The organism is Flavobacterium sp. LM5 (genome assembly GCF_002017945.1).
Lineage (GTDB): Bacteria > Bacteroidota > Bacteroidia > Flavobacteriales > Flavobacteriaceae > Flavobacterium > Flavobacterium succinicans.
In genome coordinates, this window is the sequence record NZ_MUFX01000001.1 from 1,152,286 (window position 1) to 1,267,628 (window position 115,343).

Consider the following 115,343-nt stretch of genomic DNA (forward strand, 5'->3'; position numbering starts at 1 on the left):
CAAAAATTTATAGTAGAGGTATTCAAAGAAATGTTGCAAATTGACGACAAATTAATTCTTTTGTTGGGTGGCGATGGTATCTTGAAATCTGAAATTGAATCTTTTGTTACCTTGAATCATTTAAATGATAATGTTAAATTTATAGGAATCAGAAGTGATGTTGAAAAAATTTTAAAAATAACTGATTTGTATCTTTTTCCATCAATAGAAGAAGGATTTGGCATAGTTGTATTAGAATGTCAAGCAGCAAATGTAAAAATAATTTGTTCCACGGGAGTACCTAAATCAACTGATGTAAGTTTAGGTTTGGTTCATTACTTAGACCTGAATTTAGGTAAAAAATATTGGGCTGATTTTTCGTATAAATATTTGAAAACTGCAAAATACAAAAATACAGAAAATATTATTTTAGATAAGTTTGAAAATGCTGGTTATGGTGCGTTTAATCAAACCAAAATAATTGAAAAAATATATTTAAATGAAAAAAAATAAAATACATTATTTATGTTTTTATGCTGAGATGAACTCGGATTATACTTTTTTTCCATCAGCGATTCCAAAAATTGAATATTTGGTAGAAGTTTTAAAATTAGATTTTTCAGTACAGGTAGTTTCTTGTGTTAAATTATCAAAATTGGGGTTCAAAAAATCAAGAAGAAAAGTTGTAGATGATAAGGAAGCTCATTTGTATTTTTCAACTTTTAATTCAAGATTTTCATTTATCAATAAGTTAGAAATCTTATTAAGATGGTTTCAAATAATTTACTATGTGTTTTTCAAAATTAAGAAAGGAGAAAAGCTTTTGATTTATCATTCTCTTTTTTACTATAAAATATTTAACGCTTTAATATGGTTTATTAAAGTTGATACGATACTACAAGTGGAAGAACTCTATCATGCTGTTACGCCAGGATTATTACATTTGGAAGCTGATGAAAATAGATATGTCTTAAAGTTTAGAAAACTACTTTTAGTTAGTGATTTATTAGAAAGCAAATTCAAGAATTTTAATAATCGAACAATAGTGTGCTATGGTGATTATAGATCACTTGACTTTTCTCCATTTAAAAAACACACTTCTCCGGTAATAGAGAATGTAAATGTAGTTTATGCAGGTGTTATAGAATCCTCGAGAAATGCAGTTTTTTTTGCTTTAGAAGTGATAAAATTACTGCCTAATAATTATTTTCTTAATATTGCAGGTTTTGGAAACAACGAAGATGTAAAGAAACTACTTTCAGAAATAAATATTATTAATCAAGGAAAAGAAAGGGTTAAATATTTAGGTTATTTGACGGGTTCCGAATATTCAAATTTATTATTAAAATGTGATATTGGACTAAGCTGTCATCAATACAGAGATGACGAGTTAATTTCTGCAGACAATTCTTTTCCTTCGAAGATAATAGTTTATTTAAAACATCGATTGGTTATAGTTTCAAATAAAATTAACTGTGTAATTAATTCTGAAGTTGGACAACATATTACTTTTTTCAATAGTACACCAAGAGATGCTTCAGATGCAATTTTAAATGTTGAGATTAATGAAAATTTGGATTCAGTTATTAGTGGACTTGATTATAAATTTAAAAAAGAATTTGTTGTATTTTTAAACCAGCGGTATAATGATAAATGTTAAAAATAAATTTCCAGCTTTAACTGATGTTCCAGTTCTACTAATGATTTTTGTTAGACCAGAGAAGTTGGTCGAGTCGTTCGCTGCAATAAAAAATGCGCGTCCTAGTAAATTATTAATTGTCTCTGACGGACCAAGAAATTCACATCCAACAGATAGAATGTTGAATGATGAATGCAAAGAAATGGTTAAGGATATTGATTGGGAGTGCGAAGTTTTTCATCAATATTCAGAAATTAATAGAGGTATGTATGTGACTGCATACAATGCATTTAAATGGGCTTTTTCATTAGTCGACAGATTGATTTTTATTGAAGATGATGTAGTTCCTAATTTTAGTTTTTTTAAGTTTTGCGAAGAAATGCTTAATAAATATGAAAATGATTTTCGTATTCATACTATTGGAGGATTGAATCATGAGGGAATTTATTTTCCACCTACAGCAGATTATTTTTTTTCTAAAGCTGGTTCAATATGGGGTTTCGCACTATGGAAAAGAACATATGAATTATTTGAGTATGATCTAAAGTTTAATGAAGATCTATATCATAAAAAATTGCTTTTAGAGTCTTTTCATAAATCTCATAGGAGACATGTAAAAAAGTCTATAGAATTAAAGCGTCAGAATTTTTTAAAGAATGAAGAAATGGGCGATTTTGAGCTTATAAATGCGGCATCTTTTTTTCTTAGTAGCGGATTAATGATTATACCTAAGTATAATCTTGTATCTTGTCATGGAATTTCAGAAAATGCAGGGCATAATGTTAATCATCCTCTAAAGTTGCCTAAATCAATTCGAAGATTGTTTAATATGAAAACGTATGAATTACAATTTCCATTGAAGCATCCCAATTATATGATTGCTGACAGCGAATATGAAAAGTTAGTGTATAAAATAATGGGTAATAGTAGATTTATTCGTTTTTTACGCACAATAGAAGGAATATTGAGAAGAATATTTTACGGATTTATTTTAAGAAAATAATAAAAATATGATACCAGTCACCAAGCCGTTTCTTCCTCCACAGGAAGTATATGCAAAATATTTGACAGGAATTTGGCAACGCAATTGGTTAACCAATATGGGACCATTGGCAAATGAGCTAGAAATGAGATTAAAAGAACATTTAAAAGTAGAACATTTGTTATTTGTAACCAATGGTACTGTTGCTCTACAAATGGCTATAAAGGCATTGGATTTAAAAGGAGAAATCATTACTACTCCTTTTTCTTTCATTGCAACAACTAGTAGCATTGTATGGGAGGGTTGTCAACCAGTTTTTGTTGATATAAATGAGAAGTCTCTTAATATTGATGTAACAAAAATTGAAGCTGCGATTACTGATAAAACTTCTGCCATTTTAAGCACACATGTATATGGTAATCCTTGTGATGTTATTGAGATAGAAAGAATAGCAAAAAAACATAATCTAAAAGTTATTTATGATGGTGCTCATGCATTTGGTGTTGAGGTAAATGGTAAGTCTATATTTGAATATGGTGATATATCTACCTGTAGTTTACATGCTACTAAATTATATCATTCTGTAGAAGGTGGTTTAGTTTTTTCTAATAATGCTACTTTGCTTAAAAAATTGGCTTACATTCGAAATTTTGGTTTTAATGGTCCAGAAGCATTTGCGGAATTGGGGATTAATGGTAAAAACTCTGAATTTCATGCAGCAATGGGTTTAGCTAATTTAAATTATATTAAAGAGATAGATCAAAAGCGAAAGGAATTGAGTCTGCGTTATGATGAGAAGTTAAAAACATTAAAGGCAAGACGACCAATTTGGCATATTAATTCTGAAAATAATTTTTCCTATTATCCAATAGTTTTTGAAAGTGAGGAATTGATGTTGAAATGTATGGAATATTTAAAGGCCAATGAAATATTTTCTCGAAGGTATTTTTATCCTTCGTTAGCTAATACTTTGCCCTATCTTCAACCATTAAATTTTGAAATTACCGATAAAGTAGCTAGGTGTGTTTTATGTTTACCGTTATACGTTGATTTGTCTATAGAAGAAGTTGATTTGATTTGTAGACTGCTATTAAGAATTCAAAATAATTAAAAATATGTTAATAATCGGGCAAAAGGTTTAGCAAAAGAAGTTTTGGAAGTTTTTTATCAATTGGGTCAATTAGAAGGCTTATCGTTTTACGATGATGTTAATAAGGATATTGGAGAATTTTTATATGATAAATTTGCAATTTTGAAGACTGAAACGGAAGTAAAAGAGTATTTCATTAAATATGGAAATAGATTTACAATTGGAGTTGGAAACCCACATCTAAGATATAAATTATATAATAAATTTAGAAATTTAGGAGGTGATTTTACATCAATTGTAAGTCCATTGGCAGAGATTGGACATTTTGGAAATAACATAGGAGAAGGTTCAAATATTATGACAGGAACTATTATTACAAATGATATTTTTATAGGAAAAGGTTCTTTGATAAATTTGTCTTGTACAATTGGCCACGATTCAATAATACATGAATTTGTAGAATTATGTCCAGATGTAAATATTTCCGGAAATTGTACGATTGGAGCTTATACATTTGTTGGAACTAATTCTGTAGTATTGCCAAATGTCAAAATAGGAAAAAATGTTGTAATTGGAGCAGGATCTATAGTTACTAAAGATATTCCTGATAATTGTATGGCATTAGGAATACCAGCAAAAATTATTAAGGAATTAACTCCATTAAGTTTTTAAAATTAGAAAACATCATTTTTTTTTAAAATATTTGTAATTTTTTAGATAAAACTGATTCTTCATTCTAAATAAAATTAAATAAAGCGATTACTGTTATTTTACATTTAAATAATTTAATTTATATCATTTGAATTCAAATTCTCAAATCAAAAAAGGCGCTTTATTATCCTATGCTGCTATTGTGTTCAATATTATAGCAGGGTTTGTATATACTCCTTGGATGGTGAGTCAAATTGGTAAATCAGACTATGGTTTGTATATTTTGGTAACAGCATTTTTAACCTATTTTGTTATGGACTTTGGTTTGGGTCAAACTATTGCAAGATTCATAACGAATTATAAGGTTAAAAATGAAATTGAGAAAATCAATCAACTTTTGGGTTTGACTACTCGATTTTATTTGTTTATCAATCTCCTAATCTTTATTATTTTAATTGGGGCTTATTTTTTTATAGAAAACATTTTTTTAGAATTAACTCCAGTTGAAATTGAAAAATTTAAAGTCGTTTACCTTATTGCTGGTGGCTTCAGTTTGCTTTCTTTTCCTTTTTTACCATTAGATGGCGTGTTGATTGCCTATGAGAAATTTGTAGTTTTAAAGCTATGTGATGTTATTAGCAAAGTTTCTATAATCGTTCTTATGGTCATAGCTTTACTTATGGGCTATAAGTTGTATGCATTAGTCGCTATAAATGCCCTAGTAGGAATTGTTGTTATAGTGATAAAACTTATTGTTATAAAAAAATCACTACCACTAAGACCTAATTTTAAATTTAGAAGCAAACCTTTACTGAAAGAATTGTTTAAATTTTCTTTCTGGATTTCTGTTATTGGTATAGCGCAGAGGTTATTAATAAATATAGCTCCTTTAGTTTTAGGAATTGTATCTGGTACTGAAGCAATAGCGATATTTTCTATAGGGGTAATAATTGAAGGCTATACATGGACTTTTGCTCATGCTTTAAACGGCTTATTTCTCTCCAAAGTATCGCAATTAAATTTGGAAGAAAATAATCTAAAAGAGATTACCAACTTGATGATTCGAGTGGGAAGAATTCAATTAATTGTAATGGGATTATTACTTATTGGTTTGATTGCTTTGGGGCAAGAATTCATAATTTTGTGGATGGGTGAAAGTTTTACAGCTTCGTATTTGGTTGTTGTTTTACTTATTACACCGGGTTTCATTTCTCTCACGCAGGAAATTGCGTATACTTATTTGTTTGTTATCAATGAATTAAAATATCGAGCGCTATTATTTTTATCTGGTGCAGTTGTTAGCTTGATTATTTCTTTTTTGTTAGCTCCAACGTTAGGCGCTTTGGGGTGTGCTATAGGGATTTTTACTGCTACTTTTGGATTTCATGTATTAGGAATGAACTATATCTATTGGAAAAAAGTTAAATTAAACATTCCGCGCTTTTTTAAAGAATGTTTCGGTAATTTACTCCTGCCACTTATTTTGACACTTTTATTTGGTTTTTTTCTCTCGTACAGTTTTACTTCAACCAATTTTTTACTATTCGTTCTTAAGGCAGTAACTTTAGTACTTTTTTATATGATATCATTATGGTTTCTAGGATTAAATAAAGATGAAAAAGAATTGTTTACACAGCCAGTGCTCAAAGTAATGAATAAATTTAAAAGAAACTAATATGCCATTACTAAGCGTTATCGTTCCCGTATATAAAGTAGAAGACTATTTACATCAATGTGTTAATAGTGTTCTTAATCAACATTTCAAGGATATAGAAATTATATTAGTAGATGATGGTTCGCCTGATAGTTGTCCGGCAATTTGCGATGAGTTCGCAAAAAAAGATGGCAGAGTCAAGGTCATTCACAAAGTAAACGGGGGGGCATCTGATGCTCGTAATGAAGGTATGAAAAGTGCAAATGGAGAATACCTGATATTTTTAGACAGCGATGATTACTGGAAAGATTATGACTTTTTAGATGGTTTAGCTAGAGTGATTTTACATGAAAAAGGAGTTGAGGTTATTAATTTTGGTTTTGTAAAATACTACTCGCGAACAAATAGATACATAAAGGATAAAAGAGATTTCTCAATAGATAATCAAATTGAAGAAGGAACTAGTGAATATGTCAAAAGATTACTTCAAAATGATCTTTACATTGCTTCTCCATGGAATAAATGTATCAAAAGAAACTTTATTTTTGATAATCATCTCTTTTTTAAAAAAGGTTTACGTAGTGAAGATATGGCTTGGTGTGGGGATATTTTATTTTTGATGCCTAATATGACTTGTTTAAATGTGCACTCTTACATTTACAGACAAGAAGTAGTAAACTCTGTATCAAATTGCGTAAATGAAAATCACATTAAAGATATAATAGAAATGATTAAAATTGCTTTAAAAAAAGCAGAAATTTTGGATTACGAAGAAAGATATTATTATCTTAGTTTCTATGCAGTACAATATCTAACGTTGTTATTTAACCTTGAAAATTTAAAACATAAAATAGGTAATGTTTTGTCAAAAGAAACATATTTATTAAGAAGTATATTAAATTATGATCTTAACCCTAAAGTTAAAATAGCTAGTAATTTTAAAAAATTATTTGGGTATAAAATGATGAGCATGATACTTAGGTTTTACATACAATTTACCCAAAAATGAGAGTTTTAATAATATCCCATGAGGTATGGACAGAAAGTAGCAATGGTGGAAATGTTCTGTCTAATATTTTTTCTGGATTTGATGCAGAATTTGCACAGATCTACTGCAGTTCCGGAATTCCAAATAATAAACTTTGTAAGAACTATTTTCAGATTACAGATAAAATGATCATAAAAGGTCTGCTTAAAAGACAAAAAATTGGTAAGCAGATTAAATTTGATGAATTTCCTTATCAAAGTACAGTTATAGCAACTAATAATGAAAATCAGAAATGGTATTTCAAGATATTTACAAGATACAGGTGGTCATTATTTAGTCTATTAAGAGAATTTTTATGGAAACTTTCATCATGGAAAACTTATGAACTAGAGAAATTTATCTTAGATTTTAAACCAGATATAATATTTGCACCTTGTTACAGTCATATGTTCATGTTGCGTTTAGATAGATATGTAAAAAAAACAGCAAAAGTGAATATGATATCTTATATTTCGGATGATAATTATTCCCTCCGACAATTTAATTTATCGCCTTTTTATTGGTTAAACCGTTTTCTTTCTAGAGGATCGATAAGAAAGACATTTAAGGATTATAGTTTAGTCTATACAATGACCGATGAGCAGGCAAATGAATTAAACAAATCTTTACTGGCTAATATGAAAATATTGCTAAAAGGAGATGATTTTTCTGGAGAAAGTAAGAAGTTGCTTGTCAACAACCCTATAAGAATAGTCTATGCTGGAGGGATTTACGTAAACAGGTGGAAAATATTATCTAAAATTGGTGAAGTTTTAAAAGAAATTAATGAAGATGGTGTTAAAATAAGATTAGATATTTACACGCAGAATACTTGTTCTCAAAGACAAAAAAATGTTTTGCATGATGGAAGGTCAATTTTTTTGCAAGCAGCTGTCGGGCAAAACGAATTGAAAAAAATTTACAAATTAAGCGATATTGCGCTCCATGTAGAATCATTTGAATTAAAGTACAGATTGCTTACTCGACTATCCTTTTCTACAAAGATTGTGGATTGCTTAGCAAGTACTTGTGCAGTTATCGCAATAAGTTGGAAAGGACATGCAGGATTGAAATATTTAATGCAAAATGATGCTGCCCTTTGTATTGATGATATATCAAAGCTTAAGGAAACATTGATTGGTTTAGTGCAAAAACCTGATACGGTAGTCGAGTATGCTAATAAGGCTTGGCTATGTGGTAAGAGAAATCATCAAATAGATAAGATTAGTAAGGATTTGCAAAGTGATTTTTTAAGGTTTAAAACCGATAATAGATTTTTTTTAAATGGTGAAAAATAACTCCAAACTTATTCGCACTTCTACCGTACCCATGTCCCTAGATTATCTTCTTAAAGGGCAATTAGCCTTTTTGAAAAGTAATTATGATGTAATCGCCGTTTCAGGCCACGATGAACGCTTGGAGTCGGTTGCAGCTAGGGAGCAAGTGCAAACTATTGCTGTTGAAATGCAACGGGCTATAAGTCCGCTCAAGGATCTGAAATCATTATGGCAGCTATACCTACTTTTTAAAAGAGAAAAGCCGCTCATCGTACATTCGATTACACCTAAAGCGGGATTGCTTACCATGCTGGCTGGTTATTGTGCTCGAGTTCCGTTACGGATTCATACTTTTACGGGACTTATCTTTCCTACAAAAAAAGGTTTTTTACAACAAGTTTTGATTTTTATGGATCGTCTGCTTTGTTCATGCGCGACCCATATTTACCCTGAAGGACAAGGGGTTAAGAAGGATTTGATTTCGTATCGTATCACTTCAAAACCATTGAAAGTTCTTGCTAATGGTAATGTAAATGGTATTGACACCCATTTTTTTTCAAAGGAGCCGTTACCTCTTAAGGAGCAAGTATCTTTACAACATGAATTAGGGATAACTGATCACGATTTTGTTTTTGTATTTGTGGGCCGTTTAGTTCGAGATAAGGGAATTAGTGAATTGGTTTCGGCATTCATAAAACTCAAAAAAGAACGTTCAAAAAAGGAGAATGACGAATTTAAGGGAGAGCATCAAAGCGAAAACCTATTTAAAGAGGCAGTCAATTCAAAAACTAAATTTCAAAATATAAAATTGCTTCTCGTTGGGCCTTTTGAATCCGAATTAGACCCATTAGAACAAAAAACCTTGAAAGCAATAGCGTCCAATACCGATATTATTTCAGTTGGTTTTAAAAAAGATGTTCGCCCTTATTTTGGTATTAGTGACTGTTTGGTTTTTCCAAGTTACCGTGAAGGTTTTCCAAATGTCGTGATGCAAGCAGGGGCTATGGGATTGCCTAGTATTGTAACAGATATCAATGGATGCAATGAAATTATAATTGAAGGTAAAAATGGGACTATTATTCCAGTCAAAGATACTGAAGCCTTGTTTCAGGCTATGAACAAAATGATGATAGATGATGCTTTTAGAAGGCAACTGCAACAAAAAGCTAGACAAATGATCGTTTCTCGTTACGAACAGAAAGTAGTTTGGGAAGCTATTTTAGCAGAGTATAAAGAATTAGAAGGTAGTGTATTGTAATTTTATCAAACCCACCTTAGTTTTTTAAATCTTTCACGATATTGATTTTGCTTGAAACGTTTTTGTTTTCTTGCTATTCTTTTTTTTCACAAAGGATAACTTTGTTTTAACTCGTGCTAAAAAAAATGAAATGAGGAGCCCTTTTTATTACGGTTTAGCCACTTGTTAATGCAAACCGTATTACATTTTTTTTAAAAAATGAGCAATTAAAAATCAACTAGATATAAACGTTTGGTAGTAATTTTATGTATATAATTGGAGCTGGAGGACATGGTAAAGTAGTGGCAGAAATTGCAGAGCTTCTTAGGGAACGTATTTATTCGTTTGTTGATGCAAATGAGTCTATAACACAACTTTGGGATTATCCTGTTGTTGCTACTTTTCCTGATAACAGTAACAGTGTTGTTATAGCCATTGGCGATAACCGTGTCAGAAAAGCAATCAGTAGTGCGTTTACTGCACAGTATATCAGTCTTTTTCATCCTTTTTCACAAATTAGTAGTCGGAGTAAAATTGGCGAAGGAACTGTTGTTATTGGTGGTGCGGTAATTAATGCTGCTGCCAGAATAGGAAGACATGTTATTATCAATACCAATAGTTCGGTAGGTCACGATACTTGTTTGGAAGATTTTGTACATATTGCTCCCAATGTTGCTTTAGCAGGTTATGTTCATATTGGTGAAGGGACTTTCGTTGGAATGGGAGCTTCAGTACTTCCTGGTGTACAAATTGGTAAGTGGTGTGTTATTGGAGCTGGTGCTGTTGTTTTGCAAAATGTTCCTGACGGGGCAACGGTTGTCGGAAATCCGGCCCAAGTAATTTTTAATGAGGCATATGGGCAAACGGAATACTAAGCTATTATCTTTTGGTGCAAGGTTGAGAAACAAAACCTTTTTTTTTCTGGATCAATTTAAAAAACCGAGTATTCGGCAGATGCTTACTGAGCAGAATAACTGGGTGCAAGTTGAAGATAAAGCATACTATTTGCGGAAAAAATTAACTGAATTGCTAACAAAGGCTTCCAATGATACGCTATTTTATAAAGACTTCAACGATAAAAGGTCACTGGTTTCCTTTCCCATAATGACCAAAGCTACGTTGATTCAAAATAGTAGTGGTTTACGCTCAAAATCCTTTCCCGATGCCACAACAGTAAGGGTGCATACCAGTGGTTCCTATGGGATGCCGGCTACTTTTTATCTTTCAAAGCGTAAGAAAAGAAGACAATGGGCTGAAGTGTTGTATTATGGAGCACATTGTGGTTATCAAGTTGGTACCGCTCATGCTTATTTTCGTTCTAATCCGCCAAAAAGCAAACTTCGGTTTTTTATTCAAAACGAATATTTTTTTGCTTCAAAAATTTTAGATGATTGTTTTGCAGCTCAAGCCGTGCAACAATTATCCCGTAAAAAAATAAAGATTCTCATTGGATTTCCTTCGGCAATAGCCTACCTCGCAACCTACTGTTTGCAACAGGAGCGCAGTCCTTCTGATTTTGCTATAGAGGGCATCATCAGTTGCTCTGAAAATTTGACAAACAGACATAGAGCAGTAATTGAAAAAGCTTTTGGTGTGCCCGTTCATAATCGCTATTCCACTGAAGAGTTAGGGGTTTTAGGGTATCAATATGAAAGAGAGGGTGTTTTTCAATTGAATACAGCTCATTATATTTTTGAAGTGCTTCAAATGGAAAGTGATGCGTCTGTTGCTGTAGGAGAAGTCGGTAGAGTCGTAGTAACCGATTTACATTCAGAGGCGATGCCGTTAATTCGCTATGAAACTGGTGATCTAGCAGTTTTGGAAGCAGTTTTTGATTTTGAGCCTACTTGGGCGAGACAATTGAAAGCTTTTTCGGGCAGGAGTGTTCAACTACTGCGATCAGTAGAGGGCAAACCATTATACCCGCTTTATTTTGATACCCTAATGGATGCGTTTCCTTTTTTTGAACAATATCAGCTTATTCAAGAATCTGAAACAACTTTTACCATAGTTTTAGTGCCTAATTTTGCATTTGAGAAAGAGAAGTTTGTTACATCCTCTTTTTTACAACCTTTTAAAAATTGGCTGGGTGCTGAAGCACTAATCACGATACGTTTTCAGTCCGATATTCAAAAGTTGCCTTCAGGCAAACGTCCTTATGTAATTAATAGATTAAAAACAACGTTATAAATATGTATCCATTTTTTACTAAAAGAGTATTCGATTTTGCTGCTGCTTTGGTTGGAGTAATGCTTTTTAGACCTGTCTTGTTGTTGTAGCTATCGGATTGTATTTTGGTAATCAAGGAATGCCTCTAAAAATAAAAACTGTAGCTTAAGATAATCTAGATTCTGTAAATAATTTGATTATTACACTTGTTAATATATATATCAAAGTAGAATTTCTCAAAATAAAACCATTACAATTCTATTCAATACATGAATAAATCTGAATTTATCGACAAACTATCCGATCTCGAATGGGAAGATTTTGAGGTAAAAGAAGCCAAAGCTGAAGTGCCAAAATCATCTTGGGAAACCATTAGTGCTTTTGCTAATTCTTCGGGTGGTTGGCTCGTTTTTGGTGTTAAACAAACTGGGAAAACGTTCGAAATTCAAGGGGTTACTAATCCTGAAAAAATCGAACAGGATTTCTTGAATACAATCAGAGGCGAGAAATTCAATGTCAATTTAACTCCTAAATCGACAAAATATACTTTCGACGGTAAGACGGTTCTTGCTTTTTATATTCCAGCTTCAAACAAGAAGCCTGTTTACTTTAACCTGCAAACCAATACGTATATTCGAAGAGGCAGTGCTGATACTAAAGCAACCAAAGAAGAAATTGATGCCATGTACCGTGACCAATCTTTCGGTACTAAATCTTCTGAAATTGCCGTTGGAACCAATCGTAACAGTCTAAATGAAACCTCATTGTTGCGGTACCGGGATTACATGGCGCGTTTCAACCCTAATGTAAGTTACAATCGTTATGATGAAGACGAATTTTTGCAAAAGCTACGAATTATAGAGGACGGAAGTTGTACTTATGGTGGTTTGTTGCTTTTGGGAAAAAGAGAAGTAATCGAAAAATATTTTCCTGATTTTCGGATTGATCTATTAGAAATTCCTGGTACTACGTATTCCGATGCCAAATCCCGTTATACGTTCCGTTTGGACGAACAGGAAAACTTATGGGAATACTATTTTGAGTGTTTTGCAAGGTTGAAACAGAAAGTCGATGTGACTTTCAAACTTTCTGCCGAAGGTTTTGGTGAAGAACTCTCTACTGGGCTAACAGCCATTAGAGAGGCTCTGGTAAATTTGTTAATGCACGCCGATTATTTTTCACCGGCTCATTCCCGAATCCGAATTTTTACGCATAAAATTGAATTTTTCAATGCGGGTGGTTTGCCCAAACCGATTGAAGAATTAAAAGAGAAAGATCTTTCCATTCCTCGAAATCCAATTATCTCAAAACTTTTCAGAATGGTCAAATTAGCGGAAAATGCTGGTTTTGGTTTTGATAAAATCGAATCAAATTGGTTGGAATATAACAAATCGTTGCCTGAGTACCAATTAGCATTTGACTCCGTGACAACTTGTTTCAATTTTACTTTCCATGATGATATTGAAGTGACCGAACAAGTAACCGAACAAGTAACCGAACAAGTAACCGAACAAGTAAGATTTTTGATTCAAGCTTTGGGCGAAGGGCAACATTCGACCTCCGAAATGAGAAAAATCGTAAACATTATTCATAAACCTACTTTTTTATATAGTTACTTAAAACCGTCTTTAGCATTAGGATTGATAGAAATGACACAGCCCAATAGCCCAAATAGTCCGACGCAACGGTACTATTTGTCACAGAGAGGACTTGCTTTAAAGTTGATGCTGAATAAAAATAAAAAATAGGTTTACACCGTTTTCAATATATCAAAAAAAAGCAAAATGTATCATTTTTTTTTTAAAAGAATAATAGACTTTAGTGTTGCACTAGTAGGACTGTTGTTGTTGACTCCGTTATTTATTATTATTACGATTGGTTTGTTTTTTGCGAACCACGGGAAACCTTTTTTCTTTCAAACCCGTCCAGGGAAAAACGAAAATTTGTTTCGTATTGTTAAGTTCAAAACCATGAACGATAAAAAAGATACTGAAGGCAATTTACTGTCCGATGCTGAACGCTTAACACCTATTGGCGCTTTTGTTCGTAAAACGTCTTTAGATGAATTGCCACAGTTGTTTAATGTATTGGTTGGAGATATGAGTTTGATAGGACCACGTCCTTTATTGCCTCAATATTTACCCTTGTATAATGAAAGGCAGCAAAGAAGGCATGAAGTAAAACCGGGAATTACGGGCTGGGCACAAGTGAATGGACGCAATGCGATTAGTTGGGTACAAAAGTTTGAGTATGATGTTTGGTATGTGGAGCATTTAAGTTTTACATTAGATGTAAAAATTTTATTTTTGACGATAAAAAAAGTACTGATTAAAGAAGGAATCAATTCTAACACTTCCGCTACAATGGAGGGATTTAAAGGCAATTAAAAAAATGAATATATTAATAACATCGGCGGGTCAACGAGTTTCTTTAGTTAGAGCATTTCAAAATGAAATTAAAAAAATTGATAAAAATGGTAAGGTTTATACTGTTGATTATAATCCGATCTTAGCTCCAGCATGTCATGTCTCAGATGGATTTGATTCAATTATTAAAGTGACTAGTGAGGATTATATCAACAATTTACTGGAGATTTGTTTAAATAGAAAAATTAAGTTAATTGTACCGACCATAGATACGGAATTATTAATTTTATCCCAGAATAAAGATTTATTCATACAAAATGGAATTGTTCCTATTGTTTCAAATTTTGAATTCATACAAAAATGTAGGGATAAACGAATAAGTAATCAATTTTTTGTAGATAATGGAATAGATATACCCCAAAATATTGACAAGTATGCTCCAATATTTCCATTATTTATTAAACCTTATGACGGAAGTTTGAGTAAGGACATTTTTGTGATTAGTGAAAAGTCAGAGTTAACGGCTTATCATTTAAAGAACACAAAATTGATGTTTATGGAATATATTGATCCCTCTCAAAATGATGAATATACAGTAGATACCTATTATGATAAAGATGGTGTTTTAAAATGTGCAGTACCACGTAAAAGAATTTTTGTAAGAAGTGGAGAGGTTAATAAAGCTGTTACTCATAAAAATGAAATTATCACTTTTGTTAAAGATAGACTTAATAAGATACAAGGCGCAGTAGGTTGTTTGACTATGCAGTTTTTTTTTAATTCAAATACAAAGAGAATTGTTGGTATTGAAATTAACCCTCGCTTTGGTGGAGGTTATCCTTTGAGCTATTTGGCGGGTGCAAATTTTCCTAAATGGTTGATTCAAGAATACCTGTTTAATATAGAAATTCCATATTTTGAAGATTGGGAAAATAATTTATTGATGTTGCGATATGATGATGAAGTTTTGATTCGAAATTATGAGTAAAAAAAAATGTATTGTATTTGATTTAGATGATACTTTAGTTTATGAAGTAGAATTTCTTAAATCAGCGTTTGTAGAAATTTCTAATTTTATAGCGCCTTTATCTTCCGATCTTTTGTGTGATAAAATGATTAGATGGTTTCAAAATAGGAATAATGTCTTTGATGAATTAATAAATTTATATCCTGAATTAGTAAAAGATGATTTACTATTAATTTATAGAAATCACAAACCTAGTATTTCATTAAATCACGGTGCAATTGAAGTTTTAAATCATTTTGTCGCTAAGTCTTACTATATAGGGCTGATTACGGATGGTAGATCAGTCACTCAAAGGAACAAGTTAGAAGCTTTAAAGATTGACGGATATTTTGATAAAATTATAATATCTGAAGAGTTTGGTGCTGAGAAACCTTCATTGAATAACTTTAGAGTATTTTATGAATTCGATGCTGAAGAATATTTTTACGTAGCGGATAATCCCAAAAAAGATTTTATTGCTCCAAATAGTTTAGGATGGACTTCTATTTGTTTAACAGATAAAGGCCAAAATATTCATAAGCAAAATTTTGATTTACCATCGGAGTATCTGCCAAAAATTGAAATATCTTCACTAGACGAATTATTACAAATAATAAAATAATTTTAAACAGAGCTTAAGGATTTAGATCTTTCTTATATATAAAATATGAAAATGAATAACACCAAAATATGGTTATCCTCCCCTCATATGGGAGGGAATGAACAAAAATTTGTAAATGAGGCATTTGATGCCAATTGGGTAGCACCACTGGGGCCTAATGTGAATGGTTTAGAGCATGATTTGGAAAACTATTTAGGGCAAGAGGTTGCTGTAGGGGCTTTGTCCTCGGGACAGCTGCGATCCATTTGGGATTGATACTCTTAGGGGTACAAGCAGGAGATCTAGTATTGTGTCAATCCATGACATTTTCGGCATCAGCAAATCCTATTCTATACCAAGGAGCTATTCCAGTTTTTATAGATAGTGAGCCGGAAACATGGAATTTGTGTCCAATCGCTTTAGAAGCAGCGATTAATGATTGTATAGCCAATGGTAAGACGCCAAAAGCTATTATAGCCGTACATTTATATGGAGTGCCTTATCAAATTGAAGCCATTCGTACGGTAGCGGATCGATATGGTATTCCTATTTTGGAAGACAGTGCCGAGGCCTTGGGCAGTGGCTACAAAGGGCAAAAGTGTGGTACTTTTGGAGATATCGGGGTGTTGTCTTTTAATGGCAACAAGATCATCACCACTTCAGGTGGAGGAGCAATAGTGACTAAAACAAAAGCGCAAAAGGACAAAGCGGTTTTTTACGCGACCCAATCTCGTGATGATGCTCCCCATTACCAACATTCGCATATCGGTTACAATTACCGTATGAGTAATATCAGTGCGGGTATTGGGCGTGGACAGATGGAGGTGTTGGATGCTCATGTTGACTTGAGACGACAAATGCAGGAATTCTACGTTGCTCTATTTAAAGATATTAATGGTGTTACAGTTTTTACTGCACCTACCACTGACTATTATCCCAATTATTGGTTGAGTGCCATTACGATTGATCCTTTGCTTACTAATGGCATCACAAGAGAGGATTTACGTTTGGCGTTTGAAGCTGAAAATATAGAATCACGTCCGCTATGGAAACCGATGCATTTGCAACCTATTTTTGCTAACTACCCGTATTATGGTGGAAAAGTGGCAGAAGCGTTGTTTGATAACGGTTTGTGCTTGCCATCGGGCTCTAATTTGACGGATGAAGATAGGGCTCGTATCACAACTGTGGTGAAAAGAGTATTTGGATAAGGAAGTCAGGATTTTATTTCTTTTAGGATTGAAACGATGTCGTTTTAGCAACACCCTTTCTGAGTTTTAGACTCTGAAAGGGTTTTGTTGTTTAGGAAGGGGATAGCCACGAATTACTTCGTCTGTTCGCTATCGCTCGGGTCGCGAATTATTTTTGCAAAGTTTGTGGAATTGGACGCGGATGAAGACGGATGTAGCGGATGGTCGCGGATTTTTTTGAAAAGAGGGTGTGTAAGGATGGCCACGAAGGCACGAATTGTTTTTGAAAAGTTTGTGGATGGGACGCGGATGGAGACGGATGTAGCGGATGGTCGCGGATTTTTTTGAAAAGAGGGTGTGTAAGGATGGCCACGAAGGCACGAATTGTTTTTTTGAAAAGAATGTGGGGAGGATAACCGCAAAATTTGCTGATCTCTCGAAATAAATGTGATTATGTGATTCTCGCAAAGTCGCAGAGGCGCAAAGAGTGGTGTGGGAAATGGTCACGAATTAGGAATTTTTAATTTTTTAACAGCAAGGGAAATAAGTAAACTATAAATCTTTGTGCAACTTAGTGACTTCTTAGTGTTTCTTTGTGGTTAAAATTTAGCCACGAATGCACGAATGTTTCTTTGAAAAGAGGGTGGGTGAATTACCGCAAATGCGCAAATTGTTTTTTGCAAAGTTTGTGGGTAAGGATAGCCACGAAGGCACGAATCTTTTTTGAAAAGATGGTGGGTAGTTGAACCGCTAAGACGCAAGGTCGCAAAGACTTGTTTGAGGGTGTAGCCACGAAGGCGCGAATTGTTTTTGAAAAGATGGTGTGTGGATTGCGGCAAATTAGCAAACGATTATTAAATTAGAGAGATTGGTTATCTATATACAAGTAGATTTTGGAATAGGGGAGTATGTGAGCGTCTCTAAAATTAGGAGTAAAAAGTATTATAAAAATAGGAGTTTCGTAGTTTGTATCCTTACAAGGGATAGAGAAGCGTCGGAACATTAAAATTTATGAAAGAAAGAAAAATATACAATGTTGCCATATCCTGTGTAGGTAGTGGCATTGGTCAATCCGTTATTAACGCCATACGTTTGTCAAAGTTACCCATAAAAACATTTGGGTTGGATGTCAATCCTATGGCTTTTGGTATTTACGATTGTGATGAATTTATAGCCATCCCTCCTGTTTCCCAAAAGGACTATGTTTCAACTTTGATTGCTAAGTGTTTGAAATATAAGATAGACCTACTCATTCCGGGTATTGATAATGAAGTGTTGCTTTTTGCACAACATCTTTTGGCTTTTAGTGAGGCTGGGATCAAAGTTATTGTTTCGGATCATAGGTTCTTGGCATTGTGCAGGGATAAAGCCAAAATGAGTGCTTATTTGGGGGAATTGTCCCTGTTTTCGTCAAAAGCTATGATAAGCAAACGTTTGTCACTGCCTTAGAACAAGAAGAAGTCTGTTTTCCCGTTATCGCAAAACCCAGAGATGGTTCTGGTTCCCACGGTATTCATATTGTCAATTCAATGCATGATTTTGATACCCTAGCGGGTGATTTTATTCTTCAAGAACTGGCTATTCCTCATAAAAAGGATCCTGATAGAATCCATTATGAAGCCCAATTGAAGAGGAATCGCAATTTGCAGGTTGCTGAACTATCCATACAAATTGTAGCGGATCAACAGGGTGATGTAAAAGGACAAATGATGTCTTACAATAAATTGAAAAATGGAGTGCCAGTAGAAATATTTCCCTATGAGAATGAATCTATAGTCTTAGCAATAAGTAAGCTATATCCGGTTTTGAAGGAGTTAGGGATGAGAGGGCCCGTCAATATTCAAGGGCGGTTAACAGACAAAGGGCTTCAAATTTTCGAAATTAACGCTAGATTTACCGGAATTACTGGGCTGAGAGCTTGTATGGGCTTTAATGAAGTAGAAGCTTGTATCAAAGAATGGTTAAATATAGGTGGTATTCAAGACAGTTTAAAAGTCAACACGAATCGTTTCGGTATGCGACAGGTGGCAGATAAGGCGATTCACTTAGGTAAGAATTTAGAAGTACAACAACGATCGGCACTTATCAATGGTAAAACATTAACTGTAAAAACAACGCTTTTGCTTACGGGTGCCACAGGTTATTTGGGAAGGAATTTAATAGATTCCCTTCTAGAGGACAAAGCTCCCTTTGTCATTTTTGCATTGGTGAGGGATAAGAAAAAAGCAGTAGCACTATTGCCAGAAGCTGTTACTTGTTTCGATTGGGAAGATTTGGAAAATGGGGTGCTTTCCTTAGGGAGTGTGGATGTGTTATTGCATGCGGGATTTGCAAGACCACATCGCTCACAGGAAGAGTTAGCCGATAGTTTGGCTTTTACTTCGGAATTGTTCAGAAGAGCAACCTCTCATCAAGTGGCGCATATAGTCAATATTTCTTCGCAAAGTGTATATGGTCAGGCCGATTTGCCCCCTTGGTCTGAAACGGCAACCATAGCACCCAATACACCCTATGGAATGGCAAAATATGCTTCGGAATTGTTGCTGGAAAGTAATGTGGGGCGTCATCAACATATCCAATACACTTCCATCCGATTGGGAGGTTTAGTTGGTGGCGCAAAAGGTTTGGTTGAAGTGGATGTTGTTGCAAGATTAGTGTCAAAAGCCCTACGATCAGAGGGGATAGAAGTCAAAGGGGGTATGCAGATTGTAGAACGGTTGGATATCAGGGATGCCGTCACTGCCATCAGTGCGCTTTTAAATAAGCAAAATGTAAGGTGGGAGCCGGTTTATAATTTGGGTTCCTCTGCACCTATACGTTTGCTTGATTTAGTGGAGCAAATTGTTGATACCGTCTCCCATGAAGCCAAGGTTCCGCGCTCTATTATTGCAGTGAAGGACGAAGCTGTTAGTATGTTTTACGGAATGGACTGTGCGTCTTTTTATCGAGATTTTGAATGGCGCCCAAAGTATAGTATGGTTGATTGTATCAAGTCAATGATTGCCTTTAAACGAGAATCGGACATTTTAATGGCTCAAAAATAAACTGCAACTACACGATGCCGAGGGAAAATGAGGAAAGCATTACTTTGATCCAGTTTGTACCTTAGCTGTTTTCCACAACCGAAGTACGCCTTTATCTATAAGATTTGGTAGTGCGCTGTCGTTTTAGTAAGACCCTTTCTGAGTTTTGGACTCTGAAAGGGTTTTGTTGTTTAGGAAGGGATGGCCACCAATTCACGAATTATTTTTGAAAAGTTTGTGGTTAGTTGAACCGCTAAGACACAAGGGCGCAAAGAGATGTTGAAGGGGATGGCCACGAATTAAGAAATTCCAATGTTTAAAATTCCAAATTCCAAATTTTCAACAGCAAGGGAGACAAGTGATTTAAAAATCTTTGTGCAACTTAGTGACTTCTTAGTGTTTCTTTGTGGTTAAAATTTAGCCGCAGATTACTTCATCTGTTAGCTATCGCTTGGGTCAAAGATTATTTTTGAAATGCTTGTGGGTAGATATTAACTCAAATGCGCAAATTGTTTTAACGTAGCTTGCATCCTAAACAGGCTTTGTAGGAGTGATTGTTGTTGTAAGATAGTTTTTAGTTTTAATATGTGTTGTTTTTTAGGGGTTTATGTATTAACAAGCTTTTAAGAAAAATGTTTCAAGTTTTGTAAGTAAATAGTATATTTGCCGACTCAAATACGCTACAATGAAAAAACTACTAAAATGTACCTTTGCTTTGCTGCTGTTGGCGATGGCTTCGTGTCAGAATGCGAAGGAAATTGTCTATTATCAGGGTATCGATGCCACTACTAACTCACCTACTACTTCTTACGAAATTAAGATTCAACCCGATGATTTGTTAATGATTGTCGTTTCAGGGGGCGATGCCGAAAATGTCATGCCTTTTAATTTGACCACTTTGATGGTCGCTAATGCAGTACGTCCTGATATGGGAGGGCAACAAGTTAATCAATTGTATTTGGTTGATGAGAAGGGAACTATAGATTTTCCAGTATTGGGAAAGCTTGCTGTAGCGGGTAAGACTCGTACGGAGCTTTTGCAAGACTTAGAACAACGAATTCGCGCTTATGTGAAAAAACCCATGGTTTCGTTACGTGTGATGAATTTTAAAGTTTCTTTGCAAGGCGAGGTGAATAATCCAGGGACTTTTCCTATTACTACCGATCGAGTTACGTTGATCGAAGCCTTGAGTATGGCTAAAGATTTGACGATTTACGGGCGTCGCGATAATATTTTAGTGATCCGTGAGGTAAATGGCGTGAAATCTTTTAATCGCGTTGATATTACTAAACCCGACTTTATTCAGTCTCCCTTTTATTATTTGTCCCAAAATGATGTGATTTATGTGGAGCCGAATAAAACCAAAATAAATGGCGCTAGAATTGGTCCGAATACTAATGTGATCATTTCTGTTACGTCTCTTTTAATTACTCTAGTTACCTTAATCATTACAACTTCCAAATAGATGAATATTCCAGAAAATGACTACGCCAAGCATATTGAAAAGGATTTTGAAATCATGATTGAAATCCGCAAGTATTTGAAGCAATGGCGTTGGTTTGTACTTGCAATCTTTTTGTTTGTAGCTGTTGCCTATTTGTATCTTCGCTACACTGTACCTCAATACAAAGTTACCACCACAGTTTTGGTGAAAGATGATTCCAAAGGGGGATTGATGTCGGAGTTCTCCGCATTTTCTGATTTGGGGTTTGGGAAAGGTAAAAGTAATGTGGATAATGAAATTGAGATCTTAAAATCGCGAAGTTTAATTACCACTACCGTACAACAATTACAATTTCAGGTACAGTTGTTGGCCAAAGGAAATGTAAAAACTAGCGAGCTCTATGGTACCAAAGGAGTGCGGGCTTATTTTACGGAGACCAATGCTCTTTTTCAGACTACTGCTACCACCCTTCAGATTAAAAAGATGGCGGGCAATCGCTTTAGCTTGTTGCCACATGAGGGCGAGGAAGGTGCTTCGTCAGGGATTTTACTTGGTAAGGAAAGAACATTTTCTTTTGGGCAACCCATTCACACCAAAGTAGGGATACTACGCGTGGAGTCTGATGCTGTTAATAAGGATATTGATGCGGAGCCTATTTTATTGGTTTTGCAGCCTCTGGATCAAGTGGTGGATGCATTGATGGGTAGTTTTGCTGTGGCTCCTGTGAGTAAAACAAGTAGTGTGGTGTCGCTTTCAATGGTGCATGCCGTTCCTGAAAAAGCGGAGGATTTTTTGGATCGTTTGGTTCAGAATTACAATACCAATGCCATTACCGATAAGAATTTTATTTCTGAAAATACCTCTAAATTCATCGCGAATCGTTTGTTGTTGATTTCGCAAGAGTTGGATGGTGTAGAAAAAGACGTGCAGGAGTTCAAACAGAATAATAAGTTGACCGATATAGCTACGCAAGCCGAGCTTTTTGTGCAGGGATCTTCTGAATATGATAAAAAAGAGGTAGAGACCGCCATTCAATTGGATGTTTTGGCGTCGATGTTGTTGGCCTTGAAGAATACGAACAGTCATGATTTATTACCAGGTAATTTGCTGTCTAGTACCGGAGAAGAATCAAATGTGATCGCCGAGTACAATAAGTTATTGCTAGAACGCAATCGCTTATTGAAGTCAGCTACCGAAGAGAACCCAACGGTGCTTCGTTTGGATCAGCAAATTAATGCGATGAAGCAGAATGTAGCATCGAGTTTGAGACGCTTACAAACGAGTTTGGAAATTCAAAAGCGTGATTTGAATCAACAGCAAGGGAGTATGAATGTGAAGATTGATCAGATTCCTACTCAAGAGCGTCAGTTTCGTGTCATTGCCCGCCAACAAAAGGTGAAGGAGGAGTTGTATTTGTATTTATTGCAAAAGAGAGAAGAAACAGCTATAGCCTTATCAGCGACGGAGGCGAATGCTCGAGTAGTTGATGCCGCACGAGCCAACCCAGTAGCCGTTTCGCCTAAGAGCAATATCATTTATTTGGCAGCCCTTCTCTTAGGGGTGTTGGTTCCTTTTGGAGTAATTTACTTAAGAGAGTTGTTGGATACTAAAATTACAAGTCGTTTGGATTTGGATAAGCTTTCCACAATCCCTTTTATTGGAGATGTTCCTACTTCGGACTCACCAGGAGAGTTGATGAATTCAGATAGCCGTTCTAGTTCGGCCGAAGCGTTGCGCATCATTCGTACTAATTTGGAATTTATGTTTACGAAAGTGCCAGAGGGTACCGCTAAAACCTTGTTTCTAACTTCTACTTTTCCGAGTGAGGGCAAGACGTTTGTTTCTGTGAATTTGGCCTCTACTTTTGCCTTATCAGGGAAGAAAGTACTATTGATTGGTATGGATATTCGTAGTCCGCGATTGAGTGATTATCTAACGGTACCTGAACGAGGAGTTACTAATTATTTGTCGAGTAAGGAAGCTAAATGGGAAGATTTTGTAGTCAAGCATCCTGATTTTGAAGATTTTTGGATTTTGCCAGCAGGGGTGGTTCCTCCTAATCCAGCAGAGTTGTTGATGAGCAAGAAGGTTGATGTTCTTTTTAAAGAACTTAAGAGTCACTATGATTACATCATAGTGGATACGGCTCCAGTAAGTTTGGTTACCGATACCTTATTGATTGCCAAATATGCAGATACTTTTGTTTATGTAGCTCGAGCGAATTTCCTTGAGAAGCGCATGTTAGCTATACCTAATGCTCTTTACAAGGAGCGTAAGTTGCCTAATATGTGTTTGTTGTTGAATGATACGGACTCAACGAAGGGATATGGATATGGATATGGATATGGTGTTCAAGTGAACAAAAAGCCTTGGTATCAAACTATATTTAAGATATAAGGATGGTTAAGTGGTTAACTATTTAGTGGTTAACTTGTTAGATTTGGTTTAATTATTTGGTTTTTTGCTTGTATCAGCTAAGTTCAAGTGATTTTGTTTAGCATCACCCTTTCTGAGTTATGAACCCAGAAAGGGTTTTTTGTTGTGATGAGTAGTATTACAAATGCGATGTATTTTTTTTTACGTTACCAGCAGGTTGCGGATTTTGTTGTGTTTATTAACTTTCGGAAGAAGATTTTATGGATTGAAAAGATAGGCTGAATTATAAGATGATAAAATCTTAACTAGAATGGTATGCCCATGTGCTTGCACTCCAATTTAACTAATCAAATGCGAAAAATTGGTTGTTCGAGATGACTTCTTTAAGTCCAGTGGTTTCTTTTATCATTAATTTTTGGTGAAAAGCTTTCAAGTGTTTTTCATGGTGTACATCGGAGCCTACAAAATCATACATGCCTTTTTGCAATAGCTTGTCGGCTACTTTACTAATTTCTCCTCCATAATAACCCATTGTTGCTAATAAATTGAGTTGAAAAAAACATCCCGCTTTTTTTAGTTTGTTATATTCCTCCATGTTTTTATGATAGAATAAATATCTTTCTGGATGGGCCAATACCGGAATATAACCCGCTACTTTTAAATCAAATAGAATATTGTACAATTGAAAAGGTGCATTGATGTATGACATTTCAACCAAAACATAGTTATCCTTTAGTGTCAATAGGCTTTCGTTCTGGAATAAGTGTAGAAAAGAATCGTCCATTAGATATTCTGCAGCCACTTTGAAAGGTACGGTAAGTCCTGATTCTTCTATTGTTTTTATAGTGGTTTCCGCATTACTTAGTATTTTTTCTTTAGTATTCGGCCAAACATATTGTATGACGTGGGGTGTGGTAATTAATTGTTTTGTGCCTAGCAGTAAAAGTTCCTTTGTCAAGGTGATGGTATTGTCCATGCTAGTTGCACCATCATCAATACCCGGTAAAAGGTGTGAATGGATGTCGATATAATTGGAAGGAATTACATCTTTAAGTATTGGTTTTGTTTTGAAAAAGTGTAACATGATGCAAAAATATGAATTTAAGTACTTGTTTCCGTGTTTTACAAATAGATTTGTGTGAAAGTTTTTTGAAAAGATGGTGGGTAGTTGTACTGCTAAGACATAAGGGGGCACAAGGTTGTTAGTTGTTTATTGTTTATGGTTCATTGTTTAAAATTGTTTAAAGTTTAAGGTTGTTTAGGATTTAACCGCGAAGTTCGCAAGGGGTTACGCAAGGAGCGCAAAGGGTGATTGTTGTTTGTGGTTTAAGGGTTAACCGCGAGGACGCTAAGGCAGGAAGGTTGTTTGTTGTTAGAGATGTACTATTAACAACTTTAAACCAAAATCATGATGGTACATAGCCAAAAGTAAAAAGGCATGAGGCAAAAACCATAAGCTGTACATTTTAAACCAAATTGCTAGTCAAACAAAATCATGAAGGGTCAGCGGTGTAGATGCTTTTGTGATCTCTCCTTCGTCGAGATGACAAAATTACCAGATAATTCCTTGCTTAATCATCGCTTTTTGTCATCCAGATGCCAAATATATGCTTATATTTTTTTTAAACCTATTGATATGATGCAAAAGCAAGCTTTACAGTTATTTGAAGATATAAAAGTTCTTGCACTATGGGATTCGGAACAGGAAAAATGGTATTTTTCGATAGTCGATACTATTGGGGTTTTGACAGATAGCCTAGATACTGGGGCTTATTGGAGAAAACTCAAACAACGATTAAAAGCAGAAGGGAATGAAATGTGACGAATTGTCACGGTTTGAAAATGTTAGCATCTGATGGTAAAATGAGAATCACCGATGTGGCTGATACCGAACAACTTTTTAGGTTGATTCAGTCCGTCCCTTCGCCAAAAGCAGCGCCATTTAAGCTTTGGCTAGCGCAAATAGCCGCAGAGCGATTGGATGAAATGCAAGATCCTGAACTTTCTACTGATCGAGCTTTGGAGCGTTATTTGCAATTGGGGTATTCTGAAAATTGGATAAATCAAATGCTGAAAAGTATTGAAATCAGAAAAGAGCTTTCTGATGAATGGAAAAGAAGGGGAATGAAAGAAGGGAAGGGATACACTTTGCTACACTTACGGATATCATCACCAAAGCATGGTCGGATAGAACCACCAAAGAATATAAGGTTTTGAAAGGATTGAAGAAAGAAAATCTTCGGGTTAATATGACGAACACATAGCTTATCTTAAATATGCTAGCAGAGGCTTCCGCTAAAGATTGTGCAACCTAAAACATTTGAAGATAATCAAATAGTAGCACAACAAGGAGGTACCGTTGCTAAAGTATCTCTGCAAGAATTGGAGGCTAAGACTAGAAAGAAAGTTGTAAGTAAAATGAATGCAAAGTCATTGGGGTCAAATAAAATCAAACGAATAGCAATAGCTTGCCTCTTTGCCATGGTTTCAAAATCAGGTAAGGGTTTTCAAAGTAAAAGGAAGTGCTGAATAAGGTTTAAGCTGTCACGACAATACGGATAACCCCTTTCAGAGTTTTGGACTCTAGAAGTTTTTTTTTGTTGTTTGCAGTTTATTGTTTGTAGTTCCTTGGTTCATGGTTTAAGATTGTTTAAGGTCGTTTAGGGGTTAACCGTGAGGCCTCTAAGACGCTGAGAAAGTTTCTTGTTTAAGATTTAACCGCGAAGTTCGCAAGGGGTTACGCAAGGGAGCGCAAAGTTCGTTTAGGGGGTGTTCTTTGGGGTTTAAGGGTTAACCGCAAAGACGCAAGGGCGCAAAGGTTGTTTAGTAGGGTTGTTGTTTATTGTTCATGGTTTAACTGAGAAGTTCACAAAGGATTACGCGATGGACGTAATGCGTTGATTGAGTGGATGTCCACGAATGCGATAATTTTATAGTGAGTGGGCTAAATCCTATTTCTATTCCATTGTTAAGGTGGTGAATGGATCAGAACGCATGAATTTTTTTAAACCCTTTCTGAGTTTTAGACTCTGAAAGGGTTATTTTGTTGGAGTTAGGAAAATGTAAATGGGGGTTTTAAATTTAGGGTTAGGGTTTCTTCTGGGGCTGGGTTAGATTCCTTGGGATGTTCTGGAAAATAGTGATATTGAACCAAGGTGGCTGTGTTGTGTTTGCGGTGTAATGGGAGGTGTTTGCTACCTTGTTGTTTTGAGAATCCAATAAACAAAAAAGTGAGGTGGAGGTCTTCCTCTGAAGGGGGAGTGACGGTTATGGTGATGTCTTGTGGGATAGTGGTTTTGGAGAAGAATTGCGCTTCACCATATTGAGTGTTAAAGTGATTGGTGGCGATGTTCCAATTGGCGATGGCCAAATTGAAAGTCACATGTGTAGCGTCTGAAGGCCAATAGATGTCGGTTTCCATCACACACCCCGGAAAACAAAAGCTATGGTCTTTGATTTCCCATTTTTTGGGCGCTAGCACTTGATGAAGTGGACGTAATTTGTTGCTTTCAAAACCTAGAAGCCGTTCTTGGCCATACTTGGATTTGATGCCTTCGGTTACCAATCGTTCCCCGCGTTTTCGATGAAGATCTTCTTTTAGAATTTCAAAAAGGAGTTTGTTGGATCGCCCTGCAAAACTACCATCTTTGGCGTTTTTGTTGAACAGGTATACTAATCTTTGGAATGTTTTGGAAATGACGACACTTTGTCCAAATTCGACACTCTGCATGCGTACGTTGTGATAAATTGGTAGTGTCCAATATTTTTCGGAGGTCATGGAAGATGTTGCTTTCTCCCGAGCCCGATTGATGTTGTCCTGATCTACATAAAAGTTGGTGTCATGGAGGGTGCCTTCAATTTGAAAAGGAGCGATTATTCTTGCCATATTTTTTTTTATTGCAAGATATTGAAAATTATTTTCGGTTTTCTATTGTTGTCATTTTTGAACACAAAATGGCATAAATGTCACTATGGGTTAAGTTAAACCGCTAAGAAGCGAGGATGCAAAGAGTTGTTTGAAAGGATGGCCCACGAATGCACGAATGCTTTTTTGAAAAGATGGTTGGTGTTGAACCGCTAAGACGCAAGGACGCAAAGAGTTGTTTGAAGGGGTGGCCACGAATGCACGAATGCTTTTTTGAAAAGATGGTGGGTAGTTGAACCGCGAAGACGCAAGGACGCAAAGAGTTGTTTGAAAGGATGGCCCACGAATGCACGAATGCTTTTTTGAAAAGATGGTTGGTGTTGAACCGCTAAGACGCAAGGACGCAAAGAGTTGTTTGAAGGGGTGGCCACGAATGCACGAATGCTTTTTTGAAAAGATGGTGGGTAGTTGAACCGCGAAGACGCAAGGACGCAAAGAGTTGTTTGAAAGGATGGCCACGAATGTACGAATGCTTTTTTGAAAAGATGGTTGGTGTTGAACCGCGAAGACGCAAGGACGCAAAGAGTTGTTTGAGAAGATGGCCACGAATTAAGAAATTCTAATGTTTAAAATTCCAAATTTTTAACAGCAAGGTAGACAAGTGATCTATAAATCTTTGTGCAACTTAGTGACTTCTTAGTGTTTCTTTGTGGTAAAAATTTGGCCGTAGATTACTTCGTCTGTTCGCTATCGCTCGGGTCGCAAATTTCTCGAGTTGATGTTGTGTGTGGAGAAATGACCACAAAGACTTTATAAGGTGGGAAGGCTTTTCGACTATACTTAGGCTTCGCTTAGTATAAACTACTACCATTGACGTTTTTGTATAAGAAGGGTTTCGACTGCGCTCAACCTGATAATGTAAATGTCATTTTATATTGCTTTTTTTAAAATAAAAATTATAGTTCGAGGTGACACTTAAAGTTAGAGGGTAGAATGACAACCTTTGCTCACAATACAGACCCCAAAACTCATAACTCATAACGAAAACTAATTAACCCTTAACCTGATGTTCTGCATAATTGTCAAGTCGAGCGCAGTCGATACTGTTTGGAAACACATAATTCAGACTGTCTGTTGGGATAAAAAATATCAAAAAATCACCTTACCATATTACGAATCCATGAAGTTACTTTTTTTAGGTTCAGGGAAAAGAAAATGGACTAGCAGCCTCTCGACTGTACTTCGACTTCACTCAGTATAAACTGCTCGAGATGACATGCAACAGTAAGCCACTTTTCATTACGAACACCCGTTAAACACTCAGCTATTTATCCATTTAACGAACTATACCTTTAACCCGTTAAACGATTAACCAATATAACCTATCAACCTCTTTCTCTTCTTAAATAAAAATTTAAATTTGCAGCATGAATTTAGAAGCAACATTTATCAAAGATTTAGTAGTGCTAACCCCCGATGTTTTTGAAGACAGTCGCGGGTATTTTTTTGAAGGCTACAATAAAAACAAAATGAATACCCTTGGTATTACCATTGATTTTGTGCAAGATAACCAATCGTTTTCTCAAAAGGGGACCTTGAGAGGCTTGCATTACCAAAATCCACCTTTTGCACAAACCAAGTTGGTGCGTGTCTTGCATGGTGAGATTATGGATGTGGCGGTTGATCTGAGAAGAGATTCTCCTACTTATGGGCAACATTTTGGGATTCGTTTGACGGCCGGCAATAAAAAGCAATTGTTAGTGCCTCAGGGTTTTGCGCACGGATTTTCGGTCTTGAGTGAAACGGCAGTCGTGTTGTACAAATGTGATCAGTTTTATAACAAAGCCAGTGAAGGAGGGATTCGTTTTGATGATCTTACACTCAATATTGATTGGGGCATGGATTTGAAGGAAGCTATTGTGTCGGATAAGGATTTGATTTTGCCTGATTTTGCTACTTGTAATAGTCAGTTTTAGGGAAAAGTGTTGATCATTGCGGTTGAGAAAGGCCACGAATGCACGAATGTTTTTTGAAAAGTTTGTGCGTGATTGAACCGCAAAGACGCAAGGGCGCAAAGAGTTGTTTGAGGTGATGGCCACGAATGGGCGAATTGTTTTTGAAAAGTTTGTGGAATGGGACGCGGATGGAGACTGATGTAGCGGATGTAGCGGATTTTTTTGAAAAGAGGGTGGGTAAGGATGGCTACGAAGGCACGAATTGTTTTTGAAAAGATGGAGGGTAGTTTAACCGCAATGACGCAAAGAGTTGTTTGAAGGGATGGTGATGAAGGCCGAATGTTTTTTTAAAGATGGTGGGTGGATTACCGCAAATTACTTCGTCTGTTCGCTATCGCTCGGGTCGCAAATTGTTTTGAAAAGTTTGTGGGTGGTTGAACCGCTAAGGCGCAAGGGCGCAAAGAGTTGTTGGAGGGTATGGCTACGAATGGAGGATTTGTCCCTATGCAAGGATTACTTTTAACTAATTACTTTTAACTAATTACTAAGGACTAACCACTAAGTACTAAAAAAAATATATGAAAAAAATATTAATTACAGGAGGCAATGGGCAGTTGGGATCTGAGTTAGGTGTTTTGTCAAAAACATATGCTCAATATGATTGGATTTTTACCGATTACCAAGAATTGGATTTGTGTGATCTAGACCATCTAGAGGGGCGATTATCTAGCATCAAACCAGATTATATTATCAATTGTGCGGCGCATACGGCTGTTGATAAGGCAGAGTCGGAATTTGAATTGTCGGATGTGCTGAATCATCAAGCGGTTGCAGTTATGGCGCAATGGAGTGCGGTGAACGATTGTAAGTTGATCCATATTTCAACAGATTATGTATTTGACGGAACGGCAGCTACTCCATTAACGGAATCTGCTCCTACTGGACCAATAAATGTATATGGTCAAACCAAGTTATCGGGAGAAAAAGCGTGCATGGACGCCAATCCAGCAGCTATTATTATCAGAACCTCTTGGGTATATTCTAGTTTTGGTGCCAATTTTGTCAAAACGATGTCGCGTTTGATGCAAGAACGAGACAGTTTGAATGTAGTCAACGATCAAATCGGAAGTCCAACTTATGCCGCCGACTTGGCTCAAGCTATACTAACCATTATTACCCATTCTAACTGGGAGGCAGGGATCTATCATTTTTCTAATGAAGGCGAAATCAGCTGGTATGAATTTGCTCTGGCTATCCAAGAAATCGGGGGCTTTGATTGTACTGTTAGCGGTATTCCTTCTTCAGCTTATCCTACCCCTGCTGCACGACCACAATATTCTTTATTGGATAAAAGTAAAATTAAAGCTACTTTTGGTGTGCTTGTTCCAGAATATCGTGAGAGTCTGATGAAATGCATGAGTTTATTGAAGTAGCTGTCAGTTTTCAGTTGTTAGTAATCTTACTACTTAATTCATAGTCCTTAATACAAAAACAAAAATGAAAGGAATAATATTAGCCGGAGGCTCCGGTACGCGTTTGCATCCGTTGACGCTTGCGATGAGTAAACAAATGATGCCGGTTTATGATAAACCGATGATTTATTATCCGTTGTCCACTTTAATGATGGCGGGAATTCATGAAATATTGATTATTTCTACACCACATGATTTGCCTAACTTCAAGAAGTTATTAGGAGATGGTAGCCAAATTGGCTGTCAATTCAGTTATGCTGAGCAAGCGATTCCCAATGGCTTAGCCCAAGCTTTTGTGATTGGAGAAGAATTTATTGGTTCGGATTCGGTAGCCTTGGTTTTAGGAGATAATATTTTCTTTGGGGCGCACATGCAGGAACTGTTGCAATCGAATACGAACCCTGATGGAGGAGTCGTTTTTGCGTATCATGTTTCCGATCCTGAACGCTATGGTGTAGTCGAATTCGATAAAAACCAAAAAGCACTTTCAATAGAAGAAAAGCCTTTGGAACCCAAATCGAATTATGCCGTGCCTGGCTTGTATTTTTATGATAATTCGGTAGTGGAAATTGCTAAAAACATTCAACCTAGTGCCAGAGGGGAATATGAAATTACTGACGTAAATAAGGTGTACTTAGCGCAAGGTAAATTGAAAGTAGGCATTCTCAGCCGTGGAACCGCTTGGTTGGATACGGGTACTTTTAATAGTTTGATGCAAGCAGGTCAGTTTGTACAAGTGTTAGAAGAACGTCAAGGTTTAAAAGTCGGTTGTATCGAAGAAATTGCGTGGCGACAAGGTTTTATCACGGATCAAGAACTGCAAGCCATTGCGGAGCCCTTACGTAAATCAGGTTATGGTGATTATTTGTTGGGATTGTTGAGGTATAAGGTTTAGTTGGTTTATTGTTTATTGTTGGCAATAGGTTAATTGTTTAAAGAGTTTAACTGTTTATATTGTTAAAAATTTAATTGGTTAGCTGATATCAGTTATTGGTTAATTGTTTTGGTTAACTATTGGACACTATCACTTTTTACCATTCACTTTTCACTTGTTAATCATGAAATTGTTGGAATCCCCGTATTTATTAACATTTTTTAAGTCGTTGCTTTCCGAATAATTAGTATTTTTACTTGCTGTTAATCCCATATACCCTACAACTTGAGTTCGTTATTCAACCAATTTTTTTCTAGAGCTAATTTGAAATTTAATCTTCATAATTTGAGGTACTTGCCTCGTTGGATTATAGTGTTGATGGATACTATGGTCTTGAATGTTACATTTTTCTTTACGGTTTTGATTTTTAAAGGAACTGGTTTAGACTATGTTTTAACACCTCATTATTTAGTTTACATCAATCTGTTAATGGGAGTGAACGTTTTTTTCTTCTGGTTGTTTCGTACTTATTCGGGTATTATTCGTCATTCTTCCTATATAGATGCTGTGAAATTACTTTTTTCACAAATGGCTGTATTGATTGTTTTTTTGATCGCTAATTTCTTTTTTGAAATTGGCACAGGAGAGAAAGCAATTTTGAATACTGCCTTGTTTATTAATATTGTTCTTTCTTTTTGTGGATTGTTTTTGTATCGTGTGGTAGTAAAACAAACTTTTGAATTGTATTTTTCAGATAAAGGCACTAATAAATTAATTCGGACTATTATATATGGAACCGATGCCAATGCAATATCTGTTGCCAATGCCTTAAAGTTTGAAACGCCCACTCGATTTAAGATCGTTGGTTTTGTGGATAAGAACAATCAGAATTCCAACAAACGAATGTTGGATTTACCTATTTTAATTCAAAAAAAGAAATTGCCCACTTTGATGCGCTCGGTGGGTGCAGATGCTATCATTATTGCAGATAAAAGTTTGACCAAAGAGCAGCAGTTTTTTATTGTAGATAAGTGTTTGGAGTTTAATTATAAGGTGTTTACAGTACCTTTGATTTCCAACTGGGAAAATCAAAAAGAGATTTCCGATAAGGTAAAAAATATTCAAATTGAAGATTTGTTAGAGCGTAATCCGATTATATTGGATACCAAAACCATTTCAAAGGATTTGAAAGATAAAGTCATCATGATCACCGGGGCCGCAGGATCTATAGGTAGTGAAATTGTTCGTCAAGTGATTACCTTTAAACCAAAGGCTATTATTTTGGTAGACCAAGCCGAAACACCTTTGCATCAATTGTCATTAGAATTACAAGCGATTACCACAGATACCCATTTGCACTGCAAGATTGCCGATGTACGGAATAAAGAGGTAATGAAAAAGATCTTTATTACCTATGGACCTCAAGTAGTTTATCATGCAGCAGCCTATAAACACGTGCCCTTGATGGAAGAGAATCCCGCACAGGCGATTCAAACCAATATTGAAGGTACCAAAAACTTGGCCGATTTGGCCTGCGAATTTCATACTAAAAAATTCGTAATGGTTTCTACTGATAAGGCAGTGAATCCAAGCAATGTGATGGGGGCAAGCAAACGAATTGCAGAAAAATATGTTCAGTCGTTGCAGTTGAGAAGTCTGCAAAACCATAATGGGAAAGGCACTAAGTTTATTACTACTCGTTTCGGAAATGTATTGGGTTCCAACGGTTCTGTAGTTCCTTTATTTTCTAAGCAAATCGCTGAAGGTGGGCCAGTAACGATTACCCATCAGGATATTATTCGCTATTTCATGACCATACCCGAGGCTTGTCAGTTAGTATTAGAAGCCGGTTCTATGGGTAAAGGTGGGGAGATTTATATTTTTGATATGGGCAAGCCGGTTAAGATTATTGATTTGGCTCGTAAAATGATACAATTGGCTGGTTTTATTCCGGATAAGGATATTGCGATTAAGATTGTAGGATTGCGTCCTGGAGAAAAATTATACGAAGAATTATTGAACGATACTTCAAAGACCATCCCAACGTATCATGAAAAGATCATGATTGCAGAGGAGATTCAAGAGGAATTTGAAAGCCTTCATGTTGCCATTGAAGAACTCATTGGTATGTCACCTTTTTTTAATAATGATGATATAGTGAGTAAGATGAAGTCAATTGTGCCTGAGTTTAAGAGTATGAATTCATCTTATCAGTTTTTGGATAGATAGTGGTAGTTTAGAATAGCCACTAATGTAACATTTTTTTTTGAACCCTTTCTGAGTTTTAGACTCTGAAAGGGTTTTGTTTTTTTTGGGAGGTATAGCCACGAATGCACGAATTCTTTTTGAAAAGATTGTGGGGAGTTTCACCGCGAAGACGCGATGTCGCAAAGAGTTGTTTGGGGAGGTATAGCCACGAATGCACGAATTCTTTTTGGATAGATAGTGTGGGTTTCACCGCGAGGACGCTAGGGCGCAAGGAGTTGTTGGAGAAGATGGCCACTAATGCACGAATTCTTTTTGAAAATATGGTTTGAGTTTCACCGCGAAGACGCAAGGGCGCAAATAGTTGTTGGAGGGCGTATGGCCACGAAGGCACGAATTATTTTGATGTTGGGGTGGTTAAAAACTAAAAATATAGTTGTTTTCTGTTAAGAGTTGTCTGTTTTTATTGGAGGGGAAGTAGTTGCTCGGTATGCAAGATTAATGTTATCTTTGTCCCAACAATTTAGAGTGCCATTCTTCTTTGGCTCTAGCTTAGTACTACGTATGAATACCACACCTCCATCCAATGAAGATTGGTTGTTTGAAATAACACCCAAAAACAATTTTTTTTCGTTGCACCTCAAAGAGGTTTGGACCTACCGTGATTTGTTGTTGCTTTTTGTGAAGCGCGATATGGTTACGGTTTACAAACAAACGGTGTTGGGGCCGCTGTGGTACTTGATTCAGCCGTTGTTTACTTCTATTACGTTTACCATTATTTTTAATTTGGTTGCAGGAATCGAGACGGGTACCGTGCCGCCGTTTTTATTCAATATGGCGGGGATTACCGTTTGGAATTATTTTACGGCCTGTCTAACTGGTACTTCGGATACGTTTCGGGCAAATGCTAGTATTTTTGGGAAAGTGTATTTTCCAAGAATTATTACCCCGCTTTCAATTGTGATTTCTAATTTGATCAAATTGGGGATTCAGTTTGGGATTTTCTTTGCTTTTTACGCTTTCTTTTATTTTCAAGGTGCTGCCGTAGCTCTACATTGGTCGGTTGTTTTTCTTCCTTTGCTTATTGCTATTATGGGGATTTTGGGGTTAGGGTTAGGAATGCTTATCTCTTCTTTGGTCACTAAATACCGCGATTTTACCCATCTGATAGGTTTTGGCGTACAGTTGTTGATGTATCTCTCTGCTGTCATGTATCCGTTATCTCTTATCGAAGATAAATTGCCAAAATACGGTTGGCTAGTGCATTACAATCCACTGGCGTATTGCATCGAAACAGCGCGTTATATGTTGCTGCAAGTCGGGTCGATTGCTCCTTCGGGACTGTGCTATACTGTTGTATTTACTGTAGTGATTTTCTTCATGGGGTTGTTGGTTTTTAATCGAACAGAGAAAAGTTTTATTGATACGGTGTAGGAGTGAGGAGTGAGAAGGTGAGAAGGTGAGGAGTGGGAGGTGAGAGGGTGAGGAGTGAGAGGTGAGAAGTGAGAGGTGAGAGGGTGAGGTGAGAGGGTGAGGAGTGAGAAAGGTTAAAATGTTTATTATGAATAATTTATAAAAATGAATCACAAGAATTTAGAGGTTTGGAAAAAGAGTATGGATTTGGTGCTTCAAGTATATCAAATTACTAATTTGTTTCCCGATACGGAAAAATTTGGTTTAACAAGTCAAATGCGTAGAGCTGCAGTTTCAATACCCTCAAATATTGCAGAAGGAGCAGCGCGAAAAAGTGATAAAGAGTTTATTCAATTTTTATATATTGCTTTGGGTTCCTTAGCTGAAGTGGAAACACAATATCTGATAGCGATTCGTCTACAATATCTAAATGAAGATTTGAAAGTAGATAATAGTATTAATGAGGTAAAAAGTTTGATTATAGGAATGAAAAATTATCTATTAAAGAAATAGTTGAAGTGATTTTTTACTTCTCACCTTTCACTTCTTCACCTCTCACTACTACTATGAAAGACATCATCCTAAAAGCCGAAAACATCTCCAAACAATACCGTTTAGGTACTGTTGGGACGGGTACGCTCAGTCACGACTTGAACCGTTGGTGGCACAAAATACGTGGAAAAGAAGATCCATATCTAAGAATTGGAGAGACCAATGACCGCAGCACCAAAGGAACATCCGACTATGTTTGGGCCTTGCAAGATATTAATTTTGAGGTACAACGAGGTGAAGTGTTGGGGATAATTGGCAAGAATGGCGCGGGGAAATCGACTTTATTGAAGATTTTATCCAAAGTAACCGCACCGACAACTGGGAGTATTAAGTCGAAAGGAAGAATTGCTTCCCTGCTCGAAGTAGGTACTGGATTTAATGGCGAACTCACCGGACGGGAGAATGTCTATTTAAACGGTGCGATTCTAGGCATGACCAAAAAAGAAATCACTGCAAAGTTAGACGAAATCATTGCCTTCTCGGGTTGTGAGCGCTATATTGATACCCCAGTGAAACGCTACAGCAGCGGAATGACGGTGCGTTTGGCCTTTGCCGTAGCCGCATTCTTAGAACCTGAAATACTAGTAATCGATGAGGTGTTAGCCGTAGGTGACTCAGAATTCCAAAAGAAAGCTATTGGTAAAATGCAAGACATCTCCAAAGGCGAAGGTAGAACGGTCTTGTTTGTGAGTCATAATATGGCGGCGGTAAAGAGTTTGTGTACTAGGGGGATAGTAATGGAGCAGGGTAAAGTGGTGTTTGAAGGGGGGATTGAGGAGAGTGTGAGTCGTTATTTGAAAGTGTCAAATGTTGAGAATGATTTGTTTAATATTAAAGAACGATCTGGAAATAAAAAAATATTATTTACCAATATAAAAGTTTTTGGAGTGAATGAAAAAGTACAGGCAAGTTCAGGTACTCCATTGAATATGTCAATTAATTTTGATAACCCTGCAAATGTTTCTTTAGATAGAATTGTTTTTGATCTAGGAATAGAAGATGATTTTGGACAGAGAGTTTGTTGGATTAGTTCTAGTTTAATAAAGAAAGAATCAAAAGTGATTCCTAATCAGATAAACATAAAATTCCCAATTAATAGATTAAATAATGGGAGATATTATGTGACTGTATATATTACGGTTGATAATCAATGTGCAGATTGGATTGATAATGCGTATGTATTTGAAGTTTTTGAAGGGAATTATTATAGAAATGGAAAACTTGTTCCTAACAAACAAAGTAAAGTTTTATTTGATTTTGAAATGGATTTTCAATATAAAGAATTGATTTAATGAAACTAAGAAAACTAAGAAAAATATATAGGATTTTATTTCCATTACAACAAACGGAGAAGCAAATTTTTGTTAATCGATTAGTCTCTAATTCAATTGTTGAAAGTATAAAACAAGTTGTAGAGAATTGCTATCAAGTAAAACTACAAAATGGACTTGTCTTATATGTACGCGATGAAAATCATAGTGATTTTAGTGTTTTTCAGCAGATTTTTAATTTTGAAGAGTATAAAACAGTACTTTCTTTATTAAAGTTGAATGATACTAGTGGAAGTGCAGTTTTGATTGACTGTGGAGCTAATGTAGGTTATACAACAACATACTTTACCCAGAACTATCATTTTTCTAAGATTTTTTGCATTGAACCTTCTTTGTCAAATATTGAAATTTTGAAAAAGAATATTGATAAACTAGAGAATGCTGATACTATAAATATTATGCATCGAGCTATATCAGGAAATATTAATGAAAATTTTGATGTGACCTCTGATTTTAGAGATGGTTTAGATTGGTCTTTCTCAACTTCGGCAAATAAAAACGGTACTGTTAAGGGAATAACAATTAATGAAATTGTTAGTGAAAATAATCTTGATATCATTACTTTATTAAAAATTGATATTGAAGGAGCGGAACGTTTTATTTTTGATGATAATGTGGATTTGTCTTTTTTGTCAATTACAAAAATAATTGCTGTTGAAGTACATGATGAGTTTCAAATAAGAGATAAAATATATTCTATACTTAAAAAATATGATTTCATTTTATTTGAAACAGGAGAATTGACTATTGGTATAAAAAGTAAAATGCTTTAAATTGGATATTCTTAATCCCAAAATAACGGTTTTAATGCCTGTATACAACTGCGAGTTATATATCAAGGAAGCAATTGATAGCATTTTAAATCAAACATTTACTGATTTTGAATTTTTAATTATTGATGATGCATCAACCGATGAAACAGTTAGTATTATTAAGGAAAATAAAGATTCTAGAATTCAATTAATTGAAAAACCTGTTAACACAGGTTATACTATTAGTCTTAATTACGGATTAAAAGTAGCGAAAGGCGAGTATATAGCTCGAATGGATGGTGACGATATTAGTTTGCCGGAACGGTTTGCCAAACAAGTGGCATTTTTAGATTCAAATCCTGATGTTGTTTTGTGTGGTAGTAACTTTAGAATAATAGAAACAGAGAAAATAATAAGCTTGCCTGAAGATAATGAAGCTATTAAGTTAGGACTACTTAAAGGAAATTGCATAGCACATCCATCTGTGATGATTCGCCATTCTGTATTACAAGAAAATGTTATTACTTATGATTCTAATAAAGAACCAGCCGAAGATTATGATTTATGGGTAAGGTTGTTACAATTTGGGAAGTTACATAATATCCAAGACAATTTATTAAAATACAGAGTTCATGCTACTCAAGTTTCCAAAAAAAGAGAGTGCCAACAAGCTCATTCGGCATTGCAATCTAGATTTAAAATGCTAAATTATATAGATTATTCATTTAATAGCTATGAATATAAGCTACTAGAGAAAATTATGCAGAGAAATATTGATGTTACTTATAGTGAAATTAAAGAGTTCTTCCATTTAAAGAAAAAAATGAATTTAGCTAATTCTAATAAATTTTTTCATTCAAATGGATTTCAGTTTTATTTGATGGATTTGTATCATCAAAAGACAAAAAGATATTTTGTTGATAGAGAAAACTTTTATCCATTAAACTTTTATCAGTATTTTGCAATTAAAAAATCATTTGGATTCAGTCTTAAATTAAAAGAGGAAATAAAGTTACTAATCAAGTCTTTAATTTTTTATAAAAGAAAATGAATAACCCCAAAGTCTCCATCATAATTCCCTGTAACAAATAGTGTGTTTAGGTTGGATTAATTCAAAATCCAAAAAGATATATGTACATTTTTCTGTACATTTGTAAATAAAAACAAATCATGGAAGCAGTTAGTGTTACAGAGTTTAGAAACAATATCAAGAAATATTTGGATATTGCTAAAGAAGAAGAGTTAATTATTTATCGTTCCAAAAACGAATCTTTTGTGATAACGCCTCTGAAGAAAAGAGACAAAGATGAAAGTTTGTTGAGTCCGGCTCAAAAAAAAGCCATCGATGAGGCGTTAGAGGATGTAGCCAACGGTAATTTACATTCAAACGCGTCTGTTCAGGAAGAAACGAAGAAGCGTTTTCCTCACTTGTTCACTAGATAAATATGATAGCAATCCTGTGGACCAATCGTGCGAGAAATGATTATTGGCAAAATATATCGTACTTAGAAGAAAAATGGACTTTGAAAGAAGTTTATCATTTTATGGATAAAGTGGAGGCGTTTCTTGATTTGTTGGCAAATGGCAATCTTGCGTTTAAAACTACAAATTATAAATTTGTTTATGAAGTTCCCGTTACCAAACACGTGAGTCTTTTTTACAAAGTTGCTTCAGATAACTCGATCGAATTATTACGTTTTTGGAACTCCTATCAAGATCCTGAAAAATTTACATTATAGTCAGCCCTTTTAATATGTCGCCATTAGTTTCCATAATTGTCCCCTGCTACAACCAAGCCCAGTATTTACCTGAAGCTTTGCAATCCGTATTGGAGCAAACCTATGACAATTGGGAGTGTATTATTGTCAATGATGGTAGTCCTGATAATACAGAGGAGGTCGCAGAAAAATGGGTAAAAAAAGACTCTAGATTTATTTATCTACACAAAGAAAATGGAGGACTGAGTAGTGCGAGGAATGTGGGATTAGCTTTGGTAACGGGAGATTATATACAGTTTTTAGATGCGGATGATTATCTTGATGCTAGAAAGTTTGAACTTTCATTAAAGGCAATCAGTGAGATTAATTTATCAAAACAAAAAATAGTCATTTCTAATTTTAGAATGTTTACTACAGGTTTTAAACAATCCACTACTCCCTATTGTACCTTAATGGAAAGTTACTTCACATTTGAAAAGATTTTATTTGGATGGGATTATGAGTTTAATATTCCGATACATTGTGGTTTTTTTGATTCTTATTTTTTTAAAGAGTTTCGTTTTAATGAGCAATTAAAAGCAAAAGAAGATTGGATGATGTGGTTGTTTCTTTTTAATCAAAAAATAGAATGTGTTTTTATTGACAAACCGTTTGCTTTTTATCGTTTGCATACAAATAATATGACAAGTGAGAGAAACGTAATGGAAGAAAATCATTTAAATGCCATTCTGTATGTTGAATGTATTGTCTCGGCAACTGTTTATAAAGATTTTTTGGAATTTATCTTGCTTCAAAAAACTAAGAAAATAGTGAGTTTACAGTCTTACATTTCTTCATATGAAAACAGTAGAGGCTATAAAATCTTAAATAGAATAAAAAAAGTAAGTATTTTTCAATGGATTAACGGTTTGACAAAATTAATGTTATTATGACGCAGTTCAAGATTGATTTTATGATGTTTATTGATAGTTGTAAAACTTTTAATAAAAATTTGTTAAAATAGAAGTTTTAATACCAAAACTATCCGCAAACAAACAACTCAAGAATAATGCTAGCCATCATAATCCCATATTACAAACTCACTTTCTTCGAAGCTACTTTACAATCTTTGGCTGCACAAACCTGCCAAGATTTTAAGGTTTACATTGGTGATGATGCCAGTCCAGAAAATCCTGCAATGTTATTAGAAAAGTATAAAGGAAAGTTCGATTTTGTGTACCATCGCTTTGCAACCAATTTAGGAGGAACTTCATTGACAAAGCAATGGGAGAGATGCATAACACTATCGGGTAATGAAGAATGGTTGATGATTTTGGGCGATGATGATGTGTTGGGGAGAATGTAGTGGAAGCGTTTTACCATAATTTGGAAGAAATAAAATTAAAGAAAATTACTGTAGTTCGTTATGTAACAGAGGTTATTGATGGGGATGGAATTGAAATTTCAGGACTATGCATTCACCCAACATTAGAAAACGCTACAGATTTTTTAATAAAGAAAATTAGTAAACAAACTAGAAGTTCACTGAGTGAATATGTTTTTGAAAAACTGCAAGTTTTGAAAATCGGGTTTAAAAATTTTCCCTTAGGCTGGTATTCAGATGACATAGCAATTTTGGATTTTTCAAATAATAATTGGATTTATACTATAAATGAATCTAAATTGTCAATACGTTATAGTAGCTATAGTTTATCAGGAAACGATTCTAATAAAGAAGAAAAAGATATTGCTAAATTCTGTTTTTTTTGGATTTTATATTCTCAATATGCAGATCGATTTAGTCCAAGTCAAGTTTTGGTCCTAAGAAAATACCTAATTGCTTCATTTTTTAATCGAATTTTTATAGAACATTATTTGAAAATTTTATATTATTCAATATGCAAAAATTCATATGGGTTATTTATAGAAATTAATTGCAGATTACTCAAATTTATAAAAAATGGATTTACAACTAAGTAACAATTTGGTATCCATAATCATACCTACCTATAATCGAGCCCACTTAATTGGTGAAACGCTCGATAGTGTCTTGGCACAAACGTATCCTAATTGGGAATGTATTATTGTGGATGATGGGAGTACAGATGATACAGCTACTCTTATTGCAAATTATATTTTAAAAGACAACAGATTTAAATATTATCAAAGACCAGTTGGGAGAATAAAAGGGGCTAATGCTTGTAGGAATTATGGTTTTGAATTGAGCCAAGGCCAGTATATAAAGTGGTTTGATAGCGATGATATAATGCATCCGGATTTTTTGGAGAAACAGGTTGAGGTTTTAGAACAGAATAAAGATTTGGATTTTTGTATCTGTTTAGCTGATGCGTTTTATGATAATTCGGATAGTAGAAAAATATTCAAAGCCAATAGGGTACCAAAAAATGACAAACTAACTAGTTATTTGGTCAAAAATCATTATTTTTTTACTGCTTCACCTTTATGGAAGAAATCCTTATTGAGAGATAAATCTTTATTTGACGAGTATTTAACCGATAGTCAAGAAACAGATTTTCATTTCAGAATGTTATCCTTTAATGTAAAATATGAATATACAAATGATATTCTATTTTCAATAAGGAGAGGACACAGTAGTATCACTCAGGATAAATTAAATTTGATTTCTTCAAATTTTTCTAGATTTAAGTTTTTTCTTAAAGCATTTGATATTGTTGAGGAAAATGAAGTTGATGATAAAAATTTATTGAGACAATATATTTTATATCGATTATTAGGTCTTTTTTATTTTTTAAATGATACTCAAAATAAGAAAGGAATGACAAAGTATTATTTAAAAATTTTAAAAAATATAATAAAAACTAATTATTCCTTGAAAGACAAAACAGCTATTTATATCGGTTTTCTGCTTATTATTGTTTCAAATAAAGGGCATAACCTTATAAAGCATGCGAAAGTAAATATTATAGAAGTAATTGAAAATTAGTTTATGAAAAACAAATTAAAAGAATTGATTTTTAAAAGATTGAATATTAGTTTTTCTAAATCAGGTGACGATATTCAATTAAACAAACTAATTGGTTCAACAATCCCAGGTGTTTATGTAGATATAGGTTGCTGGCATCCAATAAAAGCATCCAATACTTATTTTTTTTATTTACGAGGTTGGAAAGGAATATGTATTGATCCAAATCCAGAATTGGAAATGCTATATAAAAACTTTAGGCCGAAAGATAATTTTATAAATTGTGCTGTTGGGGAAGATTTGAGAAATTTCAAATACTATATGCTTGAGGATCATTATAGTTCTATGAATACTTTAGATTTTGATTTTATAAAGAAGCACAATTTAGTAGATAGAATAAAAAAAACTATAGATGTTCCAACTTTTTCTTTAAGAAAGATACTTGATGTAAATATTAAGGAAAATGATAGGTTAGATTTTTTTGATATAGATGTAGAGGGATTTGATTTGGAAGTTTTAAAAACTAATGATTGGGTCAAATACCGTCCTAAGATTGTGGTAATTGAAACTGATTTGGCTTTGAAGGATGATTTAAATTCTGAAATTTTAAATTATCTGGGATCTAAAGATTATAGATTAATTGGGAAATCTATTATTATGGGTGATTTAGGAAATTTGTTTTTGATAGATAATAAATTAAATTTATGCGTATAGGCTTTAATCCACATAAAGACAAAGCTAAAGAAACATCTGATTATTTTCATCAGGTGATTATTCCTGTTTATATTCCTAATCAGGAAGCTATTTTTAAATCCTTTTATCTCAATTGAAGTAATTAAATTTAAAGTATAATTTAAATTTTGGCTGTTTTTCAATAAAGTTGTGGTTATGTTTTAAACTTTGCTTATTTTTACATTAAATTTTAAACGTAACGCAAACAGGTGGATTTTAAAATTCCAAATCATATTGTAAAAAGGGAAAACTACATTGGTAGGGTTATACCTTTTGTAGGTAAGAATTTGATCAAGGTTTTTACGGGGCAACGTCGTGTGGGTAAAAGTTATTTGCTGTTTCAAATCATGAATTATTTGTTGGAGCAAAATACAGAGACTGCTATTGTGTATATCAACAAAGAAGATATTGCTTTTTCGGAAATTAAAACGGCTCAAGATTTGCATAATTATGTTTTGAATCATAAATCAAAAGACAATACAACGTATGTTTTTATAGATGAGATTCAAGACATAGAAAATTTTGAAACTGCTCTACGTTCGTTACTATTGCACGAGGATTTAGATTTGTATTGCACCGGTAGTAATGCCAAACTTTTGTCTGGTGATATAGCGGGATTTTTGAGTGGTCGTGCCATTGAGATTGTGGTGTATAGTTTGTCGTATCCAGAATTTTTAACTTTCCATACTTTAGCAGACAGTGCAGTAGCCTTAGAGTTATATCTCAAATACGGTGGACTTCCTTATTTGAAAAATTTTGAATTAGAGGATGCTGTTGTTTTTGAGTACCTCAAGAATATTTACAACACTATCGTTTATCGGGACATTATCAATCGATTTTCGATACGTAACGTTTCTTTTTTAGAGCAATTGGTTTTGTTTTTGGTGAGCAATATTGGCAGTCTTTTTTCTGCCAAAAAGATTAGTGATTTTTTGAAATCGCAACGTATCAATATGGCTTCCAATCAGGTTCAGATGTATAGTGAGTATCTGGCAAATGCTTTTTTGATTCATCGAGTGGGACGTTATGATTTGGTAGGGAAACGTCTCTTTGAAACCGGCGAAAAATATTATTTTGAAAATCTAGGGATACGCAATGCGCTGTGGGGTTATCGTATTGAGGATCGAGGGAAAATTATAGAAAATGTAGTTTACAATCATTTATTATTTAAGGGATATGAAGTTCAAGTGGGCAGTATTGGTCCCTTAGAAATTGATTTTGTAGCACAGCGTTCGGGGGAAAAAATATATATACAAGTAGCATTATCCATAAATGAACCGCAAACATTGGAAAGAGAATTTGGAAATTTAAAGAAAATAAAGGATAATTATCCCAAAATCGTCATTACATTGGATGTTTTTCAGGGGAATACAGATGAAGGAATTGTTGCGATGGATTTGAGGAGATTCTTGATGACATAATAATTTAGGCTAATCCGCTATAGTATAAAAAACACCTCATGCGAATAGGATTTAATCCACATAAAGATAAAGTTCAAGAAGCATCTGATTATTTACATCAGGTGATTATTCCTGTTTATATTCCCAATCAAGAAGGGTATTTTAAGGATAGTTTTGCGATTTTGAAATTGTGTTTGGAGTCATTGCTAAAAACCAGCCATGCCCAAACTTATATTTCGGTGGTTAATAATGGGAGTTGTATGGAGGTGATTGAATATTTGGTAAGTTTAAAACGCAACAAGCAAATTCACGAGCTCATTCATACCACCAATATTGGTAAATTGAATGCGGTGCTCAAAGGAATTGTAGGACATAACTACCCTTTAATAACCATTGCTGACGCTGATGTACTTTTCTTGAATGGATGGCAAGAGTCAAGTTATGCTGTTTTTGATGCGTTTGCAAAAGTGGGTGCTGTTTGCCCTACACCTTCTTCACGTTCTTTGAGAACTTACACATCTAATGTTTATTGGGATTTATTTTTCTCGAATCAATTAAAGTGTACTCCAGTTGTAAATCCCGATGCTTTGAGAATGTTTGGTGTAAGTGTAGGGAATGTCAATTTTTATAATGAAATCCAACTTGAAAAATACATGACCGTTACAAAAGATAATATAAAAGCGGTTGTGGGAGCTGGGCATTTTGTAACTACCTATAGAGGAGAAGTTTTCAATGCTGTAGCAAATAGATTTGCAAAATATAAATTAGGAGGAAATAGTGAGGGGGATTTTTTGGATATTCCTGTGGTTAAAAAAGGCTTTTGGCGTTTGTCTACAGCTGATAATTATACTTATCACATGGGTAACGTGTTGGAAGATTGGATGTTTGTAACCGTTTCAAAATTAAAGCTAAATGATACGATTAGTACTTTTAAATTACAACCCATTCAACCTAGTTCTAAATTGGCTTATTTTATCAAAAGTAGATTATTTGCGAAATTTATATTGAATAAGAAAATAATGCGTTATTTTTTGATATGTAAAGGCTTAACTAGGCAAGAAGCTAAAGAGTATTTGACATGATCACTATTTTATACCCTTATCGTAACCGAGATTTAGAACGTGTGAAGCGTTCTCTAGATTCCTTAGCATTACAAACTGATCATCGTTTTAAAGTGCTTTTTGTAGATTATGGATCCTCTCCCCAGCAAGCCTCTCAGATGGAGCAATTGATAAACAGTTATTCTTTTGCCTACTATATTTACACTTATACTTGTATGCAACCATGGTCTAGAGCGAAGGCACTCAATGTGGGGTTGCAACAACTAGCAACTGATTTTGTTTTTACGGCTGATATTGATATGATTTTTAGTCCACATTTGGTCAGTATACTACATGAGGTAAAGCATCCTCAAAAGGCTGTTTATTTCAAAGTAGGGTTTTTATCACGGGAAGAATCATTTTCAGAAAAACCATTTGATCAATATATCATCTCATTTACAAGCGATGTTGGCGCTCAGGGTTTGTCATTGTTTGCAGTTGAAGCTTTGAAAGCGATTAACGGATATGACGAGTTTCTACATTTTTGGGGAGCAGAGGATATTGATATTCATAATCGATTAGAGCAATTGGGTCTTTCTAGTTTTTTTTATGAGACGGCTATTTTAATGCTGCACCAATGGCATCCAACCTATCGAAATAGTGAAATAAAATCTCTGACAACAGATTTACAGTTGTCTTCGATTGTTGCTTTGAATCATAAGCATTTACAGTATAATGATATTTTGTTTAAAACAACTATTAAGCAAAAGGATTGGGGAATTCAAGTAGATAAAAATGCATTTAAGACTATGGAAAGTGAGCCTGTAGCCTTTACTATTTTGAATACTTCAGTAGCAGTCACTCATTTTTTATTTGTTCAACTGCCTAAATTCCGTGGAGGCGTCTTAAAAGTTCGTTTTGAAGAAGATCCCTTCGCTACAACTATGAAATATCATATAAAACGTATTTTAGGTAAAAAGGTGCCTCAATATTATACTTTAAAAGAAATCAATGATCAGGTATTGCTGCACATCATTTCGTTTTATCATCAATATCCTTATATGTATCAAGTAAGTTCTGATTTGAAAAGCATTACATTTGCTATTAAAAAGTAATTAGAAATCTGTAGTATGCCTAAAGTAATTCTTATTTCTCAAGTACCTTTGCCTTTTCCTAATATAGGGAGCTGGACTATTTTGTACAAGAATTATATAGAAGACAATCATTTGATTGATTATATTATTTGTCCAGAACCAGAGGAAAAATGGGCCACGGTTGACTACAGCTTTGTTAAGAGTAATACAATAACTCGATTTCAAAATAAATGGAATAAGAATTCTTATTTTGGGTATTTGAAAGCCTTAGAAGCCATATTGCAACCTAACGAAAAATACATTATTCAGATTGTCGATAACTTTGGGATTGTGAAATTTCTAGTTGATTTTCTCCAAAGGAAGACAATGCGTCAGCAGGTGTACCTGCAGTTTTTTTATCATGGTTTTCCACCGTTTTATGAGAATTTTCATAGCAGATGGTTTTATGAAACCATTGACGAAATGGTGTTGTTGACACAGGATTCTTATAAAGCACATAGAGATTATTATACGGTCTTGCCTACTCGTTTTTCGGTCTTGTCTAACGGGATCGATACTACTCAATTTTTTCCATTGCCCTGAATGAAAAGCAAACTTTGAAACAATTAAAGGGAGTGGAAGACAAAACTGTTTTTGTTTGGTGCTCACAAGATCGTCCTAAAAAAGGGTTGCATCTTTTACTCGATGCATGGAAGCGTGTTTATGAGCAAAGACAAGATGTCATTTTATGGGTTATAGGTTGTGAACCCAAATCGCCTCAAGAAGGGGTAGTGTATCTGGGCCGGATTCCTAATCAGGAATTACCGTGTTATTTGCAAGCGTCCGATTGCTTTTTGTTTCCTACTTTATGCCATGAAGGATTTGGTTTGAGTTTAATTGAGGCGCTGCACTGTGGAAACTATTGTATCGCTTCGGCTTTAGGCGGTGTTCCTGAAGTGTTGCAGTATGGTAAACTCGGAAGATTGATTGAGCATCCCCATTTTGTATCAGCATGGGAAAAGGCAATACTAGATTTTTTAGAAAATCCAATACCAAAAATTAGTCTGACTTCTGATTTGTACTCTTCTAAAAGTTGGAATGCAGGTATGAATGCCATTATTGAACGCGCTAAAAAAGCAATATAATATTTTTAAAACCGTGCAAATTGAAAATACAATTTTCAATTTGCACGGTTTTATGATTTAGTTGATTTAATCAATTGATATCCAGTGGTTAATTGTATTTTATTTTTTAATGAATAGTGTTTTTATTCTTTTGATCTGTCTTTTGTTTCTGTTTTTTTTGCTTTTTTAAATGGTTTTTTAATTCAATTTGTGCAAATTGAAAATGTGATTTACAATATGCGTGATTTTATCCAAAGAAAGATAGAAGCTACTATTCAACAGTATCTTAAAATATTTCCAGTTGTTGCCGTTTTAGGACCTAGACAATGTGGTAAATCTACGTTGGTCAAAAACTTGTCTCAACATTGGGGGGCTTCGTTGTTTTTGGATTTGCAATATGATGCTGATTTGGAAAAACTCGATCAGCCGACCTTTTTCTTTGCATCTAATGCCGATAAAATTATCTGTTTGGATGAAATTCAGTTGGTTCCACAATTGTTTTCGGTCTTTCGAAGCGTGGTGGATCAAAATCGTCAAAATGGAAAGTTTGTGTTGTTGGGTGCTGCTTCTCGGGATTTGATTCAACATACTTCAGAGAGTTTAGCAGGCAGAATTGGAATGGTGTATCTGTCGCCTTTTACCCTCAATGAATTGGATGATTTGCAAAATTTTGACCTCAAAAAGTTTTGGCTTCGTGGTGGTTTCCCAGAGAGTTATTTAGCAGACAGTGATGATTTTAGTGGGATTTGGCGGGATAATTTTATCAAAACGTTTGTAGCCCGCGATATTCCGCAGTTGGGTTTTCAAATTCCAGCCTTGCAGTTGCGTCGCTTTTTAATGATGTGTGCGCATCACCAAGGGCAATTGATTAATTATTCCAAATTAGGAGAATCTTTAGGTTTGACCCATCCGACCATTCGTCGCTATGTCGATTTGTTTGAGCAGACCTTTTTTTTGAGGACGCTTCCTCCGTATGAAGTGAATGTAAAAAAACGCTTGGTGAAAGCCCCAAAGGTTTTTGTTCGTGATTCAGGGTTGTTACATCAATTATTAGCCATTTCGGATTTTAATGCACTGCTTGGTCATCCCGTTTTTGGCGCTTCTTGGGAAGGAGTAGTGATTGAAAATATACTAGTGAATTATCCAGATTGGGATTGTTATTTTTATCGTACCGCTACAGGAGATGAATTGGATTTGGTCTTAAAAAAAGGGATGCAACGTCTTGCTATTGAGTGTAAGGCTTCTACTGTACCTAAGTTAGCCAAAGGATTTTATCGTGCGCTAGAAGTAGTACAACCCCAACAAACGTTTGTCATTATCCCAGCACCGGTTTCTTATGAAATAGCTCCAAATATTACAGTATGTGGATTATCGGAGTTTTTGAGACTTTAACTTTGTCAAAGTTTTGAACTTTGACAAAGTTAAAGTTTGCTTTTGTTATCTTTGACCGCCAAAAATACCGCATTTGAAAACGATTGCTATTATTCCCGCTCGAGGTGGCTCGAAGCGACTGAAAGATAAAAACATCAAAGTCCTTAATGGCTTGCCTTTGTTAGTGCATAGTATTCGGTATGCGCAACAATTCCCTGATCTTATTGATGGGATTTATGTCAGTACCAATGATGTCTTTATTAAAGCCGTAGCCCTTACTTATGGCGCTCAAGTGATTGATAGACCCGAGGCTTTGTCGGGTGATCATGCCACCACCATTTCGGCACTACAACATGTTTTGGATAACGTTTCTGATACGGTACAACACGTTGTTTTATTGCAGCCCACTAATCCTTTACGTCCTGATGATTTACTGCCTGAAGCCCTGAAGTGCTACCTCGAAGGAAAGTACGAGAGCTTGTTTACAGTGAGTCGCAATCACCAAAAATTAGGGAAAATTATCGAAAATCAATTCGTTCCCTTTAATTACGAATTAGGCCAACGGAGTCAGGATTTAGAACCTTTGTATTTCGAGAACGGTCTGCTCTATGTGCTGCAATCGGATTTGATTCGACAAGGCAAAATTATGGGAGCACATTCCTTACCCTTTATCGTAGACAATCCTTTTTCGGAAGTTGATATAGATACCCAAGCCGATTTTGATTATGCAGCGTATTTGATGGGAAAAGTGAAGAAGTGAGAAGTGAATAGTGAGAAGTGAATAGTGAGAAGTGAATAGTGAGAAGTGAAAAGTAAGAAGGCAGAAGATAGATTTGAGAAGGCAGATGTGAGATGATAGACGAAAGAAGAAAAAAGCGAAAAAGAAAACCGACAACAGACAACCGACAACAGAAATAATGAATCCCTACATAGAAATAGCAGGTAGAAAAATAGGTCCAGATTATCCTCCTTTGGTGATTGCCGAAATTGGTATCAACCACGAGGGGTCATTGGAAGTGGCCAAAGCAATGGTAGATGCTGCTCAACGAGCGGGAGTTGAGGTGGTGAAACACCAGACCCATATAGTTGAAGATGAAATGGCAGGAGCAGCCAAGAATGTAATTCCAGGCAACGCCGATGTTTCTATTTACGAAATTATGGAGCGTTGCTCGTTGGATGAAGCAGATGAATTGGAATTGAAAAAGTATGTGGAAAGTAAAGGGATGATTTTTATTTCAACGCCTTTCTCTCGTGCCGCAGCCGAACGATTGAAAAAGTTTGATATACCCGCATATAAAATTGGATCTGGGGAGTGCAATAATTATCCGCTTTTGGAACACATTGCTTCTTTTGGAAAACCGGTTATTTTGAGCACTGGAATGAATACTATTGAAAGTATTCGCAAAGCGGTGGCTATTTTTGACCGCCATCAAGTGCCAGTAGCTTTGTTGCATACGACCAATTTGTATCCGACGCCGATACATTTGGTCCGATTGGGAGCTATGATTCAAATGCATGATGCTTTTCCAGACAAAGTATTCGGGTTAAGCGATCATACACTCAATAACAATGCTTGTTTGGGAGCAGTGGCTTTGGGCGCTAGTATTTTGGAACGTCATTTTACGGATCATATGCAGCGTACTGGACCCGATATCGTGTGCAGTATGGACGAGTCCACTACCAAAGAATTGATTGTTAGCTCGAATGAGATTTGGCAAATGCGAGGTGGCGTAAAAGCAGCTGCAGAAGAAGAGCAAGTAACTATAGATTTTGCTTTCGCTACCGTTTGTGCTATTGCGGATATTAAAGAAGGGGAACCATTTACCAAAGCCAATATTTGGGTAAAACGCCCGGGTACTGGTGCCATTTTAGCGGAACATTTTGAATCGCTATTAGGTAAAAAAGCAACTCGAGAGATTGCAAATGATGAACAGTTGCGTTGGGAGGATGTTGAATAAATTTTTAAACCTTTCTTTAACCCTGTCAGAGTTTTAAACTCTGACAGGGTTAAAGAAAGGTTTGATTGACTATAAAAAAAATGAAAAAAATCGTATTTCTAACGGGTACTCGTGCCGATTTTGGTAAAATAAAATCATTGATTTCTATTCTGGAAGTACATCCTGAATTTGAAGTTTTTGTTTTTGTGACCGGTATGCATTTGCAGGAGGAATACGGCTATACTTTATTAGAGATTGAACGTTGTGGTTTTAGCCACATTCATACCTTTTCAAATCACACCCATGAAACGACTATGGATTTGACTTTGGCCAAAACCATAGAAGGCTTGTCGGTTTATACAAAAGAAATACAGCCTGATTTAATAGTCGTTCATGGAGATAGAGTGGAGACTTTGGCGGGAGCCATTGTGGGGTCTTTGAATAATATTTTGGTAGCACATATAGAAGGAGGAGAGGTGTCGGGCACAGTCGATGAATTGATTCGTCACAGTGTGAGTAAATTGAGTCATATTCATTTTGTTTCCAATACGGAGGCGGCGCAACGACTGCAACAAATGGGTGAAATTAAGGAATCTATTTTTACTATCGGTTCGCCAGATATTGATATCATGTTCTCCGATCAGCTTCCAGATTTAGCGGTTGCTAAAAGCTATTATCAATTGGATTTCGAAACCTACGCCATTGCCATGTTTCATCCTGTAACCACAGAGATTGATCAGATGGAAGCCTACGCCCAAAACTTCGTAGTCGCTTTGCTTGCTGATCATCATAACTATTTGGTGGTCTATCCAAATAATGATTTAGGCAGCCGATTGATTTTGAAAGCCTACGAAGGGTTGAAAGGGAATCCTAGATTCCGCATTATACCTTCTTTGCGTTTTGAATATTTCCTGACCTTACTAAAAAACAGTCAATTTATCATTGGTAACAGCAGTGCTGGGATTCGAGAGGCCCCTTATTACGGTATTCCTATTATCAATATAGGAACTCGTCAACAAAATAGGGCTGTTCATGCGGATATCCTTCATGTAGATTATCAAAAAGCAGCTATTGGAGCAGTACTTGATACGATTGATATTCATAAAGTAAACGTCGGGGATTCCGATTTTGGACAAGGGAATAGTGCGCAGTTGTTTTTGGAGTGTCTTAAGGAAACAATGCTTTGGAATAGTAATCATCAGAAACAGTTTAGGGATCGATAAATGTTAACAGTAAGTAATTATCATTATATAAGGCCAAAGTTTGACGCTAAATATCAAAGTATATTTGGTGTAAATCCTAGTCAATTCAAAAAACAATTGTTGTTATTAAGAGATAAAGGAGAAATTATTTTCCCCAAGAATTTATTAGTAATTCAAAGTATATATTAGAATCAAAAGAAAATTTTCATTTTATAACTTTTGATGACGGTTTAAAAGAACAATATGATTATGCGTTGCCCATTGTAGATGAATTAGAGATTCCTGCCGTTTTTTTTGTCAACTCAAGTAATTTGTCTGAAAAAAAAGTCAGTACCGTTCATAAAATACATCTTTTAAGGTCCATTCTTTCTTCAGATGAATTTTGTAAACAATTGTTTACTAGTAATGCTGTTGAAGTTTCAGTTTTAGATTCAAACCGAGCAAAAAATATTTATCAATATGATGATGAAAAAAGCGCCATTTTAAAATATGTTTTGAATTTTAAAATGAATTACAAAGCACAAGAGTCGGTGATAAACAAAATATTTGTTCAATATTTTGAAGAAGACGATGTGTTAGAAAATCTTTATATGAGTAAGGAATCCTTAACAGCTTTAGCTCACAGGGGCTTTTTAGGAAGCCACTCACATCATCATTATCCTTTAGGATTGTTACCTTTGGAAACTATAAAATTCGAAATACAAAGTTCCAAAACCATATTGGAAGAGATTACTAATACAAAAATTGAATTGATAGCCTATCCTTTTGGAACCAAAGAAGCCTGTACAGCAGATGTCGCTGAAATTGCAAAAAATGAGGGATTTAAATTTGGTTTTACTACTACACGAGGAAATAATTTAGGTTTGGAAAATCCTTTGTTGTTAAATCGATTTGATTGTAACGATATGCTCGGCGGAAAACATTATAAAGAATAGATATGAAAATAAGAGAGGCATCAATAGCTGATTGGACTAAATTAGAAATGTTTTTTAAAAACATTTACCGAGAGAATCATCCTTTACATAACATAGAATTTTGGGAGTGGCAGTTTGGAGATGTTAAGCACGGACGATCTTTTATAGCCATCAATGAAAAAGATGAAGTAGTTGGTCATGTTGGTGCAAATTTTGGAGGAGGAATTGCCTGGATAATTAATGTTTATTTGAATGAAGAATGTAGAGGTAAAGGAGTTTTAGGTCGTCTTTATGCATTAGCCAGAGCATATTTCCCATTAGCCGCTACAGCTGCTAATGAAGCTGGTCTTGGATTGTATAAAAATATGAGATGGTATCGCTATTATGACTTAGTTCGTTATGTGAAAATTAATCCTAATCTTGGAGATAAAAGTTTTGCAAATGTTTGTTTGCCCATCCAAGTTACGGTTGATAGTATAATTATTCGTGATAATCATTATTTTCTGCAGCCCTCAATAAAAGGTATCCAATTGAAAGGCGGCTCTACTGCTGTCAGTCAAGAAAATGTTGGAGGATTGAGAGTTGTAAATATTGAAAATCTGAACCTGTTAGAAGACCATGCCTTTGAGTTAGGATATCTTTGGATGGATTATATTACTTCTTGGAATGACTTAAAGACAAAAGATTTAGAGAAAAATGGATGGGTGTTGGATTATAAATCAGTAATTCCATGGCGATTGAATCCTGTTGAAGAAAATCGTTTTTGTGACATTACGTTTCTGTCCGAGGAACCGTTAGAAAGAGAGTTTGTCGTTCATAGGTCTTTTTCTGACCATGGAAGAGTTGGTAGTTTATAAATTTAAGTTTGATGGATAATAAAAAAATATTTATTCTATTACCTGACGGTATTGGTCTTCGAAACTTTGCTTATTCGGAATTTCATGCTATTGGAGAGAAAGAAGGTTTTGATCTTGTGTTTTGGAACAATACCCCTTTTGATTTAAAAACAATGGGTTTTGAAGAAATTAAAATTGGTAATTCCAAATCGCATCCACTGACCGAAATTTATAAAAATGCCCGCAAGCAAATCGAATTAAATCTGAATATCCGAAGGACTAAAGACAAGGTTTATGCTACCTATCGTTTTCCATTTTCGTATCACACTTTGAAAAAAGCAGTAAAAAGTTGCGCCACTCAAATGTTATCCTTTACGCATTCTTCTCGATTTGGATGGACTCGTATTCGGGAAAAAATTAAGCAAGAAGAGCGTAAAACTTTATATTATCACCAGTGTTTGGAAACTTTACAAAAGGAACGACCCGCCCTTGTTTTTTGTACCAATCAGCGTCCGATGACGGCTATTGCTCCTTTGTTGGCGGCACAAGAATTAGGAATACCGACCGCTACGTTTATTTTTTCATGGGATAATTTGCCTAAAGCGACGATGGTAGTCGAAACGGATTATTATTTTGTTTGGAGTGATTTGATGAAAAAGGAATTGCTGTCGTATTATCCTTATATCAAAGCATCGCAAGTATTTATCACTGGAACACCTCAGTTTGAGATTCATTTTAATGACAAGCTTTTAATCTCTAAGAATGCTTTTTTTAAACAAAACAATCTTGATCTCAATAAAAAATACATCTGTTTTTCAGGGGATGACTTTACAACCAGTCCTGATGATCCAGCTTATTTAGAGGATACTGCAAAAGCAGTTTTAGAGTTAAATAGTAGAGGATTTAATTTAAGTATAGTTTTTAGAAGATGTCCTGTTGATTTTTCAGATCGTTACGACTCAATTCTAACTAAATATTCAGATATAATTGTTGCTTTAGACCCACTATGGAAGCCTTTTTCATCTCAATGGAATACTATACTACCAACAAAAGAGGACGATTCCTTACTATCAAATTTAGTCGAGCACTGCGAAATGGTTCTTAATTTAGGTTCTTCTATGGTATTTGATTTTGTGTCTCATAAAAAAGCATGTGCTTATTTCCGTTACAATCAAAAAATACAATTGAATAAAAAATGGGACCTTTTAAAGTGTTATCAATATGTCCACTTTCGTTCCATGCCCAATAAAGAAGCTGTTTTATGGATCAATAGTCCAAATGAAATCTCGACTATCATTGAAAAAGGAATCACAACCCCTTCATCGGTAATCGAAAATGCCCAAAAATGGTTCGAAGTAATCAATCAACAGCCACCGCAAGAAGCTTCTCAACGCATTTGGAAAGCCATAAAAACTATCATTTCTAAAGAATAATGCTTTTCTTTGCACTTAAAAAAGTGAGTAGTATCAAAAAAATAAACAGATCCATTTTCATTATTAGTTTTTAAAATCTGTGTAGTCTGTGTAATCTGTGTTTTTTTGATTTAAATCACGTCTTTATTAGTATTGATACTATTCGTGTTTGATTTTTATTTTGAGTGAATTTTAATATAAAATATGTTTTTCAACTCCTTGGCTTTTGCCATTTTTTTACCCATAGTCTTTTTCTTGTATTGGTTTGCTTTTAATAAAACTAAAAACACCCAAAACGCTTTACTGATAGTTGCCAGTTATTACTTCTATTCCTGCTGGGATTGGCGGTTTTTATTCCTGTTAGTTTTCTCTACTTTTTTGGATTATTACACAGGTATCCGAATCGAAAAAAGCAACAATGATAAAGGGCGAAAGTTTTGGTTTTGGCTTAGTGTTATTGTTAACTTAGGATTTTTAGGGGTTTTTAAATACTTCAATTTCTTCTCGGATTCGTTGGCACACCTACTTACTTCTGTTGGGTTTAAAGCGAGTCCAATACTGCTTGATGTGATTCTTCCGGTAGGAATTTCTTTTTACACCTTTCATGGTTTGTCCTATGTAATTGATATTTATTACAAGCGTATTAAAGCGGAGTATAACTTTGTCGATTATTCTTTGTTTGTGAGTTATTTTCCTTTATTGGTGGCTGGACCAATCGAAAGAGCCACCCATTTATTGCCACAGGTCAAAGTACAACGTAGCTTCGATTTGGAAAAAGCAAAAGAAGGCCTGGCCCAATTCGTTTGGGGATTGGTCAAAAAAGTGGTCATCGCAGATACCTGCGCAACGTATGCCAACGCAGTTTTTGATAACTATCCGGCTATGAATTCTTTATCCTTGATACTTGGCGCTATTTATTTTGCATTTCAAATTTATGGGGATTTCTCAGGCTATTCGGATATGGCTTTAGGAATGTCAAAACTGTTTGGCATTGATTTGTTGAAAAACTTCAATTATCCCTATTTTTCTAGAGACATCGCCGAATTTTGGAGACGCTGGCACATTTCGTTATCGTCTTGGTTCAGGGATTATTTATACATTCCTCTAGGAGGTAGTCAAGGGGGTATGTGGTTCAAAATTCGCAATACCTTTATCATTTTCTTAGTGAGTGGTTTTTGGCACGGCGCTAATTGGACGTATGTAGTTTGGGGCTTATTGAATGCCGTTTATTTTCTACCTTTATTGGTATTGCAAAAAAATAGAGATAATACTGGTCCAGTAGTAGTTAACTTCGATTGGAAGGGATTACAAACTGTAGTAAACATCTTTATTACTTTTCTTTTAAGTACTATTGCTTGGGTCTTTTTTAGAGCGAAATCCATAACCGATGCGGTTTTGTATTTAAAGCAACTGGTTTATAATGGTGATTTTAGTTCGCAATATTTGTCTAACGAAAGGTATAATTACGAAATACTCCTTTTGATTGGTGCTTTTGTAGTGGTAGAATGGAACAACAGAAACCGAGTGGAGCCCTTATCAGGACGCTATAGTCTTGTGAAATTTGGTTTAGCCATCGCAGCCATTATGGCTTTAGGTACTTTTTCGGATTATAAGGAGTTTATTTATTTTCAGTTTTAAGAATAAAGCGTCTCGACTGCGCTCGACGTGACAGTTTGAGTCGAGAGTTTTGTTGTCAAATCGAGCGGAATCGAGATTGTTTTTATAAAGAAAAATTGCTGTTTAAAGGGGTCTCGACTGCGCTCGACCTGATATAGAGCATAAAATAACATAGGAATAAGATAGAATCACAAGAATCACAAATGAAACAATTTTTACTATATACATTAAAGATACTACTACTCACGATAGCCATCGCTGTGGTATTGGATTTTGGCTATACCAAAGTTTTTTTGCAATCCTCGAGTAGAGGAAAAATTGAAAAAGTTTTCAATTCCAAAGACGAAAAGTATGATGTAGTAATTTTAGGGTCATCAAGAGCGAACAATCATTTTGTGGCGCAAATGTTTGAAGACAAAGGGTTGAGAACCTTTAACTACGGGATGAGTGGCGGCCATTTGTTTGAAGCTTCCTTGTTGTTGAAACTAATGATAGAACGCAACTATCAAATTAAAAATGTCATTTTAGAAGCCGACTTGAATTTGTCGAACGACCATCAAGCCGAGGGGATATCGGCTAAATTCTTGCCGTTTCTTCACGAGTCCGAAACCATAAGAAGGCATTTTGAAAACGAATCCGATTTTATGGAACTGTATTATATCCCTTTTTACCGTTATGTGAAATACGATGCCAAAATAGGGGTTCGCGAGGTTTGGGATACTTCTAGAAATAAACCTACGAGTTTGTTAGACAATAAAGGCTACTACCCTCTAGGTAAAAAGTCAAATGCCAATATGAAGAATAATATTGCGAATTTGAACCCTTTGTCAAAGAATCAATATTATTATGAAATTAAGCAACTTTGTGAACAAAAAGGAATTAACTTTATTGCTATAATGACACCAATGTGTGAAAACACAAAAGGAATGGATTATTTTGATAAAGTAAAGGAGCTATATCCGGAAATTCACAATTATGAAAATGCAGTACTTGAGGATCAATACTTTTCATCTTGTGGGCATCTGAATGATGCTGGAGCGAGATTGTTTACAGCTAGAATTTTAAAGGATTTTTTTAATAAATAGACTATGCATATTGCTTTTTTAACTCCTGAATATCCTCATCCTCGTGTCGTACACGCAGCGGGAATTGGAACTAGTATCAAAAACTTGGTGGAAGCTTTAGTTACAAAAGGAGTGCAAGTTTCTGTTTTTGTGTATGGCCAAATGGAAACTGCAGTTTTTGATGAAGCAGGAGTTACTATTCACTTAGTAAAAAGTCAAAAATACAAAGGGTTTGGTTGGTATTTGCATCGAAAGTTTATTCAAAAATACCTCAATACTCATATAGTTTCAGAAAAAATTGATTTGGTTGAGGCTCCCGATTGGACGGGTATTACTGCTATTATGCATCTGAAAGCACCTTTGGTCATGCGTTTTCATGGGAGTGATACCTATTTTTGTCATTTGGAGAGAAGGAAGCAAAAGCAAAAAAATTATTGGTTTGAGAAATTAGCAATGATGCAAGCTAGTGCTTTTGTCGCTCCAACAGTTTTCGCAGCTGATGTGACCAAGCAATTGTTTGGACTTGCCCGCAAAAATGTAAAGGTTGTTTATAACGGATTAGACTTGAATGCATTTAAAAATGATGCGCCCTTGCTTTTTGAAAAAGGACTAATTTTATATGTAGGTACAATTATTCGAAAAAAAGGGGTTTTTGAATTACCTGAAATTTTTGATAAAGTGAGAAAAGCATTTCCAGAAACTAGATTGATGCTGATAGGAAGTGATGCTGCCGATATTCAAACGCAATCTTCATCCACATGGGAATTACTAAAAAAAGAATTTGAAGAGGAGGACCTAGAGCAAGTTTCGTATTTAGGAAAAATGCCTTATGACAAAGTACAAGAGTATATTCGAAAAGCCAATGTATGTATTTTTCCTAGCTTTGCTGAAACTTTTGGGATGGTAACGATTGAAGCTATGGCTATGCAAAAACCAGTGGTAAGTAATGATTTTGGATGGTCTCAAGAATTGATTACAGATGGTGAAAGTGGTTTTTTGGTAGATCCCAAAGCGCATGATGATTTTGCTAATAAAATAATTGAATTACTCCAAGACGAAAAGTTAGCCAATGCCATTGGTGCTGCCGCAAGAAAAAGAGTAGAGGCCGTTTTTGATATTCAAAAAATTGCCCAAGAGAATATTGATTTTTATGAAGCTGTAATTGGTAAATAGTGATTGTAATCTACCATAATACGAAGCAAGTTACTCGGGTTACATCAGATAATTCAGAGGTTATTGATTTTGATGGTTCAAAGTCAATAGCTTCGGTACTGATGCATTTAGCCATGCAATTTCCTGATATGACAATAGCCTGGTGTCATCAAGATTTTATGGATTTTGTAAACTGGAGCGAATTTCCAAAGGTTTTGCACCATGACAAAATTATGGTGTCATTTTCTCCGGCAATGGCATTGTATTTAGGTAGGGAAATTGGTTATGTTGAGGAATCTCCTTTTATCAAGGTGAATACACAAGTGAGCTATCCTACTTGGCAAATGAGTAGTGGTATCGGTGGGATTCATACGGCTGTTTTATTACAATTTAAAGGAAAAATTAAAGAGCATCGGGATTTTGATTATTTTTTAAATAGCATGGCGAAACTGGGGATGCCATTAGGTTTATGGTGTTATTCGGAGCCCAAATTAGTAACCAACTTTTCCCGATGCTCCCAACCTAAAGCAACTATTTTTACTCTTTTTCAATTTGTGTACCAGCATTATAAAACAAGGTGGTTGTTTTTATTGCTACTCAATTTGGTGATTTACGAAAAACGCTTGCCAATTTTCGCTTTTTTGAAGGCGCTATTTTATAAAAAGAGGAATACCATTGAAATGTCTTTGGACAGTATTGGGGTGCAGTCAAATAAAGAAGTGGTTCAAAAAGCAACTATTGATGTCATCATTCCTACTTTTGGTCGAAAAAAATATTTGTATGATGTTTTGCGAGATTTAGCCAAGCAAACCCATTTACCCAAAAAGGTAATTATAGTAGAGCAGAATCCACAAAAAAATAGTATTTCTGAATTGGATTATGTAAACAATGAAAACTGGCCTTTTGTTATAAAACACACCTTTACCCATCAAGCGGGGGCTTGTAATGCAAGGAACTTAGCCTTGGCTCAAGTGGAAAGTGAATGGGTTTTCTTAAATGATGATGATAATCGTTTTGAATCGGATTTAATTGAAAAGACTTTTGAAAACATCAAAACCTATGGCGCTAAATGTGTTACCAATTCTTATTTGCAGCCTCATGAAAAGTTGATTGATACAAGAGTAAATCAGTCTAGTATTTTTGGTTCGGGGAATAGTTTTTTGAAATCGGAAGTATTGAAGAGTGTCGCTTTTGATAGCGCGTTAGAATTTGGATATGGAGAAGATACTGATTTTGGGCTACAAATTAGGAATAAAGGAATTGATATCCTTTATTTTCCTACTCCCCCAATTGTGCATTTAAAGGCTCCAATGGGAGGTTTTCGCACCCAACCTAAATTGCTATGGCATGAGGCACCCATTCAGCCCAAACCGTCTCCCACTATCATGTATGTGAAGCAAAAGCACAATACCCGAGAACAAATTTTGGGGTATAAAACCGTTTTGTTTTTTAAATACTATAGATTGCAAAAGATCAGCAACCCATTTAGATATTATAGTAATATTCAAAGTCAATGGAATAAAAGTATTTTTTGGGCTAATCAATTAAGAAAAGTAAATGAAATTTAGTTTAATAATTTGCACCTACTTTCGTCTTCAGTCTTTGTTGCCATTGTTGCCATCGATTCGGGAGCAAACGTTATATCCTGATGAAATCTTGATTGTGGAAGAGCATATACATTAGGTAAAACACGATTTGGTCCATTCAGAATTTTCAGCAAACAGCAATTCGTTACAATGCTCTTGGTTTTGCTAATTGCATCGCACCTGTTTCTTCCTGTTTTTCCGTTTAAAAATGGTTTGCTTATCAAATTCAATCCATTTTAGGGAATTGTATTCACTAAAATTAATCAATTTCAGGGAGTCTTATTCACTAAAATTAGTCAATTTTGGTGAATTTGTGTGTTTTTGTCTATCTTTGTTAAAATTTTAGGTATGGAAATTAAGCGATATTTACTAGCACAAATTACAGCTAAACTATTTAAAGGTAAAGCAATAGTGTTAATTGGCGCTAGGCAAATTGGTAAAACAACCCTATTGCAAGAGCTATTATCGGGTTATGAGAATACATTATTCTTGGACGGAGATGATCGAGTAACGCGAGAATTGTTGCAAAATCCATCAACCGAAGAAATTAAAGCGATCATTGGTCAACACAAAATTGTATTTATTGATGAAGCACAACGCATTAGTACTATTGGTTTAACTTCAAAAATAATTGTTGATCAATTCAAGGAAGTGCAACTGATTGTTAGCGGTTCATCAGCCTTTGATCTTAAAAATAGGACGATTGAATCGTTGACAGGAAGAAAATGGGAATACCTTATGTTCCCTGTTAGTTGGAAGGAATTAGAAAATACAATAGGCTATGTCAAAAGTTTACAACAACTCGATTTGCGATTGGTGTATGGTATGTATCCCGAAGTCATTACGCATCCCTCTGAAGAAAAAGAACGATTAAAACAACTGGTAGATAGTTATTTGTATACGGATCTGTTGGCTTTTGCCAACATCAAGAAACCAGAGGTTTTAGAAAAATTACTCAGGGCCTTAGCCTATCAAATGGGGAGCGAAGTCTCGTATAATGAATTGGCAAAATTGCTAAACGTGGATAAAAATACTGTAGCTAATTATATTCAGATTTTAGAAAAAGGCTACGTGATTTTTACCTTGAACGGTTTTAATAAAAATTTACGCAACGAATTGAAATTTGCCAAGAAAATCTATTTTTGGGACAATGGGGTACGCAATACCATAATTAATAATTTTAATGGCATGGATCTACGAAATGATGCCGGTCAGCTATGGGAAAATTTTGTCATTTCGGAGCGAATGAAAAAAAATAATTACGAAAACCCTTGGCTCAAAAGTTATTTTTGGCGTACCACCACGCAACTGGAAATCGACTATATAGAAGTTGAAAATGAGCAAGTAAAAGCATTTGAATTAAAAAACAATGAGCATGCCAAAATAAAAAAGTTTGAAAAATTCAAAGAAGCTTATCAAACCGATGTGAATGTGATACATAAGAAAAATTTTAGAGATTTGTTACTTTAAGTTGATATTAAAAATTAGAAATACGATGCCGCTTTCCCTCATTATCTGCACCTACCTTCGTCCTCAGCCTTTGTTGCAATTGTTGCAATCGGTTCGGGAGCAAACGTTATATCCTGATGAAATTTTGATTGTAGATGGCTCCACCAATGCTGCAACCGAAGTAGCTTTAAAAGAAAATCCATTCCTCAATTTGCAGTATTTTGCAGTTCCACCCGAACATCGGGGGTTGACCAAGCAACGTAATTTTGGTATTGCCAGAGTTGCTGCCGATATGGAAGTGGTTTGTTTTCTAGATGATGATACCGTTTTAGAAAAAGACTATTTCGAGCAATTGTTAAGCACTTACAAAAAATATCCACAGGCTCTTGGAGTAGGCGGGTACATTCATAATGAGACCCAATGGGCATGTGTTGGAGAAAATGATCAGCCTACAATAAAAGAATTTTATTTTGAAGGATGGAAAAGAAAAGACGGTAGTCGTTTTGTTTTAAGAAAAAAACTAGGGTTAGATAGCGATTGCACTCCTGGATTTTCTACTTTGTTTTCACACGGAAGAAGTGTGGGATTCTTACCACCAAGTGGTAAAACGTACGAAGTAGAACAATTGATGGGTGGGGTTTCTTCGTTTAAGAAAAAGGTATTTGAAACCCATCAGTTTTCAACCTATTTTGAAGGCTATGGCTTGTATGAAGATGCCGACTTTTGCCTGAGAGTAGCTAAAACAGGTAAATTGTATCTGAATACAGCCGCAAAATTGAACCATTATCACGCAGTATCCGGCCGACCCAATCAATTTCATTATGGCAAAATGGTAGTGCGCAATGGTTGGTACGTTTGGCGGATAAAAAATCCAAAACCATTTTTTAAAGATCGATGGAAGTGGCATGCAATTACTTTGCTATTGACTTTCATTCGATTTAGCAATACCTTTACTTCAAACCAACGTAAAGCGGCATTTACTGAAGCTTGTGGAAGAACAGTAGGGTGGTGGAGTTTGATGTTTAATAAACCGAAAATCAACAAGTGATAAGTGCAAATGTTGTAGTTTTAATAATGTCATTTTAATACAATAAACAATTACTATTATTTTAAAATTATAAATAAGATGTAAATTAGGCGCGAGTACTTTTTTAAACTAGATACAAATCTAAATTTTTCATTTTTGCGTTGAATTTAAGAGTGCTAGCTTAAAAGGTGAATTTTTAAAAAAAAATATAAAAAATAAGTAAACAAAATAATTAATGAAGTCATTAGAGGCCATTGTTGAAACCAACAAAAAACAAGCGGAGTTTTATAATACTAAAAGGAAAAATGTACCAACTAAAATATGGTCTTATTTTAGAGAGAAAACCCTGAAAAATATTAGAAAGGAGATTGGTATTTTGAATCAGTGTTATGATTTGCATAAAGTTTGGTTTGGAGATTTACAAAATAAAAAAGTTTTAGATTTGGGATGTTATGCGGGCAACAATTTAAGTATGTACTTGGCAGAAAATAGTAAGGAATATATTGGGTTAGATTTAAGTGAGGTAGCAATAGCGAAGTTGAATCAAAGATTAGAATCTACACCTACGGCTAAAGCTATGGCAGCTGATTTTTTATCGGATGTAGATTTTCAAGACAAAGATTTTGATTTGATTTATGCCTATGGGGTATTGCATCATTTTGAAAATCATCAGGTACTTATCCAAAAGTTAAATGATAAATTAGCAAGGGGAGGGCAAATTATTAGTTATGATCCATTGGAAACGAGTTGGCCCATAAAAATTATGCGAAGGATGTACCGTCCATTTCAAACCGATGCGGCTTGGGAATGGCCTTTTACTAAAAAAACGTACTATGCTTTTGCAGATGCTTTTGAAATTAAAGAGCGACATGGTATTTTTGGAAGAGCTAAATGGTATTTTCTATATCAATTTTTGCCATTATCTGATACTAAAAGAACAGAAATTGGAATTGCGATGCATCAAAAGGATTGGGTGGAATCGGAGAAAAAGGACAGCTATTTATTTGATTGTATGCACGTGACGATGTTGATGCAAAAAAAATAATTGAAAATGAAATTTGCCATCATCACACATGTCCTGCACAAAAAACTAGGCAATCAGTATTTTGCCTACGCTCCTTATGTCAGAGAAATGAATGTTTGGGCGAAGTATGTCACGGAGTTCATGGTAGTTGGAGCGGTTAAGGAGCAACAGCCCACCCCGATTGACAGTTGCTATAGTCATCCTTCTATTTCTTTTTTTGAAGTGGATACCATTGATGTGCTTACTTGGAAGTCAAGAATAAAGGCTTTTGTTACACTACCGAGGATCGTTTGGCAAATTTTCAAAGCCATGTACCAAGCCGATCATATTCATTTGCGTTGTCCCGGCAATATTGGATTATTGGGGTGCTTTGTGCAAATCTTGTTTCCGAGTACACCTAAAACCGCAAAATACGCTGGCAATTGGGATCCAAAAGCGAAACAACCTTGGAGTTATCGCATCCAAAAATGGCTGTTAAGCAATACATTCTTAACCCGAAAGATGAAGGTCTTGGTCTATGGAGAATGGGAAGGAAACAGCAAAAATATTCAACCCTTTTATACGGCCACTTATTGGGAAGCCGAGAAAGTACCGCTAAAAACGCTTACTTTTGCAGGACCTATTCGGTTTATTTTTGTAGGGACCTTGTCGCAAGGAAAACGTCCGATGTATGCTGTAGCCTTGGTGGAAGCCTTGTCTAAAAGAGGGCATGAAGTGCATTTGGAGTTGTATGGCGAAGGGCCAGAGCGAAAGGTTATCGAAGACTATATCATAAAAAATAAATTAGAAGCCTTGATTACCTTACAAGGAAATCAATCGCAAGTAGCCGTGAAAATAGCCTATCAAAACAGTCATTTTGTAGTGTTGCCCTCCCAAAGTGAAGGATGGCCTAAAGCCTTGGCTGAAGGTATGTTTTGGGGATGCGTAGCTGTTGCTCCGCCCATTTCTTGTGTGCCCTTTATGTTGGGTCATGGCAATCGTGGGGTTTTGTTGCATATGCAATTGGAATCTGATGTAGCACAACTAGAGCAGCTTTTGAATACTGAAGTGGTGTATTTTGACCAAAGAAAAGCCTCGGCCAATTGGTCTAGAAACTACACTTTGGATCGCTTTGAGAAGGAAATAAAAGAAATAGTTAAGACAGAATAAAATGAAGAAGTATTTGATAAGTGTTTTATGTTTAGGGATTCTTACACTAATTATTATTAATTATAGAACTCCATTTTTTCAGAAAGACGCAGGTGGTTGGTCTATTGGATATGGTGGTTCAACAATGTATCCTGCAGAGATTACTGTAAAATCGAATCCTATTTATTCGATCGAAAAATTGAAATTACAAAATGACAGTACCGTATTTTTAGCAGATCCCTTTTTTGTAAAAGAAAAAGACACTTTTTATCTGTTCTTTGAACATAAAAAGACAAAATCTAATGCTGATATAGGTTTGCTTACCTCAACGGATGGGAAAAATTATACTTATAGAGGAACGGTCCTTACCCAAAAATTTCATCTTTCTTATCCACAGGTTTTTAAGTATAAAAATGAATTTTATATGTTGCCTGAATCTAAACAAGCCAATGCAGTTTTATTATACAAAGCCCATCATTTTCCTTTTGATTGGAGAGTTTGCGATACGTTGCTTTCTAATGTCAGATTAAAAGATCCATCAATTTATGTTTCGGATTCCCTTAATGTTATGGTAGCTTCTGATGATAAGTTGAATATGTATCTCTATCAGGCGGATTCTCTTTTTGGAAAATGGCAACTTCATGACAAATCAATTGCAATTATGGGAACCGAAGCCAGGGCAGGCGGCCGTTTTTTTGCAGATGCTAAAGGGTTGATTTTACCAGTCCAAAACTGTACTGATGGCTATGGCTATGGTTTGTCGCTGTATCGATTCTCTTTTAGTAAGGATAGCTATTCAATGAAAAGAGAAATCCCCTTTTTCTTAAAAGCACAAATTGATATCAAAGAGTTTAACGCGGGAATGCATCAATTGGATATTCAACAATTGGGCCCCAATGAATTTTATTATGTTTATGATGGAAATCAACTAATCAGTGATTCAAAAAAACTTAATGTTTGGGGGCCAATAAAATGGACTTATATCGATTTAAAAAATTGGATTTTTAACTAATGCGCATTGTACAACTTATAGATTCTTTAGAAGCCGGCGGTGCTGAACGGATGGCGGTGCATTACGCCAATGTGCTCGCGGATGAAATCGAGTTCTCTGCGTTAGTAGCTACTCGAAAGGAAGGGCCTTTAGTGCAGCAAATTGGTACCAAAGTAGCTTATCTTTTTCTACATAAAAAGAAACCACTAGATTTTGGTGCGCTAAGGCGCTTGCGGTCTTTTGTGTTACAACATGAAGTGACGCATGTGCATGCTCATAGTACTTCCTTTTTTTTGGCCTTTCTTTTAAAACTAAGTCTTCCTTCGCTAAAAGTGATTCGACATGATCATTATGGGAATAATGAATTTTTGGGATCTCGTCCCATTTTTGCTCTAAAAATAACAGCGCCATTTTTTGCTGGAGTGATTGCGGTAAACAGTAATCTTAAGACATGGACACAAACTCGTTTGAAGGTTATAAATGTGATCTATTTACCTAATTTTTCACAAAAAGCGACCCATCAGGAAAGGTATACCACTTTGCTTGGAAAGGAGAATAAACGTATTGTATGTTTGGCTAATTTGAGGGTACAAAAAAACCATTTATTACTTTTGGAGGTGGCAGCTCTACTGCAAAAAACACATCCTGATTGGACCTTTCATATGGTAGGGAAGGATTTTGAGGATGACTACGCTGCCGAAATTAAAAGTAAAATTCAGGAGTTAGCATTGCAAAATCAGGTATTTTTGTACGGGTCTAGAACCGATACCGCAGCAATTTTGCAACAAGCGACTATAGGAATTTTAACCTCGGTTTCTGAGGGCTTGCCGTTATCAGTGTTAGAGTATGGGATGCATCAATTACCTGTTGTGGTTACTGCCGTTGGTGCTTTGCCCGATATGATTCAGCACGCAACCAATGGTTTGTTGGTGCCTAATAACGATGCTGCTGCTTTTGCCGATGCATTAACGCTCTTAATTGAAAATGAGACCTTGCGAAAAGAAATGGGAGTCGCTTTTTACGCCACGGTTCAGGAGCAGTTTGGGGCAAACGCTATTGTTGCCCGCTATTTGAACTGGTTAGTCACACTATAAAATGAAGGAAGAAGAAAAAAAATATTTGTTTTTATTGGCTTTACATGCTTTTTTAGGGATGATACTCTTTGCTGTCCCACTATTGAGTAAAGTATACGGCATTGCTATTCTTGTTTTTGGCATCTACTATATTGTTCAAAGTAAAAACCGGAACAACGAGGCCTTGTTAATGGCGGCTTATGCTATTAGTGCAGAAATTATCTTACGGATGACAGGTGGTGCTTTTGTCAATGAATATGGAAAATATTTGGTGATGCTTTTTTTGTTGCTAGGGATGCTTTTTTCTGGATTTTCGAGAGGAGCCTTGCTCTATTGGCTCTTTTTATTTTTTTTGGTGCCCAGTATGGTGTTGTCTACCATGATTTTGGACTTGACATCGGATGTAAAGAAAGCTATTGTTTTTAATATTTCAGGCCCAATTTGTTTGGGTATTTCTGCCATTTATTGTTTTAAACGTACACTTACTTTTCAACGTTTGTTGGGAGTAGTTACCGCTTTTTCTTTGCCGTTACTCATCTTAGTGACGTATTTGTATTTTTATACGCCGAATATTCAAGATGTGGTGACAGGAACACAGTCTAACTTTGAAACTTCTGGAGGATTTGGTCCCAACCAAGTATCAACCATTTTAGGGTTGGGTATTTTTATCTTTTTTGTGCAATTGCTTTTAAATTCATCCAACGGTTTATTGCAATTGATCAATGGTGGATTGGTATTGGTTTTTGCTTTTAGAGGTTTGGTTACTTTTTCTCGTGGAGGAGTTTATACTGGAGTGGCCATGATTTTAGTGCTGTTAGCGATCTTGTATTTTCAAGCCAATTTTCAAACGAAACCTAAAATTGCAGCAATTATAGTGTTCTCTTTTGTGGCGACTTTGGCGGTTTGGAGTTATAGCTCTGTAAAAACGAGCGGGTTGTTGGATAAACGATATGCCAATCAAGATGCTGCGGGTCGGGAGAAAAAAAGCCAACTTTCTGGAAGGGAAGTTTTGATGGAATCTGAGTTACAAATGTTCTTCGATCATCCTATTTTAGGGGTTGGCGTTGGAAAAAATAAAGAACTGCGGCAATCGCAAACGGGTATAGATTTAGCCACTCACAATGAACTGACCCGAATGTTGGCTGAACACGGTAGCTTGGGGGTAATTTGCTTGCTTATATTATTTTTGACTCCACTTTATTTGTTTTCCGTAGATCGGCAGAATGTGTTAGCCCTTTCTTTTTTTGTTTTTTGGCTGTTGACCGTCAATCATGCTGCGATGCGTTTGGCTGCTCCAGCTTTTGTTTATGCCTTATCCCTTTTAAAAGTTTATCGTGAAGCACCTGTTGTACATCGGGAATAAATTGGCCCAAAAAGGCAATAATCCTACTGGAATTGATGTTCTTGGCCCATTACTCGAAAAGGAAGGCTATCAGGTAAGTTATGCTTCTTCTCAAAGCAATAAAATCTTGCGTTTTTTCGTAATGCTATTCAAAACTTTAACTACTAAAAAACCAGATTGCGTTCTTATAGACACCTACAGTACTACTAATTTTTGGTATGCCTTTTGGATCAGTCGTATTTGTAAGATCAGAAGCATCAATTATATTCCAATTTTACACGGCGGCAATTTACCCCAACGATGGGTAACACATCCTAGATATTGTAAACTTTTATTTCATCAAGCGTATTGCAATGTTTGCCCTTCGGAGTATTTAAGGCAGGCGTTTCAAAAAATGAATTGCCCTAAATTAGTGTCAATACCTAATGCAATAGCAATGGATTCGTATTCTTTTAAAAAACGGAAGGCGCTTCGACCTAAGATATTGTGGGTTCGCGCTTTTGCGGAGCTATATAATCCGCTAATGGCTATAGCAGTACTAGCTGATTTGGCCAAAAACTATCCTGAAGCCGAATTGTGCATGGTTGGGCCTGATAAAGAAGGAAGTCTTGAACCAGTGAAAAATCTAGCCGCATCGTTAGGGTTGACCGTTACTTTTTTTAGTCAGTTACCCAAGTCAGCGTGGGTAGCCCTTTCTGAAGACTATGATTTTTTTATCAATACGACCCATTTTGACAATATGCCTGTTAGCGTCATCGAAGCGATGAGTTTAGGGCTAGGCGTAGTTTCTACTAATGTAGGTGGTATGCCTTTTTTGATCCATGATCAGGAAGATGGGCTTTTAGTGCAGGATAATGATGCGTTGGCCATGAGCGAGGCGCTTCAGTTGTTACTTAAAAACGCTTCTTTGTTCGGAGAGATGACCGAAAAGGCAAGACGTAAAGTGACTTTGTTTCATTGGGAAGTTGTGAAAAAAAGTTGGAATGACATCCTACAAAATCCTTATTTGTAAGGATTAAATTTACTAACTTGCACCTCAATACCACGTTTATATGTTCAAAAGTAAAATCCATTTTGAGCTTTCAGAACGAAAGCTGTTGTTGCGTATCGTAGATATTATTGTCGTGCTTTTGGGGTTGTATGTACTGACGTTTTTTTTTACTATTTCTTACTTTACTTTTTCAAAGGCAAATTTTTATTGGACAGTTGTTTTTTCGGTTTATTTGCTCTTGTTTGGAGGAATTTTCGAAATGTACAATTTACAAGTCGCAAGCAATGCTTTTGAGATTTTAAAAAGTACTTTATTGACCACTTCATTGACTGCTCTGGTCTATCTTTTTACTCCGATTTTGTCTCCAAAATTACCGGAAACGCGACTTGAATTACTTCTATTTTATTGTACTATTTTTATTTCGTTATATGTTTGGCGTATTTTTTATGCGCGCTTTTTGGCGAGTAATCGTTTTGCTCAAAATGTAATTTTAATTTGTGATAAATCGCAATTGCAACAATTAGTGCTGGATTTACAAGAAGCGGATCCCTATTACCGAATCATTGGCTACGTGAATTCGGATGTTTCAAATACCGAGGAATTGACAAAAGGGCTTAAAAGAGAAATTCCGATTGACAAATTAAAAAAATATGTTACTAGGTATAAGGTGTCGGAGATTGTAGTGGCTTCTCAAAAAACGGATGGCATTACTACCGATTTGTATCATGATTTACTGCATTTATTAGAGTCAGGAATAAGTATTAGGGAGTATGTTCATGTTTTTGAAAACAAAACAAAACGGATTCCTGTACATCAAATAGAACAAGATTTTTACCGTTTTTTCCCTTTTAGCAGAAGTAATAATAATAAGTTATACCTCTATCAAGTTCGTTTTTTCGAATTGATTACGGCTTTTGTTGGTCTGTTACTAGCCGCGATGATGGTTCCTTTTTTGCTGGTGGCCAATTGGTTTTGGAATCGTGGTCCTCTGTTTTATACCCAAGAACGCGTGGGTAAAGATGGCGTAGTGTTCGAAATCTATAAATTTAGAAGTATGGTAACGCATGCGGAGGTGAATGGTGCCGCATTTTCAAAAATGGGAGACACAAGAGTGACGCCTTTTGGGAAATTTTTGAGAAAAACACGTATCGACGAATTTCCTCAGTTTTTGAATATTCTTAAAGGGGATATGTCTGTAATAGGTCCCCGTCCGGAGCGTCCTATGTTTGTTGAAGAGATTGCTGCGATTATGCCTTTTTACGAAACAAGGCATATCATAAAACCCGGTCTAACGGGATGGGCACAAGTGAATTATAATTATGGGGAGTCCATTGAAGAAAGCTTGATCAAATTGCAATACGACTTATATTACATCAAACATCGAGGGGTTTTTATTGATATGAATATTATTTTTAAAACCATTTCTACTGTGATTTTTTATAGAGGGCAGTAGGGTGTAGAAGTGAGAGGTGAGAAGTGAGAGGTGAGAAGTGAGAGGTGAGAAGTGAGAGGTGAGAAGTGAGAGGTAAGAAGTGAAAAGGTGAGAAGTGAGAAGGTGAGAAGTGAGAGGTAAGAAGTGTGTACGCTGAAGATGAGTGAGCAGTGAACAGAAGGCGTAAGCAAATTTAATGGGAGCGTACTTGTATTCTATATACTAAAAGTGAAGTAATCCCAAGCAATGGTGTAATGATTAAAAAAGGAGCTTTGTTTATTATAACTAGGGTGTATAAAGCAAAACAAACCCAATTGAAGTAACTTAGGTACTGCGTCGCTTTTTTGTTTTTTCTTAAAGAAAAGAATACCAAAAGAAGCAAACTGGGATTGAATAATAACACATTGTAGTTGTTGGCCAATTCAGGGTGCAAGGAATAAAAACTCATAAACAGGAAGAACACTCCCAAAATTCCCATTAGTGTCAAAAAAGACAACATGATGCCTCTTTTTTTCCAAAGTGCTACTACTAATAAAAAACCGACATAACTGTACCAATTATTCCACCAAGAAGTGGCGGTTGTTGGTGCTATATCTACTGTTTTAATTGCTGGCGCTGCTAATGATTGGTTTTGATACCGCGCCTTTTTTAGACTTTCTAATAATTCAAATGGAAGAAAAACGGTGGATGCTTTTTGATCTACTTTGGTTCCAAAAATAATACTCGTACCCAATTGTTCATAAAAATGATGGTCAAAGTAAGGGTACAATACACTTCTATAAGTAGCCTCGGATTGATTTGTTTTTGTAATGATATTTTTTCCAAGCGCTTCGTTTACTACATCCACTACCATAGTGGTGCAATTTCTATCAATAAACTTGTAGGTATAAAACCGTTGTTCTGATTGTAAGGTTGTGTTGAGGTTTTCAAAAATACGTTGCTTTACGGGCGCACTGATTTGTAATTTTTGTTCATAAACACTACGCCCCTCGTATTGGTATCGATTGATAAAATCTGAATAGGAGTCGGCAACTACAAAATATTGTAAATCGCCTTTGGCAAATTTGGCTACAAAATTAGGAGTCGAAAAATCAAAAGCTCCATAATTATACACTACATCTATGAATTGTACAGGATCACTAATTCGAATCGCGGTATGACCAAATAAGGAATAGGATTCATTTCCAGTGGCACAGGTCAAAATACTAATGTTAGCTTTTGGAGAAAGTGGTAAGGCTTGACTAGAAGCCCAAGCACTCCAAAGCAAAAAAACAGGTAGAAAAAATTTACGTACAGCAGTAGTAGTTGAAATGATGCAATTCATGAAATAAGCAAGATTAGTAGGCGGTGTAAAAATAGCGCATTCTGTTGACTTGTTGGTATTCGCAAAGAAAAATATATTTAAGTTATAGCTCTGTATTGTAGCCTACCGCCTGGATACATCTTCTGATAGGCCACAGATGCCACGGATTGAACGGATTTAAACTAATAAATTTGTTGTGGTGAAAAAAAAAATGTGTTGAAAAAACATAAGTTTTGTAAATAATATTTTTAATATACAATCAAAAATCAACGATAATCTGCCCAATCTGCGTGCCATTTTAACATAAAAATATTTCTGTCCAGACGGTGGGTATTGTAGCGTAAAGAGGGGGAATTGTTTTAATTGTTTAATCGTTTTAAACTTTGCGTTCTTTGTGGTTAAATAGTGAGTTAGGATTTGTAGTAATTTGGTTCATTGTTTTAAACCTTTGCTTTCTTTGTGGCAACTATTTTTACCACAAAGCAACACAAAGACAAAACACTTGAGCCATAACTTGATAACTGAAAACTTAAAACCGAATAACTGATATTACCTTCTAAATTGTCCCAAATCAACTTTTACCGAAAAGATATTAGAGTACAAAGCCACGCCAGTACTGCCTAAATTGGTTAAAGCATAATCTATTTGAATGCCTTTGTATTGAAATCCGAGTCCAATATTGGGTTGAAAATCGGTTTTGGTACTAGTGTCTAATTGGGTTACTTTTTGGAAATTTCCTACTCCTGCTCTCAAAAAAACTAGGTCGGTGTAGCCCAATTCAAAACCAAAGGCGGGATCAATACTTACAAAATCAGTAGCAATAATGTCATTGGTTTTGGCAAAACGCATGTTGAGGTTCGCAGCGGCCAAAAGGCTGTAGTCGTAATGAAAAATAAATTTTTTTGCCAGACCCAGTTGGGCTTTTGGTGCTGTGATTTCGGTGCTTTCTGGTAAATCTTGGTTTTCTCCAGGTATGGCATTGGCGATGGATTGGTACTTTTCTTCGTCAATATTCCACACATTGTAGGTGGTCGTGATGTCGCGAATCAGCAAGCCAAACTGCCAATTGTTGCGTTCAAATTGCAAGCCTACATCAAAACCAAAGCCCCATGAATTGGCAAAGTCACCTATAATGCGGCGGACCACTTTGGCGTTGATGCCGTATTGGAAGCCTTGCACAGGCAATTGTCTTGCGTAGGAAAAGGTAAACCCATAATCGGCAGTCGAAAATAACGAGATCCGATTGTAGTCGATGTTTCCTTGATTGTCGATTAATTCGGTGGTGTTTAAGATATCGTCGACCCCAAAACGAATGAGCGAAATGCCCCAAGCGCTTTCTTCGTCGATGGGAGCTGCGTAAGCCAAATAGTCATATTGAGCGATGTTGGCAAAATAATTCGCATGCATGGCGGCCGCTTGATGGTCTTCGAGATGTATCAAACCTGCAGGGTTCCAATAGCCAGAATTGACGTCAGCGGTGCTAGCTACGGCAGTATTCGACCTTCCCAAAGCTGCGGCATCCACCCCGATATTGAGAAATTCATTCGAATACTTTCGAACCGATTGTGCAGCACAGGACAAGGTGAGGAGTACCAAAAAAAAGGGAACGATCTTTTTCAAAAGTAAAATAGGACTAGTTGAGTGAATATTTTCTTCAAAAATAGAATTTTTTAGGGAGCTTATTCTTTACTTCATAGAGAATTCCGTTTTCTTTGCGTGTTGCAGCCGAAACTCTACTCCAAAACGTATTTCTTTTTCAGTTATTATCTTACTTTTGCGTCTACATAATTTAATCTGAATCCCAATGACTATTAAGAAACACATTCCCAATATCATTACATTATTGAATTTATTCTGTGGGTGTATCGCCTTGACTTTTGTAGTACAGCAAAAAGCTGAAATGGCTTTTTATTTTGTGTGTTTGGGGATATTTCTAGATTTTTTTGATGGTTTTTTTGCGCGACTTTTTAAAGTCTCCAGTCCTTTGGGTTTACAATTGGATTCATTGGCCGATATGGTTACCAGTGGTGTAGTGCCTGGATTAACTTTATTCTATATGATGCTCAACGCTTTCGGTTTGCAGCTGAGTGATCCTTTTACTGTGGAGTATGCCTTAGCCTTTTTAGGTTTTTTGGTCACTTTGGGCTCCTGCTACCGATTGGCTAATTTTAATATTGATACCCGACAAACGGACTCTTTTATTGGTTTGCCGACGCCTGCTAACGCTTTGTTTATTTTGAGTCTGCCACTGGTTATTCAACATGTTGATTCGTTTATGCTGTTTGAAATTCTATCCAATTATTGGGTACTATTGGCCATAGCTATAGGAAGTGCTTATATTTTGAATGCCGAAATTCCTTTGTTTTCTTTGAAAGTTAAAAAAATGTCGTTCAAAGAAAATAAATTGACTTTTTTCTTTCTTGCCGTTTCTCTTTTATTGTTGGTTGGCCTTCAATTTTTAGGTCTCCCTTTAGTGATTCTTTTCTATGTGTTGCTTTCAATTGTAACTAATAAATGGCAAAAGCCATAGCTTGTTGCGCATGAGAAAAACTACGAAAAGATATACCAAACGCTCTTCCAGTAAAAAAGTAAATAATGGAATGGTTTTGCTTAAAAAAGGCTTGTGGGCTGGAGTCCTTCTCCTTTTTTTGGTTTTGATAGGGTATCATTATCGCACGGCTTTTGCTTATTATTTGGGTTTTAAATCAGATAAGATAAGTAAAACCGATGTTTTTTCGGAAGCCAGAAATTTGCGAGTACTCGAAAAACATGACGGCAAAACCGTTGGAATAGATGTATCAGAATATCAAGGAAAAATCAGTTGGTCCTATGTCGATACGATTGAGAATCAATACCCTTTGCATTTTGTTTTTATCCGGGCTACTGCGGGCAATAATGCTGTAGATCGTCAATTTAAGCGCAATTGGGAAGGCGCTAAAAAGAACAAAATGATTCGTGGTGCGTATCATTATTATCGTCCTAATGAGAATTCCCTAGAGCAAGCAGCGTTGTTTATCAAGACCGTTCATTTACAAACGGGAGATTTACCTCCTGTTTTGGATATTGAAAAGCTACCCAAAAATCAATCCATGTCTAACCTCAAAAAAGGATTGCGAAGATGGCTGCAAGCTATCGAAAATCATTATAAAGTGAAACCTATTATTTACACGGGGGAAAAATATTATGATGATTTTTTGAAAGAAGAATTCAGTGATTACCTCTTCTGGATTGCCAATTATAATTTTTATCGAGAAGAAATTCAAAACGATTGGCTTTTTTGGCAATTTACCGAAAAAGCAGCAGTTCCTGGCATAAAAGGAAATGTCGATGTGAATATTTACAACGGTGATTTGCAACAATTGCAATTTATTACCGTTGAGTAGATTGGAGAAGGAGGTGGGTATGTTAAGGACTCATTTTAGTAGGTTAATCGTTTAATTGTATAATTGTTTAATCGGTTGATTGTATAATTGGTTGATTGTTTAATCGTTTAATTGAGTTTGTTTGCTTTTTTTCAAACTTATATGGTCTAATTTGCCTTATATGGTTTCAAAGACTTTCGACTTTAATCAAACACTTTAATGACTCCTATGTTTCACTAATTTTTATGTTTAGCGATTAAATATTTTTTATTAAAAAAATGTAAATATCACCAAATCTGGGTATTGTGGTTTTTGTTTCCTCTTTTTATTTTTATTTCAAGACTACTTGTTTCTTTTTTAGCAGTAGTTGAAGTCTAACTTAAATAAGGATTCAATTGAAAGTAAAAATTATTTTGCCTGTTTTTATCGCTTTTTTGTTTAGCTTTTGTCCTGTATTTGGCCAACAAGGAAAAGTTGATCCTACCTTTAACACTTATGACGATGGCCTTTTGGGTGATGGTTTCGATGCTACTGTTAGAGCTTTAGCGGTTCAACCTGATGGGAAATTGATTGTTGGTGGAGAATTTCTAAATTTTAATGGTGTGGCAACCCCTTATTCGTGTCGTTTGTTGCCTGATGGATCCAAAGATGTTTCTTTTGCTTTAGGGACAGGATTTAACAATAAAGTTTATGCTTGTTTGCTTCAGCCCGATGGAAAGATTCTCGTTGCTGGTTCTTTTACTACTTTTAATGGTGTCGCTGTTGGTCGAGTAGTTCGGTTACATTCTGATGGTACCCGAGATACGTCATTTATTGCAACGCCTGGGGCTACGAATAATATCATTTACGATATCGCCTTACACTCCGATGGTAGTATTTTTTTGGTAGGAAGTTTTACGAATTTTAATGGCAATAGCGCTAATAGAATAGTGAAAATTTTGAGCAACGGAGCTATTGATACTAGCTTTAATGTTGGCTTGGGAGCTTCTGGATTGATAGAAAAAATCGAACTTCAATCGGATGGTAAGATTATTATTGGTGGAGCTTTTGCTACATTTAACGGAGTAAGTGTGGGTAGAGTAGCCCGATTACATGCTAATGGAAGTTTAGATACTAGTTTCAGTACTGGAGTTGGTTTTGATAACAATGTGAGTGCCATAGCTTTTCAAGCAGATGGTAAAATTATTTTGGGTGGTTCTTTTACCACTTACAAGAGTAATTTAGCGAATCGAGTTTTGCGCTTACATGCTGACGGAACTTTTGATACTTCTTTTGTTTCTGGTTCAGGTTTTAGTTCGGGGGCAGTTGAGACAATTTGTGTCACTTCGAGTGGAGCGATTATGATGGGAGGTTCTTTTTCTGGTACTTATGATGGAGTAGCGGTCAATAGAGTACAATTTTTTCATCCCGACGGGACAATCAATACTGCTTTTGATATAGGTGCAGGACCCGCTTCAGCAAGTGTTTTTGCTTTAGAAAATTTCATGGAGTCCTCTTGGTATGTTGGAGGTTCTTTCTCCATTTTTGATGATCAAAATCAAGGAAGGTTAGCCAAAATTGATGTTCAAGGTACCTTAGATGTTGGGTATCTCACTTCGGGAGTGGGCTTGAATAGTAGTGTTTCAAAACTACTTCCGTTATCCGATAAAAGTGTGATTGTTGTTGGGGATTTTACTCAATTTAATAATCAAGAGGCTCCTCGAATCGCTAAACTCAACGAGGCAGGCGAAATGGATGTTAGCTTTACTACTTCAGGGCAAGGCGCTAATGCTACCATTCGTAATTTGGCGTTGCAACCTGATGGTAAAGTAATTATTGTTGGGAATTTTACTTCTTATAACGGGACTTCGGTCAATAGAATCGCTCGTTTATTATCCGATGGTAGTTTAGATACTTCGTTCAATATTGGATCGGGTTGCAACGGACAGGTGTATGGCGTAGCGGTTCAGTCGGACGGGAAAATAATTCTTGTAGGTAACTTTTCTTCCTATAATGGCATGGCCGCGATAAAAATAACACGATTATTACCCGATGGCACATTAGATCCCAGTTTTAGTACGGGTTTGGGAGCTGAAGATGGTATAGTCGAAACGGTAGTTTTGCAATCGGATGGAAAGATACTCTTGGGAGGTCATTTCACAGTTTTTAATGGAATTCCATCTCAAAAGATTGTCCGTTTGCTTGCGGATGGGAGTGTTGATAGTACTTTCTCTATTGGGTTAGGATTTGATAAAATCGTTTATACTTTGGCTTTGCAATCTGATGGTAAAATTTTGGTTGGGGGCTCTTTTTTGACTTTTAATGGAAATTCAAGACGAAGAATCGTTCGACTGCATCCTGATGGGAGTTTGGACACTAGTTTCTTAACCGGAGCAGGATTTAGTAACGGAACGGTTAGAGCTATTTTGGTGCAACCGAATGGTAAACTGCTGCTTGGAGGTTCGTTTTCTGGAACATATAATGGAGTAGGTGTCAAAAGAGTGGTTCGTGTTCATGCTGATGGAAGTGTAGATGGAAGCTTTTTGACCCAATTGAATGGTAGTCTGTTTGCTATGGCTTTTACAACAGATGAAAAACTATTGATTGGAGGAACTTTTAATTCGATTTTAGGGGTGACCAAGCATCGTGTAGCTAGGCTTCTTTTGTGTGTAGATAGTACGAAACGAGTTGCAGGAGCTTGGACCAATGCAGCACCTACCCCCGGAAAGGAATTGCTTTTTGAAGATAATTTTATACTTGCAGAAAATATTTATGCGTGTAGTTGTACTATTGCTGCTGGGGTAACGGTTAGTATTCCCTCTAATCTTGCCTTGTCTTTGCGGTATCAATATGCGGGTGATGGTCTTATGGTTTTGGAAAGTGGAGCTTCTTTGCATCAATTAGAGGATCAGGTTAGTAATATGGGGACGATTAAAATGAAAAGAAACACCACTCCTATTCGGAAAATGGATTATACCTACTGGTCTAGTGCTGTGCAAAATCAAACATTATTTGATGTGTCTCCTTTGACACTTTCAGACAAGTTTTTTTCGTTTGATGGGACTAAGGGACAATGGAAAAACGAGTTGTCTTCAGGCGTAATGACTATTGGAAGAGGCTATATTATTAGAGGTCCACAATCTTTTTCTACCACGCTTCCTTCGGTGTATGAAGCTGTTTTTTTAGGAATTCCGAATAATGGAGTAGTTAATTTTTCTGTAGCGAGTGATCAATACAATCTGATAGGAAATCCTTATCCTTCGGCAATTGATGCCAATTTGTTTATGGCCGATGCGAACAATGCTGGTATTATTTATGGCGCTTTGTATTTCTGGACTCATAATACGGCGCTTTCAAATAATGTGTATACTGCCGATGATTATGCGACTTATAATCGCACGGGGGCTACGGGAACCGCAAAAGGAGCGGCTCTTTCTGGTGGCTCAATTCCATCAGGAAAAATTGCTTCTGGTCAGTCTTTTTTTGTAGGGACAAGCTCAGGAATTCCAGCGAACAGTAGTTTTCAATTTCAAAACAGTATGCGAATCATTGGTGAAAATGATCAATTTTTTAAACCATCCCATACTAAAAAATCAACAACTATTGTTAAACATCGCCTTTGGTTGAATTTGAGTAATACCGGTGGGGCTTTCAAACAACTGTTAGTAGGGTACCTCGCAGGAGCGACCAACGATTGGGACAATGGGTATGACGGTCCGAGTTTTGATGGCCAAGAGTTTGTTGATTTTTATAGCATCAATCAAGGAAAAAAATTAGCCATACAAGGACGTGCCTTGCCTTTTGAAATCACAGACGAAGTGCCTTTAGGCTACCGAAGTACCCTTACTGGAGACTTCGATATTAGTATTGATAATAGAGATGGTGCTATGTCCAGTCAAGAAATTTGGTTGGAAGATAAAAAGACGAATACCCTTCATGAATTGAGTAAGGGCAAGTACACTTTTACAGCCGTCAAAGGGGTGGAGAATGATCGATTTGTATTGAAATATACTAACAAAAATTTGGATATGGACGATAATGAGGTCGCAGCTGCCTCACTTTTTGTAAGTGTGAAAAACAAAAAAATAACGCTTATTTCTTCTGTAGAAGCGATATCACAAGTGCAAGTTTTTGATTTGTTGGGGAGAAAAGTATATGATAAATCAAAAATTAACGCACAAGAATGGTCAATTTCGACTTTGTCTTCGAGTGAACAAATGTTGATTGTAAAAACTACTTTGGCGAACGGCGCCATTAGCAGCAAGAAGATTATTTACTAAAGTAATAGCTTTTTAATTAAAAACCCTTTCAGAGTCTACTAGTGCTTTGAAAGTTTTTTTGTTGGTTTAAACTTTGTGAACCTTGCGTAAACCCTTGCGAAAATTGCGGTTAAATTTTTCACCACAAAGCAACACGAAGAAGGTACAAAGCTTCACAAAACCATACTCTTGAACTTTGCGTCCTTTGCGTAAACCTTTGCGAACTTTGCGGTTAAATTTTTTAGCACACAGAAACACGAAGAAATCACGAAGCTAAAAAAGCAATAGTGTTGAACTTTACGGTTAAACTTTTCCCGATTTCTAAAACGAAGTTCTATAGGTATAACTTACTCGATTTGCTGTTTATCACATTGGAATTTTGAATTTCTTTTTTTGGAATTTACTTGGATGGTTTATAGGTGTAAAAAGTATTTTAAACCTAAACTTCTAACATCAAGACGGTAAAGTGTGCTATATCTAACTCATACTTTGGGGTGGTTGAATTAGAGACAAGTACTAAGCAAAAGCATTATTAATGAGCTTTTTTTCTTGAGTTTCTCGGTCATAGTGTTGTTTTTTAGTGCTTTACGTGTTTTTTTTTGGTTAAAATATTTGATTTCTATTAAAGATAACCTAATTTTAAAGTGTTATTGTTCAGTTGTTTAACAATAATTGGAACGGTCTTCAATTTATATCCAGTTATAAATATTTAATCCTATGGTGAGAATTACTCTTAATAACGGCGCTACTTCTGTTACTATCTACAAATATGTCTTGTTGGTTTTCTTCTTTTTAGGATTAGGGAATACATACTATGCGCAAAACCTTGTGCATAATTTCGAATTCAACGGTAATTTAAATGATTCTCAGCCTACAGGGGAGTTATTTTCCGTACCAGTGCCGTGTACTAATACTTTTGGGACAAATCCGAATCAATGGAATTGGACAGCAACACGTTCTCCTGGTGGTGGTCTTTTTCTGGCTACAGCTAATTTACCAAATCCAGAAAATTATACTTTAGCACTAGATTTTTCATTTTCAGATGTATCAGGGAAAAGGAAAATACTTTCCTTTGGGGATTTCTTTGAGAATAAGGGAGTTTATTTTTTGAGTGGAGGAATAGATCAGGTAGATGGAAGTATTTATGGTTTTGGAACTTTAAATGCCAATACATTTTATAAGTTAATCCTAACTAGAGACGCAACGACCAAAGAATTGAAAACCTATATAATTGGCCCAAGTGGTGTACTGCAACTTTTAGGTACTTTAACAGACACTAACAATGATGCGGTTCCTATAAACAGTTCGGCTAGTAATAGAGATTTCACCTTTTTCTTAGATGATGCTTCTACAAATAATGAATATACAGCGAGTGGTTCGGTTCGATTTATTAAAATATGGGATGCGCCCTTATCATCGGCTCAGCTTAATACACTCTTTCCTTCATCAACACCTACCATAACCTCCTTATCCAGTTTGTCAGGTTGCCAAGGTTCTAGCTTAATTATCAACGGGACCAATTTAACCGGAGTACAAACGGTAACTATAGGAGGCACTGCGGCTACTGTTGTAAGTGCCACAGCTACTAGTGTTACCGTTACAGTCGGTTCTGGTACTACAGGAACGGTTTCGGTAACAACTCCTTCCGGAACGGCTACTTCAACAGAGGTGTATACAGTTGCTTCTGGAGGGGCTTTGGGTTCGGTTTGTAATCCGTTTACCAATGTCAATCAAGTTACAGATGCTACCCCAAATGGATTATATTATTTTAATTTAGGAGGAAATGTATTTGAAACCAAGGTGGAAGAGGGGTGGGTTTTAGTCCTCAATGATGGCGGTGCAGCAGTGTCGCAAGATTTGCCAGAAGTGACGAATTTGGATACCAACCTGAGAGGTATTGTCAGTAGTACGGCATTATCCAATTTGGGACTAGTAGGCAGTGTAAAAATTAAATCGAGCAATGCTGTACTAGATGTGGAAAGTACCAATGCAACCATTATTTCTCGAGTAAAAGCAGGACAAACGATTCATCAAGGGCAAGCCGATAATGCTATCAATGATTCGTGGATAGGGGCTTCTTCTGCAAATTTAACAATAGATGCCACTTGTACTACCGATAGAGGAACATCACTAAAAACAAATATCATTCACACCTGCGGATCTGGTGGTGTGGGTACCTATTGGATCCCCAGTATAGGTGTACGTAGAGTTGCCGACGGTGATGGCAATGTAGCGGACTCAAATAGTTTTGGTTTGTGGGTGAAAAGAGCAATTCCTCCTACTATTACAAGCTTGTCAGCTACTAGTGGTTTTTGTGGCTCATCTTTGACTATTAACGGAACGTTTTTGACCAATACACAAACAGTTACCATAGGCGGTACGCCTGCAACAATTGTTAGTACTACAGCTATCAGTGTTACCGTAACGGTTGGGATTGGCACTACTGGAACCGTTTCAATCACTACCGATGGAGGCACAGTAACTTCGGCTGAAACATTTACCGTTTCCATTAACCCTGCAGATGCTTTGGGTTCAGTATGTAATCCGTTTACCAATGTCAATCAAGTTACCAGCTCAACACCTGATGGTACCTACTATTTTAATTTAGGAGGGACTACCTTTCAAACGAAAGTAGAGAAGGGATGGGTATTAATAATTAATGATGTAGGGGCTCCTATATCGCAAGATTTACAAGAAGTAACCAATTTAGATGTTACTATAAGAGGGATAGTCAGTAACAGTGCCTTAGCTAATTTGGGAGATTTTGATAATGTAAATATTCGCTCAAGTGATGGGATAATCGATGTGAAAAGCAATAATACTACAATTATCAACCGTATAAAAGCAGGACAAACGATTCATCAAGGGCAAGCGGATAATGCTATTAATGATTCGTGGGTAGGGGCTTCTGCTGCAAATATAAAAGAAGATGCATTTTGCGCGACTTCACAAGGTTCATCGCTAAAAGGGAATATTATCCATACCTGTGGAAGTTCTACAGGAACCAATTGGATACCCAATCTTGGCTATCGAAGAATCAACGATGGTCAAGGCAATGTCGCAAGCAGTGTCAGTTTTGGTCTTTGGGTGCAAAAAATAACTCCTCCTACTATTACAAGCTTGTCGGCAACAAGCGGTTTTTGTGGTTCGACTTTGATGATTAACGGAACATTTTTGACCAATACACAAACCGTTACCATAGGTGGTACGCCTGCAACAATTGTTAGTACTACAGCTACCAGTGTTACCGTAACGGTGGGGATTGGCACTACTGGGACCGTTTCAGTCACTACCGAAGGAGGTACAGCAACTTCGGCTGAGACATTTACCGTTTCCATTAACCCAGCAGATGCTTTAGGTTCAGTATGTAATCCTTTTACGAACGTAAATCAAGTTACTGCAACTACTCCAGATGGTTTGTACCATTTTGATTTAAATGGAAATAAATTTGAAACCAAAGTAGAGAATGGCTGGGTATTGGTATTGAATGATGCAGGCGCATCAGTTAAGCAAGGATTGCAAGTAGTGAACACCTTAGATGTAACCACAAGAGGAATATTGAGCAACAGTGCCTTGTCGTATTTAGGTAATTTTAATGCCATAAATGTTAAATCGAGTAACGGAGTGGTCGATGCGTTTAATAACAATGCTACTCTTGTTTCAAGACTCAAAGCCAGTCAAACTTTGCATCAAGGATCGAATGATAATGCTATCAATGATTCTTGGACAGGGGTTGGTGCTGTATATCTCACCACAAATGCAACCTGTCCATCAGGAGATGGGAGTGCATTAAATGGAAGTGTGATTCATATTTGTGGACCTTCAAATACACTCAATTGGATCCCTAATAGAGGCGTTCGTGAAATCACCGATGTGGCTGGTTTTGTTGGAGCAGGGATTAGCTTTGGTTTATGGATTAAAAAAGTAGACCCTCCAACAATTACGAGTTTATCGAGTTTAAATGGCTGCATCGGATCTACTCTGGTAATAAACGGGACCAATTTAGCTACTGTCCAAGTTGTAACGGTTGGAGGTACAGCGGCGACTGTTATTAGCACTACTGAGACCAGTGTAACTGTAAAAATTGGGAATGGTACTACGGGTTCCGTACAGCTTACTACACTAGGGGTTCTGTTACTTCTGCAGAGACCTATACGATTAGTACTGCCTTTAATCCATTAGAACTTTTAGGTTCTGCTTGTAATCCGTTTACAAATATCAATCAGGTAACGAGTACTACCCCTAACGGAAACTATTTCTTTACGATTGGCGGAACTACTATTCAAACCAAAGTAGAAAATGGATTTATTTTGATAGCCAATGATGTAGGAGCAGCTGTATCACAAGATCTACAAGAAGTAACCAATCTAGATGTTACTGTTAGAGGAATTGTCAGCAATAACGTGCTCTCCAATTTGGGAGTTATTGAAGAAATCAATATTAGATCAAGTGATGGGGTAGTGGATGTAAAAACGACCAATACAACGCTTATTAGTCGAATAGCAGGAGGACAAACCCTTCATCAAGGACAAGCGGATAATGCTATTAATGATTCTTGGATAGGTGCTTCAGCTGACAACATAAAAGATGACGCATCTTGTCCTACCTCACAAGGCACAACGCTTAAAGGAAATATTATACATACTTGTGGTGCGATTTCTGGGATGAATTGGATACCCAATTTGGGTTACCGAAGAATTAATGATGGAGCTGGCAATGTAGCAGCATCGGTTAGTTTTGGTCTATGGTTGAAGGGAGCAATTCCTCCTACTATAACTAGTGTTTCTCCACTCACGGGTTGCCCAGATGCAACCATTACCATCACTGGGACTAATTTGGCTACAGTACAATCAGTAACTATTGGGGGTGCAGCAGCCACAGTCGTAGCTGCTAATGCCACTACCATTACTGCAAAGGTGGGTGGAAATACGGGTACAGTAACCGTTACGACAACGGAAGGAATTGCAACCTCTACAGATGCATTTATGGTTACCACTGATCTAACTGCACCTCAAGGTTCAGGTTGTAATCCTTTTACAAGTATCAATCAGGTAATGAGTACTACCCCTAATGGCAGCTATTTCTTTACGATTGGCGGAACTACTTTTGAAACAAAAGTAGAAAATGGATTTATTTTGATAGCCAATGATGTTGGAGCTCCTGTATCTCAAGATTTACAACAAGTAACCAATCTAGATGGAACTATAAGAGGCATTGTCAGCAATACTGTATTATCCAATTTGGGGGCTATTGAAGGAATAAATATTAAATCTAGTGACGGCGTATTGGATTTAAAAACTACCAATACTACACTTCTCAATCGAATAGTAGCAGGGCAAACCCTTCATCAAGGACAAGCGGATAATGCTATTAATGATTCGTGGACTGGAACTTCTGAGGCGAATATTAAAGTAGACGCAACTTGCACAACAACGTTTGGCACCTCTCTTAATGGAAATATTATTCACGTATGTGGACTGTCAACAGGCACTACTTGGATACCTAAAATTGGTATCCGAAGAATAGCTGATGGCAGCGGAAATGTAGCAGATGCGATAAGTTTTGGCTTATGGGTTAAACCGAAAGCACCTGTTTTAGTGGCAGGTGTAAACGGTGGAAATCTCTGGCTAAAAGCGGATGAAGGTGTAACCAATTCAGGTTCTACTGTAACAGGCTGGACAGATCAAACGGGATTTAATGTTTTTACAAAGCAAGGAAATATTGGGTTTGTTGATAATGCTATTAATTTCAACCCAATAGTGAGTTTTAATAATACCGACTCTAATACAGTCGTGCCAACTAATCGATTGGATGGAAACACAAATATTAGTTTTGTAGATGGGTTTGCAGTTTACAAATATGCTTCTAGTGCTAAAAGGGGTGCAGTAGTAGGTGGTACAGTTTCGGGTTCAAAGTATGGAGAAGCTGTTTTTGCTGCTGACGATGATTTAAGAGTTTATGTGGGCAATGGTCTTAATGCTAGCTATCAAAGCTATGAGAATCTTAATCTAGATAATAAATTCGATATTAATAATTTAGATGTGAGTTTAGCTACCGTACCCTATGCAACAGGAAGATTGAATAGTAAAGAAGAAATAATCACAGACGGTAGCAGTACAATTAGTGACTTTAGTAACATTATGCTAACCCCTATGATTGGTGGTACTAATAATACTGGAGGAAATATTCCACAATCTGGTTGGTACCCTTTCAATGGACAATTGGCAGAAGTTATTTTTTATCCAAATAGTTTAACAGTAAGTGACAAAGTAAAGGTAGAATCCTACTTAGCTATAAAATATGGTATAACATTAGACCCATCTGTTGGCAATTATGTTAATTCATCAGGTACTGCCATTTGGAATAATACCAAGTATTGGCACGATGTTTTTGGTATTGGAGAAGATGATACTAGCACATTAAATCAGCCTCAATCCAATAGTATCAACACAGGAAGTGGGGACGGTACGGGTCAAAGTGGGAAAGGAAATATCGTATTGAGTAATCCAAGTTCTTTAAATAATGGAGACTTTTTGATAATGGGTCATGACAATGGAGCTTTGACTGAACAGACGACCGAAGTCCCCACATCAGGACAAAATAGAATAGCTCGCGAATGGCGGGTGAAACGAAGCGGAGATCCTGGAACAGTAGATTTGAGTTTTGATATTGCAGGACTTACTTTTTCAGGAAGTACTGCCAATCAGTTTAAACTTTTGATTGATGCAGATGGCGATTTCAGTATCGGTGCAACCTCCGTTAATGCAGGCAGTCTCTCGGGTTCCAAAGTAGTGTTTAACGGATTAACACTACCAGATGGTTTTTACTTGACCATTGTTACCAATACCCCTGGACCTAGTGTTACAGGTGCTAACCTTTGGCTAAAAGCGAACGAAGGTGTCACTAATTCAGGTTCTAATTTAACTGGCTGGACAGATCAAACAGGTACCAACACATTTACAAAACAGGGTACTATTGGATATCAAAGCAATGGCATCAACTTTAATCCAACCGCAAGTTTTTCAAACGGTTACACTACAGGGGTGTTGCCCCCCAATAGATTAGAAGGGAATACAGACATCAATGTAGTACAAGCGTTTGCGGTATATAAAAACGCTACAAGCAGTCCTGCAAGAACGACTTCATTATTTGGACGCTTTGATGGTAATAATAATGTTACTACGGGTCTTTTTTTAGGTCCAACAAACGATAATACTTATGTTTACTTTGAATTGAATGCAGCTGCAGATGCTTATCTGTCTTTTCCATCATCAATTAATTATGATAAGTTTAACTTGCAAACCATTGATGTATCTCCAACAGTTGCTCCTTTTGCGAATGCTTGGACGAATGGAAAGAATAGTTTGGTAGAAGCAACATCAACTGGCGGTGTAGAATATACGGCAATACCCTTAACGCCTTTAATAGGTGGAACAAAAAATCCAAGTTTTTTCAACTTTAATGGTGAAGTAGCCGAAATTATTACGTATAACACAGGACTAAGTACTTTTGATAAAATAAAAGTTGAAAGCTATTTAGCTGTGAAGTATGGAATAACACTAGATGAATCTGTAAATAATTATGTTAGTTCTAGTGGTTCTTCAATTTGGGAATATAGAACCCATTGGCACGATGTTTTTGGTATAGCTAAGGATGATGCTAGTTCATTAAATCAATCTCAATCTAATAGCATCAACACAGGAAGTGGGGACGGTACGGGTCAAAGTGGGAAAGGAAATATCGTATTGAGCAATCCAAGTTCTTTAAATAATGGAGACTTTTTGATAATGGGTCATGACAATGGAGCTTTGACTGAACAGACGACCGAAGTCCCCACGTCAGGACAAAATAGAATAGCTCGCGAATGGCGGGTAAAGCGAAGCGGAGATATTGGAACAGTAGATTTGAGTTTTGATATTGCAGGACTTACTTTTTCAGGAAGTACTGCCAATCAGTTTAAACTTTTGATTGATGCAGATGGCGATTTCAGTAGCGGTGCAACCTCCGTTAATGCAGCTAGTCTTTCGGGTTCCAAAGTAGTGTTTAACGGAGTGACGCTAACAAACGGTGGCTATTTGACCATTGTTACCAAAACCCCTGGACCTGGTGTTTCTGGTGCTAACCTTTGGCTAAAATCAAACGAAGGTGTTACTAATTCAGGTTCTAATGTAACAGGTTGGACGGATCAAACAGGTACCAACATATTTACAAAACAAGGAACTATTGGTTATCAAACCAATGGCCTAAATTTTAATCCAATAGTTAACATTGATAACTCGAGCTCTCCTTCAAATCAATTACCGTCTAACCGATTTACAGGTACTACACCAATAGAAGGAGTAGAAGCTTTTGCGATTTATAAAGATGCTGCAAACAGTAATAGTGGAAGTATTCTTAGTTCAACAGCAGCAGGACCTTCATATCCAAGAGGATTTTTTCTAGGAAATAATAGTCAATTTTTAACTGTTGCAGATGGAGTGAATCAAAACACCTATCCTTATACACAAGGTGGTACTTTTCATATTTCTAATATTGATGTTTCTCCTTTAGTCTCTCCTTTTAGTCAAGTGAGAATTAATGGAAGTCCTACAATTGTCACCGTTGGTATTGGAGATTTTTCAAAAGTTGTAATAACACCATTAATAGGAGGAGTTGTTAACGCTACAGGGAGTTCGTACAGACATTTTAATGGTCAATTGGCAGAATTAATTCTTTACTCTTCAGCCTTGACAGCCAGTCAAAAGCTCCAAATAGAATCCTATCTAGCTATAAAGTATGGTATAACATTAAATCCGAGCGTTGTTAATTATGTCAATTCATCAGGTACTGTTCTTTGGAATGATACTAAGTACTGGCATGATGTATTTGGTATTGGTAAAGATGATGCTAGTTCATTAAATCAACCTCAGTCCAATAGCATCAACACAGGAAGTGGGGACGGTACGGGTCAAAGTGGTAGAGGAAATATAGTATTGAGTGATCCAACATCGCTTGATAATGGTGATTTCTTGATGATGGGTCACGATAATGCGGCATTGACGGAGCAAACTACCGATTTACCTACTAATTTGAGTGGTAAAAAGCGGCTATCTCGTGAATGGAAGGTGAGTAAAGCCAATACCCCTGGAACCTATAATTTAAGTTTTGATACTACAGGGCTTTGTTTGTCGGCTAGTACTGCAGCAGATTTTAAACTGCTTGTAGATTCCAATGCAGATGGGGAGTTTATTGCGGCAACCACCATAGATGCTGCGTCTTATGCCAATAACATTTTGTATTTCACAGGTGTTGATTTGCCAAATAATGCTGTTTTTACCTTTTTGACTTCGCCTCCAACAATCCAGCTTACTTCTGCTGTAGGAACCGATGCGCAAACGGTATGTACCAATACAGCGCTTACGTCTATTGTTTACACTACTTCAAAAATCACAAATGCAGTGGTCACAGACTTGCCAGCGGGAGTGAGTGCCAATTTTTCATCTAATACCTTAACCATTAGTGGTACGCCTACTGCTTCGGGGGTTTTCAATTATACCATTCAATTGAGCAGTACCCAATGTCCTCCACTAGCCGATGTGAAAGGCACAATCACGGTTACAGCCTTACCCAACAAGCCAAGCATTACCACATCAGGAGCTACTAGTTTCTGCGCACCTGGTTCAGTGGTGTTGAATAGTAGTTCCAGTACAGGCAATCAGTGGTACAAAGACGGCAGTGTCATAGCAGGAGCAACGTCCAATAGTTATACCGCGACCGATTCTGGTGTTTATACGTTAGTCGTAACTCAAAACGGCTGTGTGAGTGTAGAGAGTAACCAAGTAACGGTAACGGCCAATGCCTCCCCAGGTGCTCCAACGCTCAATGCTACAGGCAATACGGTTATTTGTGAAGGAGGCAGTGTTCGTTTACACACCTCTTCATTAACAGGAAATAAATGGTTCAAAAATGGAATAGAAATTCCAGGGGAAACCAGTAGTGATTATGATGCCACAAGCACTGGAACTTATACCGTAGAGACAATCAATACGGCGGGTTGTGTGAGTGGATTGAGCACACCGATACAGGTCACGGTAGACCCAAATAAAATTGTGGCACCTATTACAGGAGCAGACAGCGTTTGTAAGGGTTCAAGCATCACCCTTTCAAGTACTACAAAAACAGGTGTTTGGAACAGCAGCAATACCGGTATCGCCACTATTGATGGTTCGGGAGTGGTAACAGGAGTGAGGGCTGGTACAGTAACCATTACTTACAGCGAGGCCAATAGCAGTGGTTGCGTGACTAGTGTAACCAAAACCATTACGGTCATAGCCCAACCGATACAGCCTACCATTAGTGCTTCAGGAGCGACAAGTTTCTGTTCCCCTGCAACGGTGACCCTAAGCAGTAGTGCTGCAACAGGCAACCAGTGGTATAAAGACGGCGCTGCGATAACAGGTGCTACCGCTAGCGTCTATACTACAGCGGATTCAGGTTCTTATACTGTAATTAGTACGATAGATGGTTGCGCTAGTGCAGAAAGTACTGCGGTGGTAGTCACCGTTAGTGTGCCACCAGCAGTAGATCCTATAGCAGGGGCAGCAGTGGTGTGTTCGGGAGCCACCATTCAACTAACCAATGCCACTTCTGGCGGCGTTTGGAGCACTAGCAATACAAGCATCGCCAATGTAGATGGTTCAGGTAGAGTAACGGGAGTAAGTGCTGGAACGGCCACCATTACTTTTACCGTTACCACTAGGTTTGGATGTGCTACTAGTGTGAGTAAAGATATTACCGTAATTGCCTCACCATCTAAACCTAGTATCACGACTTCGGGCAGTACTAGTTTCTGCGCCCCAGGATCGGTGGTATTGAGCAGCAGTGCCGGTTCAGGTAATCAGTGGTACAAAAATGGAAACGCAATAGTGGGTGAAACAACCAGCAGTTATACCGCCACCGATTCGGGTATTTACACGGTAATAGTGACACAAAACGGTTGTGTTAGTGTTGAGAGTGACCAAGTAACGGTAACAGCCAATGCTACCCCGAGTGTTCCAACGCTCAATGCTACAGGCAACACGATTATTTGTGAAGGAGGCAGTGTGCGTTTACACACCTCTTCATTAACTGACAATATATGGTTTAAAGACGGACTAGTAATTCCTGGAGTAACCGGCAGTGATTATATCGCGACCACTACAGGTACTTATACTGTAGAGAGTAGTAACACATCGGGTTGCGTGAGCGGTTTGAGTGTGCCTATTGTGGTAACGGTAAACCCCAACCGAATTGTGGCACCTATTATAGGAGCAGACAGGGTTTGTGCCAATGCGAGCATCACCTTAAGCAATGCTACTGCAGGTGGGGTTTGGAGTAGTAGCAACACTGGTATTGCCACTGTTGATGGATCGGGAGAGGTTACAGGAATAATTGGCGGTACGGTGACCATTACCTATAGTGCAAGCAATACAAGTGGTTGCGTGACTAGTGTAAGCAAAACCATTACAGTAACACCAGAGCCAGTAACACCTGTTATAGGAACTTCAGGTCCTACTTCCTTTTGTTTACCGGGTTCGGTAGTATTGAGTAGTAGTGCAACTACAGGAAATCAGTGGTATAAAGATGGTTTACCTATAGTAGGGGCAACAGCGAGTGTTTATACTGCTACAGATTCAGGAACTTATACGGTTGTTAGTACTCAAAATGGTTGTTCGAGTAATGATAGTGGCGCTGTTGTGGTTCGGGCGAATGGTTTACCTTTCTTAGACCCAATAACTGGAGCGGATGTAGTATGTACAAGCACTACGACTTTGCTGAGCAATACGATTCCTAGAGGAGTGTGGAGTAGTAGTAATACAGGTATTGCTACTATTGATGGTTCAGGGCTTTTAACAGGAATCAGTGCGGGTAGGGTAACAATTACGTATGCCTTTACCTCCCGATTATCGGGTTGTTCAAGTACTGTTAGCAAAGAGATTACAGTTACTACTTTACCTAGTAAGCCAAGTATTACCACATCAGGGGCTACAAGCTTCTGTGCCCCAGGCTCAGTGGTTTTAAGAAGTAGTGCCAGTTCAGGCAATCAATGGTATAAAGACGGCACTATAATAGCAGGAGCAACAACCAGCACCTATACCGCTAACGATTCAGGTATTTATAGCGTAATTGTGACGCAAAATGGCTGTGTTAGTATAGAGAGTGACCAAGTAACGGTAACAGCCAACGCTACCCCTAGTGTTCCAACATTGAACGCCACAGGCAATACGGTTATTTGTGAAGGGGCAAGTGTTCGTTTACACACGTCCTCTTTAACAGGCAATAAATGGTTTAAAGACGGTGTAGAGATTTTAGGGGAAACTGGCAGTGATTATATCGCGACCACTACGGGTACTTATACCGTAGAGAGTATCAATACGACGGGTTGTGTGAGTGGTTTGAGTGTACCTATTGTGGTAACGGTAAACCCAAATAAAATTTTAGTGCCTATCACAGGAGCAGACAGGGTTTGTGCCAATGCGAGCATCACCTTAAGCAATGCTACTGTAGGTGGGGTTTGGAGTAGTAGCAACACCGGTATTGCCACTGTTGATGGATCGGGAGAGGTTACAGGAATAATTGGCGGTACGGTAAGCATCAGTTATAACGTGACCAGTTCAAGTGGTTGTGTGACAAGTGTAAGAAAAAACATCACGGTAACACCAGAGTCAGTAACCCCTGTTATAGGAACTTCAGGTCCTACTACATTTTGTATACCGGGTTCGGTAGTATTAAGTAGTAGTGCAACCACAGGAAATCAGTGGTATAAAAATGGTGCACCTATAGCAGGCGCAACAGCGAGTGTTTATACTGCTACGGATTCAGGATCCTATAGGCTAGTTAGCACCCAAAACGGTTGTTCGAGTATTGTGAGTAGCGCAGTTGTGGTTCAGGCGAATGTAGTACCTGTGTTAGACCCCATAACTGGATCGGATGTAGTATGTACAAGTACTACTACTTTTCTAAGCAATACCCTTCCTAGAGGAGTGTGGAGTAGTAGTAATACAGGTATTGCTACTATTGATGGTTCAGGACTTTTAACCGGAATCAGTGCAGGTAGGGTAACAATTACGTATACCTTTACCGCCCGATTATCGGGTTGTTCAAGTACTGTTAGCAAAGAGATTACAGTTAGTACTTTACCTAGTAAGCCAAGCATTTCCACATCAGGGGCTACAAGCTTCTGTGTCCCAGGCTCAGTGGTTTTAAGAAGCAGTGCCAGTTCAGGCAATCAGTGGTACAAAGACGGCACTATAATAGCAGGAGCCACCGCCAGCACCTATACTGCCACCGATTCGGGGATTTATAGTGTAATTGTGACGCAAAACAACTGTGTTAGCCTAGAGAGTGATCAAGTAACGGTATCAGCCAATGCTACCCCGAGTGTTCCAACGCTCAATGCTACAGGCAACACGATTATTTGTGAAGGGGCAAGTCTTCGTTTACACACCTCTTCAGTAACAGGTAATAAATGGTTTAAAAATGGAATAGAAATTCCAGGGGAAACTGGCAGTGATTATATTGTAACCACTAGTGGATCATATACTGTAGAGACAATCAATACGACAGGTTGCGTGAGTGGCACAAGCACACCGGTATTGGTAACGGTAAACCCAAATAAAATTGTAGCACCTATTACAGGAGCAGACAGGGTTTGTGCCAATGCGAGCATCACCTTAAGCAATGCTACTGCAGGTGGGGTTTGGAGTAGTAGCAACACTGGTATTGCCACTGTTGATGGATCGGGAGAGGTTACAGGAATAATTGGCGGTACGGTCACCATTACCTATAGTGCAAGCAATACAAGTGGTTGCGTGACTAGTGTAAGCAAAACCATTACAGTAACACCAGAGCCAGTAACACCTGTTATAGCAACTTCAGGTCCTACTACATTTTGTTTACCGGGTTCGGTAGTATTGAGTAGTAGTGCAACCACAGGAAATCAGTGGTATAAAGATGGTTTACCTATAACAGGGGCAACAGCGAGTGTTTATACTGCTACAGATTCAGGATCTTATACGGTTGTTAGCACTCAAAATGGCTGTTCGAGTATTGATAGTGGCGCTGTTGTGGTTCAGGCGAATGGTTTACCTTTCTTAGACCCAATAACTGGAGCGGATGTAGTATGTACAGGCACTACTACTTTGCTGAGCAATACGATTCCTAGAGGAGTGTGGAGTAGTAGTAATACAGGTATTGCCACTATTGATGGTTCAGGGCTTTTAACAGGAATCAGTGCGGGTAGAGTAACAATTACGTATACCTTTACCTCCCGATTATCGGGTTGTTCAAGTACTGTTAGCAAAGAGATTACGGTTACTACTTTACCTAGTAAGCCAAGCATTTCCACATCAGGGGCTACAAGCTTCTGTGCCCCAGGCTCAGTGGTCTTAAGAAGTAGTGCCAGTTCAGGCAACCAATGGTATAAAGACGGTACGGCAATAGTAGGAGCCACCGGCAGTACCTATACCGCTACCGATTCAGGTATTTATAGCGTAATTGTGACGCAAAATAGCTGTGTTAGTGTTGAGAGTGACCAAGTAACGGTAACAGCCAACGCTACCCCTAGTGTTCCAACGCTGAATGCTACAGGCAACACGGTTATTTGTGAAGGGGCAAGTGTTCGTTTACACACGTCCTCTTTAACAGGCAATAAATGGTTTATAAATGGAATAGAAATTCCAGGAGAAACCGGCAGTGATTATATAGCGACTACTACAGGTACTTATACCGTAGAGACAATCAATACGACAGGTTGTGTGAGTGGCACAAGCACACCGGTATTGGTAACGGTAAACCCAAATAAAATTGTAGCGCCTATCACAGGAGCAGACAGGGTTTGTGCCAATGCGAGCATCACCTTAAGCAATGCTACTACAGGTGGGGTTTGGAGTAGTAGCAACACCGGTATTGCCACTGTTGATGGATCGGGAGAGGTTACAGGAATAATTGGCGGTACGGTCACCATTACTTATAGTGCAAGCAATACAAGTGGTTGCGTGACTAGTGTAAGCAAAACCATTACAGTAACTCCAGAGCCAGTAACACCTGTTATAGGAACTTCAGGTCCTACTACATTTTGTATACCGGGTTCAGTAGTATTGAGTAGTAGTGCAACCACAGGAAATCAGTGGTATAAAAATGGTGCACCTATAGCAGGGGAGACCGCGAATGTTTATACTGCTACGGATTCAGGATCTTATACAGTCATTAGTACGATAAACGGTTGTTCGAGTATTGTGAGTGGCGCTGTTGTGGTTAAGGCGAATGTGTTACCAGTGTTAGACCCAATAACTGGAGCGGATGTAGTATGTACAAGTACTACCACTTTGCTAAGCAATACCCTTCCTAGAGGAGTATGGAGTAGTAGTAATACCAGTATTGCTACTATTGATGGTTCAGGGCTTTTAACTGGAGTAAGTGCAGGTAGGGTAACAATTACGTATACCTTTACCGCCCGATTATCGGGTTGTTCAAGCAGTGTTAGCAAAGAGATCACAGTTAGTACTTTACCTAGTAAGCCTTCGGTTACTGCAGCTAGTAGTACAAGCTTCTGTGCCCCAGGCTCAGTGGTTTTAAGAAGTAGTGCCACAACAGGCAATCAGTGGTACAAAGACGGCAGTACTATAACAGGAGCAACAACCAGCAGTTATACCGCTACCGATTCAGGTATTTACACGGTAATAGTGACGCAAAACAGCTGTGTTAGCCTAGAGAGTGACCAAGTAACAGTAACGGCCAATGCTACGCCAAGTGTTCCAACACTCAATGCTACAGGCAACACGATTATTTGTGAAGGAGGCAGTGTTCGTTTACACACGTCCTCTTTAACAGGCAATAAATGGTTTAAAGACGGTGTAGAGATTCTAGGAGAAACGGGCAGTGATTATATCGCGACCACTACGGGTACTTATACCGTAGAGACCATCAATACGACAGGTTGCGTGAGTGGCACAAGCGCTCCGATACTGGTAACGGTTGATCCTAAACGCATTGTAGCACCTATTACAGGAGCAGACAGGGTTTGTGAGGGTTCTAGCATCACTCTTGCAAGTACTACCACAGCAGGAGTTTGGAGTAGCAGCAATACCGGCATCGCAAGTATTGATGGTTCTGGAGTAGTAACAGGGTTGAGTGCGGGTACAGTGACCATTACCTATAGCGCAAGCAATACGAGTGGTTGTGTGACCAGTGTAAGCAAAACCATTACAGTTATAGCCCAACCGATACAGCCTACCATTACCGCTTCAGGAGTCACAAGTTTCTGTTCTCCAGCAACGGTTACTTTAACAAGTAGTGCTGCAACAGGCAACCAGTGGTACAAAGACGGCGCTGCGATAACAGGTGCTACCGCTAGAGTCTATACGGCATCGGATTCAGGATCTTATGCAGTCATTAGTACGATAAACGGCTGTTCTAGTATAGAGAGCATTCCAGTGGTAGTTACCGTTAGCGTACCACCAGTGGTAGATCCTATAGTAGGAGCAACAGTAGTGTGTGCAGGAAATACAATACAGTTAAGCAATACCATCCTTAAAGGGGTTTGGAGTACTAGCAATACAGGCATCGCCACAATTGATGGTTCAGGACTTTTAACTGGAGTAAGTGCAGGAACGGCTACCATTACTTTTACCGTTACCACTAAGTTTGGTTGTAAAACTAGTGTGAGTAAAGACATCACGGTAAGAGCCTTACCCAACAAGCCAAGCATTACCACATCAGGGGCTACAAGCTTCTGCGCCCCAGGCTCAGTGGTTTTAAGAAGTAGTGCCACAACAGGCAATCAGTGGTATAAAGACGGCAGTGCTATAACAGGAGCAACAACCAGTAGTTATACCGCTACCGATTCAGGTATTTATAGCGTAATTGTAACGCAAAACAACTGTGTTAGTGTTGAGAGTGACCAAGTAACAGTAACGGCCAATGCTACTCCTAGCGTCCCAACACTCAATGCTACAGGCAACACGATTATTTGTGAAGGAGGCAGTGTTCGTTTACACACGTCCTCACTCGCAGGCAATAAATGGTTTAAAGACGGTGTAGAGATTCTAGGAGAAACGGGCAGTGATTATATCGCGACCACTACGGGTACTTATACCGTAGAGACCATCAATACGACAGGTTGCGTGAGTGGTACAAGCGCTCCGATACTGGTAACGGTTGACCCTAACCGCATTGTAGCACCTATTACAGGAGCAGACAGAGTTTGTGAAGGTTCTAGCATTACCCTTGCAAGTACTACCACAGCAGGAGTTTGGAGTAGCAGCAATACCGGCATCGCAAGTATTGATGGTTCTGGAGTAGTAACAGGGGTGAGTGCGGGTACAGTCACCATTACCTATAGCGCAAGCAATACGAGTGGTTGTGTGACCAGTGTAAGCAAAACCATTACAGTTATAGCCCAACCGATACAGCCTACCGTTACCGCCTCAGGAGTCACAAGTTTCTGTTCTCCAGCAACGGTTACTTTAACAAGTAGTGCTGCAACAGGCAACCAGTGGTACAAAGACGGCGCTGCGATAACAGGCGCTACCGCTAGAGTCTATACGGCATCGGATTCAGGATCTTATACAGTCATTAGTACGGTAAACGGCTGTTCTAGTATAGAGAGCATTCCAGTGGTAGTTACCGTTAGCGTGCCACCAGTGGTAGATCCTATAGTTGGAGCAACAGTGGTGTGTGCAGGAAATACAATACAGTTAAGCAATACCATCCTTAAAGGGGTTTGGAGTACTAGCAATACAGGCATCGCTACAATTGATGGTTCAGGACTTTTAACTGGAGTAAGTGCAGGAACGGCTACCATTACTTTTACCGTTACCACTAAGTTTGGTTGTAAAACTAGTGTGAGTAAAGACATCACGGTAAGAGCCTTACCCAACAAGCCAAGCATTACCACATCAGGGGCTACAAGCTTCTGCGCCCCAGGCTCAGTGGTCTTAAGAAGTAGTGCCACAACAGGTAATCAGTGGTACAAAGACGGCAGCGCCATAACAGGAGCAACAACCAGCAGTTATACCGCTACCGATTCAGGTATTTATAGCGTAATTGTAACGCAAAACAACTGTGTTAGTATTGAGAGTGACCAAGTAACAGTAACGGCCAACGCTACCCCTAGTGTTCCAACGCTGAATGCTACAGGCAACACGATTATTTGTGAAGGGGCAAGTGTTCGTTTACACACCTCCTCTTTAACAGGCAATAAATGGTTTAAAGACGGTGTAGAGATTTTAGGGGAAACTGGCAGTGATTATATCGTTACCACTAGTGGATCATATACTGTAGAGACAATCAATACGACAGGTTGCGTGAGTGGCACAAGCGCTCCGATACTGGTAACGGTTGACCCTAACCGCATTGTAGCACCTATTACAGGAGCAGACAGAGTTTGTGAGGGTTCTAGCATCACTCTTGCAAGTACTACCACAGCAGGAGTTTGGAGCAGCAGCAATACCGGCATCGCAAGTATTGATGGTTCTGGAGTAGTGACAGGGTTGAGTGCGGGTACAGTCACCATTACCTATAGCGCAAGCAATACGAGTGGTTGTGTGACCAGTGTAAGCAAAACTATTACAGTTATAGCCCAACCGATACAGCCTACCATTACCGCTTCAGGAGTCACAAGTTTCTGTTCTCCAGCAACGGTTACTTTAACAAGTAGTGCTGCAACAGGCAACCAGTGGTACAAAGACGGCGCTGCGATAACAGGTGCTACCGCTAGAGTCTATACGGCATCGGATTCAGGATCTTATACAGTCATTAGTACGATAAACGGCTGTTCTAGTATAGAGAGCATTCCAGTGGTAGTTACCGTTAGCGTACCACCAGTAGTAGATCCTATAGTAGGAGCAACAGTAGTGTGTGCAGGAAATACAATACAGTTAAGCAATACCATCCTTAAAGGGGTTTGGAGTACTAGCAATACAGGCATCGCTACAATTGATGGTTCAGGACTTTTAACTGGAGTAAGTGCAGGAACGGCTACCATTACTTTTACCGTTACCACTAAGTTTGGTTGTAAAACTAGTGTGAGTAAAGACATCACGGTAAGAGCCTTACCCAATAAGCCAAGCATTACCACATCAGGGGCTACAAGCTTCTGTGCCCCAGGCTCAGTGGTTTTAAGAAGTAGTGCCACAACAGGCAATCAGTGGTACAAAGACGGTACTGCCATAGCAGGAGCAACAACCAGTAGTTACACCGCTACCGATTCAGGTATTTATAGCGTAATTGTAACGCAAAACAACTGTGTTAGTATTGAGAGTGACCAAGTAACAGTAACGGCCAATGCTACTCCTAGCGTCCCAATAATTCGTTCTTCAAGAAATACAACGGTTTGTGAAGGCACTAGTGTTCGTTTGTATACGTCATCTACAACAGGTAACCAATGGTTAAAAGACGGCCTAGTGATAGCTGGTGCTACAGGTAGTGAATATTTTGCTACTACAAGTGGAAGTTATACCCTTGAGACGATTAATGCTACAGGCTGCGTTAGTGGGGTAAGTACAGCCATACAAATAGTAGTTAGCCCAAATCCAGTAGTAACCCCAATCACAGGAACAGATACAGTTTGTGCGGGTTCTAGTATTCTCCTATCCAATAGCACCACAGGCGGCGTTTGGAGCAGCAGTAATACAGGCATCGCCACTGTTGATGGTTCAGGTCTTTTAACAGGGCTGAGTGCAGGTAGCGTAACCATTACCTATAGCGTAACTAATACTGCTGGTTGTACAACTATCGTAAGTAAATTTATGACGATTATCGCACAAACTATAAAACCTACCATTACCCCGGCGAGCAGCACAAGTTTCTGTGCACCAGGCTCAGTGGTACTTAGAAGCAGTACTACAACAGGCAACCAGTGGTACAAAGACGGCAGCGCCATAACAGGAGCAACAACCAGCAGTTATACCGCTACCGATTCAGGTATTTATAGCGTAATTGTGACGCAAAACGGTTGTGCTAGTGAGATGAGTGATGGGGTATTAGTAACAGCCAATGCTACTCCTAGTGTCCCAATAATTCGTTCTTCAAGAAATACAACGGTTTGTGAAGGCACTAGTGTTCGTTTGTATACGTCATCTACAACAGGTAACCAATGGTTAAAAGACGGCCTAGTGATAGCTGGTGCTACAGGCAGTGAGTATTTTGCTACTACAAGTGGAAGTTATACCCTTGAGACGATTAATGCTACAGGCTGCGTTAGTGGGGTAAGTACAGCCATACAAGTAGTAGTTAGCCCAAATCCAGTAGTAACCCCAATCACAGGAACAGATACAGTTTGCGCGGGTTCTAGTATTCTCCTATCCAATAGCACCACAGGCGGCGTTTGGAGTAGCAGCAATACAGGCATCGCCACTGTTGATGGTTCAGGTCTTGTAACAGGGGTGAGTGCAGGTAGCGTAACCATTACCTATAGCGTAACTAATGCTGCTGGTTGTACAACTAGCGTAAGTAAACCTTTGACGATTATCGCACAACCTATACAACCTACCATTACTCCGGCGAGTAGCACAAGTTTCTGTACACCAGGATTAGTTATTTTAAACAGTAGTGTAAGTACGGGCAACCAGTGGTACAAAGATGGTACCGCAATACCAGGTGCTACCGCTAGCAGCTACACTGCTACAACATCAGGATCTTATACGGTGCAAGTAACCCAAAACAGCTGTTCGAGTGTAGTGAGTAATGCGATATTGGTTACGGCTAATGCATTGCCAGTACTTGGACCAATAAGTGGTTCAAATTCTCTAAATGTCGGAAGTTCTATTACGTTGGCCAATGGAACATCAGCAGGAGTTTGGAGTAGCAATAACAATGCTGTAGCAACCATTACGCCCTCTGGAGTGGTTACAGGTATTTCTTCTGGTTCAGTGATTATTAGTTACACTGTTACTAATGGAGCAGCTTGTACTTCAGTAGTTACAAAAACAATTACAGTATTGGATTTTGTACTTAATGCTGTAGATGATGATTTTACTTCGACTCCATTTGATGCATCAAAAGAGCAAGTTTTGGATGTTTTAGCAAATGATAAGGAAAATAATGGAACAATAAATGCTCAAAGCATTGTAGTTACCATTGTAGACAATGATGGTTTGCAAGGAGTAACGGTGGATAGCCAAGGAAGAGTTGTTATTCCTGCAGGTTCAGCAATAGGAATCTATATTTTAACGTATTCAATTTGTGATAAACTCAATGCTAATAATTGTTCAACGGCCATGATTACGGTTGAATTAAAAGACCCTTGTGACTTTGATGACAGTGCAGCTGGTTGTGATGTTGTTGCAAGGAATGCCATATCACCCAACAATGACGGTTTGAATGATGTATTTATAATCGACCGAATTGAGAATTATCCTGACAATACTGTGGAAATTTATAACAGATGGGGACAATTGGTATTTAAGATGAATGGCTATAATAACAGCTCGAAAGTGTTTGTTGGAAATGCAGAAGGCGCTGGTGTTAATGATAAGAACGCCAACTTAGCTTCAGGTACTTATTACTATGTAATCAAATACAAAAAACCAATAAGTGGCGCTATGAAACAAAAAGTAGGATTCTTATATATTTCATATTAAACAGAAGTAAACGAATATACTTTTCCAATAGAAAACCCTTTCTGAATCAATATATTCAGAAAGGGTTTTTAAATTATGAGAGATTTGGACTAAAACAGTAGCATAGCGATGCTTTAGGTAGTCTATTTTGGGGTGTTAAAGTCGATCTTTGTTCTTCGTAGTTCAAAATTTTGTCCCAAATATACTCGGCGCACCATTTCATCTTCCACCAATTCTTCAGGAGTTCCCGCTTTTAGAATCCCTCCTTCAAACATCAAATAAGTTTTGTCGGTGATGGCTAAGGTTTCTTGTACGTTATGATCGGTGATCAAAATACCAATGTTTTTGTTTTTTAATTGTGCTACAATGCGTTGAATGTCTTCTACAGCCACTGGGTCTACGCCCGCAAAAGGCTCATCCAACAAGATGAATTTTGGGTCGGTGGCTAAACAACGTGCAATTTCTGTTCTTCTTCGTTCACCTCCCGAGAGCAAGTCGCCACGATTGGTACGAATGTGTTCTAAACTGAATTCTGCAATGAGACTCTCCATTTTAGCTACTTGCTCTTCTTTGGTGTGATTCGTCAATTGCAAGACACTCAAAATATTATCTTCGATACTTAATTTTCTAAAAACAGAAGCCTCTTGTGCAAGGTATCCCACGCCTTGTTGTGCTCGTTTGTACATCGGATATTGTGTAATGTCCAAATCATCCAAATAAATATGACCAGAATTGGGTTTTACCAATCCTACAATCATATAAAAAGACGTGGTTTTACCCGCGCCGTTAGGACCCAAAAGACCTACAATTTCCCCTTGGTTCACTTCCAATGAGATGCCTTTTACAACACTACGTCCTTTATATGTTTTGATGAGGTTTTCTGCTCTTAATTTCATTTTCTTTGAGTTGCTAAAATCCTGAGATTTTGTATTGTTTTTAAGTTGAGAAGCTAAAGTTAGCGCAAATACTCTTTGCTAAATAGCGAAAAAATAGGTGCGTTAAGGCTTATTTTTGCTCTTCCAAGGCTTCCCAAAATTCATAAGCTCGACGTAAATGAGGGACTACTATGGTACCGCCAACCAAAGTGGCTATGCCCATGGCTTCCATCATTTCTTCGCGAGTGATGCCTTCTTTGTAACTGGTTTCTAAATGGTATTTGATGCAATCATCACATCGTAAAACCGCTGAGGCTACTAAGCCTAAAAGTTCTTTCGTTTTCACGTCCAAAGCACCTGCGGCATACGCATTGGTGTCAAGGTTAAAGATGCGTTTTACAATTTTGTTGTTATCCGCCAACAGTTTTTCGTTCATTTTTGAACGGTATTCATTGAATTCAGTTACGATATCAGCCATTTTGTTTTTTTTGGTTACGTACAACTAGTTTTGAAATTAAAATACTTACTTCATAAATCAACAGCATAGGTAAGGCAATTATGGTTTGACTTACTACATCTGGAGGCGTCACAATTGCAGCTATTATTAGAATAATCACCACGGCATATTTCCAATATTTTCTTAAAAATTCGGGAGTTACCAACCCTAATTTGGTTAGAAAATAGATAATTATTGGTAATTCAAAAAATAATCCTCCTGCTAAGACAGAGGTTTTTACCAGGCCAATATAGGATTCTAGTGTAAATTGATTTTTTACCATATCAGAAACGGTGAAGGTAGCTACGAAGTTAACCGACATCGGAATGATAACAAAATAACCAAACAATACGCCTAAAAAGAATAACAAAGAGGAGACGCTGATGAAAAATTTAGCTCCTTTTTTTTCTTGTTCATACAATGCGGGGCTGATGAATTTCCAGATTTCAAATAAAATATAAGGAAAACTTAGAATGAAGCCTGCCAATAAACACATCCAAACAAACATGTTGACCTGTCCTTCCATCAAAGTGTTTTGAATGATAAAGGGAAGTTCGGTGATACAAATACTTTCGGCAAAACCGAGTTGCTCTTGCAGGTCGCAAAAAAAGCGATAGGTAAAAAAGCTTGGACGTGTAGGTCCAAAAATGATACTATCAAACAGAAAATTACTAAAAAAATAAGTAACACAAGCCATTATTAGTATTGCCGTTGTACTGCGAACGAGTACCCATCTTAACTCTTCAAGATGGTCTAAAAACGACATTTCGTTCAGGTTTTTCTTAGCCATTATACAATACCTTCTTTTAAAATGTCGTGAATATGTAAAATGCCTTTATATTGTCCATTATCAATAACAATGAGTTGCGTAATGGCGTTGTCTTCCATCATGTTGAAGGCGTCAATGGCCATGGCTTCTGAATGAATTTGTTTCGGATTTTTGGTCATGATCTCTTGAGCCGTTACGTCTGCAATGCTGTCTCTATCGTTTAGCATTCTACGAATATCGCCATCGGTAATGATTCCTACCACTTTTTCGTTTTCGATTACTGCCGTAACGCCTAGTCTTTTTTCTGAAATTTCAAAAATCGCTTTTTTGATGGATGTTTCTGGAGTAACTACGGGTTGTAAAGAATTTTCGATTAGGTCTTTTACTTTGAGTAATAATTTTTTCCCTAAGGCACCACCTGGATGATATTTGGCAAAGTCTTCTGCCTGAAATCCTCTCATTTCCATCAAACAAACCGTCAAAGCATCGCCCATTACTAATTGTGCAGTGGTGCTATTGGTGGGGGCTAAATTCATGGTACATGATTCTGCATCAACCGTAGTATTCAAAACAAAATGGGAACCTTTGGCTAAGAAAGAAGTCATGTTTCCGGTCATTCCTATTAAAGTATTACCAAAACGCTTTAATAAAGGAACCAAAACTTTAATTTCTGGACTGTTTCCGCTTTTTGAAATACAGATAATCACATCCTCATTTTGAATCATTCCCAAGTCGCCATGAATGGCTTCTGAGGCGTGTAAAAATAAAGCTGGAGTTCCTGTAGAATTTAAGGAAGCTACGATTTTTTGAGCAATGATGGCGCTTTTGCCAATACCAGTAACCACCACACGACCTTTGGAGTGGTAGATTTTTTCTACAGTGGCAATGAAATGATCGTCTAAAAAAGTAGTCAACTTGGCAATAGACTCACTCTCAGAAAGTATAGTTTTTTTGGCTAATGCCAGTAGGTTTTCGTTGCTTATCAAAACAGAATGTTTAAATTTGTAAAAAATAAAGATTTTTGTATCTTTAAAGGATGCAAATTTATACAAAATACCACATAATAAAGAATGAATTCAAACGAAATTGATATCCACAAAGAATTAAAAAAGTATTTTGGCTTCAGTCAGTTCAAAGGATTGCAAGAACAAGTCATTACGACACTTTTGAATAAAGAAAATACTTTTGTTATTATGCCCACGGGTGGTGGTAAGTCCTTATGTTACCAGCTTCCAGCCCTAGTGTTAGAAGGAACTGCGATTGTGGTTTCTCCTCTAATTGCTTTGATGAAAAATCAAGTAGATGCTATTAGGAGTTTGTCCTCTGATAATGGAGTGGCTCATGTATTAAATTCCTCTTTGACCAAAACAGAAATTACTCAAGTTAAGGCTGATATTACCAAAGGCGTCACCAAATTATTATATGTGGCACCTGAATCCTTGACTAAAGAGGAGTATGTTCAGTTTTTACAACAAGTTCCTTTGTCTTTTGTAGCTATTGATGAAGCGCATTGTATTTCGGAATGGGGTCACGATTTTAGACCTGAATACCGCAATTTACGCCATATTATTAAGCAATTGGGTAAAGTGCCAGTAATTGGTTTAACCGCTACGGCTACGCCAAAAGTGCAAGAAGATATTTTGAAAAATTTAGAAATGTCGGATGCCAAAACCTTTAAAGCTTCTTTTAATCGTCCGAATTTATATTATGAAGTTCGTACGAAAACTAAAAATATTGAGTCAGATATCATCCGATTCATCCGCCAACACAAAGGAAAGTCAGGAATTATTTATTGTTTGAGTCGTAAAAAAGTAGAGTCTATCGCTGAGGTTTTACAAGTAAATGGCATTAGTGCCGTACCGTACCATGCCGGATTAGATGCTAAAACGCGAGCCAAACATCAAGACATGTTTTTGATGGAAGATGTTGATGTGGTTGTTGCAACGATAGCTTTTGGGATGGGAATTGACAAACCCGATGTACGTTATGTGATTCATCACGATATCCCTAAATCCTTAGAAAGTTATTATCAAGAAACTGGTCGTGCAGGACGAGATGGCGGTGAAGGACATTGCTTGGCGTATTATTCCTATAAAGATGTAGAAAAGCTTGAAAAATTCCTTTCTGGAAAACCGGTTGCTGAACAAGAAATAGGATTTGCACTGTTGCAAGAAGTGGTGGCTTATGCAGAAACTTCGATGTCCAGACGTAAGTTCTTATTGCACTATTTTGGTGAAGAATACGACAATGAAGCCGGTGAAGGCGGTACAATGGACGACAATGTTAGAAATCCAAAAACCAAGATCGAAGCCATGAATGAGGTGGTAAAACTTCTTCAAGTGGTTAAAGGAACCAAACATATTTACAAGTCAAAAGAAATAGTATTCACTTTAATTGGTCGCGTCAATGCCGTGATCAAAGCACATAAAACGGATTCACAATCCTTTTTTGGAAGTGGTAAAGAGCATGATGAAAAGTATTGGATGGCTGTGCTGCGTCAAGTGCTCGTTGATGGATATTTGTCGAAAGACATTGAAACCTATGGCGTGGTAAAAATCACCTCCAAAGGACTTGATTTTATAGAAAACCCATTCTCTTTTATGATGTCTGAAGATCATGAGTATAATGAATCAGAAGACGAAGCAATTGTGACAGCTTCTAAGTCAACAGGAACCGCTGATGAAACCTTAATGGCCATGTTGAAAGAGTTGCGTAAAAAAGAAGCCAAGAAACTAGGCGTGCCTCCCTTTGTGGTTTTTCAAGACCCTTCTTTAGAAGATATGGCCTTGAAATATCCTATCTCGCTCGATGAATTGATCAATATTCATGGGGTTGGGGAAGGAAAAGCTCGGAAATATGGTAAGGCATTTGTGACTTTGATTCAAAGTTATGTAGAAGATCATGATATCATTCGTCCGGACGATTTGGTGGTAAAATCAACGGGTGTGAACTCAGCTAATAAGTTGTACATTATTCAGAATATTGATCGCAAATTAGCCTTAACGGATATTGCTTCTGCAAAAGGCTTAACGATGGGTGCTTTGATCAAAGAAATGGAGCAGATTGTGTATTCGGGAACCAAATTAAATATTGGTTATTGGGTAGATGATCTTTTGGATGAAGACCAACAAGAAGAAATTCACGATTACTTTATGGAATCGCATTCTGATAATATTGAAGAAGCCTTGAAAGAATTCGACGGCGATTATGATATTGATGAGTTGAGATTGATGCGCATTAAATTCATTAGTGAAGTAGCGAATTAAAATCAAATCACAATATTTTAAAAATCCAAATTCCAAGTTGCTCTTTTGAGTTTTGGAATTTGGATTTTTTTTATTGGAATTTAGCTTTCATAAACTTCTCCTCGATGTGGTTTTAAGGCATCGCGTACTGGAATCATATCTCTTTCTTCTACGACCATAAAAGCAATAGCGTGCATTTCTCCATAGGTTTGAAATCCAGTAATTTCAAGGGGTAGCTTTTCGATTTTGATATATTCTTTCAAATGTATTTCGTGATGTTCAGCGGTTTTTGCAGAAGCAGGACCTCGAAAATCCCAAATTAATTTTATTTGTCTAGACATAGTATTTGATTTAACTAGTGCACAAAACTACAAAGACTTATAATGAAAATCTTTGTTTATTGCTGATAAAAAAGTCAAAAGCTACAGATTAAAAGATTACAAAGGATATTATCACATAACTTCTATGTTCATAAATTCCTTATATGGTCTAAACACACACACACTTCGTTTTATTAAAATTTTCATGACTTATATGTTTTGTGATTTTGAGCCCCTTTCGGTTAATCTTTTTTTAATTTTGATAAGGATGTTAGTAAAACTTATATGTCCTCAAATGCCTTATATGGTTTAAAAACATAAACACTTCATTTCAATTAAAACTTCCATGACTGATATGTTTTATTTTTTTGAGGACCTCTTGTCGTTTTTTATTCTTATTCTCAAAATTGAATTCAAAATAGTACTTTTGTAGCCTGAGTAAACGAAGATGATTTACTCTAAAAATTGAAGTATTCAGATACCATGCCACAAGAACTCCTATTACAAGTTGCTCCAGAGATTGCCGCTAACGAAACGTTACTACACGATTATTTGTCTCGACAATTAAAAATTTCGGTCAAAGAAATTCAGCATGTAACTATTGTAAAACGTTCTATTGATGCGCGTCAAAAAGTTGTCAAAATCAATTTAAAAGTGATGGTTTACTTAAAAGGAGAACCTTTTTTGGAGCAAAAAATAGCTTTGCCAGACTATCAAAACGTAGCGAATGCACAAGAAGTGATTGTAGTAGGTGCTGGACCTGCTGGACTTTTTGCGGCACTTCAGTTGATAGAACTGGGTTTGAAACCTATAGTTATTGAACGCGGAAAAGATGTTCGCGGCCGACGTAGGGATTTGAAAGCCATCAACAGAGACCATATAGTAAACGAAGATTCGAATTATTGTTTTGGTGAAGGTGGAGCAGGAACCTATTCGGATGGAAAATTATACACGCGCTCCAAAAAAAGAGGTGACGTAAATAGAATTCTAGAATTATTAGTGGCTTTTGGAGCAACACCTGATATTTTGGTCGACGCTCATCCACACATTGGTACCAATAAACTACCGCAAATCATTCAAGATATTCGAGAAAAAATAATTGAATGCGGTGGTAAAGTCCTTTTTGAAACTAGAGTTACGGATATTAGTATAAAAAACAATGAAGTCCAAGGAGTGACAACTCAAAATGGTGAAGTCATTTCTGCCAATAAATTAATTTTAGCTACTGGGCATTCTGCACGTGATATTTTCGAGTTGTTGGATAAAAAGAAAGTTTTAATTGAAGCAAAACCTTTTGCGCTTGGCGTGAGAGCCGAACATCCGCAGTCTTTGATTGATAGTATTCAATACAGTTGTGATTACCGAGGGGAACATTTACCACCAGCTCCGTATTCAATAGTAAAACAAGTGAATGGTCGCGGGATGTATTCATTTTGTATGTGTCCGGGAGGTGTGATTGCGCCTTGTGCTACCAGTCCAGGTGAAGTAGTTACCAATGGTTGGTCGCCTTCTAAAAGAGATCAGCATACGGCCAATTCAGGAATTGTAGTCGAATTGAAATTGGAGGATTTTAAACCCTTTGCCAAATTTGGAGCACTTGCCGGAATGGAGTTTCAAAAAAGCATTGAACAAAAATCGTGGCAATTGGCGGGACAAACGCAAAAAGTGCCTGCACAACGTTTAGTCGATTTTACCCAAAGCAAAACGTCCTCTGATATTCCTAAGACATCCTATGTTCCAGGAACAACATCAGTAGAATTGGGACAAGTTTTTCCAGGATTTTTAACTCAAATTATGCGTCAAGGATTTTCAGAATTCGGAAAATCGATGAAAGGCTATGCTACCAACGAAGCGATTTTGCACGCACCTGAATCTAGAACCTCTTCCCCAGTTCGAATTCCAAGAGACAATTACACCTTAGAGCATCTTCAAATCAAAGGATTGTATCCTTGCGGCGAAGGAGCGGGTTATGCAGGAGGCATTATTTCGGCAGCGATTGATGGCGAGAAATGTGCACAGAAGATTGCGGAGGTATTGAAAAATTAACTTTTGGATAGCTGTGTGAGGGCAATTTTATTAAGTTAAGGATTAAATGATTGCTGATTTTTGATTAACGATTTTTGATTGCAGAGGTGTAAAATGCTGCAAAACAAGTAATTTTATTCACTAGCACCAAAATCTAAAATCAAGAATCGTTAATCATCAATCTAAAATCTTTTAATTTAATGCGTGAGGGATAGGAGCAAAGTACCAAAGTACTGCGGATAGCCCGACAGCATAAAAAAAAGAGGCCGACTCACCGCTAGCATGAGTTGGCCTCTTTTTTTTATGGTGGCACGCCCTGAATAGGATTAAAATTGATTTATGAAAAATACATTTTAATGGTCATAACTTATCATTCTTGAAATTTTCCATTGATTGCCTATTTTTTTCCAAATGGCAACAAATTTGAAGGTGCCGACTTCTTCTTTTCCTTTCTCCATATGTCGGAATTGATGTTGGGCTACTTCAATGGCTCCAAAATCTTTTATAGGATGTACTTCAAGGCTTCCTTTTACTAGCGTTCGAGTAAGTTTGTTTTCGTTTTTGAACATTTTTTCAAAATTGGCAAAAACTGTGTCATACGACAATAAACCACCATTGTCTTGGTACCATTCTAAGTCTTCGGTAAACAAGGATTTAAATTTGGACATGTTTTTTGAGTTGAAGGCCTCAAAAAGTTGAGTGTCCATAGTCGCAATTTCATTGTGCAACTCTTGTGAAGTTGGCGCTACTTTTTTTTCTTGAGCAATCACGGTTGTTCCGAATAAAAAATTGCAAATAATATAAATGGAGAATAGATAGGTTTTCATGTATTACTTTTTAGCATTCATTTCCATATAGTCCAAAGTCAAAGTTGCCATACTTGTCATCCCCAAAACAAAGCTTCCTTCGTCTATATAAAAGTCAGGAGTATGATGTGAGGGCATGTCACTCGCTTTTTTTCCTTTGGGCATTCCGCCAATAAAATAAAACAATCCAGGAATTTTGGCTTGATAAAAAGAAAAGTCTTCGGCTCCAGTAACGGCTTCGGTTAAATGAACGTTGTCTTTTCCTGCGGCTGCTTGCAAAGTCGGAAGCATTTGTTCTGTAAGAGAAGGTTCATTATAAGTAATTAATGTTTTTTTGGTAATGGTAACTTCTGAAGTAGCTCCAGCACTTTCGGCTATATTGGTAGCGATGGTTTTGATTCTGCCATGAATAAAGTCTTGAGTTTGGGAATCTAACGTTCGAATCGTACCACTCAGCGTCAACGACTCAGGGATAATATTGCTTCGAACCCCGGCATTAATTTGGCCTACGCTCACTACAGCAGCGTTTTCGGTTAAATTTACATTGCGACTTACAATAGTTTGTAAGCCGAGAACAATTTGTGATGCGGTAACGATAGGGTCAACGGATTGCCATGGATAAGCACCGTGCGATTGCTTACCGTTGACTTGTATGGTAAACCAATCTGAGGACGCCATAGTTCCTTTTGGACGGTATTTGATTTGGCCGACTTCGGTTTGTGCATTAATATGAAGACCAAAAATAACATCTACTTTAGGGTTATTCAAAACCCCTTCTTTTACCATTAATTCAGCGCCGCCTTCTTCGCCTTCTGGTGGTCCTTCTTCCGCAGGTTGGAAAATGAATTTTACAGTTCCTTTAATTTCATTTTTTATCGAGGCTAGAATTTCAGCTGTTCCCATTAACATGGCTACGTGGGTATCATGGCCGCATGCATGCATTACACCAACAGCTTGTCCATTATATTCTCCTGTTACTTTGGAAGTAAAGGGTAAATTCACTCGTTCTTTTACGGGGAGTGCATCCATATCGGCTCTTAGTGCTACAACAGGTCCTGGTTTTCCTCCTTTTAGAATGCCAACAACTCCTGTTTTTGCCACTCCTGTTTGCACTTCAATTCCCAAAGAACGTAAGTGTGCAGCAATCTTTTCTGAGGTTTTAAACTCTCGATTACCTAATTCTGGATTTTGGTGCAACTCTCGTCTCCAACTCACTACTTTCGATTCTAAACGGGCTGCTTTTTGTGCGACTTTTGTTTTTAGAGCTTGATTTTGGGCGCTACTGCATAATGCCATCAGCAAAAGGCAGGAAGTAATTGTTGCTTTTTTCATGAATTTGGTTTTCGGTTACCAACAAATATAGTGAAAATGGAACTGCTTCGAGGCATAAAAAAAAGCCGAAAATTCGGCTTCTTAAGAGGTATACAAATTGGGTTGTACTTTAATTTTTTGCTTTAATTCGGTTTTTAAACACTTTTTCGAATTTCTCTAATTTAGGTTGTATCACGAGTTGGCAATACGGTTGAGATTGGTTTTTTTCGTAATAATCTTGATGACTGTCTTTGGCTTTATAAAAAGCAGTAAGAGGTTCTAGTGTAGTTACTATTGGGTGGTCAAAAGCTTTTGCCTTGGTCAGCGCTTGAATTATTTGTTGGCCTGCTTTTTTTTGTGTTTCATCTTTGAAGAATATTGCAGAACGGTACTGCGTCCCTACATCAGCTCCTTGCCGATTCAATGTAGTAGGGTCGTGAACGGTAAAAAACACTTTAAAAATTTCATCCAAATTGGTTTCATTTTTATTAAAGGTAATTTGAACCACTTCAGCAGCGCCAGTTGCACCTGAAGAAACCGCTTCATAACTAGGGTTTTTTACCGTGCCTCCAGTAAATCCAGAGACTACTTTTTGTACTCCTTTTAAATTTTCATACACTGCTTCTACACACCAATAGCAGCCTCCAGCCAAAACGATGGTATCGAATCGAGAAGGCGAGGAGGGAAGTGTTTTTTTTTGAGCAAATCCAAGAGTAGTTGCCAAAAGACTAAGGAACATTATTTTTTTCATAGCGTGAGTTTATTTAGTGTCAGGAACGAAATCTAAAGAAATAGCATTCATACAATAGCGTTTTCCCGTTGGAGCAGGACCGTCATCAAAGAGGTGACCCAAGTGACTATCACAACGACCGCAATTGGCTTCTATTCGCTGCATACCATACGAATTATCGGGTTTGAAAGTGATACTCTCTTTGTTTTCTTGCTCAAAAAAACTTGGCCAACCGCAACTACTTACAAATTTTTGATTGGATTTGAAAAGTAAGTTACCACAGGCAGCGCAATAATAAGTGCCTTTGGTTTCAGAATTCCACATCGTTCCTGTGAAGGCTCTTTCTGTATCAGCTTCTCTTGTCACAGCGTATAAATCAGGCGACAATACCTTTTTCCATTCTGAATTGGGAATGTTGATTTTTTTAGTGTCAGTGTTCGAGTAATAGGGGTTTTCTGGTTTTGAAAGAGATGGTTTCATACTTGTTGATTTTGAAGTTTTTGAAGTGGTAGTCTGTGCACAAGCCTGAAACATCAGGCAAGTCAGTAAAAGGAGTATGGTGAGTTGTTTTTTCATTAGTTGTACTTATGGGTTGATGTAAAAGTATAAGGAGTTTTGATTTTTATTTGTCGTAAACTTTACAAGGCTTCTTTTTTTGTGTTAAATTTAACTTTTGTTTTATTAATTAAAAATAAATTCAAACAAATATGGTGTGTAAATTATCTAAAAATAGGTGCTTACGCCTTAGTTCGCTGGGAGTATTGTATGCTTAAAATTAGAGTTCATGCCATTTTTTTCAAGAGAAAATGCTTTTAAATGAATTGATATTCAGCTGATTGAAATTGTTTTTGTTATTAGTAAAGATACAAAAGTTAGGATGTGAAAAGTGTGTCAAAAAGCAAAAAGAACTTTCGTTGATGGCAAGGATCGACAAAAATAAAGACAATGTTAAAGTGTTTGATTGTACTATCAATTTTGTACTTTTGAGCACTATTGTAATTATGGAAGAAGAAAAAGTAATCTTAGTAAACGAGTTAGACGAACCAATCGGTCTAATGCCCAAATTAGAGGCGCATCAAAAAGCCATCTTGCATCGCGCCTTTTCGGTTTTTGTGTTAAATGATCAAAATGAAATCATGCTACAACAAAGAGCCAGTCATAAATATCATTCACCCTTATTGTGGACCAACACGTGTTGTAGTCATCAACGAGAAGGCGAAACCAATATTGGAGCAGGGACCAGAAGGTTGTATGAAGAAATGGGGTTTACGACTGATATCAAAGAGTTATTTCATTTTATTTACAAAGCTCCTTTTGATAATGGATTAACAGAGCATGAATTGGATCATGTGATGTTAGGGTATTACAACGGACAGCCCGAAATTAACCCTGAAGAAGTTGAAAGTTGGAAATGGATGAAAATTGAGGATATTAAAAACGATATGATCCTTCAACCGGAACAATATACTGTTTGGTTCAAAATTATTTTTGATCAATTTTACCATTTTCTTGAAGATCATACCTTACAAGCTTAAGGGCACAAATTCTATATCCCCAAAAAATACTATCCGATGAGAGTAACCATTTCAAGAAAAGCCCATTTTAATGCTGCACATCGTTTGTATCGCAAAGATTGGAGTTTTGAACAAAATGATGACGTTTTTGGCAAATGTAATAACCCCAATTTTCATGGGCATAATTATGAGTTGATTGTGAGTGTTACCGGTGAAATAGATCAGGAGACGGGCTATGTTATGGATGTAAAGTTTTTGACCGACATCATCAAGTCGGAGGTTGAAGATCAAATGGATCATAAAAATTTAAATTTAGACGTACCCGAATTTGAGAACCTTAATCCTACAGCTGAAAATATCGTGGTAGTTATTTGGAATAAACTACGAGTCAAAGTAAAATCTACATTAGATTTGGAAGTAGTGCTCTACGAAACACCTCGAAATTTTGTAACCTACAAAGGTGAATAATAAAAAAAAATAGGGTTAAATTTAACAAAACCTTGCTATGGTTTTTGGCCCTAATTGGCTTAATTTGTAATAAAAAAAATGCAAACCAAATTCTATCCTCTACAATTTACCCCTATTCTTAAAGAACGCATTTGGGGTGGCGAAAAACTTCAAACACTTTTAAATAAATCAATTTCCTCTCCGATTACTGGTGAGAGTTGGGAATTATCAACTGTTACAGGAGATGTTAGTGTGGTGTCTAACGGCGCTTTTCAAGGACGATCTTTAACGGAACTTATTGAACAACAGCCGGAAGCTATTTTAGGAACCAAGGTTTTTCAACAATTTGGCACACAATTTCCTTTGCTTTTTAAATACTTGGATGCCCGTGAAGATTTGTCCATACAAGTTCACCCTAATGATGCTTTGGCAAAAGAACGTCATAACTCTTTTGGCAAAACTGAGATGTGGTATGTGATGCAAGCCGATCCCAAATCAAGATTAATTGTTGGTTTTAAAGAGGATTCTAGCCCAGCAGAATATGTTGAAAAGCTAGACAAAAGTGAATTGCTTTCAATTTTAGATACTAAAGAAGTTCAAAAAGGAGATGTTTTCTTTTTGGAAACAGGAACCGTT

86 protein-coding genes and 1 pseudogene (2 of these 87 only partly in view) are annotated in these 115,343 nt (G+C 36.9%); 74 read left to right on the forward strand and 13 right to left on the reverse strand.

From position 1 onward, the window contains the following. The 20 genes and pseudogenes from BXU11_RS04905 to BXU11_RS05000 form a co-directional block, all read left to right on the forward strand. Nucleotides 1-492: the 3' end of a glycosyltransferase gene (locus tag BXU11_RS04905; protein WP_078211201.1), read on the forward strand. The gene continues 645 nt to the left of window position 1, outside the view; the window shows 492 of its 1,137 coding nt (coding positions 646-1,137); its start codon lies beyond the left edge, outside the window; it ends in the stop codon at nt 490-492. Then, nucleotides 479-1,639 (forward strand): hypothetical protein, encoded by a 1,161-nt coding sequence (locus BXU11_RS04910; protein ID WP_078211202.1) that lies wholly within the window; start codon nt 479-481, stop codon nt 1,637-1,639. The genes BXU11_RS04905 and BXU11_RS04910 overlap by 14 nt, the downstream gene beginning before the upstream one ends. Next, nucleotides 1,626-2,621: a hypothetical protein gene (locus BXU11_RS04915; RefSeq protein ID WP_078211203.1), complete on the forward strand. Its 996-nt coding sequence runs from the start codon at nt 1,626-1,628 to the stop codon at nt 2,619-2,621. Before BXU11_RS04910 ends, BXU11_RS04915 begins: the two co-directional genes overlap by 14 nt. A gap of 7 nt (nt 2,622-2,628) precedes the next feature. Beyond that, entirely contained in the window at nt 2,629-3,711 is a 1,083-nt protein-coding gene (locus BXU11_RS04920; RefSeq protein WP_078211204.1) for a DegT/DnrJ/EryC1/StrS aminotransferase family protein, read from the forward strand. A 42-nt stretch (nt 3,712-3,753) separates the two neighbouring features. Further along, nucleotides 3,754-4,362 (forward strand): acetyltransferase, encoded by a 609-nt coding sequence (locus tag BXU11_RS04925; protein WP_078211205.1) that lies wholly within the window; start codon nt 3,754-3,756, stop codon nt 4,360-4,362. 127 nt (nt 4,363-4,489) lie between these two features. Then, a complete protein-coding gene (locus tag BXU11_RS04930) occupies nt 4,490-6,016 on the forward strand; it encodes a lipopolysaccharide biosynthesis protein (RefSeq protein WP_078211206.1) in 1,527 nt (508 codons plus the stop codon). 1 nt (nt 6,017) lies between these two features. Further along, nucleotides 6,018-7,004 carry a glycosyltransferase family 2 protein gene (locus BXU11_RS04935; protein WP_078211207.1) on the forward strand — a complete coding sequence of 329 codons (987 nt, stop codon included), beginning with the start codon at nt 6,018-6,020 and terminating at the stop codon, nt 7,002-7,004. Next, on the forward strand, nt 7,001-8,320 hold the full coding sequence (locus BXU11_RS04940; RefSeq protein WP_078211208.1) for a hypothetical protein: 1,320 nt from the start codon (nt 7,001-7,003) through the stop codon (nt 8,318-8,320). Before BXU11_RS04935 ends, BXU11_RS04940 begins: the two co-directional genes overlap by 4 nt. Beyond that, entirely contained in the window at nt 8,307-9,557 is a 1,251-nt protein-coding gene (locus BXU11_RS04945) for a glycosyltransferase family 4 protein (protein ID WP_078211209.1), read from the forward strand. The genes BXU11_RS04940 and BXU11_RS04945 overlap by 14 nt, the downstream gene beginning before the upstream one ends. Nucleotides 9,558-9,802: 245 nt before the next feature. Beyond that, on the forward strand, nt 9,803-10,411 hold the full coding sequence (locus BXU11_RS04950; protein WP_078211210.1) for an acetyltransferase: 609 nt from the start codon (nt 9,803-9,805) through the stop codon (nt 10,409-10,411). 130 nt (nt 10,412-10,541) lie between these two features. Then, nucleotides 10,542-11,726: a phenylacetate--CoA ligase family protein gene (locus BXU11_RS04955; RefSeq protein ID WP_139363441.1), complete on the forward strand. Its 1,185-nt coding sequence runs from the start codon at nt 10,542-10,544 to the stop codon at nt 11,724-11,726. 248 nt (nt 11,727-11,974) lie between these two features. Continuing rightward, entirely contained in the window at nt 11,975-13,453 is a 1,479-nt protein-coding gene (locus tag BXU11_RS04960; RefSeq protein WP_078211212.1) for an RNA-binding domain-containing protein, read from the forward strand. Nucleotides 13,454-13,489: 36 nt separating this feature from the next. After that, nucleotides 13,490-14,092, forward strand: a complete 603-nt coding sequence (locus BXU11_RS04965) for a sugar transferase (RefSeq protein ID WP_078211213.1) — start codon at nt 13,490-13,492, stop codon at nt 14,090-14,092. A gap of 4 nt (nt 14,093-14,096) precedes the next feature. After that, nucleotides 14,097-15,059, forward strand: coding sequence for an ATP-grasp domain-containing protein (locus tag BXU11_RS04970; protein WP_078211214.1), 963 nt, complete (start codon nt 14,097-14,099; stop codon nt 15,057-15,059). Next, nucleotides 15,052-15,699: an HAD family hydrolase gene (locus BXU11_RS04975; RefSeq protein WP_078211215.1), complete on the forward strand. Its 648-nt coding sequence runs from the start codon at nt 15,052-15,054 to the stop codon at nt 15,697-15,699. Before BXU11_RS04970 ends, BXU11_RS04975 begins: the two co-directional genes overlap by 8 nt. 51 nt (nt 15,700-15,750) lie before the next feature. Beyond that, a pseudogene (locus tag BXU11_RS04980) lies at nt 15,751-16,889 on the forward strand (DegT/DnrJ/EryC1/StrS family aminotransferase). 990 nt (nt 16,890-17,879) lie between these two features. Next, entirely contained in the window at nt 17,880-18,317 is a 438-nt protein-coding gene (locus BXU11_RS04985) for a hypothetical protein (protein ID WP_078211216.1), read from the forward strand. An 80-nt stretch (nt 18,318-18,397) separates the two neighbouring features. Continuing rightward, on the forward strand, nt 18,398-19,912 hold the full coding sequence (locus BXU11_RS04990; RefSeq protein WP_078211217.1) for an NAD(P)-dependent oxidoreductase: 1,515 nt from the start codon (nt 18,398-18,400) through the stop codon (nt 19,910-19,912). Between the two features lie 664 nt (nt 19,913-20,576). After that, nucleotides 20,577-21,356 carry a polysaccharide biosynthesis/export family protein gene (locus BXU11_RS04995; protein WP_078211218.1) on the forward strand — a complete coding sequence of 260 codons (780 nt, stop codon included), beginning with the start codon at nt 20,577-20,579 and terminating at the stop codon, nt 21,354-21,356. Continuing rightward, the gene (locus BXU11_RS05000; protein ID WP_189318505.1) at nt 21,357-23,732 is read left to right on the forward strand and encodes a tyrosine-protein kinase; all 2,376 of its coding nucleotides are present in this window, start codon (nt 21,357-21,359) and stop codon (nt 23,730-23,732) included. It begins immediately after the preceding gene. 322 nt (nt 23,733-24,054) lie between these two features. On the opposite strand, the gene BXU11_RS05005 is transcribed toward BXU11_RS05000, so the two are convergent. Then, a complete protein-coding gene (locus tag BXU11_RS05005) occupies nt 24,055-24,795 on the reverse strand; it encodes a tyrosine-protein phosphatase (protein WP_078211219.1) in 741 nt (246 codons plus the stop codon). A gap of 552 nt (nt 24,796-25,347) precedes the next feature. Here BXU11_RS05005 and BXU11_RS18015 point away from each other — a divergent pair. After that, nucleotides 25,348-25,533, forward strand: a complete 186-nt coding sequence (locus tag BXU11_RS18015) for a hypothetical protein (RefSeq protein WP_223253667.1) — start codon at nt 25,348-25,350, stop codon at nt 25,531-25,533. Between the two features lie 20 nt (nt 25,534-25,553). Then, on the forward strand, nt 25,554-25,928 hold the full coding sequence (locus tag BXU11_RS18020) for a hypothetical protein (RefSeq protein WP_223253668.1): 375 nt from the start codon (nt 25,554-25,556) through the stop codon (nt 25,926-25,928). Nucleotides 25,929-26,763: 835 nt separating this feature from the next. On the opposite strand, the gene BXU11_RS05020 is transcribed toward BXU11_RS18020, so the two are convergent. Beyond that, a complete protein-coding gene (locus BXU11_RS05020) occupies nt 26,764-27,597 on the reverse strand; it encodes a hypothetical protein (RefSeq protein WP_078211221.1) in 834 nt (277 codons plus the stop codon). A 1,406-nt stretch (nt 27,598-29,003) separates the two neighbouring features. On the opposite strand from BXU11_RS05020, the gene rfbC reads away from it, so the two are divergent. The 42 genes from rfbC to BXU11_RS05225 all read left to right on the forward strand — a co-directional run bounded on the left by rfbC (nt 29,004) and on the right by BXU11_RS05225 (nt 71,709). Beyond that, the gene (rfbC, locus tag BXU11_RS05025; protein WP_074917539.1) at nt 29,004-29,552 is read left to right on the forward strand and encodes a dTDP-4-dehydrorhamnose 3,5-epimerase; all 549 of its coding nucleotides are present in this window, start codon (nt 29,004-29,006) and stop codon (nt 29,550-29,552) included. 557 nt (nt 29,553-30,109) lie between these two features. Next, nucleotides 30,110-30,964 (forward strand): dTDP-4-dehydrorhamnose reductase, encoded by an 855-nt coding sequence (rfbD, locus tag BXU11_RS05030; protein WP_078211222.1) that lies wholly within the window; start codon nt 30,110-30,112, stop codon nt 30,962-30,964. A 64-nt stretch (nt 30,965-31,028) separates the two neighbouring features. Beyond that, nucleotides 31,029-31,898: a glucose-1-phosphate thymidylyltransferase RfbA gene (gene rfbA / locus BXU11_RS05035; protein WP_078211223.1), complete on the forward strand. Its 870-nt coding sequence runs from the start codon at nt 31,029-31,031 to the stop codon at nt 31,896-31,898. Nucleotides 31,899-32,255: 357 nt separating this feature from the next. Next, on the forward strand, nt 32,256-34,106 hold the full coding sequence (locus tag BXU11_RS05040; RefSeq protein ID WP_189318517.1) for a nucleoside-diphosphate sugar epimerase/dehydratase: 1,851 nt from the start codon (nt 32,256-32,258) through the stop codon (nt 34,104-34,106). Nucleotides 34,107-34,646: 540 nt separating this feature from the next. Then, nucleotides 34,647-35,516: an ABC transporter permease gene (locus tag BXU11_RS05050; protein ID WP_078211226.1), complete on the forward strand. Its 870-nt coding sequence runs from the start codon at nt 34,647-34,649 to the stop codon at nt 35,514-35,516. Between the two features lie 144 nt (nt 35,517-35,660). After that, on the forward strand, nt 35,661-36,008 hold the full coding sequence (locus BXU11_RS05055; protein WP_078211227.1) for a four helix bundle protein: 348 nt from the start codon (nt 35,661-35,663) through the stop codon (nt 36,006-36,008). A gap of 53 nt (nt 36,009-36,061) precedes the next feature. After that, on the forward strand, nt 36,062-37,339 hold the full coding sequence (locus BXU11_RS05060; protein ID WP_078211228.1) for an ABC transporter ATP-binding protein: 1,278 nt from the start codon (nt 36,062-36,064) through the stop codon (nt 37,337-37,339). Next, nucleotides 37,339-38,151, forward strand: a complete 813-nt coding sequence (locus BXU11_RS05065; RefSeq protein WP_078211229.1) for an FkbM family methyltransferase — start codon at nt 37,339-37,341, stop codon at nt 38,149-38,151. The genes BXU11_RS05060 and BXU11_RS05065 overlap by 1 nt, the downstream gene beginning before the upstream one ends. 1 nt (nt 38,152) lies before the next feature. Next, nucleotides 38,153-39,181, forward strand: a complete 1,029-nt coding sequence (locus BXU11_RS05070; RefSeq protein ID WP_078211230.1) for a glycosyltransferase — start codon at nt 38,153-38,155, stop codon at nt 39,179-39,181. A gap of 119 nt (nt 39,182-39,300) precedes the next feature. Beyond that, nucleotides 39,301-39,573, forward strand: a complete 273-nt coding sequence (locus tag BXU11_RS05075) for a type II toxin-antitoxin system prevent-host-death family antitoxin (RefSeq protein WP_024981578.1) — start codon at nt 39,301-39,303, stop codon at nt 39,571-39,573. Nucleotides 39,574-39,575: 2 nt separating this feature from the next. Next, on the forward strand, nt 39,576-39,869 hold the full coding sequence (locus BXU11_RS05080; RefSeq protein WP_078211231.1) for a type II toxin-antitoxin system RelE/ParE family toxin: 294 nt from the start codon (nt 39,576-39,578) through the stop codon (nt 39,867-39,869). Nucleotides 39,870-39,883: 14 nt separating this feature from the next. Further along, nucleotides 39,884-40,780, forward strand: coding sequence for a glycosyltransferase family 2 protein (locus BXU11_RS05085; RefSeq protein ID WP_078211232.1), 897 nt, complete (start codon nt 39,884-39,886; stop codon nt 40,778-40,780). A gap of 116 nt (nt 40,781-40,896) precedes the next feature. After that, entirely contained in the window at nt 40,897-41,193 is a 297-nt protein-coding gene (locus BXU11_RS05090) for a glycosyltransferase family A protein (RefSeq protein ID WP_078211233.1), read from the forward strand. 20 nt (nt 41,194-41,213) lie between these two features. Further along, nucleotides 41,214-41,807, forward strand: coding sequence for a hypothetical protein (locus BXU11_RS05095; RefSeq protein ID WP_139363442.1), 594 nt, complete (start codon nt 41,214-41,216; stop codon nt 41,805-41,807). Next, complete coding sequence (locus BXU11_RS05100) at nt 41,788-42,792, forward strand: glycosyltransferase family 2 protein (protein WP_078211235.1); 1,005 nt, start codon at nt 41,788-41,790, stop codon at nt 42,790-42,792. The genes BXU11_RS05095 and BXU11_RS05100 overlap by 20 nt, the downstream gene beginning before the upstream one ends. Nucleotides 42,793-42,795: 3 nt before the next feature. Further along, nucleotides 42,796-43,485 (forward strand): FkbM family methyltransferase, encoded by a 690-nt coding sequence (locus BXU11_RS05105; RefSeq protein ID WP_078211236.1) that lies wholly within the window; start codon nt 42,796-42,798, stop codon nt 43,483-43,485. Then, on the forward strand, nt 43,476-43,601 hold the full coding sequence (locus tag BXU11_RS18405) for a hypothetical protein (protein WP_255373930.1): 126 nt from the start codon (nt 43,476-43,478) through the stop codon (nt 43,599-43,601). The genes BXU11_RS05105 and BXU11_RS18405 overlap by 10 nt, the downstream gene beginning before the upstream one ends. A gap of 111 nt (nt 43,602-43,712) precedes the next feature. Beyond that, nucleotides 43,713-44,924 (forward strand): ATP-binding protein, encoded by a 1,212-nt coding sequence (locus tag BXU11_RS05110; protein WP_078211237.1) that lies wholly within the window; start codon nt 43,713-43,715, stop codon nt 44,922-44,924. A gap of 38 nt (nt 44,925-44,962) precedes the next feature. After that, nucleotides 44,963-45,985, forward strand: a complete 1,023-nt coding sequence (locus BXU11_RS05115) for a glycosyltransferase family 2 protein (protein ID WP_078211238.1) — start codon at nt 44,963-44,965, stop codon at nt 45,983-45,985. Beyond that, the gene (locus tag BXU11_RS05120; protein WP_078211239.1) at nt 45,982-47,058 is read left to right on the forward strand and encodes a glycosyltransferase family 2 protein; all 1,077 of its coding nucleotides are present in this window, start codon (nt 45,982-45,984) and stop codon (nt 47,056-47,058) included. Before BXU11_RS05115 ends, BXU11_RS05120 begins: the two co-directional genes overlap by 4 nt. A gap of 15 nt (nt 47,059-47,073) precedes the next feature. Further along, nucleotides 47,074-47,619 carry a hypothetical protein gene (locus BXU11_RS18025; protein WP_223253669.1) on the forward strand — a complete coding sequence of 182 codons (546 nt, stop codon included), beginning with the start codon at nt 47,074-47,076 and terminating at the stop codon, nt 47,617-47,619. A 14-nt stretch (nt 47,620-47,633) separates the two neighbouring features. Further along, the gene (locus BXU11_RS18030) at nt 47,634-48,161 is read left to right on the forward strand and encodes a glycosyltransferase family 4 protein (RefSeq protein WP_223253670.1); all 528 of its coding nucleotides are present in this window, start codon (nt 47,634-47,636) and stop codon (nt 48,159-48,161) included. A gap of 189 nt (nt 48,162-48,350) precedes the next feature. Next, nucleotides 48,351-49,532 (forward strand): ATP-binding protein, encoded by a 1,182-nt coding sequence (locus BXU11_RS05130; RefSeq protein ID WP_078211240.1) that lies wholly within the window; start codon nt 48,351-48,353, stop codon nt 49,530-49,532. 73 nt (nt 49,533-49,605) lie between these two features. Then, nucleotides 49,606-50,271, forward strand: coding sequence for a cytidylyltransferase domain-containing protein (locus tag BXU11_RS05135; protein ID WP_078211241.1), 666 nt, complete (start codon nt 49,606-49,608; stop codon nt 50,269-50,271). Between the two features lie 157 nt (nt 50,272-50,428). After that, nucleotides 50,429-51,469, forward strand: coding sequence for an N-acetylneuraminate synthase family protein (locus tag BXU11_RS05140; RefSeq protein ID WP_078211242.1), 1,041 nt, complete (start codon nt 50,429-50,431; stop codon nt 51,467-51,469). A gap of 80 nt (nt 51,470-51,549) precedes the next feature. Continuing rightward, the gene (gene neuC / locus BXU11_RS05145) at nt 51,550-52,671 is read left to right on the forward strand and encodes a UDP-N-acetylglucosamine 2-epimerase (RefSeq protein ID WP_078212079.1); all 1,122 of its coding nucleotides are present in this window, start codon (nt 51,550-51,552) and stop codon (nt 52,669-52,671) included. A gap of 161 nt (nt 52,672-52,832) precedes the next feature. Beyond that, nucleotides 52,833-53,585, forward strand: coding sequence for a polysaccharide deacetylase family protein (locus tag BXU11_RS05150; protein WP_369803200.1), 753 nt, complete (start codon nt 52,833-52,835; stop codon nt 53,583-53,585). Between the two features lie 2 nt (nt 53,586-53,587). After that, nucleotides 53,588-54,421, forward strand: coding sequence for a GNAT family N-acetyltransferase (locus tag BXU11_RS05155; protein ID WP_078211244.1), 834 nt, complete (start codon nt 53,588-53,590; stop codon nt 54,419-54,421). A gap of 11 nt (nt 54,422-54,432) precedes the next feature. Continuing rightward, a complete protein-coding gene (locus tag BXU11_RS05160) occupies nt 54,433-55,833 on the forward strand; it encodes a UDP-glycosyltransferase (RefSeq protein WP_078211245.1) in 1,401 nt (466 codons plus the stop codon). Nucleotides 55,834-56,016: 183 nt separating this feature from the next. Next, nucleotides 56,017-57,450 carry an MBOAT family protein gene (locus BXU11_RS05165; protein ID WP_078211246.1) on the forward strand — a complete coding sequence of 478 codons (1,434 nt, stop codon included), beginning with the start codon at nt 56,017-56,019 and terminating at the stop codon, nt 57,448-57,450. A 182-nt stretch (nt 57,451-57,632) separates the two neighbouring features. Further along, a complete protein-coding gene (locus tag BXU11_RS05170; RefSeq protein ID WP_078211247.1) occupies nt 57,633-58,514 on the forward strand; it encodes a hypothetical protein in 882 nt (293 codons plus the stop codon). Between the two features lie 3 nt (nt 58,515-58,517). After that, nucleotides 58,518-59,666 (forward strand): glycosyltransferase family 4 protein, encoded by a 1,149-nt coding sequence (locus BXU11_RS05175; protein WP_078211248.1) that lies wholly within the window; start codon nt 58,518-58,520, stop codon nt 59,664-59,666. Continuing rightward, nucleotides 59,666-61,213: a glycosyltransferase family 2 protein gene (locus BXU11_RS05180; RefSeq protein WP_078211249.1), complete on the forward strand. Its 1,548-nt coding sequence runs from the start codon at nt 59,666-59,668 to the stop codon at nt 61,211-61,213. Before BXU11_RS05175 ends, BXU11_RS05180 begins: the two co-directional genes overlap by 1 nt. 366 nt (nt 61,214-61,579) lie before the next feature. Continuing rightward, complete coding sequence (locus tag BXU11_RS05185) at nt 61,580-62,701, forward strand: ATP-binding protein (protein ID WP_078211250.1); 1,122 nt, start codon at nt 61,580-61,582, stop codon at nt 62,699-62,701. Between the two features lie 25 nt (nt 62,702-62,726). After that, nucleotides 62,727-63,728 carry a glycosyltransferase family 2 protein gene (locus tag BXU11_RS05190; RefSeq protein WP_078211251.1) on the forward strand — a complete coding sequence of 334 codons (1,002 nt, stop codon included), beginning with the start codon at nt 62,727-62,729 and terminating at the stop codon, nt 63,726-63,728. Nucleotides 63,729-63,942: 214 nt separating this feature from the next. After that, nucleotides 63,943-64,752 carry a bifunctional 2-polyprenyl-6-hydroxyphenol methylase/3-demethylubiquinol 3-O-methyltransferase UbiG gene (locus BXU11_RS05195; RefSeq protein ID WP_078211252.1) on the forward strand — a complete coding sequence of 270 codons (810 nt, stop codon included), beginning with the start codon at nt 63,943-63,945 and terminating at the stop codon, nt 64,750-64,752. Between the two features lie 6 nt (nt 64,753-64,758). Beyond that, on the forward strand, nt 64,759-65,880 hold the full coding sequence (locus BXU11_RS05200) for a glycosyltransferase (protein ID WP_078211253.1): 1,122 nt from the start codon (nt 64,759-64,761) through the stop codon (nt 65,878-65,880). Between the two features lies 1 nt (nt 65,881). Further along, nucleotides 65,882-66,871 carry a hypothetical protein gene (locus BXU11_RS05205; RefSeq protein ID WP_078211254.1) on the forward strand — a complete coding sequence of 330 codons (990 nt, stop codon included), beginning with the start codon at nt 65,882-65,884 and terminating at the stop codon, nt 66,869-66,871. Further along, nucleotides 66,871-67,944 carry a glycosyltransferase family 4 protein gene (locus tag BXU11_RS05210; protein WP_078211255.1) on the forward strand — a complete coding sequence of 358 codons (1,074 nt, stop codon included), beginning with the start codon at nt 66,871-66,873 and terminating at the stop codon, nt 67,942-67,944. Before BXU11_RS05205 ends, BXU11_RS05210 begins: the two co-directional genes overlap by 1 nt. A 1-nt stretch (nt 67,945) precedes the next feature. Further along, nucleotides 67,946-69,286, forward strand: a complete 1,341-nt coding sequence (locus BXU11_RS05215) for an O-antigen ligase (protein ID WP_078211256.1) — start codon at nt 67,946-67,948, stop codon at nt 69,284-69,286. After that, a complete protein-coding gene (locus BXU11_RS05220) occupies nt 69,258-70,277 on the forward strand; it encodes a glycosyltransferase family 4 protein (RefSeq protein WP_139363444.1) in 1,020 nt (339 codons plus the stop codon). The genes BXU11_RS05215 and BXU11_RS05220 overlap by 29 nt, the downstream gene beginning before the upstream one ends. 40 nt (nt 70,278-70,317) lie before the next feature. Then, entirely contained in the window at nt 70,318-71,709 is a 1,392-nt protein-coding gene (locus BXU11_RS05225) for an exopolysaccharide biosynthesis polyprenyl glycosylphosphotransferase (protein ID WP_078211258.1), read from the forward strand. Between the two features lie 172 nt (nt 71,710-71,881). On the opposite strand, the gene BXU11_RS05230 is transcribed toward BXU11_RS05225, so the two are convergent. After that, a complete protein-coding gene (locus tag BXU11_RS05230; protein WP_078211259.1) occupies nt 71,882-73,012 on the reverse strand; it encodes a DUF4105 domain-containing protein in 1,131 nt (376 codons plus the stop codon). A 528-nt stretch (nt 73,013-73,540) separates the two neighbouring features. Continuing rightward, nucleotides 73,541-74,572, reverse strand: a complete 1,032-nt coding sequence (locus BXU11_RS05235; RefSeq protein ID WP_051536676.1) for a PorV/PorQ family protein — start codon at nt 74,570-74,572, stop codon at nt 73,541-73,543. Between the two features lie 223 nt (nt 74,573-74,795). Between BXU11_RS05235 and BXU11_RS05240 the strand changes: the two genes are divergently transcribed. From BXU11_RS05240 to BXU11_RS05260, 5 genes are all read left to right on the forward strand, one after another. Further along, on the forward strand, nt 74,796-75,521 hold the full coding sequence (locus tag BXU11_RS05240; protein ID WP_139363445.1) for a phosphatidylcholine/phosphatidylserine synthase: 726 nt from the start codon (nt 74,796-74,798) through the stop codon (nt 75,519-75,521). A gap of 10 nt (nt 75,522-75,531) precedes the next feature. Next, nucleotides 75,532-76,374, forward strand: a complete 843-nt coding sequence (locus BXU11_RS05245; protein ID WP_078211260.1) for a glycoside hydrolase family 25 protein — start codon at nt 75,532-75,534, stop codon at nt 76,372-76,374. Nucleotides 76,375-76,748: 374 nt separating this feature from the next. Beyond that, the gene (locus BXU11_RS05250) at nt 76,749-80,612 is read left to right on the forward strand and encodes a T9SS sorting signal type C domain-containing protein (RefSeq protein WP_078211261.1); all 3,864 of its coding nucleotides are present in this window, start codon (nt 76,749-76,751) and stop codon (nt 80,610-80,612) included. Nucleotides 80,613-81,308: 696 nt separating this feature from the next. Beyond that, nucleotides 81,309-84,773, forward strand: coding sequence for an IPT/TIG domain-containing protein (locus tag BXU11_RS05255; protein WP_078211262.1), 3,465 nt, complete (start codon nt 81,309-81,311; stop codon nt 84,771-84,773). 128 nt (nt 84,774-84,901) lie between these two features. Continuing rightward, nucleotides 84,902-102,190: a gliding motility-associated C-terminal domain-containing protein gene (locus BXU11_RS05260; RefSeq protein ID WP_078211263.1), complete on the forward strand. Its 17,289-nt coding sequence runs from the start codon at nt 84,902-84,904 to the stop codon at nt 102,188-102,190. Nucleotides 102,191-102,312: 122 nt separating this feature from the next. On the opposite strand, the gene lptB is transcribed toward BXU11_RS05260, so the two are convergent. The 4 genes from lptB to BXU11_RS05280 form a co-directional block, all read right to left on the reverse strand. Continuing rightward, nucleotides 102,313-103,065: an LPS export ABC transporter ATP-binding protein gene (gene lptB, locus BXU11_RS05265; protein WP_024982395.1), complete on the reverse strand. Its 753-nt coding sequence runs from the start codon at nt 103,063-103,065 to the stop codon at nt 102,313-102,315. 109 nt (nt 103,066-103,174) lie between these two features. Next, nucleotides 103,175-103,522, reverse strand: coding sequence for a carboxymuconolactone decarboxylase family protein (locus BXU11_RS05270; protein ID WP_024982396.1), 348 nt, complete (start codon nt 103,520-103,522; stop codon nt 103,175-103,177). Then, complete coding sequence (tatC, locus tag BXU11_RS05275) at nt 103,515-104,330, reverse strand: twin-arginine translocase subunit TatC (protein ID WP_024982397.1); 816 nt, start codon at nt 104,328-104,330, stop codon at nt 103,515-103,517. Before tatC ends, BXU11_RS05270 begins: the two co-directional genes overlap by 8 nt. Continuing rightward, complete coding sequence (locus BXU11_RS05280) at nt 104,330-105,295, reverse strand: SIS domain-containing protein (RefSeq protein ID WP_078212083.1); 966 nt, start codon at nt 105,293-105,295, stop codon at nt 104,330-104,332. The genes tatC and BXU11_RS05280 overlap by 1 nt, the downstream gene beginning before the upstream one ends. A gap of 84 nt (nt 105,296-105,379) precedes the next feature. Here BXU11_RS05280 and recQ point away from each other — a divergent pair, with 84 nt between their 5' ends. Then, nucleotides 105,380-107,575, forward strand: a complete 2,196-nt coding sequence (gene recQ / locus BXU11_RS05285) for a DNA helicase RecQ (protein WP_024982399.1) — start codon at nt 105,380-105,382, stop codon at nt 107,573-107,575. 80 nt (nt 107,576-107,655) lie between these two features. Here recQ and BXU11_RS05290 read toward each other — a convergent pair whose 3' ends face one another. Continuing rightward, nucleotides 107,656-107,895, reverse strand: a complete 240-nt coding sequence (locus BXU11_RS05290; protein WP_024982400.1) for a hypothetical protein — start codon at nt 107,893-107,895, stop codon at nt 107,656-107,658. A gap of 462 nt (nt 107,896-108,357) precedes the next feature. Between BXU11_RS05290 and BXU11_RS05295 the strand changes: the two genes are divergently transcribed. After that, a complete protein-coding gene (locus tag BXU11_RS05295) occupies nt 108,358-109,920 on the forward strand; it encodes an NAD(P)/FAD-dependent oxidoreductase (RefSeq protein WP_078211264.1) in 1,563 nt (520 codons plus the stop codon). Between the two features lie 332 nt (nt 109,921-110,252). Here BXU11_RS05295 and BXU11_RS05300 read toward each other — a convergent pair whose 3' ends face one another. The 4 genes from BXU11_RS05300 to msrB all read right to left on the reverse strand — a co-directional run bounded on the left by BXU11_RS05300 (nt 110,253) and on the right by msrB (nt 113,226). After that, nucleotides 110,253-110,726, reverse strand: coding sequence for a nuclear transport factor 2 family protein (locus BXU11_RS05300; protein ID WP_078211265.1), 474 nt, complete (start codon nt 110,724-110,726; stop codon nt 110,253-110,255). A 3-nt stretch (nt 110,727-110,729) separates the two neighbouring features. Next, entirely contained in the window at nt 110,730-112,037 is a 1,308-nt protein-coding gene (locus BXU11_RS05305) for an amidohydrolase (RefSeq protein WP_078211266.1), read from the reverse strand. A gap of 109 nt (nt 112,038-112,146) precedes the next feature. Next, entirely contained in the window at nt 112,147-112,767 is a 621-nt protein-coding gene (gene msrA / locus BXU11_RS05310) for a peptide-methionine (S)-S-oxide reductase MsrA (protein WP_078211267.1), read from the reverse strand. A gap of 9 nt (nt 112,768-112,776) precedes the next feature. Beyond that, complete coding sequence (gene msrB / locus BXU11_RS05315; protein WP_223253671.1) at nt 112,777-113,226, reverse strand: peptide-methionine (R)-S-oxide reductase MsrB; 450 nt, start codon at nt 113,224-113,226, stop codon at nt 112,777-112,779. Between the two features lie 521 nt (nt 113,227-113,747). Here msrB and idi point away from each other — a divergent pair. The 3 genes from idi to BXU11_RS05330 form a co-directional block, all read left to right on the forward strand. Beyond that, nucleotides 113,748-114,281 carry an isopentenyl-diphosphate Delta-isomerase gene (gene idi / locus BXU11_RS05320; RefSeq protein WP_024982406.1) on the forward strand — a complete coding sequence of 178 codons (534 nt, stop codon included), beginning with the start codon at nt 113,748-113,750 and terminating at the stop codon, nt 114,279-114,281. A gap of 36 nt (nt 114,282-114,317) precedes the next feature. Continuing rightward, complete coding sequence (locus BXU11_RS05325; protein WP_078211269.1) at nt 114,318-114,728, forward strand: 6-carboxytetrahydropterin synthase; 411 nt, start codon at nt 114,318-114,320, stop codon at nt 114,726-114,728. 78 nt (nt 114,729-114,806) lie between these two features. Further along, on the forward strand, nt 114,807-115,343 hold the 5' portion of the coding sequence (locus tag BXU11_RS05330) for a type I phosphomannose isomerase catalytic subunit (RefSeq protein WP_078211270.1). 432 nt of this gene lie beyond the right edge of the window; the window shows 537 of its 969 coding nt (coding positions 1-537); its start codon is at nt 114,807-114,809; its stop codon lies beyond the right edge, outside the window.

Bases quoted from the DNA above. Each gene is read 5' to 3' on its own strand.
- BXU11_RS05215 (WP_078211256.1), top strand. From the start codon at position 67,946: ATGAAGGAAGAAGAAAAAAAATATTTGTTTTTATTGGCTTTACATGCT.
- BXU11_RS04960 (WP_078211212.1), top strand. From the start codon at position 11,975: ATGAATAAATCTGAATTTATCGACAAACTATCCGATCTCGAATGGGAA.
- BXU11_RS04965 (WP_078211213.1), top strand. From the start codon at position 13,490: ATGTATCATTTTTTTTTTAAAAGAATAATAGACTTTAGTGTTGCACTA.
- BXU11_RS04985 (WP_078211216.1), top strand. From the start codon at position 17,880: ATGAAAGAAAGAAAAATATACAATGTTGCCATATCCTGTGTAGGTAGT.
- BXU11_RS05105 (WP_078211236.1), top strand. From the start codon at position 42,796: ATGAAAAACAAATTAAAAGAATTGATTTTTAAAAGATTGAATATTAGT.
- BXU11_RS05085 (WP_078211232.1), top strand. From the start codon at position 39,884: ATGTCGCCATTAGTTTCCATAATTGTCCCCTGCTACAACCAAGCCCAG.
- BXU11_RS18020 (WP_223253668.1), top strand. From the start codon at position 25,554: ATGTTAGCATCTGATGGTAAAATGAGAATCACCGATGTGGCTGATACC.
- rfbC (WP_074917539.1), top strand. From the start codon at position 29,004: ATGAATTTAGAAGCAACATTTATCAAAGATTTAGTAGTGCTAACCCCC.
- BXU11_RS05020 (WP_078211221.1), bottom strand. From the start codon at position 27,597: ATGGCAAGAATAATCGCTCCTTTTCAAATTGAAGGCACCCTCCATGAC.
- recQ (WP_024982399.1), top strand. From the start codon at position 105,380: ATGAATTCAAACGAAATTGATATCCACAAAGAATTAAAAAAGTATTTT.
- BXU11_RS05000 (WP_189318505.1), top strand. From the start codon at position 21,357: ATGAATATTCCAGAAAATGACTACGCCAAGCATATTGAAAAGGATTTT.
- BXU11_RS04940 (WP_078211208.1), top strand. From the start codon at position 7,001: ATGAGAGTTTTAATAATATCCCATGAGGTATGGACAGAAAGTAGCAAT.
- BXU11_RS05295 (WP_078211264.1), top strand. From the start codon at position 108,358: ATGCCACAAGAACTCCTATTACAAGTTGCTCCAGAGATTGCCGCTAAC.
- BXU11_RS05050 (WP_078211226.1), top strand. From the start codon at position 34,647: ATGAATACCACACCTCCATCCAATGAAGATTGGTTGTTTGAAATAACA.
- BXU11_RS05305 (WP_078211266.1), bottom strand. From the start codon at position 112,037: ATGAAAAAAGCAACAATTACTTCCTGCCTTTTGCTGATGGCATTATGC.
- BXU11_RS04945 (WP_078211209.1), top strand. From the start codon at position 8,307: ATGGTGAAAAATAACTCCAAACTTATTCGCACTTCTACCGTACCCATG.
- BXU11_RS05075 (WP_024981578.1), top strand. From the start codon at position 39,301: ATGGAAGCAGTTAGTGTTACAGAGTTTAGAAACAATATCAAGAAATAT.
- BXU11_RS05065 (WP_078211229.1), top strand. From the start codon at position 37,339: ATGAAACTAAGAAAACTAAGAAAAATATATAGGATTTTATTTCCATTA.
- BXU11_RS04975 (WP_078211215.1), top strand. From the start codon at position 15,052: ATGAGTAAAAAAAAATGTATTGTATTTGATTTAGATGATACTTTAGTT.
- BXU11_RS18405 (WP_255373930.1), top strand. From the start codon at position 43,476: ATGCGTATAGGCTTTAATCCACATAAAGACAAAGCTAAAGAAACATCT.
- BXU11_RS05200 (WP_078211253.1), top strand. From the start codon at position 64,759: ATGAAATTTGCCATCATCACACATGTCCTGCACAAAAAACTAGGCAAT.
- rfbD (WP_078211222.1), top strand. From the start codon at position 30,110: ATGAAAAAAATATTAATTACAGGAGGCAATGGGCAGTTGGGATCTGAG.
- BXU11_RS05120 (WP_078211239.1), top strand. From the start codon at position 45,982: ATGATCACTATTTTATACCCTTATCGTAACCGAGATTTAGAACGTGTG.
- BXU11_RS05205 (WP_078211254.1), top strand. From the start codon at position 65,882: ATGAAGAAGTATTTGATAAGTGTTTTATGTTTAGGGATTCTTACACTA.
- BXU11_RS05100 (WP_078211235.1), top strand. From the start codon at position 41,788: ATGGATTTACAACTAAGTAACAATTTGGTATCCATAATCATACCTACC.
- BXU11_RS04920 (WP_078211204.1), top strand. From the start codon at position 2,629: ATGATACCAGTCACCAAGCCGTTTCTTCCTCCACAGGAAGTATATGCA.
- lptB (WP_024982395.1), bottom strand. From the start codon at position 103,065: ATGAAATTAAGAGCAGAAAACCTCATCAAAACATATAAAGGACGTAGT.
- msrB (WP_223253671.1), bottom strand. From the start codon at position 113,226: ATGAAACCATCTCTTTCAAAACCAGAAAACCCCTATTACTCGAACACT.
- BXU11_RS05190 (WP_078211251.1), top strand. From the start codon at position 62,727: ATGCCGCTTTCCCTCATTATCTGCACCTACCTTCGTCCTCAGCCTTTG.
- rfbA (WP_078211223.1), top strand. From the start codon at position 31,029: ATGAAAGGAATAATATTAGCCGGAGGCTCCGGTACGCGTTTGCATCCG.
- BXU11_RS05185 (WP_078211250.1), top strand. From the start codon at position 61,580: ATGGAAATTAAGCGATATTTACTAGCACAAATTACAGCTAAACTATTT.
- BXU11_RS05290 (WP_024982400.1), bottom strand. From the start codon at position 107,895: ATGTCTAGACAAATAAAATTAATTTGGGATTTTCGAGGTCCTGCTTCT.
- BXU11_RS05245 (WP_078211260.1), top strand. From the start codon at position 75,532: ATGAGAAAAACTACGAAAAGATATACCAAACGCTCTTCCAGTAAAAAA.
- BXU11_RS04990 (WP_078211217.1), top strand. From the start codon at position 18,398: ATGCATGATTTTGATACCCTAGCGGGTGATTTTATTCTTCAAGAACTG.
- BXU11_RS05170 (WP_078211247.1), top strand. From the start codon at position 57,633: ATGAAACAATTTTTACTATATACATTAAAGATACTACTACTCACGATA.
- BXU11_RS05195 (WP_078211252.1), top strand. From the start codon at position 63,943: ATGAAGTCATTAGAGGCCATTGTTGAAACCAACAAAAAACAAGCGGAG.
- msrA (WP_078211267.1), bottom strand. From the start codon at position 112,767: ATGAAAAAAATAATGTTCCTTAGTCTTTTGGCAACTACTCTTGGATTT.
- BXU11_RS04915 (WP_078211203.1), top strand. From the start codon at position 1,626: ATGATAAATGTTAAAAATAAATTTCCAGCTTTAACTGATGTTCCAGTT.
- BXU11_RS04970 (WP_078211214.1), top strand. From the start codon at position 14,097: ATGAATATATTAATAACATCGGCGGGTCAACGAGTTTCTTTAGTTAGA.
- BXU11_RS05080 (WP_078211231.1), top strand. From the start codon at position 39,576: ATGATAGCAATCCTGTGGACCAATCGTGCGAGAAATGATTATTGGCAA.
- BXU11_RS05240 (WP_139363445.1), top strand. From the start codon at position 74,796: ATGACTATTAAGAAACACATTCCCAATATCATTACATTATTGAATTTA.
- BXU11_RS05115 (WP_078211238.1), top strand. From the start codon at position 44,963: ATGCGAATAGGATTTAATCCACATAAAGATAAAGTTCAAGAAGCATCT.
- BXU11_RS05140 (WP_078211242.1), top strand. From the start codon at position 50,429: ATGAATCCCTACATAGAAATAGCAGGTAGAAAAATAGGTCCAGATTAT.
- BXU11_RS04950 (WP_078211210.1), top strand. From the start codon at position 9,803: ATGTATATAATTGGAGCTGGAGGACATGGTAAAGTAGTGGCAGAAATT.
- BXU11_RS04910 (WP_078211202.1), top strand. From the start codon at position 479: ATGAAAAAAAATAAAATACATTATTTATGTTTTTATGCTGAGATGAAC.
- BXU11_RS05055 (WP_078211227.1), top strand. From the start codon at position 35,661: ATGAATCACAAGAATTTAGAGGTTTGGAAAAAGAGTATGGATTTGGTG.
- BXU11_RS05225 (WP_078211258.1), top strand. From the start codon at position 70,318: ATGTTCAAAAGTAAAATCCATTTTGAGCTTTCAGAACGAAAGCTGTTG.
- BXU11_RS05155 (WP_078211244.1), top strand. From the start codon at position 53,588: ATGAAAATAAGAGAGGCATCAATAGCTGATTGGACTAAATTAGAAATG.
- BXU11_RS04935 (WP_078211207.1), top strand. From the start codon at position 6,018: ATGCCATTACTAAGCGTTATCGTTCCCGTATATAAAGTAGAAGACTAT.
- neuC (WP_078212079.1), top strand. From the start codon at position 51,550: ATGAAAAAAATCGTATTTCTAACGGGTACTCGTGCCGATTTTGGTAAA.
- BXU11_RS05300 (WP_078211265.1), bottom strand. From the start codon at position 110,726: ATGAAAACCTATCTATTCTCCATTTATATTATTTGCAATTTTTTATTC.
- BXU11_RS05270 (WP_024982396.1), bottom strand. From the start codon at position 103,522: ATGGCTGATATCGTAACTGAATTCAATGAATACCGTTCAAAAATGAAC.
- BXU11_RS05040 (WP_189318517.1), top strand. From the start codon at position 32,256: ATGGATACTATGGTCTTGAATGTTACATTTTTCTTTACGGTTTTGATT.
- tatC (WP_024982397.1), bottom strand. From the start codon at position 104,330: ATGGCTAAGAAAAACCTGAACGAAATGTCGTTTTTAGACCATCTTGAA.
- BXU11_RS05325 (WP_078211269.1), top strand. From the start codon at position 114,318: ATGAGAGTAACCATTTCAAGAAAAGCCCATTTTAATGCTGCACATCGT.
- BXU11_RS05230 (WP_078211259.1), bottom strand. From the start codon at position 73,012: ATGAATTGCATCATTTCAACTACTACTGCTGTACGTAAATTTTTTCTA.
- BXU11_RS05175 (WP_078211248.1), top strand. From the start codon at position 58,518: ATGCATATTGCTTTTTTAACTCCTGAATATCCTCATCCTCGTGTCGTA.
- BXU11_RS05165 (WP_078211246.1), top strand. From the start codon at position 56,017: ATGTTTTTCAACTCCTTGGCTTTTGCCATTTTTTTACCCATAGTCTTT.
- BXU11_RS18025 (WP_223253669.1), top strand. From the start codon at position 47,074: ATGCCTAAAGTAATTCTTATTTCTCAAGTACCTTTGCCTTTTCCTAAT.
- BXU11_RS05005 (WP_078211219.1), bottom strand. From the start codon at position 24,795: ATGTTACACTTTTTCAAAACAAAACCAATACTTAAAGATGTAATTCCT.
- BXU11_RS05090 (WP_078211233.1), top strand. From the start codon at position 40,897: ATGCTAGCCATCATAATCCCATATTACAAACTCACTTTCTTCGAAGCT.
- BXU11_RS05160 (WP_078211245.1), top strand. From the start codon at position 54,433: ATGGATAATAAAAAAATATTTATTCTATTACCTGACGGTATTGGTCTT.
- BXU11_RS04995 (WP_078211218.1), top strand. From the start codon at position 20,577: ATGAAAAAACTACTAAAATGTACCTTTGCTTTGCTGCTGTTGGCGATG.
- BXU11_RS05060 (WP_078211228.1), top strand. From the start codon at position 36,062: ATGAAAGACATCATCCTAAAAGCCGAAAACATCTCCAAACAATACCGT.
- idi (WP_024982406.1), top strand. From the start codon at position 113,748: ATGGAAGAAGAAAAAGTAATCTTAGTAAACGAGTTAGACGAACCAATC.
- BXU11_RS05210 (WP_078211255.1), top strand. From the start codon at position 66,871: ATGCGCATTGTACAACTTATAGATTCTTTAGAAGCCGGCGGTGCTGAA.
- BXU11_RS05255 (WP_078211262.1), top strand. From the start codon at position 81,309: ATGGTGAGAATTACTCTTAATAACGGCGCTACTTCTGTTACTATCTAC.
- BXU11_RS18015 (WP_223253667.1), top strand. From the start codon at position 25,348: ATGATGCAAAAGCAAGCTTTACAGTTATTTGAAGATATAAAAGTTCTT.